The sequence below is a fragment of the Mycobacterium sp. NGS26 genome (assembly GCF_059813025.1).
Map to the genome: position 1 here is coordinate 168,587 of NZ_JCALDU010000007.1, position 112,283 is coordinate 280,869.

The 112,283-nt window shown below is 69.7% G+C and carries 109 protein-coding genes, 1 tRNA gene and 1 pseudogene (2 of these 111 running past the window's edge); 44 read left to right on the forward strand and 67 right to left on the reverse strand.

The features are described 5' to 3' along the window. Positions 1–92, reverse strand: the beginning of a protein-coding gene (locus tag AC5Y6X_RS21930) for a glycoside hydrolase family 15 protein (RefSeq protein WP_499989141.1). 1,651 nt of this gene lie to the left of the window's left edge; 92 of the gene's 1,743 nt are visible here — the first part of the coding sequence; the start codon lies at positions 90–92; its stop codon lies beyond the left edge, outside the window. 98 nt (positions 93–190) lie between these two features. Here AC5Y6X_RS21930 and AC5Y6X_RS21935 point away from each other — a divergent pair, with 98 nt between their 5' ends. After that, positions 191–1,651: an aminotransferase class I/II-fold pyridoxal phosphate-dependent enzyme gene (locus AC5Y6X_RS21935; protein WP_499989142.1), complete on the forward strand. Its 1,461-nt coding sequence runs from the start codon at positions 191–193 to the stop codon at positions 1,649–1,651. Positions 1,652–1,653: 2 nt separating this feature from the next. On the opposite strand, the gene AC5Y6X_RS21940 is transcribed toward AC5Y6X_RS21935, so the two are convergent. Continuing rightward, positions 1,654–2,004 (reverse strand): MerR family transcriptional regulator, encoded by a 351-nt coding sequence (locus tag AC5Y6X_RS21940; RefSeq protein WP_499989144.1) that lies wholly within the window; start codon positions 2,002–2,004, stop codon positions 1,654–1,656. 156 nt (positions 2,005–2,160) lie between these two features. On the opposite strand from AC5Y6X_RS21940, the gene AC5Y6X_RS21945 reads away from it, so the two are divergent. Beyond that, a complete protein-coding gene (locus AC5Y6X_RS21945) occupies positions 2,161–2,610 on the forward strand; it encodes an Hsp20/alpha crystallin family protein (RefSeq protein WP_499989147.1) in 450 nt (149 codons plus the stop codon). A gap of 302 nt (positions 2,611–2,912) precedes the next feature. Continuing rightward, positions 2,913–3,605, forward strand: a complete 693-nt coding sequence (locus AC5Y6X_RS21950; protein ID WP_499989149.1) for a PAS and ANTAR domain-containing protein — start codon at positions 2,913–2,915, stop codon at positions 3,603–3,605. 20 nt (positions 3,606–3,625) lie between these two features. Here the strand turns inward: AC5Y6X_RS21950 and AC5Y6X_RS21955 are convergent, their stop codons facing one another. Beyond that, positions 3,626–4,054 (reverse strand): pyridoxamine 5'-phosphate oxidase family protein, encoded by a 429-nt coding sequence (locus AC5Y6X_RS21955; RefSeq protein WP_499989151.1) that lies wholly within the window; start codon positions 4,052–4,054, stop codon positions 3,626–3,628. A 121-nt stretch (positions 4,055–4,175) separates the two neighbouring features. Between AC5Y6X_RS21955 and AC5Y6X_RS21960 the strand changes: the two genes are divergently transcribed. From AC5Y6X_RS21960 to AC5Y6X_RS21970, 3 genes are all read left to right on the forward strand, one after another. Further along, positions 4,176–4,478, forward strand: a complete 303-nt coding sequence (locus AC5Y6X_RS21960; RefSeq protein WP_499989412.1) for a helix-turn-helix domain-containing protein — start codon at positions 4,176–4,178, stop codon at positions 4,476–4,478. A gap of 213 nt (positions 4,479–4,691) precedes the next feature. Further along, on the forward strand, positions 4,692–5,225 hold the full coding sequence (locus AC5Y6X_RS21965; RefSeq protein WP_499989153.1) for a helix-turn-helix domain-containing protein: 534 nt from the start codon (positions 4,692–4,694) through the stop codon (positions 5,223–5,225). A 14-nt stretch (positions 5,226–5,239) separates the two neighbouring features. Then, the gene (locus AC5Y6X_RS21970; RefSeq protein ID WP_499989155.1) at positions 5,240–7,225 is read left to right on the forward strand and encodes a DEAD/DEAH box helicase family protein; all 1,986 of its coding nucleotides are present in this window, start codon (positions 5,240–5,242) and stop codon (positions 7,223–7,225) included. Positions 7,226–7,417: 192 nt separating this feature from the next. Here AC5Y6X_RS21970 and AC5Y6X_RS21975 read toward each other — a convergent pair. From AC5Y6X_RS21975 to AC5Y6X_RS22000, 6 genes are all read right to left on the reverse strand, one after another. Continuing rightward, positions 7,418–7,491, reverse strand: a tRNA-Met gene (locus AC5Y6X_RS21975). 79 nt (positions 7,492–7,570) lie between these two features. Next, positions 7,571–8,098, reverse strand: a complete 528-nt coding sequence (locus AC5Y6X_RS21980) for a cupin domain-containing protein (RefSeq protein WP_499989156.1) — start codon at positions 8,096–8,098, stop codon at positions 7,571–7,573. Positions 8,099–8,140: 42 nt separating this feature from the next. Further along, positions 8,141–8,641, reverse strand: coding sequence for a Dps family protein (locus AC5Y6X_RS21985; protein WP_499989157.1), 501 nt, complete (start codon positions 8,639–8,641; stop codon positions 8,141–8,143). Positions 8,642–8,656: 15 nt separating this feature from the next. Next, positions 8,657–9,217 carry an NAD(P)H-dependent oxidoreductase gene (locus AC5Y6X_RS21990; RefSeq protein WP_499989159.1) on the reverse strand — a complete coding sequence of 187 codons (561 nt, stop codon included), beginning with the start codon at positions 9,215–9,217 and terminating at the stop codon, positions 8,657–8,659. A 142-nt stretch (positions 9,218–9,359) separates the two neighbouring features. Next, positions 9,360–9,845, reverse strand: a complete 486-nt coding sequence (locus tag AC5Y6X_RS21995; protein WP_499989161.1) for a cupin domain-containing protein — start codon at positions 9,843–9,845, stop codon at positions 9,360–9,362. A gap of 299 nt (positions 9,846–10,144) precedes the next feature. Beyond that, positions 10,145–10,795, reverse strand: a complete 651-nt coding sequence (locus tag AC5Y6X_RS22000) for an HD domain-containing protein (protein ID WP_499989162.1) — start codon at positions 10,793–10,795, stop codon at positions 10,145–10,147. A gap of 129 nt (positions 10,796–10,924) precedes the next feature. On the opposite strand from AC5Y6X_RS22000, the gene AC5Y6X_RS22005 reads away from it, so the two are divergent. Further along, positions 10,925–11,869 carry a GlxA family transcriptional regulator gene (locus AC5Y6X_RS22005; RefSeq protein WP_499989413.1) on the forward strand — a complete coding sequence of 315 codons (945 nt, stop codon included), beginning with the start codon at positions 10,925–10,927 and terminating at the stop codon, positions 11,867–11,869. Positions 11,870–11,961: 92 nt separating this feature from the next. Here AC5Y6X_RS22005 and AC5Y6X_RS22010 read toward each other — a convergent pair whose 3' ends face one another. Together AC5Y6X_RS22010 and AC5Y6X_RS22015 are read right to left on the reverse strand one after the other, a co-directional pair. Then, positions 11,962–14,949: a UPF0182 family protein gene (locus tag AC5Y6X_RS22010; RefSeq protein ID WP_499989414.1), complete on the reverse strand. Its 2,988-nt coding sequence runs from the start codon at positions 14,947–14,949 to the stop codon at positions 11,962–11,964. An 86-nt stretch (positions 14,950–15,035) separates the two neighbouring features. After that, positions 15,036–16,058 carry a YlbL family protein gene (locus AC5Y6X_RS22015; protein WP_324678352.1) on the reverse strand — a complete coding sequence of 341 codons (1,023 nt, stop codon included), beginning with the start codon at positions 16,056–16,058 and terminating at the stop codon, positions 15,036–15,038. Between the two features lie 78 nt (positions 16,059–16,136). Between AC5Y6X_RS22015 and AC5Y6X_RS22020 the strand changes: the two genes are divergently transcribed. Genes AC5Y6X_RS22020 through AC5Y6X_RS22030 form a run of 3 tightly spaced genes read left to right on the forward strand, consistent with a single transcriptional unit; the run spans position 16,137 to position 19,818 of the window. After that, complete coding sequence (locus tag AC5Y6X_RS22020) at positions 16,137–17,519, forward strand: zinc-dependent metalloprotease (protein ID WP_499989163.1); 1,383 nt, start codon at positions 16,137–16,139, stop codon at positions 17,517–17,519. 38 nt (positions 17,520–17,557) lie between these two features. Continuing rightward, on the forward strand, positions 17,558–18,418 hold the full coding sequence (locus AC5Y6X_RS22025) for a cyclodehydratase (RefSeq protein ID WP_499989164.1): 861 nt from the start codon (positions 17,558–17,560) through the stop codon (positions 18,416–18,418). A 56-nt stretch (positions 18,419–18,474) separates the two neighbouring features. After that, positions 18,475–19,818, forward strand: a complete 1,344-nt coding sequence (locus AC5Y6X_RS22030) for a macrolide-binding ATPase MABP-1 (RefSeq protein WP_499989165.1) — start codon at positions 18,475–18,477, stop codon at positions 19,816–19,818. 73 nt (positions 19,819–19,891) lie between these two features. Here the strand turns inward: AC5Y6X_RS22030 and AC5Y6X_RS22035 are convergent, their stop codons facing one another. The 3 genes from AC5Y6X_RS22035 to AC5Y6X_RS22045 form a co-directional block, all read right to left on the reverse strand. After that, positions 19,892–20,167 (reverse strand): WhiB family transcriptional regulator, encoded by a 276-nt coding sequence (locus AC5Y6X_RS22035; protein ID WP_499989166.1) that lies wholly within the window; start codon positions 20,165–20,167, stop codon positions 19,892–19,894. Between the two features lie 128 nt (positions 20,168–20,295). Further along, positions 20,296–20,445, reverse strand: a complete 150-nt coding sequence (locus AC5Y6X_RS22040) for a hypothetical protein (protein WP_324678364.1) — start codon at positions 20,443–20,445, stop codon at positions 20,296–20,298. 93 nt (positions 20,446–20,538) lie between these two features. Next, a complete protein-coding gene (locus tag AC5Y6X_RS22045; protein ID WP_499989168.1) occupies positions 20,539–22,641 on the reverse strand; it encodes an ATP-dependent DNA helicase UvrD2 in 2,103 nt (700 codons plus the stop codon). Between the two features lie 101 nt (positions 22,642–22,742). On the opposite strand from AC5Y6X_RS22045, the gene mrx1 reads away from it, so the two are divergent. After that, entirely contained in the window at positions 22,743–22,997 is a 255-nt protein-coding gene (mrx1, locus tag AC5Y6X_RS22050) for a mycoredoxin Mrx1 (protein ID WP_499989170.1), read from the forward strand. A gap of 11 nt (positions 22,998–23,008) precedes the next feature. On the opposite strand, the gene nudC is transcribed toward mrx1, so the two are convergent. From nudC to AC5Y6X_RS22070, 4 genes are read right to left on the reverse strand one after another with little or no spacing between them, the layout of a single operon-like run. Beyond that, positions 23,009–23,938 (reverse strand): NAD(+) diphosphatase, encoded by a 930-nt coding sequence (gene nudC, locus AC5Y6X_RS22055; RefSeq protein WP_499989171.1) that lies wholly within the window; start codon positions 23,936–23,938, stop codon positions 23,009–23,011. After that, positions 23,938–24,999, reverse strand: coding sequence for a potassium channel family protein (locus tag AC5Y6X_RS22060; RefSeq protein ID WP_499989173.1), 1,062 nt, complete (start codon positions 24,997–24,999; stop codon positions 23,938–23,940). The genes nudC and AC5Y6X_RS22060 overlap by 1 nt, the downstream gene beginning before the upstream one ends. A 47-nt stretch (positions 25,000–25,046) precedes the next feature. Beyond that, positions 25,047–28,352, reverse strand: coding sequence for an ATP-dependent helicase (locus AC5Y6X_RS22065; protein ID WP_499989175.1), 3,306 nt, complete (start codon positions 28,350–28,352; stop codon positions 25,047–25,049). Further along, a complete protein-coding gene (locus AC5Y6X_RS22070; RefSeq protein ID WP_499989177.1) occupies positions 28,349–31,474 on the reverse strand; it encodes an ATP-dependent helicase in 3,126 nt (1,041 codons plus the stop codon). The genes AC5Y6X_RS22065 and AC5Y6X_RS22070 overlap by 4 nt, the downstream gene beginning before the upstream one ends. A gap of 66 nt (positions 31,475–31,540) precedes the next feature. On the opposite strand from AC5Y6X_RS22070, the gene AC5Y6X_RS22075 reads away from it, so the two are divergent. Next, positions 31,541–32,326 (forward strand): alpha/beta fold hydrolase, encoded by a 786-nt coding sequence (locus AC5Y6X_RS22075; RefSeq protein WP_499989415.1) that lies wholly within the window; start codon positions 31,541–31,543, stop codon positions 32,324–32,326. Positions 32,327–32,328: 2 nt separating this feature from the next. Then, positions 32,329–32,637, forward strand: a complete 309-nt coding sequence (locus tag AC5Y6X_RS22080) for an MGMT family protein (RefSeq protein ID WP_499989179.1) — start codon at positions 32,329–32,331, stop codon at positions 32,635–32,637. Between the two features lie 169 nt (positions 32,638–32,806). On the opposite strand, the gene AC5Y6X_RS22085 is transcribed toward AC5Y6X_RS22080, so the two are convergent. From AC5Y6X_RS22085 to AC5Y6X_RS22095, 3 genes are all read right to left on the reverse strand, one after another. Continuing rightward, positions 32,807–33,661: a TIGR02569 family protein gene (locus AC5Y6X_RS22085; RefSeq protein WP_499989181.1), complete on the reverse strand. Its 855-nt coding sequence runs from the start codon at positions 33,659–33,661 to the stop codon at positions 32,807–32,809. Between the two features lie 37 nt (positions 33,662–33,698). Next, positions 33,699–34,907 (reverse strand): adenylyltransferase/sulfurtransferase MoeZ, encoded by a 1,209-nt coding sequence (gene moeZ / locus AC5Y6X_RS22090; RefSeq protein WP_499989182.1) that lies wholly within the window; start codon positions 34,905–34,907, stop codon positions 33,699–33,701. Between the two features lie 107 nt (positions 34,908–35,014). Next, positions 35,015–36,049 carry a DUF3152 domain-containing protein gene (locus AC5Y6X_RS22095; protein ID WP_499989184.1) on the reverse strand — a complete coding sequence of 345 codons (1,035 nt, stop codon included), beginning with the start codon at positions 36,047–36,049 and terminating at the stop codon, positions 35,015–35,017. A gap of 170 nt (positions 36,050–36,219) precedes the next feature. Between AC5Y6X_RS22095 and fasR the strand changes: the two genes are divergently transcribed. Continuing rightward, positions 36,220–36,903: an HTH-type transcriptional activator FasR gene (gene fasR, locus AC5Y6X_RS22100; RefSeq protein ID WP_324678386.1), complete on the forward strand. Its 684-nt coding sequence runs from the start codon at positions 36,220–36,222 to the stop codon at positions 36,901–36,903. On the opposite strand, the gene AC5Y6X_RS22105 is transcribed toward fasR, so the two are convergent. Continuing rightward, positions 36,890–37,153 (reverse strand): DUF3107 domain-containing protein, encoded by a 264-nt coding sequence (locus AC5Y6X_RS22105; protein ID WP_324678388.1) that lies wholly within the window; start codon positions 37,151–37,153, stop codon positions 36,890–36,892. The genes fasR and AC5Y6X_RS22105 overlap by 14 nt on opposite strands. A gap of 217 nt (positions 37,154–37,370) precedes the next feature. Here AC5Y6X_RS22105 and AC5Y6X_RS22110 point away from each other — a divergent pair, with 217 nt between their 5' ends. After that, a complete protein-coding gene (locus AC5Y6X_RS22110; RefSeq protein ID WP_499989186.1) occupies positions 37,371–38,126 on the forward strand; it encodes an MmpS family transport accessory protein in 756 nt (251 codons plus the stop codon). Positions 38,127–38,128: 2 nt separating this feature from the next. Here AC5Y6X_RS22110 and AC5Y6X_RS22115 read toward each other — a convergent pair whose 3' ends face one another. Then, the gene (locus AC5Y6X_RS22115) at positions 38,129–38,824 is read right to left on the reverse strand and encodes a ferritin-like fold-containing protein (RefSeq protein WP_499989188.1); all 696 of its coding nucleotides are present in this window, start codon (positions 38,822–38,824) and stop codon (positions 38,129–38,131) included. 238 nt (positions 38,825–39,062) lie between these two features. On the opposite strand from AC5Y6X_RS22115, the gene AC5Y6X_RS22120 reads away from it, so the two are divergent. Both AC5Y6X_RS22120 and AC5Y6X_RS22125 read left to right on the forward strand, forming a co-directional pair. Then, positions 39,063–40,610 (forward strand): DEAD/DEAH box helicase, encoded by a 1,548-nt coding sequence (locus AC5Y6X_RS22120; RefSeq protein ID WP_499989191.1) that lies wholly within the window; start codon positions 39,063–39,065, stop codon positions 40,608–40,610. Positions 40,611–40,623: 13 nt separating this feature from the next. Further along, entirely contained in the window at positions 40,624–41,850 is a 1,227-nt protein-coding gene (locus AC5Y6X_RS22125) for an Rv3212 family protein (RefSeq protein ID WP_499989192.1), read from the forward strand. 10 nt (positions 41,851–41,860) lie between these two features. Here AC5Y6X_RS22125 and AC5Y6X_RS22130 read toward each other — a convergent pair whose 3' ends face one another. Continuing rightward, positions 41,861–42,661 (reverse strand): ParA family protein, encoded by an 801-nt coding sequence (locus AC5Y6X_RS22130; RefSeq protein WP_499989416.1) that lies wholly within the window; start codon positions 42,659–42,661, stop codon positions 41,861–41,863. Between the two features lie 122 nt (positions 42,662–42,783). Here AC5Y6X_RS22130 and AC5Y6X_RS22135 point away from each other — a divergent pair, with 122 nt between their 5' ends. From AC5Y6X_RS22135 to AC5Y6X_RS22145, 3 genes are read left to right on the forward strand one after another with little or no spacing between them, the layout of a single operon-like run. Further along, entirely contained in the window at positions 42,784–43,395 is a 612-nt protein-coding gene (locus tag AC5Y6X_RS22135) for an acid phosphatase (protein WP_324678639.1), read from the forward strand. Further along, positions 43,392–44,492, forward strand: coding sequence for an isochorismate synthase (locus AC5Y6X_RS22140; protein ID WP_499989194.1), 1,101 nt, complete (start codon positions 43,392–43,394; stop codon positions 44,490–44,492). The genes AC5Y6X_RS22135 and AC5Y6X_RS22140 overlap by 4 nt, the downstream gene beginning before the upstream one ends. Continuing rightward, entirely contained in the window at positions 44,489–44,971 is a 483-nt protein-coding gene (locus tag AC5Y6X_RS22145; protein WP_499989196.1) for a GNAT family N-acetyltransferase, read from the forward strand. The genes AC5Y6X_RS22140 and AC5Y6X_RS22145 overlap by 4 nt, the downstream gene beginning before the upstream one ends. Here AC5Y6X_RS22145 and AC5Y6X_RS22150 read toward each other — a convergent pair. After that, positions 44,923–45,354: a hypothetical protein gene (locus AC5Y6X_RS22150; RefSeq protein ID WP_499989198.1), complete on the reverse strand. Its 432-nt coding sequence runs from the start codon at positions 45,352–45,354 to the stop codon at positions 44,923–44,925. The two genes, AC5Y6X_RS22145 and AC5Y6X_RS22150, sit on opposite strands and share 49 nt — an antisense overlap. Positions 45,355–45,448: 94 nt before the next feature. Here AC5Y6X_RS22150 and AC5Y6X_RS22155 point away from each other — a divergent pair, with 94 nt between their 5' ends. Both AC5Y6X_RS22155 and whiB1 read left to right on the forward strand, forming a co-directional pair. After that, a complete protein-coding gene (locus AC5Y6X_RS22155) occupies positions 45,449–46,423 on the forward strand; it encodes a diacylglycerol/lipid kinase family protein (RefSeq protein ID WP_499989200.1) in 975 nt (324 codons plus the stop codon). Between the two features lie 250 nt (positions 46,424–46,673). Further along, on the forward strand, positions 46,674–46,928 hold the full coding sequence (gene whiB1, locus AC5Y6X_RS22160; protein WP_068070345.1) for a transcriptional regulator WhiB1: 255 nt from the start codon (positions 46,674–46,676) through the stop codon (positions 46,926–46,928). A 61-nt stretch (positions 46,929–46,989) separates the two neighbouring features. Here whiB1 and AC5Y6X_RS22165 read toward each other — a convergent pair whose 3' ends face one another. Then, the gene (locus AC5Y6X_RS22165) at positions 46,990–48,489 is read right to left on the reverse strand and encodes a sensor histidine kinase (protein WP_499989202.1); all 1,500 of its coding nucleotides are present in this window, start codon (positions 48,487–48,489) and stop codon (positions 46,990–46,992) included. 27 nt (positions 48,490–48,516) lie between these two features. Then, on the reverse strand, positions 48,517–48,732 hold the full coding sequence (locus AC5Y6X_RS22170) for a biotin/lipoyl-binding carrier protein (protein ID WP_067159260.1): 216 nt from the start codon (positions 48,730–48,732) through the stop codon (positions 48,517–48,519). Between the two features lie 161 nt (positions 48,733–48,893). On the opposite strand from AC5Y6X_RS22170, the gene AC5Y6X_RS22175 reads away from it, so the two are divergent. After that, positions 48,894–48,968: a 50S ribosomal protein bL37 gene (locus AC5Y6X_RS22175; RefSeq protein WP_003416889.1), complete on the forward strand. Its 75-nt coding sequence runs from the start codon at positions 48,894–48,896 to the stop codon at positions 48,966–48,968. A gap of 19 nt (positions 48,969–48,987) precedes the next feature. On the opposite strand, the gene rsrA is transcribed toward AC5Y6X_RS22175, so the two are convergent. Both rsrA and AC5Y6X_RS22185 read right to left on the reverse strand, forming a co-directional pair. After that, the gene (rsrA, locus tag AC5Y6X_RS22180) at positions 48,988–49,293 is read right to left on the reverse strand and encodes a mycothiol system anti-sigma-R factor (RefSeq protein ID WP_420715903.1); all 306 of its coding nucleotides are present in this window, start codon (positions 49,291–49,293) and stop codon (positions 48,988–48,990) included. Beyond that, complete coding sequence (locus tag AC5Y6X_RS22185) at positions 49,290–50,081, reverse strand: sigma-70 family RNA polymerase sigma factor (protein ID WP_499989417.1); 792 nt, start codon at positions 50,079–50,081, stop codon at positions 49,290–49,292. The genes rsrA and AC5Y6X_RS22185 overlap by 4 nt, the downstream gene beginning before the upstream one ends. A gap of 169 nt (positions 50,082–50,250) precedes the next feature. Between AC5Y6X_RS22185 and AC5Y6X_RS22190 the strand changes: the two genes are divergently transcribed. Then, positions 50,251–51,099: an SDR family oxidoreductase gene (locus AC5Y6X_RS22190; protein ID WP_499989205.1), complete on the forward strand. Its 849-nt coding sequence runs from the start codon at positions 50,251–50,253 to the stop codon at positions 51,097–51,099. On the opposite strand, the gene AC5Y6X_RS22195 is transcribed toward AC5Y6X_RS22190, so the two are convergent. Beyond that, entirely contained in the window at positions 51,096–52,616 is a 1,521-nt protein-coding gene (locus AC5Y6X_RS22195) for a long-chain-fatty-acid--CoA ligase (protein ID WP_499989207.1), read from the reverse strand. The genes AC5Y6X_RS22190 and AC5Y6X_RS22195 overlap by 4 nt on opposite strands. Before the next feature lie 260 nt (positions 52,617–52,876). Between AC5Y6X_RS22195 and AC5Y6X_RS22200 the strand changes: the two genes are divergently transcribed. Further along, a complete protein-coding gene (locus AC5Y6X_RS22200; RefSeq protein ID WP_499989209.1) occupies positions 52,877–53,005 on the forward strand; it encodes a hypothetical protein in 129 nt (42 codons plus the stop codon). Positions 53,006–53,015: 10 nt separating this feature from the next. Here AC5Y6X_RS22200 and AC5Y6X_RS22205 read toward each other — a convergent pair. Beyond that, positions 53,016–53,200, reverse strand: a pseudogene (locus tag AC5Y6X_RS22205) (helix-turn-helix domain-containing protein); the annotation flags it as partial. A gap of 63 nt (positions 53,201–53,263) precedes the next feature. Between AC5Y6X_RS22205 and AC5Y6X_RS22210 the strand changes: the two are divergent. Beyond that, entirely contained in the window at positions 53,264–53,974 is a 711-nt protein-coding gene (locus AC5Y6X_RS22210; RefSeq protein WP_499989210.1) for a hypothetical protein, read from the forward strand. Here AC5Y6X_RS22210 and AC5Y6X_RS22215 read toward each other — a convergent pair. After that, positions 53,940–54,809: a 3-hydroxyacyl-CoA dehydrogenase family protein gene (locus AC5Y6X_RS22215; protein ID WP_499989212.1), complete on the reverse strand. Its 870-nt coding sequence runs from the start codon at positions 54,807–54,809 to the stop codon at positions 53,940–53,942. The genes AC5Y6X_RS22210 and AC5Y6X_RS22215 overlap by 35 nt on opposite strands. 171 nt (positions 54,810–54,980) lie before the next feature. Here AC5Y6X_RS22215 and AC5Y6X_RS22220 point away from each other — a divergent pair, with 171 nt between their 5' ends. Further along, entirely contained in the window at positions 54,981–56,390 is a 1,410-nt protein-coding gene (locus AC5Y6X_RS22220; protein ID WP_499989214.1) for an HNH endonuclease signature motif containing protein, read from the forward strand. A gap of 8 nt (positions 56,391–56,398) precedes the next feature. On the opposite strand, the gene AC5Y6X_RS22225 is transcribed toward AC5Y6X_RS22220, so the two are convergent. Further along, the gene (locus AC5Y6X_RS22225) at positions 56,399–57,160 is read right to left on the reverse strand and encodes an SOS response-associated peptidase (RefSeq protein ID WP_499989215.1); all 762 of its coding nucleotides are present in this window, start codon (positions 57,158–57,160) and stop codon (positions 56,399–56,401) included. A 68-nt stretch (positions 57,161–57,228) separates the two neighbouring features. Between AC5Y6X_RS22225 and aroA the strand changes: the two genes are divergently transcribed. Together aroA and rsgA are read left to right on the forward strand one after the other, a co-directional pair. Continuing rightward, positions 57,229–58,530: a 3-phosphoshikimate 1-carboxyvinyltransferase gene (gene aroA, locus AC5Y6X_RS22230; protein WP_499989216.1), complete on the forward strand. Its 1,302-nt coding sequence runs from the start codon at positions 57,229–57,231 to the stop codon at positions 58,528–58,530. After that, positions 58,527–59,507, forward strand: a complete 981-nt coding sequence (gene rsgA, locus AC5Y6X_RS22235; RefSeq protein ID WP_499989218.1) for a ribosome small subunit-dependent GTPase A — start codon at positions 58,527–58,529, stop codon at positions 59,505–59,507. Before aroA ends, rsgA begins: the two co-directional genes overlap by 4 nt. Here the strand turns inward: rsgA and AC5Y6X_RS22240 are convergent. Beyond that, complete coding sequence (locus tag AC5Y6X_RS22240) at positions 59,494–59,967, reverse strand: winged helix-turn-helix transcriptional regulator (RefSeq protein WP_324678429.1); 474 nt, start codon at positions 59,965–59,967, stop codon at positions 59,494–59,496. The genes rsgA and AC5Y6X_RS22240 overlap by 14 nt on opposite strands. Before the next feature lie 95 nt (positions 59,968–60,062). Here AC5Y6X_RS22240 and AC5Y6X_RS22245 point away from each other — a divergent pair, with 95 nt between their 5' ends. Next, positions 60,063–61,235 (forward strand): thiolase family protein, encoded by a 1,173-nt coding sequence (locus AC5Y6X_RS22245; protein WP_499989219.1) that lies wholly within the window; start codon positions 60,063–60,065, stop codon positions 61,233–61,235. An 8-nt stretch (positions 61,236–61,243) separates the two neighbouring features. Continuing rightward, positions 61,244–62,332 carry an NmrA family NAD(P)-binding protein gene (locus tag AC5Y6X_RS22250; RefSeq protein WP_499989221.1) on the forward strand — a complete coding sequence of 363 codons (1,089 nt, stop codon included), beginning with the start codon at positions 61,244–61,246 and terminating at the stop codon, positions 62,330–62,332. 243 nt (positions 62,333–62,575) lie between these two features. Here AC5Y6X_RS22250 and AC5Y6X_RS22255 read toward each other — a convergent pair whose 3' ends face one another. The 6 genes from AC5Y6X_RS22255 to AC5Y6X_RS22280 all read right to left on the reverse strand — a co-directional run bounded on the left by AC5Y6X_RS22255 (position 62,576) and on the right by AC5Y6X_RS22280 (position 68,905). Continuing rightward, on the reverse strand, positions 62,576–63,112 hold the full coding sequence (locus tag AC5Y6X_RS22255; RefSeq protein ID WP_499989222.1) for a hypothetical protein: 537 nt from the start codon (positions 63,110–63,112) through the stop codon (positions 62,576–62,578). A 291-nt stretch (positions 63,113–63,403) separates the two neighbouring features. After that, positions 63,404–64,693, reverse strand: a complete 1,290-nt coding sequence (locus tag AC5Y6X_RS22260; protein WP_499989223.1) for a fatty acid desaturase family protein — start codon at positions 64,691–64,693, stop codon at positions 63,404–63,406. 84 nt (positions 64,694–64,777) lie between these two features. Beyond that, positions 64,778–65,920, reverse strand: coding sequence for a ferredoxin reductase (locus AC5Y6X_RS22265; RefSeq protein ID WP_499989224.1), 1,143 nt, complete (start codon positions 65,918–65,920; stop codon positions 64,778–64,780). A 161-nt stretch (positions 65,921–66,081) separates the two neighbouring features. Continuing rightward, positions 66,082–66,594: a DUF6912 family protein gene (locus AC5Y6X_RS22270; RefSeq protein WP_499989225.1), complete on the reverse strand. Its 513-nt coding sequence runs from the start codon at positions 66,592–66,594 to the stop codon at positions 66,082–66,084. Continuing rightward, the gene (gene ppk2, locus AC5Y6X_RS22275; RefSeq protein ID WP_499989226.1) at positions 66,591–67,460 is read right to left on the reverse strand and encodes a polyphosphate kinase 2; all 870 of its coding nucleotides are present in this window, start codon (positions 67,458–67,460) and stop codon (positions 66,591–66,593) included. The genes AC5Y6X_RS22270 and ppk2 overlap by 4 nt, the downstream gene beginning before the upstream one ends. A 38-nt stretch (positions 67,461–67,498) precedes the next feature. Then, positions 67,499–68,905: a WS/DGAT/MGAT family O-acyltransferase gene (locus AC5Y6X_RS22280; RefSeq protein WP_499989229.1), complete on the reverse strand. Its 1,407-nt coding sequence runs from the start codon at positions 68,903–68,905 to the stop codon at positions 67,499–67,501. A gap of 194 nt (positions 68,906–69,099) precedes the next feature. On the opposite strand from AC5Y6X_RS22280, the gene AC5Y6X_RS22285 reads away from it, so the two are divergent. Further along, complete coding sequence (locus AC5Y6X_RS22285) at positions 69,100–69,609, forward strand: Rv3235 family protein (protein ID WP_499989232.1); 510 nt, start codon at positions 69,100–69,102, stop codon at positions 69,607–69,609. Between the two features lie 3 nt (positions 69,610–69,612). Here the strand turns inward: AC5Y6X_RS22285 and AC5Y6X_RS22290 are convergent, their stop codons facing one another. From AC5Y6X_RS22290 to mddA, 3 genes are all read right to left on the reverse strand, one after another. Then, complete coding sequence (locus AC5Y6X_RS22290) at positions 69,613–70,770, reverse strand: cation:proton antiporter (RefSeq protein ID WP_499989234.1); 1,158 nt, start codon at positions 70,768–70,770, stop codon at positions 69,613–69,615. 4 nt (positions 70,771–70,774) lie between these two features. Beyond that, entirely contained in the window at positions 70,775–71,257 is a 483-nt protein-coding gene (locus AC5Y6X_RS22295) for a cation:proton antiporter regulatory subunit (RefSeq protein ID WP_324678453.1), read from the reverse strand. A 97-nt stretch (positions 71,258–71,354) separates the two neighbouring features. Beyond that, positions 71,355–72,119 (reverse strand): methanethiol S-methyltransferase, encoded by a 765-nt coding sequence (gene mddA / locus AC5Y6X_RS22300; protein WP_499989237.1) that lies wholly within the window; start codon positions 72,117–72,119, stop codon positions 71,355–71,357. A gap of 230 nt (positions 72,120–72,349) precedes the next feature. Between mddA and AC5Y6X_RS22305 the strand changes: the two genes are divergently transcribed. Beyond that, complete coding sequence (locus AC5Y6X_RS22305) at positions 72,350–74,080, forward strand: ATP-binding cassette domain-containing protein (protein WP_499989418.1); 1,731 nt, start codon at positions 72,350–72,352, stop codon at positions 74,078–74,080. Between the two features lie 9 nt (positions 74,081–74,089). Here the strand turns inward: AC5Y6X_RS22305 and AC5Y6X_RS22310 are convergent, their stop codons facing one another. From AC5Y6X_RS22310 to AC5Y6X_RS22375, 14 genes are all read right to left on the reverse strand, one after another. After that, complete coding sequence (locus AC5Y6X_RS22310) at positions 74,090–75,640, reverse strand: HD domain-containing phosphohydrolase (protein ID WP_324678459.1); 1,551 nt, start codon at positions 75,638–75,640, stop codon at positions 74,090–74,092. A 45-nt stretch (positions 75,641–75,685) separates the two neighbouring features. Continuing rightward, positions 75,686–78,499, reverse strand: coding sequence for a preprotein translocase subunit SecA (gene secA, locus AC5Y6X_RS22315; protein ID WP_499989239.1), 2,814 nt, complete (start codon positions 78,497–78,499; stop codon positions 75,686–75,688). Between the two features lie 85 nt (positions 78,500–78,584). Further along, on the reverse strand, positions 78,585–79,283 hold the full coding sequence (hpf, locus tag AC5Y6X_RS22320; protein ID WP_420715906.1) for a ribosome hibernation-promoting factor, HPF/YfiA family: 699 nt from the start codon (positions 79,281–79,283) through the stop codon (positions 78,585–78,587). Between the two features lie 331 nt (positions 79,284–79,614). After that, the gene (locus AC5Y6X_RS22325; protein WP_499989240.1) at positions 79,615–80,247 is read right to left on the reverse strand and encodes a ComF family protein; all 633 of its coding nucleotides are present in this window, start codon (positions 80,245–80,247) and stop codon (positions 79,615–79,617) included. 53 nt (positions 80,248–80,300) lie between these two features. Beyond that, positions 80,301–82,058, reverse strand: coding sequence for an MtrAB system accessory lipoprotein LpqB (gene lpqB / locus AC5Y6X_RS22330; protein WP_499989242.1), 1,758 nt, complete (start codon positions 82,056–82,058; stop codon positions 80,301–80,303). Beyond that, a complete protein-coding gene (gene mtrB / locus AC5Y6X_RS22335) occupies positions 82,058–83,725 on the reverse strand; it encodes an MtrAB system histidine kinase MtrB (RefSeq protein ID WP_499989244.1) in 1,668 nt (555 codons plus the stop codon). Before mtrB ends, lpqB begins: the two co-directional genes overlap by 1 nt. Positions 83,726–83,750: 25 nt before the next feature. Further along, positions 83,751–84,437: a two-component system response regulator MtrA gene (gene mtrA / locus AC5Y6X_RS22340; protein WP_003899985.1), complete on the reverse strand. Its 687-nt coding sequence runs from the start codon at positions 84,435–84,437 to the stop codon at positions 83,751–83,753. Between the two features lie 80 nt (positions 84,438–84,517). Next, positions 84,518–85,150, reverse strand: coding sequence for a dTMP kinase (locus AC5Y6X_RS22345; protein ID WP_499989287.1), 633 nt, complete (start codon positions 85,148–85,150; stop codon positions 84,518–84,520). A 91-nt stretch (positions 85,151–85,241) separates the two neighbouring features. Further along, on the reverse strand, positions 85,242–86,714 hold the full coding sequence (gene ahcY / locus AC5Y6X_RS22350) for an adenosylhomocysteinase (RefSeq protein WP_499989290.1): 1,473 nt from the start codon (positions 86,712–86,714) through the stop codon (positions 85,242–85,244). Between the two features lie 86 nt (positions 86,715–86,800). Further along, positions 86,801–87,397 carry a TetR family transcriptional regulator AlkX gene (gene alkX / locus AC5Y6X_RS22355; protein WP_499989419.1) on the reverse strand — a complete coding sequence of 199 codons (597 nt, stop codon included), beginning with the start codon at positions 87,395–87,397 and terminating at the stop codon, positions 86,801–86,803. A gap of 26 nt (positions 87,398–87,423) precedes the next feature. Continuing rightward, positions 87,424–87,606 (reverse strand): rubredoxin, encoded by a 183-nt coding sequence (locus tag AC5Y6X_RS22360; RefSeq protein WP_009978741.1) that lies wholly within the window; start codon positions 87,604–87,606, stop codon positions 87,424–87,426. Next, positions 87,603–87,785 carry a rubredoxin gene (locus AC5Y6X_RS22365; protein ID WP_324678476.1) on the reverse strand — a complete coding sequence of 61 codons (183 nt, stop codon included), beginning with the start codon at positions 87,783–87,785 and terminating at the stop codon, positions 87,603–87,605. Before AC5Y6X_RS22365 ends, AC5Y6X_RS22360 begins: the two co-directional genes overlap by 4 nt. Further along, positions 87,782–89,008, reverse strand: coding sequence for an alkane 1-monooxygenase (locus tag AC5Y6X_RS22370; protein ID WP_324678478.1), 1,227 nt, complete (start codon positions 89,006–89,008; stop codon positions 87,782–87,784). The genes AC5Y6X_RS22365 and AC5Y6X_RS22370 overlap by 4 nt, the downstream gene beginning before the upstream one ends. Positions 89,009–89,109: 101 nt before the next feature. Beyond that, complete coding sequence (locus AC5Y6X_RS22375; RefSeq protein ID WP_324678480.1) at positions 89,110–90,615, reverse strand: amino acid permease; 1,506 nt, start codon at positions 90,613–90,615, stop codon at positions 89,110–89,112. Between the two features lie 91 nt (positions 90,616–90,706). On the opposite strand from AC5Y6X_RS22375, the gene AC5Y6X_RS22380 reads away from it, so the two are divergent. Continuing rightward, complete coding sequence (locus tag AC5Y6X_RS22380; protein ID WP_499989420.1) at positions 90,707–92,089, forward strand: FAD-dependent oxidoreductase; 1,383 nt, start codon at positions 90,707–90,709, stop codon at positions 92,087–92,089. Here the strand turns inward: AC5Y6X_RS22380 and manA are convergent. The 4 genes from manA to AC5Y6X_RS22400 all read right to left on the reverse strand — a co-directional run bounded on the left by manA (position 92,067) and on the right by AC5Y6X_RS22400 (position 96,382). After that, positions 92,067–93,293 (reverse strand): mannose-6-phosphate isomerase, class I, encoded by a 1,227-nt coding sequence (gene manA, locus AC5Y6X_RS22385; RefSeq protein ID WP_499989293.1) that lies wholly within the window; start codon positions 93,291–93,293, stop codon positions 92,067–92,069. The two genes, AC5Y6X_RS22380 and manA, sit on opposite strands and share 23 nt — an antisense overlap. An 8-nt stretch (positions 93,294–93,301) precedes the next feature. After that, on the reverse strand, positions 93,302–94,426 hold the full coding sequence (locus AC5Y6X_RS22390) for a TobH protein (protein ID WP_499989294.1): 1,125 nt from the start codon (positions 94,424–94,426) through the stop codon (positions 93,302–93,304). Then, entirely contained in the window at positions 94,423–95,829 is a 1,407-nt protein-coding gene (locus AC5Y6X_RS22395; protein ID WP_499989296.1) for a phosphomannomutase/phosphoglucomutase, read from the reverse strand. The genes AC5Y6X_RS22390 and AC5Y6X_RS22395 overlap by 4 nt, the downstream gene beginning before the upstream one ends. Before the next feature lie 112 nt (positions 95,830–95,941). Continuing rightward, on the reverse strand, positions 95,942–96,382 hold the full coding sequence (locus AC5Y6X_RS22400) for a DUF3499 domain-containing protein (RefSeq protein WP_499989297.1): 441 nt from the start codon (positions 96,380–96,382) through the stop codon (positions 95,942–95,944). A gap of 179 nt (positions 96,383–96,561) precedes the next feature. On the opposite strand from AC5Y6X_RS22400, the gene AC5Y6X_RS22405 reads away from it, so the two are divergent. Further along, on the forward strand, positions 96,562–96,984 hold the full coding sequence (locus AC5Y6X_RS22405) for a metallopeptidase family protein (protein ID WP_324678649.1): 423 nt from the start codon (positions 96,562–96,564) through the stop codon (positions 96,982–96,984). Between the two features lie 9 nt (positions 96,985–96,993). Here the strand turns inward: AC5Y6X_RS22405 and AC5Y6X_RS22410 are convergent, their stop codons facing one another. Next, positions 96,994–97,329, reverse strand: a complete 336-nt coding sequence (locus AC5Y6X_RS22410) for a WhiB family transcriptional regulator (protein ID WP_324678651.1) — start codon at positions 97,327–97,329, stop codon at positions 96,994–96,996. A gap of 378 nt (positions 97,330–97,707) precedes the next feature. Here AC5Y6X_RS22410 and cofD point away from each other — a divergent pair, with 378 nt between their 5' ends. The 4 genes from cofD to AC5Y6X_RS22430 are packed head-to-tail and all read left to right on the forward strand — an operon-like array spanning position 97,708 to position 102,182. Then, complete coding sequence (gene cofD, locus AC5Y6X_RS22415; RefSeq protein ID WP_324678490.1) at positions 97,708–98,703, forward strand: 2-phospho-L-lactate transferase; 996 nt, start codon at positions 97,708–97,710, stop codon at positions 98,701–98,703. Then, positions 98,700–100,058, forward strand: coding sequence for a coenzyme F420-0:L-glutamate ligase (locus AC5Y6X_RS22420; protein ID WP_499989299.1), 1,359 nt, complete (start codon positions 98,700–98,702; stop codon positions 100,056–100,058). The genes cofD and AC5Y6X_RS22420 overlap by 4 nt, the downstream gene beginning before the upstream one ends. Before the next feature lie 10 nt (positions 100,059–100,068). Continuing rightward, positions 100,069–101,652 carry an Eco57I restriction-modification methylase domain-containing protein gene (locus tag AC5Y6X_RS22425; RefSeq protein ID WP_499989301.1) on the forward strand — a complete coding sequence of 528 codons (1,584 nt, stop codon included), beginning with the start codon at positions 100,069–100,071 and terminating at the stop codon, positions 101,650–101,652. Then, entirely contained in the window at positions 101,649–102,182 is a 534-nt protein-coding gene (locus tag AC5Y6X_RS22430) for an NUDIX hydrolase (RefSeq protein ID WP_499989303.1), read from the forward strand. Before AC5Y6X_RS22425 ends, AC5Y6X_RS22430 begins: the two co-directional genes overlap by 4 nt. A gap of 46 nt (positions 102,183–102,228) precedes the next feature. On the opposite strand, the gene AC5Y6X_RS22435 is transcribed toward AC5Y6X_RS22430, so the two are convergent. The 4 genes from AC5Y6X_RS22435 to rfbD all read right to left on the reverse strand — a co-directional run bounded on the left by AC5Y6X_RS22435 (position 102,229) and on the right by rfbD (position 106,087). Further along, positions 102,229–103,083 (reverse strand): type IV toxin-antitoxin system AbiEi family antitoxin, encoded by an 855-nt coding sequence (locus AC5Y6X_RS22435; protein WP_499989305.1) that lies wholly within the window; start codon positions 103,081–103,083, stop codon positions 102,229–102,231. A 107-nt stretch (positions 103,084–103,190) separates the two neighbouring features. After that, positions 103,191–104,270 (reverse strand): mannose-1-phosphate guanylyltransferase, encoded by a 1,080-nt coding sequence (gene manB / locus AC5Y6X_RS22440; RefSeq protein ID WP_499989307.1) that lies wholly within the window; start codon positions 104,268–104,270, stop codon positions 103,191–103,193. Positions 104,271–104,283: 13 nt separating this feature from the next. Beyond that, positions 104,284–105,177, reverse strand: coding sequence for a glycosyltransferase family 2 protein (locus AC5Y6X_RS22445; protein ID WP_499989308.1), 894 nt, complete (start codon positions 105,175–105,177; stop codon positions 104,284–104,286). After that, positions 105,170–106,087: a dTDP-4-dehydrorhamnose reductase gene (rfbD, locus tag AC5Y6X_RS22450; RefSeq protein WP_499989310.1), complete on the reverse strand. Its 918-nt coding sequence runs from the start codon at positions 106,085–106,087 to the stop codon at positions 105,170–105,172. The genes AC5Y6X_RS22445 and rfbD overlap by 8 nt, the downstream gene beginning before the upstream one ends. Before the next feature lie 77 nt (positions 106,088–106,164). On the opposite strand from rfbD, the gene AC5Y6X_RS22455 reads away from it, so the two are divergent. The 4 genes from AC5Y6X_RS22455 (at position 106,165) to ctpC (ending at position 110,940) form a co-directional block, all read left to right on the forward strand. Further along, positions 106,165–107,634 (forward strand): LCP family protein, encoded by a 1,470-nt coding sequence (locus AC5Y6X_RS22455; protein ID WP_499989312.1) that lies wholly within the window; start codon positions 106,165–106,167, stop codon positions 107,632–107,634. Between the two features lie 31 nt (positions 107,635–107,665). Continuing rightward, on the forward strand, positions 107,666–108,391 hold the full coding sequence (locus tag AC5Y6X_RS22460) for a TIGR03089 family protein (protein ID WP_499989421.1): 726 nt from the start codon (positions 107,666–107,668) through the stop codon (positions 108,389–108,391). A 100-nt stretch (positions 108,392–108,491) separates the two neighbouring features. Then, positions 108,492–108,773 (forward strand): DUF1490 family protein, encoded by a 282-nt coding sequence (locus AC5Y6X_RS22465; RefSeq protein ID WP_324678508.1) that lies wholly within the window; start codon positions 108,492–108,494, stop codon positions 108,771–108,773. Positions 108,774–108,831: 58 nt separating this feature from the next. Then, complete coding sequence (gene ctpC, locus AC5Y6X_RS22470) at positions 108,832–110,940, forward strand: manganese-exporting P-type ATPase CtpC (protein ID WP_499989422.1); 2,109 nt, start codon at positions 108,832–108,834, stop codon at positions 110,938–110,940. Positions 110,941–111,012: 72 nt separating this feature from the next. Here the strand turns inward: ctpC and AC5Y6X_RS22475 are convergent, their stop codons facing one another. Continuing rightward, the gene (locus tag AC5Y6X_RS22475) at positions 111,013–111,672 is read right to left on the reverse strand and encodes a cation efflux transmembrane domain-containing protein (protein WP_499989314.1); all 660 of its coding nucleotides are present in this window, start codon (positions 111,670–111,672) and stop codon (positions 111,013–111,015) included. A 106-nt stretch (positions 111,673–111,778) separates the two neighbouring features. On the opposite strand from AC5Y6X_RS22475, the gene AC5Y6X_RS22480 reads away from it, so the two are divergent. After that, on the forward strand, positions 111,779–112,283 hold the 5' portion of the coding sequence (locus AC5Y6X_RS22480) for a class I SAM-dependent methyltransferase (RefSeq protein WP_499989316.1). 416 nt of this gene lie beyond the right edge of the window; the window shows 505 of its 921 coding nt (coding positions 1–505); its start codon is at positions 111,779–111,781; the stop codon falls past the right edge of the window.

Consider the following 112,283-nt stretch of genomic DNA (forward strand, 5'->3'; position numbering starts at 1 on the left):
CAGCGCGGCAGGCACATCCAGCAGTAGTCACCGCGCGGCCCGACGAGGACCCCGCGTTCGCCGTCCGCGAGCAAGGCGTATTGCCGCAACACATGCGGGGGAAAGTCTTCGGCTAACAGTGCTCGGCTCCCGGGTCGACAAGCGGGCGAGCGCCGATTGGCGCCCGCTGACCCTGGGTACCCGATTCGCCATGGATCAGTCGCAGGCACCGCTGCTCGACGCGCTGGTCGACTACCGCCGAAACGGCCGCTACGGTTTCAGCCCGCCGGGGCACCGCCAGGGTGCCGGGGTCGACGACCGCGTCATTGCCGTGCTGGGCAGGGACCCGTTCCGCAACGATCTGCTCGCCACCAACGGGCTCGACGACCGGATGTCGCGCGGGAAGTTCCTGGCGCGCGCGGAGGAGTTGATGGCCGACGCCGTCGGCGCGCAGCACGCCTTCTTCTCCACGTGCGGTAGCTCGCTGTCGGTGCGGGCCGCGATGATGGCCGTCGCGGGCGGGGCGGACGGCGGCCTGCTCGTCGCCCGCGACAGCCACAAGTCGATCGTGGCGGGCCTGATCTTCTCGGGCGTGCGGCCCAGGTGGATCACCCCGCGCTGGGACGTCGAACGGCATTTTTCGCATCCGCCGTCGCCGGAGCAGGTGGCGGCCGCGTGGGAGAAGTACCCGGACGCGGCCGGGGCGCTGATCGTCAGCCCCAGCCCGTACGGCACCTGCGCCGACATCTCGGCCATCGCCGACGTCTGCCACCGGCGGGGCAAGCCGCTGATAGTCGACGAGGCCTGGGGCGCGCACCTTCCGTTCCACGAGGACCTGCCGACATGGGCGATGGACGCCGGCGCCGACGTCTGCGTGGTCAGCGTCCACAAGATGGGCGCGGGGTTCGAGCAGGGCTCGGTGTTCCACCTGCAGGGCAATCTTGTTGATCCGCAACGGCTTTCGATGTGTGCCGACCTGCTGATGACAACCAGCCCGAACGTGCTGATCTATGCCGCGCTCGACGGCTGGCGGCGCCAGATGGTCGAGCACGGGCACGAGCTGCTCAGCGCCGAACTCGACCTCGCCCGCCACCTGCGGGCCCGGCTGGCCGAGATCGCGGACCTCACGGTCCTCGAGGACGAGCTGCTGGGCAGGGAGGCGTCCTGCGACCTGGACACCACGCAGGTCTTGATGGATGTCTCCGGGACCGGAACGTCGGGATACCAGGCCGTGGACTGGCTGCGCGAGCACTGCAAGCTCGACCTCGGCCTCAGCGACCACCGCCGGGTGCTGGCGACGATGTCGTTCGCCGACGACAAGCGAACCGCGGACCGCCTGGTGGCGGCGATGACGCGGTGGCGCGCGGCGGCCGAGGACTTCGACCCGCCGCCGCCGATACGGCTGCCCACACCGGAGGAGCTGCAGTTGGAAACCGTGCGCCTGCCGCGTGACGCGTTTTTCTGTCCGACCGAAATGGTGCCCGCCGCCAAGGCCGCCGGCCGGGTCGCGGCGGAGCAGATCACCCCGTATCCGCCCGGCATTCCCGCGGTCGTGCCCGGTGAGCTGCTCAACGACGCCGTGATCGACTACCTGCGGTCCGGCGCCGAAGCCGGCATGACGCTGCCCGACCCCGCGGACCCGAGCGCGCAGCTGTTCCGGGTGGTCGCCTGAGGTCAGGTTGCGTTCTTGTTGGACCGCTTCGCGGCCTTCCGCAGGGTGCGGTTGGTGGAACGCAGATCGGTGTTGGTCGCGGACAGGGCGGCGTTGTCGTCCTCCAGGCTGAGGATGCGGGCGATGCCGGCGAGGTTGACCCCGGCGTCGACCAGCGCGCTGATCCGCTGCAACCGCGCCAGGTCATCGGCGCTGTAGCGGCGGGTTCCGCCTTTGCTTCGAGCCGGGTTCAGCAGCCCGTAACGCTCGTACAGGCGCAGCGACTGCACGGCGACGCCGGACAGCTCGGCGGCCACCGAAATGCCGTAGACCCCGTGGTCGGGGGCCGGGGTGTCACCGGCGTTGTTGGCCATTGACGTCTCCTGAACGGCATCTCCTGAACTGGTTCGCACAGAAAAACTATTTACCACACTTGCACTGAAGTGTCGATAGTGCTATATAAAATCTATGTCGTGAGACATAGGAAATATCAGCTTCACAACCAGAGATTGGAGTGAGAGGTGACCGCCATGCTGATGCGTACCGACCCGTTCCGCGACCTGGACCGCTTCGCTCAGCAGGTACTCGGCACGGCAGCCCGGCCCGCGGTGATGCCGATGGATGCCTGGCGCGAGGGCGAGGAATTCGTCGTCGAGTTCGACCTGCCCGGCATCAACCCCGACTCGCTCGACATCGACATCGAGCGCAACGTGGTGACCGTGCGCGCCGAGCGGCCGGCAGTGGATCCCAACCGCGAAATGCTGGCCGCCGAGCGGTCGCGCGGGGTGTTCAGCCGCCAGCTCGTCCTCGGGGAAAACCTCGACACCAACCGGATCCAGGCGGCCTACAACGAGGGCGTCCTGAGCCTGCGCATCCCGGTGGCCGAGAAGGCCAAGCCGCGCAAGATCTCCGTCGCCCGCGGCAACGGACACAAGGCGATCAACGAGAGTGCCGGAAACCGGGAGGTGGTAGACGCCTGATTCACCGATGAGCGGGGCGGTGGCCCAACCGGCGGTGGCCCAATCGGCCTGCCTGCCAACGAGGCCGGCGTTCGCGGCCACCGCCGCCACGCCAGCGAGACCGGGGCTGACATCGGGTTGCACCAGGTGGTTCTGTGACACGATATTCCAGCCTGTCCTCGGCGTTGAACAGCTAGCGCCAAAGCCCATGACGTCGCTCCGCGACCTCCCGCACCCATCCCCCGTTCGGGCGGGCTCGGTGGTGCGCGCGGAAACGGCGGTCGGTCTTTCCGGTGAACTGCACCCGAGGAGACACGTCCACGATGAATTGGGATCTGAACGGCCAATCGGCCGATGTCGAACAAGCCTTGGCCGGCGGCACGCCGCAGCGCGCGGGTTGGTTCCGATTCTATTTCGCCGATCAGCGGTGGGAATGGTCGGAACAGGTGCAGCGCATGCACGGCTATGAGCCCGGCACCGTCACCCCGACCACCGACCTGGTCCTGTCACACAAACACCCCGACGACCGTGGACAGGTCGCGGCCACCATCGAAGAAATCTTGAGCACCCACAAGGCGTTCAGCACCCGCCATCGGATCATCGACACCCAGGGAAACGTGCGCTCCGTCGTCGTCGTCGGCGACCAACTGCGCGACGACGAAGGCGCCGTGATCGGGACGCACGGGTTCTACGTCGACGTCTCCCCGCTACCCGACCAGGAGCGCGAGCAATTGGTCACGGAGAAGGTGGCCGAGATCACCGAGCAGCGCGCCGGCATCGAGCAGGCCAAGGGCATGCTGATGCTCATCTACGGCATCGGTGACAACGCAGCGTTCGATCTGCTCAAGTGGTTGTCCCAGGAGGCCAACGTCAAGCTGCGGCTGCTGGCCGAACAGATCACCGAGGACTTCCGCGGCGTCGGCCCGACGCTCACCTCGCAGTCGGAGTTCGACCACCTGATGCTGACCGCGCATTCCCGCATCGACCGCGACAAGGAGCGCGTCGACCAGAGGTAGGACGGGCGCTTGGCTTCGGCTCAGAGCTCGTCGGAGAAGTCGGCGGTCAGCCAGCGGTCAGGCCGGATGGTGAACAGCACGCTGTCCTGACCCTCCATGCTCCGGACGAACTGGCGCCCGCCTTCCTCGCCGAGGTAACGGATCGCGATGGCTTCGCGTATCTCGGCCGGGGCCGGCGTGGTGGTGTCGACGACGGTGCCCTCGACGACCACGTATTGATACGGAAGCTCTTCGCGCTGGGCGACCAGCGTCACCGCACCGGCCCGCTCGATGAGCTTGGCCTTGCGGGTCCCCGGACCGGTGTTGATCCGGATGTCGCCGCCGGGGGTGTAGTCGTACCAAATCGGGATGCTGGCCGGGGGCCTATCGTCCACCGCTTCCACGGATAACACGCCTACATGCTTGGCCGCCAGGAACTCCTGGCGCTGCGACTCGGTAAAAGGTTTCATGGCCGGCAGAACGCGCCGGCGACGCGGGGCTATTCCGGGGCGCAGCGCCACTGGCGAAAACCCGTTCGGTGCCAACGCTGGAGATCGGCGACGGTCCGCCGTCCAATCCGCCTGGCGCGAGATTCGTGCGGACGCGATCGCACAGGGCCGTGTGGACCCGGCGCGGGCCGAGACGGCACGCAAGGAGATGCACGACGCCGTCCAGGCCTACCGGCTCGCCGAGATCCGCAAAGCGCACGGCCATGCCCGCCAGGCTGACGTCGCCGAAGTCATGGGCGTTTCCCAGGCGCGGGTTTCCAAGCTGGAAAGTGGCGACCTGTCGCACACCGAGCTGGGGACGCTGCAGTCTTACGTGGCCGCCCTCGGTGGGCATCTGCTGATCGTCGCCGACTTTTTGGATAGCAGTGTGGAACTCACAGCCTGACGCGTCATGCTGCGTGTGTCCGAAGCTTCGCGCTGAGTGTTTTCCCAGCGGGCATGAAACGGCCCCCGGAATCTCCTCCTAGTGCCACTTTCCTTGGTAGCGGGGACATTAGTAGCGAGGACAGATGAAGTGATGGACGCGCGCCGCCATTTGAGCTATTATTCGAACGTTCCGAAAATTATTTCGCTTCGTTCGGATAGGTGGTGAACTCCTGTGGGCGCCGAAGCGGTCGAGACCGCGACCTTCCTCTCCGAGCATCCAGAGGAACTTGCACCGGTGGTCGGGTTCCTGGCGGCTCACGAGCGCCGACATGGCGCAGCGGCCTCTCCAAGTTACGCACTGGTTGGTGTCGACGAGCACGACCGCATCGAGCTGCCCGGCCCAGTCCACGAAGCCTTGACGAAAGTCGTGGCAGCACTTCATGCGGGCAAGGCAGTGACCGTCGCGCCGCAAACCATGACACTGACCACACAGCAGGCGGCCGACCTTGTCGGCGTCAGCCGCCCGACGATAGTGCGGTTGATCAATGACAACGTCCTGCCTGCCGAACGAATCGGCAACCGGCATCGGCTTCTGCTCGACGACGTGCTGATCTATCGCGAACAGCGCCGCCAGCGTCAATACGACGCACTGGCGGCGACCGCAGACATCGGCCACGATGACGATCCCGACGCGATCCGCAGGCAACTGCGCGAAGCACGCAGGGCTGTGGCGGCGCGCCGAAATAAATCGGCCCAGCCAAGCTGACACCATGGGCGGCGATGTTCGCCGCCCTGCTCGACACCTCGGTGCTTTGGCCGAGCTTGCAGCGGGACTTCTTGCTTTCACTCGCAATCGAAGGGCTCTATCGACCGCTGTGGTCAACCGAAATCCTGGCCGAAATCGAATACCACGAGACAGAGAAGCTGATGAATCGCGGAGAACAACCCGCTGCCGCCGCCGTGCGGGCCAGTCACCTCATTGACCACATGACAACGGCGTTCGACGACGCAGTGGTCGAAAACTGGGAACCTTACGACGGAAGCTTCCACCTGCCAGACCCGAACGATGAACACGTGGCTGCAGCGGCGTTAGTCGGTGGAGCCGGCGCCATCGTCACCGATAATCTCAAGGACTTCCCCGCGGCGAAGATTCCCGCGCACATCAAGGTACTGTCCCCGGCCGCATTTGCGGCAGATACCGTCCAGCATCGCGCGCCTGTCACACAAGATGTGACCACGCTGGTTCGCACTCTGCCCGATCCGCAGTTCGGCCATCGCGTGCGCCGGCTGCAGCTACCCACCTCGTCGAAAATCGTGCCGAGGCCGGCAGCGATCATCCGGGCAACCTTCACATCCCGAATAACTCTGACCGCCAACGACCTTGGTCCAGCCATGATCTCGACCGTCAAACACGCAGCCTCCATCCGCAATCCGGAATTCGATGCCCGCCAACGCGCTCGACGCAACACCTGGAACACGCCGCGCTTCCTCTACAGCTACGACGAGACGGTCGAAGGTGATCTCGTGCTGCCGCGCGGACTTTACGGGCTTCTAACAGATTTGGTCGACTCAGCAGGAAGTACGTTACACATCGACGACAACCGCACCGCCGGTGACAGTCACGAATTCAGCTGCTCAACAGCACTTAGGCCCGAACAGGCCGACGCCGTCCGACACCTCGTTGAACAAGACACCAGCGTCCTAATCGCACCGCCTGGCGTGGGCAAAACGGTGATTGCCTGCGCCGCCATCGTCTCCCGCGCCACCACAACCCTCATCCTGGTCGACCGCAAAGCGCTGGCGGACCAGTGGCGTGACCGGTTGCAGAAACACCTCGGATTCAAGTGCGGACAGATCGGCGGCGGACGATCCAAGACCACCGGCATCATCGACATTGCGTTGCTACCCACGCTCGCCCGCCGCGGCAACATCGAAGAGCTCACGGCGAGTTACGGTTTCGTCGTCGCCGACGAATGCCACCACATCGCCGCCAGTGCGTTCTTCCACGTCCTCAATCGAATACCCGCCAAATACTGGCTCGGGCTCACGGCTACACCTGAACGCCGCGACGGACTCGAAGACCTGATCTACCACCAACTCGGATCACATCACGTCACCCTCGAAGCCCCTACCGCGGGCCAACTCCCTTCGGCGGGCACCGACCTGCTCGCACCGCACCCTGTCCTATACGTCCATGCCACCCAGTTCCGCTACACCGGACAAGCCGATCCCAGTGCGCCAGGCGGGATGGCCGAGATCTACCGAGCCCTCATTGGCGACGAAGCCCGCCTCGAGCAGATCGTCGCTGACGTCCTTTCGGCTCACGCCGACGGCGCCAACATCCTCGTCCTCACTACGTGGATTGATCACCTCAACGCCATCGCCGAACGGCTCCGGAACGCCGAGAAGGATGTCGTCGTGCTGAGCGGCCAGATGAAGGCGCGCCAGCGCCGCGAGATCTCTCAACAACTCGCCAATCACACCGCCGACGACGGGCCCTTGCTGATTATCGGTACTGGCTCATTCATCGGCGAGGGATTCGACTGCCCGGTCTTGGACACATTGTTCCTCGCCGCCCCAATCAGCTTCAAGAACAGGCTCATTCAGTACGTCGGGCGCGTCACCCGGCCCCACGCCGCCAAGACCGCCGCAACCGTGCACGACTACCACGACGAACTCACTCCGGTAATCGCCTCTTCACTGCGAAAACGCGCGCCCGGCTACACAAAATTGGGCTTCCCCGATCCCCGAACACTGGTCCGATAAGCGCCCCTAGGTACGACCGCCACGGCAGCTGACCCAGCGATCACCGGGCCAAGCGCCGGGCGTTGGCGACACTAGGGCACCAACGCCCCAGCCGCTCGCTCAGAAAAGTTCACGAGACGAAACGGCCGCCAGCTGATGCTGACGGCCGTTTAACCCGGTCAGGGCTACTTTCGTTAGTAGCGGGGACATTAGTAGCGGGGACAGGATTCGAACCTGCGACCTCTGGGTTATGAGCCCAGCGAGCTACCGAGCTGCTCCACCCCGCGATGGGTGAATACCAGGTTACCGAACACCTGCAAGGCCGCCAAATCGCGGGCTGAGCGGCGCCTACACCTGGCAGGCGAATCAGTGCGAAGGCGGGTTCAGCCCGTAGCGCTGGCGGATGTCGTCCATCCAGTCCGGCGACCCATAGGTCAGCCCGTATTTGTCGGCGAGCTCCCCGAACTCGGGTAGGTCGTGCAGGACCGTGGCGACCGGATCATTTGCATGCTCAACCAGCAGCTCACCCAGCTCGCGGAAGTAGTTCTCGAAGCCGCCCGGTGTGATGATCTCGACGATGCGACCAGGCTCGCTGCCGGCGTTCCACATGGCGTGCATCTGCCCCCGCGGCTTGGTGATGTAGCCGCCGGGACCGAGGACGACTTCACTGTCGTCAGAACGGAACCCGATCTCGCCTGCCAACACAATTGAATGCTCGTCTTCGCGGGTGTGCCGGTGCGCCGCGGTGAGCAGGCCGACCTCAAACGGATGCTCGACGATAGACACCTCCCCTCCGTTGGTGCGGCTGGATAGCTTGAGCACCGCGCCAAAGCCAGGCAGGGCAACGTAATCCCCTTCTCCTGGCTGCACGACCGTGACCCCGGGCTGAGTCATCTGACATACCTCCTCGTGTAGTCGGCCGGAATCCCGTGGCGCTCAAGCTGTGCCGATTTCGGACTTGAGCAGCCATGCCTGCTTTTCCAGGTCGTCGATGATGGCGTGCAGCAAGTCGGCGGTCGAGGGATCGGCGGCGTCGACCTCGTCGTGAACACTGCGCATGGTGCCCACGACGGCGAAGATCCGGTTGGTGATCATCTGGACCGCTTCGGTGACGTTGAGTAGACCCGGGGCTATGGCGGGAAGGCTTGTCGTTGCGACGACGGTGTCCGACCGCCCGTCAGGTACCGCGTCCAAGGCGCGCATCCGTTCGGCGATCGTGTCACTGGCTTCGCGCGCGGTATCGACGGTGCTGTCGAGCTGCAGATGCAGATCGCGGAAATTTGTGCCGACGACGTTCCAGTGCGCTTGCTTGCCTTGCAGGTGCAATTCGATCAAGTCGACCAGCACGGCTTGCAGGTTCGCAAACAGGTTGGCCGGAGCGACAAATGGCCGGACCTCGTCGACGTCACGACGGTTGACGGACAGCGATGTTGTCATGGCAGATCCCTTCGGTCAGTCGGTTGGGGTTTGGGCTGCTGAGGCGAGCGCATTGAGGATGGTGGGCATCTTGGCGATGATTTCCTCGTCGCACACGGGAGGGGTGTCGGCAAACCGCGTCGCCGCGCGGGGCACCGACAGAGCGACCGAGTCGAGCACGGTCGCGCCGGCGATACGCGCCGCCTTGCGGGCGTCTTCGTGCGCCCATGCGCCGCCGTATCTTCCGCCGGAGGTACCGATGACAACGACAGGCTTATTGTCGATTACCGCGCTGTGGTACGGCCTTGACAACCAGTCGACAGCGTTCTTGAGTGCGGCGGGGACGGTGCCGTTGTATTCCGGTGTGACCATCAGCAGAGCGTCCACGGAATCCACGGCAGCGCGCAGCGCGCCGGCCGCAGGCGGTACGGCGCGGGGCTGGTCGAGGTCTTCGTTGTAGTAGGGCACATCGGCCAGGCCCTCATAAATTTCGACCTCGATGCTTTCCGGTGCGAGTTTGACGGCCGCCTCGGCCAGCTGGCGGTTATAGGAACCGGCTCGCAGGCTTCCCACCATTGCCAGGATTCGAGTGCTCATTAAGCATCCTTCCATTTACCAATCAACCAGAGCTTGCGGCGAGTCAGCGTGTGGCCGCAACCGACGATGGGACATCTTTCCCACAGCTAGCGACAACCGAGCTACACCAACCGCCCATAAGAATCGCGACTTGGCCGGATCGTCATGCGGTCAGCATCGATGACGTGATGCCGACCGCTGCGTTTTCTTCCGGTGTTGCCACTCGGTATCCATAACGTTCCGCGATCGCGGCGAAGCGAGCCACCTCTACGGCAGTCGGTGGCGAGGAACCGACTGGCCGGCCAACCTCACGAAAGAAGGCACCCCGATGTGGTGTCGTGATGACGAGGGCGACGGCGGGCTCTTCGGAGACATTGCGTAGGGCGTGCATAGCATCACTCGGCACCCGGATGTAATCACCGGCGTGGGCGTCGCACCATTCGATGTCGTCGTTGTCCTCCACCAGAACTTGGCAACTGCCGGCAAGGATGTACAAATCTCCAAAGTCCTTGTGGCTGTGCAGCGGCATTGTGACCCCTGAGGGCATGACTAGGCGCACGACGCAAAGCTGCTCTTCGTCAGGGGGTGTCATGAAGTCGACAATGGGTCCGAAAAGGTCCAGCGCTTCGTTATTACCCGGTGAGGCCATGGTTATCTGTTACCTTTCATCGACGCGTACTGATATACACGTTGCAGCCATTCTGCAGACGGCGGAATCGTTTAGTGGAACAGCTGTTTCAGGGAATGACCGCGCGCATGACGCACGTCTGCTCCTCGTCCTCCGGTGTCAGGGCATCGGTTCCCTTCTCTCGCTTGACGCACTGTTGCAGTTGCTCAATTTGGTTGACCAGCTGACGATTTCGGCCACGAGTCATGCTTGCCTTCACGATGCGGGAGCATCTGCAGCACTCAGAAGAATTGCTGCGCTGCAAGGCTATTCGGCCCCACCTATTCGGGCCAACTGCTGCCGAGAATGAGGTCGACCATGTTCCCCCGCTCGAATGTCTGGTCGAAGTGCTCCAGCACATCGGCGTTCATCGTGCCGAAAGTGGTTTCCGGACGATGCTTCATACCGTCGTTGAAGGCCGCCAGGATGCGCCGCTTAAAACCCGGTCGTGGATGGGCGGCAGTCACGGCGTCAATGTCTTTACGGGACAAGGTCTCTCGGCCAATGCCCAGCACGTCGGTTTCGACACCCGCGGTGACCAAGGCGACTTCGGGCGCGAGGAACTCGGGTATCCCGGGCGTGGTGTGCAAGGCGATGCCCAGCCACACCTTGTCGGCGTCGGCCTTGTCGACGCCGTGCTGCAGCAGGAACTCTCGCGCCGCATTCGCGCCGTCGACCTCGAAGCGCAGGCTGGAGGTGCGATGCCGCCGGGTGAGGCCGAGGTCGTGGAACATGGCACCGGCGTACAACAGCTCCAAGTCTGGTTGCAGTCCGCGGCGGTGGCCCTGTAGTGCACCGAACAGGAATACCCGACGCGAATGGTGGAAGAGCAGATCGTCTTCGGCTCCGCGGATGAAGTCGGTGATCGCGCGCACCAGCGCTGTGTCGGGTACGACGATGTCGGCAATGGTCTCCGGCGACTGGACGGCCATGATCGTTCCTCCTTGTCTTGGACCATCATGCGTTGCCACACCGCTATCCACCGGCACCGTTGCAGCCGTCGTTCCCACAGATTGCGACACAATGAGTCCGTGACTGAAGTCGGTGCGCGATCGCGGGTGATGGTGGTTGTCGTCTTCGACGACGTCACGATGCTGGACGTTGCGGGAGTGGGTGAGGTCTTCGCGGAAGCCAACCGCTTCGGCGCCGACTACGAACTCAAGATCGCGTCGGTGGACGGGCGCGACGTCACGACCTCGATCGGGACGCGGTTGGGCGTCACGGACGCCGTCACCTCGATCGAGTCGGCCGACACGGTCCTGGTCGCCGGCAGCGACAGCCTGCCCCGGCGGGCGATCGACCCCGGGCTCGTCGAGGCGATCAAGTCGGTCGCGGGCCGCACCCGGCGGCTCGCCTCGATTTGCACGGGCTCGTTCGTCCTGGCGCAGGCCGGCCTCCTCGACGGCCGGCGCGCCACCACGCACTGGCATGACGTCCGGTTGTTCGCCCGCGCCTTCCCGGGCGTCACCGTCGAACCGGACGCGATCTTCGTCCGCGACGGCGATGTCTTCACCTCGGCCGGGGTGTCGTCGGGCATCGACCTGGCGCTGGCGCTGGTCGAAATGGATTACGGCACCGACCTCGTCCGCGCGGTGGCCCGGTGGCTGGTCGTCTACCTCAAGCGCGCGGGCGGCCAATCGCAGTTCTCGGTGCTGGTCGAGGCCGACCCGCCGCCGCAGTCGCCGCTGCGCAAGGCCACCGATGCGATCTCCGCCGACCCCGCGGCGAACCACAGCGTCAACAGCCTTGCCGCGCGCGCGTCCATGAGCACGCGGCAGCTGACGCGGTTGTTCCAGTCCGAGCTCGGGACGACACCCGCCCGCTACGTGGAAATGGTGCGCATCGACGCCGCCCGCGCCGCGCTCGACGCCGGCCGTAGCGTCGCCGACGCCGCGCGCATGGCGGGGTTTGGCAGCACCGAGAGCCTCCGGCGCGTGTTCATCGACCGCCTCGGCGTCTCGCCGAAGGCCTACCGGGACCGATTCCGCACGGCGTCCCGCGGCTGAGATCCGCGAGCGTGCGCAGATCGTCAGCTTTTCCGGCGTGCCGGTGTACAGACACGCACGCTCGCCGGGGGAAGGGGGGAAGGGGAAGTGAGTTACTTGGCGGCGTTGTATTTGTTGATGGCGTCGTCGAGTCGCTGCAGCGCCGCGCCGTAGGCGGCGAAATCGCCCTTCTTCTGCGCGTCGCGCGCCGCGCCGATCGCCGACTGGATGTCCTGCAGGGCAGCGGCTTTGGCCGGCGACAACGTCACCGACCCATCCGGGGAGGGCGGCACCGCAGCGGGCGCCGGGGGCGCCGCTACGGGCGGTGTGCCGGCCGGCGTCGGCGGGCTGGCGGGCGGGCTCGCGGGCATGCCGGCCTCGGTGGGTTCGATCCCCGTCGCGGCCGCACCCGCGCCGGGCCCGAACAGGCCGGTGAGCGCGTCGCCGACGGTCGGACCGTAGCCGATCTTGTCGTTGTACATCATCGCCACCCGGATCAGCCGCGGATACGACGACGCGGCGTCGCTGGCCCCCGGGGAGGCGTAGACGGGTTCGACGTAGAGCAGCCCGCCCTGGCCGACCGGGAGGGTGAGCAGATTGCCCCAGCGGATCCGGTTCTGGTTGTCGCGCCCGATCACGCCGAGGTCCTGCGACACCGCGGGATCGGTGGTGATCGCGTTGTTGGCCAGCTTGGGGCCGTTGACCTGGCCCGGGATGGTCAGCACGGTGATCTTGCCGTACGTCGCGGGGTCGGAACTGGCGCTGATGTAGGCGGCCAGGTAGTCGCGCTTGAACCGGTTCATCGCGCTGATCAGCTGATAGGAGGACGAATTGTCGTTCTTGCCAATGTTTTTCGCCACGATGTAGTACGGCGGCTGATAGCTGCTGGCGGTCGGATTGGGATCCAGGGGAACGTCCCAGAAGTCCGACGTGGAGAAGAACGTCACGGGGTCGTTGACGTGATACTTGGCCAGCAGCATCCGCTGCACCTTGAACAGGTCCTCGGGGTAACGCAGGTGTTCGGCGAGCTCGGGGGTGATGTCGCTCTTGGGCTTGACCGTGCCCGGGAACACCCGCATCCACGCCTTCAGCACCGGGTCCTGCTCGTCCTGCGCGTACAGCGTCACCGTGCCGTCGTAGGCATCCACCGTGGCCTTCACCGAATTTCGGATGTAGGACACCTGCTTTTCGGGCGCCAGCCGGTTGAACGCCACCTCGGTGGAGTCGGCCGTCGCCGCCGACAGCGAGGTGAGCTCGGAGTACGGGTAGTTGTCCAACGTGGTGTAGCCGTCGATGATCCACACCAGCCGCTTGTTGACGATAGCGGGGTACACGGCGCTGTCCGTCGTCAGCCAGGGCGCCACCGCCTCCACCCGCTGCGCCGGATCCCGGTTGAACAGGATCTTGCTGTTGGAGCCGATCACGTTGGAGAACAAGAAGTTTCGCTCGGCGAACTTGGCGGCGAACACGCTGCGGGAGATCCAGCTGCCGATGGGCACTCCCCCGAGCCCGGAATAGGTGTAGTTCTTGGTTTCGGTGCTGGTCTCGTAGTCGTATTCGCGGTCGTTGCCGTTGCGCCCGACGATCGCGTAGTCGGCGGACGTGTTGGAGATGACGGGGCCGAAGTAGATGCGCGGCTGGTCCAGCGGGGCCGGGCCGTCGGACACGACGCTGCCGTTGGCGCCGACGACGTTGACGAGGAACTCCGGATAGCCACCGTTCTGGTTGGGGTCGTTGGCGATCCCGCGCACGGTGTTGGCCGGCGACGCGATGAACCCGTTGCCGTGGGTGTAGACGGTGTGCCGGTTGATCCAGTCCCGCTGGTTGTCGATCAGCCGGTCCGGGTTGAGCTCCCGGGCGGCGACGACGTAATCGCGCAGCGCGCCGTTGCGGTCGAGGTAGCGGTCGATGGACAGCTGGTCCGGGAAGTAGAAGAAGTTCTTACCCTGCTGGAACTGGGTGAACGCCGGGCTGACGATGGTCGGGTCGAGCAGCCGGATGTTCGAGGTGGTCGCGCGATCGGACGCGACCTGCTGGGCGGTGGCCTGCCCGTCGCCGGTGTAGTTGCGGTAGGACACCACGTCGGACGTCAGCCCGTACGCCTGCCGGGTCGCGGCGATGCTTCGGCTGATGTATTCGCTTTCCTTTTGCGCGGCATTGGGTCGCACGCTGATCTGCTCGACGATCAGCGGCCAGCCGGCGCCCACGATCAGCGACGACAGCAGCAGCAGAACCAGCCCGATCGCCGGAATCCGCAAGTCCCGCAACGTGATCGCGGAAAAGACCGCGGCGGCGCAGATCAACGCGATCGCCATCAGGATCAGCTTGGCCGGCAGCACCGCGTTGATGTCGGTGTACCCGGCCCCGGTGAACGGCTTGCCGCCGCGCGTGTGCGACAGCAGTTCATAGCGATCCAGCCAGTAGGCGATCGCCTTGAGCAGCACCAGCGCGCCGACCAGGGTGACCAGCTGGATGCGCGCCGAGCGGCTCAGGGCGCCGGTGCGCCCGGACAGCCGGATGCCGCCAAAGATGTAGTGCGCCAACAGGTTCGCCACCAAGGCCAGGAACACGGCCACGAACATGTAGCTGAGCAGCAGCCGGTAGAACGGCAGGTCGAACGCGTAGAAACCGAGGTCCTTGCCGAACTGCGGATCCCTGACGCCGAAGTTACCGCCGTGCAGGAACAGCTGGATGCGCACCCAATAGCTCTGCGCGATGATGCCGGCCAGCAGGCCGATCGCCGCCGGGATCCCGATGCCCACCAGTCGCAGCCGCGACATGACGACGGTGCGGTAGCGCGCCACCGGATCGTTGTCGTTGCTCGGGACGAAGACCGGGCGGGTGCGGTAGGCCACCGCCAGCCCGGCGAACACGATGCCGCCGACCAGCAGGCCAGCGACCAGGAACACCACGATGCGCGTCACCAGCACGGTGGTGAACACCGAGCGGTAGCCCAACTCGCCGAACCACAGCCAGTCGACGTAGGCGTCGATCAGTCGCGGGCCCGCGAGCAGCAAAACGATCACACCCAGTGCGATCAAAATCAGGATCCGGCTGCGCCGGGTCAGCTTCGGCATTCTCGCGGTGGGCCGCATCCCCACTGGCAACGCTCCCTGATCGATGTGGCGCCTCGATGTGGCGACGATGACAACTCTACGCATGGCACGGCAGGCCATCCGCGGCTCGCCTAGCAGGTGGGCGGCTGGCCCCCGGACGTGATCGCGTGCAGCGCGTCGACCGCCTCGGTGAGCGTCTCGACCTTGACCAAGCGCATCCCGGACGGGTTGTCCGACTTCGCCTCGTAGCAGTTCTTCGCGGGTACCAGGAACACGGTGGCGCCCGCGGCGTGGGCGGACACCATCTTGTGCGTGATGCCGCCGATCTGGCCCACCTTGCCGTCGGCGGAGATGGTTCCCGTCCCGGCGACGAACGTCGACCCGGTCAGGTCGCCGGTGGTGAGCTTGTCGACGACCGCCAGGCTGAACATCAGCCCCGCGGACGGCCCGCCCACGTTGGCGAGGTTGAAATCGACCACGAACGGCGCCCACGGCGCGTCGAGCACCGCGACGCCCAAAAAGCCGTAGTCGCGATCCTTGTTGGTGCCCAGCGTGATCTGCGCCACGCCCGGCGGCTCGTTCTTGCGGCGGAAGTCGATCGTCACCACCTGGCCGGGCTTGGTGTTCTTCAGCAACCCGGTGAACTGCTCGACGTTGACGACCGGGGTGTTGTTGACCGCGTCGATGGCATCGCCGGACTTCAGCTTGCCCGCCGACGGCCCGGGATCGTTGACGGTCGCGACGGTGACCGCGGGCGGGTACTTCAGGTACCCCAGCGCGGCGTATTCGGCGCTGTCCTCGGACTGCTTGAAGTCGGCGTTGTTGGCCTTGTCCACGTCCTCCCGCGACTTGCCCGGCGGGTAGACGAGATCGCGCGGAACCAGCTGCTCCTGCCCCGACAGCCACAGCGTCAGGGCCTCGCCCAGGGTCAGGCCGTCGCGCTGGGACACCGTCGTCATGTTCAGGTGCCCGGTCGTGGGGTGGGTCAGCGCGCCCTGGATGGCGACCACCTGCTTGCCGTCGACCTCACCGAGCGTGTCGAAGGTCGGCCCGGGGCCCAGCGACACAAACGGCACCGTCACGACCGCGAGCAACACGCCGAAGACCACGATCGGCACCAGCGCGACCGCCAAGGTCAGAATCCGCCTGTTCACGCCGCTACCCTAGCGGGGCGCCGCGGTGGCTCGTTTCAGCTGTCAGCGAGACCACTGAGCGCGCTTTCTGTTCCACCGGTGAGTACCGTTGAGGTTATGGCTGACCTGCCTTTCGGCTTCTCCTCCGGGGACGACCCGGACCGGGACAAGCGCGAGAAGAACGACCCCGAGTCGGGCTCGGGTGCGTCCGATCCCCTGGGCGCCTTCGGCATGAGCGGCGATTTCAACATCGGTGACCTGGGCCAGATCTTCACCCAACTGGGTCAGATGTTCAGCAGCGCCGGCACCATGACGCAGGGCGGCCAGGCGGCGGGACCGGTCAACTACGAGCTGGCCCGGCGCGTGGCCACCAGCTCGATCGGGTTCGTCGCGCCCATCCCGGACACGACGAGCTCGGCGATCGCCGACGCGGTGCACCTGGCCGACACCTGGCTGGACGGCGTCACGGCGTTGCCCGCCGGCGCCACCAGGGCGGTGGGCTGGACACCCAGCGACTGGGTGGACAACACGCTGGAGACCTGGAAGCGGCTCTGTGACCCGATGGCCCAACAGATCTCGACGGTGTGGGCGTCCTCGCTGCCCGAGGAGGCCAAGAGCATGGCCGGCCCGTTGCTGGCGATGATGTCGCAGATGGGCGGCATGGCGTTCGGCTCGCAGCTGGGCCAGGCCCTCGGCCGGCTGTCCCGCGAGGTGCTGACCTCGACCGACATCGGTCTGCCGCTGGGGCCCAAGGGGGTCGCCGCGATACTGCCCGAGGCGGTGGAATCGTTCGCCGCCGGTCTCGAGCAGCCGCGCAGCGAGATACTGACCTATCTGGCCGCCCGCGAGGCCGCGCACCACCGGCTGTTCAGCCACGTGCCGTGGCTGTCGGCCCAACTGCTGGGCGCCGTGGAGGCCTACGCGATGGGCATGAAGATCGACATGACCGGGATCGAGGAGCTCGCCCGCGACTTCAACCCGGCGTCGCTGTCGGACCCGGAGGCCATCGAAAACCTGCTCGGGCAGGGCGTTTTCGAGCCCAAGGCGACGCCGGCGCAGACCCAGGCGCTGGAACGGCTCGAGACGCTGCTGGCGCTGATCGAGGGCTGGGTGCACGTCGTGGTGACCGCGGCCCTGGGCGACCGGATTCCCGGCGCGGCCGCGCTCGCCGAGACGCTGCGCCGCCGCCGGGCCAGCGGCGGGCCGGCCGAGCAGACGTTCGCGACGCTGGTGGGCCTGGAGCTGCGGCCCCGCAAGCTGCGCGAGGCCGCCGACTTGTGGGAGCGGCTGACGCAGGCCGCCGGCATGGACGCCCGCGACGGCGTGTGGCAGCACCCCGACCTGTTGCCCAGCGGGGACGACCTCGACGACCCGGCCGCGTTCATCGACCGCGTCATCGGCGGCGACACCAGCGGCATCGACGAGGCGATCGCCAGGCTCGAGAAGGACGGCGGCGAAGACCCCGGCCCTGTGGATAACTGAGCTGGGCGTTCGCCCCGGCCGTGGCACAGTCTGGACTCATGCCCCGGGCCACGCCCTCCCTGTACGCGTTGGACCCGGCGCTGCCGGTGCTGCTGCGGCCGGACGGCGCCGTCCAGGTGGGCTGGGATCCGCGCCGGGCCGTGCTGGTCCGTCCCCCGCGCGGCCTGGCCGCGGCGGAGCTGGCCGCGCTGCTGCGGTCCATGCGATCACCCCTGCCGATCACCGAGTTGCAGCGGCAGGCCGCCGACCGCGGGCTGACGGACGCCGACGGCCTGACCAACCTGGTCGCGCAATTGGTCGGCGCGGGCGTCGCCACCCGCGGCCGCCGGCAGTCGGGCGGCCGGGCCGCCTCCATTCGCGTGCATGGTCGCGGGCCGCTGTCGGACCTGCTCGTGGAGGCGCTGCGGTGCTCGGGGGCCCGGATCGCGCACAGCAGCCAGCCGCACGCGACGGTGTCGCCGACCGCCGTGGACCTGGTGGTGTTGTCGGACTACCTGATCGCCGACCCGCGGATGGTGCGCGACCTGCACGGTCAGGGCATTCCACACCTGGCGGTTCGGGTGCGCGACGGCACCGGCCTGGTGGGGCCGCTGGTCATCCCCGGCGTGACCAGCTGCCTGGGCTGCGCGGATTTGCATCGTCGCGACCGAGACGCGGCGTGGCCGGCGATCGCCGCGCAGCTGCGCGAGACCGTCGGCGTGGCGGACCGGGCCACGCTGCTCGCGACGGCGGCGCTGGCGCTGAGCCAGGTGAACCGGGTCATCGCGGCCGTGCGCGGGCCGGCGGCGGCACCGGATTCGGGGCCGCCGCAGGCGCTGAACGCCACGCTCGAGTTCGATGTCCACGCCGGCACGATCGTCGCACGCCGGTGGAGCAGGCACCCGTTGTGCTCGTGCTGACGTCACAACAGGCCGGCCGTTGTTACCCAGATCAACACCGCAAGCCGTTGACCGTCATGGATGATGGGGGTGTGTCAGACATCAAACGAGGCCGTGCTGCGCGCAACGCGAAGCTGGCCAGCATTCCGGTCGGCTTCGCCGGCCGGGCGGCGCTCGGGTTCGGTAAACGGCTGACCGGCAAGTCGAAAGACGAGGTCCAGGCCGAGCTGATGGAAAAGGCCGCCCACCAATTGTTCACCGTGCTGGGCGAGCTCAAGGGCGGGGCGATGAAGGTGGGCCAGGCGCTGTCGGTGCTGGAGGCCGCGATCCCCGAGGAGTACGGCGAGCCGTACCGCGAGGCGTTGACCAAGCTGCAGAAGGACGCCCCGCCGCTGCCCGCCGCCAAGGTGCACCGGGTGCTGGACGCGCAGCTGGGCACCAAGTGGCGAGACCGGTTCGCTTCCTTCGACGACACGCCGGTGGCCTCGGCCAGCATCGGCCAGGTGCACCGGGCGGTGTGGTCCGACGGCCGCGACGTGGCCGTCAAGATCCAGTACCCGGGCGCCGACGAGGCGCTGCGGGCCGACCTCAAGACCATGCAGCGGATGGTCGGGGTGGTCAAACAGCTCGCGCCCGGCGCCGACGTCCAGGGCGTGGTCGACGAGCTGATCGAGCGCACCGAGATGGAACTCGACTACCGGCTGGAGGCCGACAACCAGCGCGCGTTCGCCAAGGCGTACCAGAACCACCCGCACTTCGCGATCCCACACGTGGTGGCCAGCGCCCCCAAGGTGGTGGTCCAGGAGTGGATGGAGGGGGTGCCGATGGCCGAGATCATCCGGCACGGAACCCCCGAGCAGCGCGACCTGATCGGCACCCGGCTGCTCGAGCTAACCTTCGACGCGCCGCGCCGGCTGGAGATGCTGCACGGCGACGCGCACCCGGGCAACTTCATGCTGTTGCCCGACGGCCGGATGGGTGTGATCGACTTCGGCGCGGTCGCGGACCTGCCCGGCGGTTTGCCGATCGAGCTGGGCATGTCCATCCGGCTGGCCCGGGACAAGAACTACGACCTGCTGCTGCCGACGATGGAGAAGGCCGGCTTCATCCAGAAGGGCCAGCAGGTGTCGGTGCGCGACATCGATGACATGTTGCGCCAGTACGTCGAGCCCATCGAGGTCGAGGTGTTCCACTACACCCGTAAGTGGCTGCAGCGCATGACCGCCATCGAGATGGACAAGTCGGTGTCGCAGATCCGCACGGCCCGGCAGATGGACCTGCCGCCCAAGCTGGTGATCCCGGCGCGGGTGATCATGTCGGTGTCGGCGATCCTGTGCCAGCTGGATGCCCATGTGCCGATCAAGGCGCTGTCGGAGGAACTGGTCCCGGGTTTCGCCGAGCCCGACGCGGCCGTCGTCTAAGCCCCGCGAGACTGCAACTACCGACGCGGTCTCTCGAGAAATGCGTCGGCAGTTACAGTTTCGCGGCTTAGCTCTAGGCGGCTGTGTCTTTCAGGTCCTTGCGGGGGCGTCCGCGCGGACGCTTGTAGCCGACGATCGAACCCCGCTCGAAGATCTCGCCGCCCCACACGCCCCACGGTTCGGCCCGTTCCAGCGCCGCGGTCAGGCACTGGCGCCGGATCGGGCAGCCCGCGCACAGCGTCTTGGCGCGCTCCAGGTCGGCCGGCGTCTCGGCGAACCACAGGTCGGGGTCTCCGGCGTGGCACGGCAGCACCGGCCGCGTCTGCCTGGGGACTGTCAGTGCCGACATGTCCTTCTCACCTGCTTCCTGGTCTGTGTCGGGGATTGATCCGGACCAGGAAGGGTGTCGACCCTATAACTGTGGCCACGGATCCTTGTGACTTCGGGTCCGTGGCCAGTTGGGGAAAACCGGGCTAGTTAGGTATAGCCCCTATGCACGGACGCGTCGGTCGCGGCGGCGGCGCGATGCTTGACCGCGGCCGCCGGCGCAGCGGCGTGGGCGGCATGGGAGGTACCCGCGGTCAGCACCGCGCCGGCCACGCCTACACCGAACGTGTCGTTGATCATCGTGGCCACCTCCTCCCGCCGGACAGCAGAAATGCGCTTTCGAGGGTAGATGGTACCGGTCGGTGGCCACAACCGATTTTCTGACCTGCGCGTTCAGCCGGTGCGGCCGCGAACCAGGCGCAGCACGTCCGGGCCGTACTGCTCGAGCTTGCGCGCGCCGATGCCCGGGATCGAGATCAGGGCGGCGTCGTCGCCGGGCAGCAGCTCGGCGATCGCGATCAGCGTGTTGTCGGTGAAGACGACGTACGCGGGCACGTTCTGTTCCTTGGCGACGCCCAGGCGCCAGTCCTTGAGTTGCAGCAGCAGCTCCTCGTCGATGTCGGCGGCGCAGGTCTCGCAGCGCCGCAGCATGACGGCGGCCGGGGTGGTCAGGTCGTTGTTGCAGATGCGGCAGCGGGTCGCGGCGGCGCGGCCGCCGCGCCGGGGCCGGGCCGGGCCGGGATCGGGACGGGCCTGCGGCGCGATGCCGTTGAGGAACCGCGACGGCTTGCGGCTCTGCCGCCCGCCCGGGTTCCGCGACAGCGCCCAGCTGAGCGCCAAATGCGTTCGGGCCCTGGTGATTCCGACATACAACAGCCGGCGCTCTTCCTCGACGGGTTCGCTCTCGGGGCCGTGCGCCAGCGCGTGCGAGATCGGCAGCGTGCCGTCGGCCAGACCGACGAGGAAGACCGCGTCCCACTCGAGGCCCTTCGCGGCGTGCAGTGACGCGAGCGTGACGCCCTGCACCACCGGCGGATGCCGCGCGTCGGCCCGCGTCCGCAGCTCGGCCAGCAGCCCCGGCAGGTCCAGCTGCGGGCGCTGCGCGACCTCGGCGTCCACCAGCTCGGCCAGCGCGGCCAGCGCCTCCCAGCGATCCCGGGCCCGGGTGCCCACCGGCGGCTGCGCCGTCAGCCCGAGCGGTTCCAGGATCGCCCGCACCACGTCGGGCAGGGGGCCGTCCCGCTCGGGGTCGCGCTCCGCGGCGCGCCGCAGCGCCAGCATCGCCTGCTTGATCTCCTGACGGTTGAAAAATCCCTCGCCGCCGCGGACCTGATAGGCGATGCCGGCCTCGGTCAACGCCTCCTCATACACCTCGGACTGGGCGTTGACCCGGTAGAGCACGGCGATCTCGGACGGCGCCGTGCCGGACTCGATCAGCCGGGTGATCGACGCCGCCACCGCGGCGGCCTCGGCCGTTTCGTCGGGGTGCTCGTGAAACGTCGGGGCCGGGCCGGGCGCCCGCTGGCCGGACAGCTGCAGCTTGCTGCCGGCGACCCGGCCGCGCGCCGCGGCGATGACCCGGTTGGCCAGCGACACCACCTGCGGGGTGGAGCGGTAGTCGCGCTCCAGCCGCACCACGGTGGCGTCGGGAAACCGCCGCGAGAAGTCCAGCAGGAAGCGCGGTGAGGCCCCGGTGAACGAGTAGATGGTCTGGTTGGCGTCGCCGACCACGGTCAGGTCGTCGCGGCCGCCCAGCCACGCCTCGAGCACCCGCTGCTGCAGCGGGGTGACGTCCTGGTACTCGTCGACCACGAAGCAGCGGTAGCGGTCCCGGAACTCCTCGGCCACCGCGGCGTCGTTCTCGATCGCGGCCGCGGTGTGCAGCAGCAGGTCGTCGAAGTCGAGCAGCGTCACCGCCTCGTCGCGGACCTTGAGGGCCTCGTACGCGTCGTAGACGGCGGCGACCTGCGCCGCGTCCAGCGGGATGTCGCGGCCGGCGGCGGCCACGGCCGCCGGGTACTGCTCGGGGCCGATCAGCGACGCCTTGGCCCACTCGATCTCACCGGCCAGGTCGCGCACGTCGTCGGTGCTGACGTTGAGCCTGGTGCGGCCGGCCGCCCGCGCCACGATGGCGAACTTGCTGTCGAGCAGCTGCCAGCCGGTGTCGCCGACCACCCGCGGCCAGAAGTAGCGCAGCTGGCGGTGCGCGGCCGCATGGAACGTCAGCGCCTGCACCGCGCCCACGCCGGCGCCGGTGTCGAGCGCCCGCAACCTGGAGCGCATCTCCCCCGCCGCCCGCTGGGTGAAGGTGACCGCCAGCACCTGCCCGGCGGCAACGTGGCCACCGGCGACGAGTTGGGCGATCCGGTGCGTGATGGTGCGGGTCTTGCCCGTTCCGGCCCCCGCCAGCACGCAGACCGGCCCGCGCGGTGCGAGCACCGCCTCGCGCTGCTCGTCGTCCAGTCCCGCGGTCAGCGGGTCGGCGACAATCGGCATGGCGTCCATACTCGCAGGGGTGGCCGACAAACCCGATGCATCGCCACGCGTGAATTGGGTCGCTTCGGAATTCATCGTCGCTCCGCTACGTTAGACGGGCTATGTCCGACGCGCCGCTCACTGTGTACACGACGTCCTGGTGTGGCTTCTGCCACCGGCTCAAGACGGTGCTGCGCTCCGACGGCATCTCGTACGACGAGGTCGACATCGAGCAGGATCCCGCGGCCGCGGAGTTCGTCAGCTCGGTCAACGGCGGCAACCGCACGGTGCCGACGGTCAGGTTCGCCGACGGGTCGACGCTGACCAACCCAAGCGCCGCCGAGGTGAAGGCCAAGCTGGCCGATATCGCCGGCTGACCGACACGGGCTCAGTCGCTCGCCGCCGCCCACGATTCGATGATCACGCGTGCGATCGAAATCGACCCGGGCAGAAGCAGTTTCGCGTCCGTCGACGCGCTGCCCCAATCGCCGGCCTGCAGCGCGGCGCGCACCTCCTCGCGGGTGAACCACGCCGCCTCGGCGATCTCGCCGTCGTTGAACGAGAAGTCCTCATCGGGATCGCCCAGGGCGTGGAAGCCGACCATCAGCGAGCGCGGGAACGGCCACGGCTGGCTGCCCAGGTAGCGCACGTCGTGGACGTGCAGGCCGATTTCCTCCCGGACCTCGCGGGCGACACAGGTTTCGAAAGACTCACCCGCCTCGACGAATCCGGCCAGAAGCGAGAACATCCGCTCGGGCCAGACCGCCTGGCGCGCCAGCACCGCGCGGTCCCCGCCGTCGTGGACCAGGCAGATCACCGCCGGGTCGATGCGCGGGAACTCCTCGTGTCCGGTGACCGGGTTGACCCGCGACCAGCCCCCGCGCGACGGCCTGGTCGGCGAGCCGTCCACCGCGCTAAACCGCGCGCTGTCATGCCAATTCAGCAGCGCGATGGCCGACGACACCAGTTGGCTGCTGGTGTCGTCGAAGATGGGGCCGAGGCTGCGCAGGTTCATCACCTCGGCTTCCACGTCGGGGTCGTCGGGCGCCTGCAACGCGCCCCGGATCGCCCACACGTGCCGGCCGCCCTCGATGCGGCCGAGGAACACCGCCTCGGGAGGCGGCTTGTCGGCCAGGTCGGCCGCGGCGCCGAGCACCACCCGGTTGTCGGCGACCAGCACCTGATTGCGCGAATCCACCCGCAGCAGAGCGGCTTCCGCCCATCCCGCGGTGGCCGCGTCGACGTCGGTGCGCAACTGGTCGGCGCGGTCGGCGCCGACGCGCGACAGCACCGGAACGTCGCGCAGCTGGAAGTCCACTAGTGTCCCGTGTTTCGGATGTAGAGCAACCGGTCGGTGGCCTCGATGGCGTCCGCCTCGGGCGCGCCGATGCGCAGCAGGTGGCCGTCGCGCACCACGCCGAGCACGATGTCGCGCAGGTGCCGCGGGGACCCGCCGACCTCGGTCTGCTCCACCTCGCGTTCGGAGATGGCCATTCCGGCGTGCGGGGTCAGCAGGTCCTCGATCATCTCCACGACGCTGGGCGTGGTGGTGGCGATGCCGAGCAGCCGGCCCGCGGTCTCGGAGGAGACCACCACCGAGTCCGCGCCCGACTGCTGCAGCAGGTGCGAATTCTCGGCCTCCCGAATGGAAGCCACGATCTTGGCCTTCGGCGCGATCTCCCGCGCCGTCAGCGTCACCAGGACGGCGGTGTCGTCGCGGCCGGTGGCGACGATGATCGACGACGCGTGCTGCGCCCCGGCCAACCGCAGCACGTCGGACTTGGTGGCGTCACCGTGCACGGTGACCAGGCCGGCGGTCGCGGCGTGCTCGAGCGCGGCCCGGTCGGAGTCGACGACGACGACCTCGCCCTTGGCCTCCTCGTCGCCGACCATGGCCGCGACGGCCGTCTTGCCCTTGGTGCCGTAGCCGATCACGACGGTGTGGTTGCGCACTTTGTTCCTCCAACGCTGAATCTTCCATGCCTGCCGGGATCGCTCGGAGAGCACCTCGAGCGTGGTGCCGACCAGCACGGCCAGGAACGCGATCCGCAGCGGCAGGAAGATCACGGTGTGGACCAGGCGCGTGGCCTCGGTGTAGGGGGTGATGTCGCCGTAGCCGGTGGTCGACAGCGACACCGCCGCGAAGTAGACGCAGTCCAGAAAGGTCGGGGGCTCGCCGCGCACGTCGCGGTAGCCGCCGCGATCCAGGTAGACGATGACGGCGGCGCCGAACAACACCACCAGCGCGATGGCCACCCGTCGCGTGATGACGCGGACCGGGCTGTGGTGCTCCTCGGGGATGCGCAGCACGCCGACCAGCAGGTGGCCGGGCTGGGCGGTCAGCGTCTCGTCGAGACCCTGCGACCTACCCTTGCGCACAGCGGTCCGTCATCGGCTCACCCCCACCCGCAGGCCACATACACGCCTCAAATGTAACCACGGTCGCCCGGTGACCGCCCGCCCGCGGGGGACAGCCCCGCCAGCCCGGCGGGATCCGGCAGTTCGTCGGGAACGACGGTGTCGCCGGTGCGCACGTAGTGGAAGGCGGTGCGCACCGAGGACTCCGGGCAGTCCGTCAGGGCGGCCCACGCCGAACGGTAGACGGCGAGCTGGACGGCGGCCTGCCGCATGGCTTCCGGCCCGCGCGGCGGCCGGCCGGTCTTCCAGTCCACCACCGTGACACCGCCGTCCGGGTCGGCGAACACCGCGTCGATGCGGCCGCGTATCACGGTGTCGCCGATGGGCATTTCGAACGGCACCTCGACCGCGATCGGTGTGCGGGCCGCCCACGGCGAGCGGGTGAATGCCTCCTGCAACGCGGCCAGCTCCCGGGTGTCGCCGACGTCGGAGTCGGCGGCCCCGGGCAGGTCGGCGAGGTCGAACAGCCACTCGGCGCCGTAGAACTGCTGCACCCAGGCGTGAAAGGCGTTGCCCAGCAACGCGTGTGGGTCGGGGCGGGCGGGCAGCCGATGCGCCAGCCGCTGCGCGGCGCCATCCGGGTCACGCGCCAGGTCCACCAGGCCGCTGACCGACAGCTGGCCGGGCAGGGCGCGGGCCGGTGGGCCGGCGGCGCGGGCGCGCTCGGCCAGCAACGCATCGACGTCGGCGGCCCAGCCCTCGGCGTCGGCGCCGGCCGCGACCGTGCCGGCCGACATGGCCTCGGCAACCAGCGCGGCGCCGCGTTCGACGTCGCCACGGCGCGGGCCCAGCGGGTCGGCCGGCCAGATCGCCTCGATGACGTTGTCGCGCAGCGGGTTTCGCTCGCCGTCGGGCGGCGCCGGCGCCCACTGCTCCACCACCCCGCACGGCTCGCCGGCCGCGGCGGAACGTTCGATGATGTCCTTGATCTCGCAGAGGAACTCCGACGGGCCGCGCGGCTTGATCCCGGTGGGGCCCCAGTGGTGGCCGGACACCAGCAGGGTGTCGGCGGCGCGGGTGACGCCCACGTACAGCAGCCGGCGCTCCTCGTCGACGCGCCGCTGCTCGAGCCGTCGGCGGTGCTCGAAGATCTTGTCCGACAGCTGCTTTCGGTTGGTGACGTCCGACGTGTCCAGCACCGGGATGCCCGGCGCGCCCGCGGCGGCGCGGTCGCCGCGCAGCAGCGGCGGCAGCTCGGCGGCGTCGGTGAGCCAGCTGCTGCGCGACGCGGTCGACGGAAATGTCCCGCCCGACAGGTGGGCGACCGCCACCAGCTGCCACTCCAGGCCCTTCGCGGAATGCACCGTGAGCACCTGGACCCGGTCCCGGGCGACGGCCGGCGCGGCGGGCGGCAGGCCGTTCTCGACCTCCTCGGCCGCGTCCAGGTAGGCCAGCAGCCCGGCGACCGAGGCGGCCGCCGTCGCGTCGGTCGCGCTCGGCGTGGCGCCGGCGCGTTCGGCGTAGCGCGCGACCACGTCGGCGAACGCGTCGAGGTGTTCGGCGCCGGACCAGCCGGCCGAAACCCCCGCGGCGGCGCGGGCTTCGCAGTCGACGCCCAGCACGCGCCGGACCTCGGCCACCAGGTCGGGCAGCGGGTGGCCGAGGTGGGCGCGCAGGGCGCCCACCTCGGCGGCCAGCGCGGTGATGCGCTGATGTCCCGCAACCGAATACGCGCCGGCCGGCCCGGGGTCGGCGATCGCGTCGGCCAGGCACGCGGTGTCGGTGTCGGGGCCGGCGTCCCTGGCGATCGACTCGGCCGAGGGCGCCTCGCCGGGGCGCGGTCCGCCCGCGAGGGCCAGCGCGCGCCGCCACAGCGCGGCGACGTCCCGCCCGCCGAGACGCCAGCGCGGCCCGGTGAGCACCCGCATCGCCGCCGCCCCGGCGGTCGGGTCGGCGACCAGCCGCAGCATCGCCACGACGTCGGCGACCTCGGGAACCGAGAGCAGCCCGGCCAGCCCGACGACCTCGACCGGGATTCCGCGGGCGCGCAGGGCGTCGGCCATGGGCGCAGCGTCGGCGTTGCGGCGCACCAGCACCGCGGCGGTGGGCGGGGCGGCGTCCTCGGCGCGGGCGCGCCGGTACTGCGCGTGGACATGGTCGGCGATCCACTCGCGCTCGGCGCGCGCGTCGGGCAGCAACGCGCACCGGACCGTGCCGGGCGGGGCGTCCGGGCGCGGGCGCAACGCGTGCACCGCAACCGATCGCCGCCGCGCCTCCGCGGACACGGCGTTGGCCAGCCGCAGGGCGCGCGGCGGGTTGCGCCAGCTGGTGCGCAGCTCCAGGACCGGCGCCGGGGTGCCGTCGGCGCGGGGGAAGTCGGTGGCGAATCGCGGCAGGTTGGTCGCCGAGGCGCCGCGCCAGCCGTAGATCGACTGGATCGGATCGCCGACCGCCGTCAGCGCCAACCCGTCGTCGACGCCGCCCCCGAACAGCGACGACAACGCGACCCGCTGGGCGTGCCCGGTGTCCTGGTACTCGTCGAGCAGCACGACCCGGTACCGGCTGCGCAGGTCCCGGCCGACCTGCGGGAAACCCGCCGCCAGCCGGGCCGCCGAGGCCATCTGCAGGCCGAAGTCCATGAGCTTCCCCGCGCGCATCCGCTCGTGCAGTTCGTCGAGCAACGGGACCAGCTCGGCGCGCTCGGTCTGGGTGGCCAGCAGCCGCAGCAGCCACTGGCTGGGGCCGCGGTCGCGCTGGTAGGGGCCCGCCGGCAGGGCGTGGACCAGCCGCTCCAGCTCCACGTGGGTGTCGCGCAGCTGGCCGGTGTCCACCAGGTGCTCGGCCAGCTGACCCCACAGCCGCAGCACCATCGATGTGACCGCCGCCGGGGTCTTGTCGGTGCGCAGCTCGCCGCGGTACCCGTTGACCACGTCGAAGGCCAGCTGCCACAGCTCGGTCTCGCCGAGCAGCCGGGTGTCGGGTTCGACGGGCAACAGCAGGCCGTGCTCGCGCAGCAGGGAGCCGGCGAAGGCGTGGTAGGTGCCGACCGCCGGGCTCCCCGCCGGTTCGGCGGCCGACGCTCCGGCGCCCAGGCCGATGCCGGCCAACCGGGCCAGCCGGGACCGGACCCGCCGCAGCAGCTGGCCGGCGGCCTTGCGGGTGAAGGTCAGCCCCAGCACCTGGCCGGGCTCGGCGTAGCCGTTGGCGACGAGCCACACCACGCGCGCGGCCATCGTCTCGGTTTTCCCGGCGCCCGCCCCCGCGATGACGACCAGCGGGCCAGGTGGCGCGGCGATCACGGCGGCCTGCTCGGCGGTGGGCGGGAAAAGCCCCAGCGCGCAAGCCAATTCGTCGGGGCCATAGCGCGCGTTCACGACGCCGACCCGTCGTGGGCCGGGCAGCACGGCCGTATCGGGCAGTGCGCGCAGCCGTCATTGCGGCGGGCGATGAATCGCGGTCCGGCGGTCGCGTCGGCCGCCGCCGCGACCAGCGCGCGCCATTGGTCGCGGGCCGCCGGGGTCAGCGGGTCCTGCTCGCGCTCGGTGGCGCCCGCGGCCCCCGCCTTGCCGATGTAGACCAGCCGCGCCCCGCCGGGTTCGGCCGGGCCGGCTTCGATGATGCCGTCGGCCACCGCCAGCTGGTACGCCGCCAGCTGGGCGTGTTGCTGGGCGTCGTCCTTGCTGACCGGTGTCTTGCCGGTCTTGACGTCGACGATCACCAGCCGTCCGGCGCCGTCGCGTTCCAGCCGGTCGACCCGGCCGCGCAGCCGGACCTCGCCACCCAGGGCCTCGCCGCACGGCGCCCGAAGGACCCCGTCGACGTCGACCTCGACCCCGACCTCGCTAAGTTCCCCGCGGGTCCGCGCCCGCCATTCGACGAACGCCCGGATCATGCCGCGGTGCCGGGCCAGCTCGTTGGCCGAATGCCAGCGGGCGCCGAAGGGCAGATGCTGCCAGGCCCGGTCCAGCTCGGCCAGCAGTTGCGATTCGCTCTTGCCCGGCTCGGCGATCAGCGCGTGCAGCACCGAGCCGAGGGTGGACCGCAGGTCGCGGGCGTCGGTTCCACCGTGGCGTTCGGCCAGCCAGCGCAGCGGGCACTCGGTGAGGGTCTGCAGCGTCGACGGCGTCAACGTGACCGGTTCGCCGGGGCCGCGGAGCGGCTCGCCGGTGCTGACGCCGAGCAGGCCGCGCCAGTCTTTCGGGTCGGCGCCCGGCACGCCGGCCCTGGCGAGCCGGGCCAATTGCGTTGCCGCACAACGACGGTCGGCCTCATCGACGGCGCCGTCGGGGGCGCACACGACGCCGCGCAACCGGCCCACCAGGGCGGCCGCCGACAGCACCCTTGGTGCCGAAACCGGCTGCGCGGCAGCGGGATCGGTGTCGCCGGCCAACTGGGCGATCTCGTAGAAGAAGGACGACGGCAGCGCGGCGTCGTCGCCCGCCCCGCCGGTGTCGCTGTCGACGGCGGTCACCAGCAGCCGGCGCCGGGCCCGGCCCATCGCGGCCACCAGCAGCCGGCGCTCCTCGGCCAGCAGCGGCGCGGTCATCGATGCGTCCCCGGCGATGCCGTCCAGCGCGTCGAGCAGCCGCTGGGTGCCCAGCACCCCGCCGCGCGGAATCGTGTTGGGCCACAACCCGTCCTGCAGGCCGGCGATGACCACCTGGTCCCATTCGTGCCCCAGCGCAGCGTGCGCGCTGAGCACGCTGACCCGGTCGGCCGGCGACACCTCGGGGTTGGTGCCGGGCAACTGCAGAGCCGCGACGTGCTCGAGGAGCCCGGGCAGCGACGCGCCCGAGGTGCGCGACACGTAGTGATCGGTGACGTCGAACAACGCCGTCACCGCCTCGAGGTTCCTGGTGGCCTGGGCGCCGGCGGGGGCGCCGCGCTCGGCGGCGGCCACCCAGCGGCGCTGCAGGCCGGACCGGTGCCACGCCGCCCACAGGGTGAAACGCGGGTCTTGCCCGTCGCGGTGGCAGCGGGCGGCCGCGTCCAGCACGGCGCGCACCCGTCGCAGCGGGCGGTACTGCGGGCCGGACAGCTGCGGGCCGGCGCGCAGGACGTCGGCCACCAGGTCGCCGAAATCCCTTGCCGCGCCGCCGGATGCGGCGCGCTGCAGCGTCCGGCGCAGCTGCCGCAGCGAGACCGGGTCGACGCGACCGATGGGCCCGGTCAGCAGCGCCAGCGCCCGGTGGCCGTCGAGCCCGTCGGCGGTCGCTTCCAAGACCGTCAGCAACGCCCGCGCCGCCGGCTCCCCGGACAGCGGCCCGCCGACCGCGGGCACCGCCACCGGCACCCCGGCGGCGGCCAGGGCGCGCTGCAACCGGGCGCCCACCCGCGGCACCGAGCGGACGATGACGGCCATCTGCGACCACGGCACCCCGTCGACGAGGTGCGCGCGCCGCAGCGCGTCGGCGATGATCGCGGCTTCGGCGTGCGCCGAGGCGGCCAGGCGCACCGCGACCGCCCCGTCCTCGGCGCCGGTGCCGTCGATCCGCCTGCCGGCGCTGCCGCCGGGCAGCCTTCGCGCGATGCCGGTGACGGCGCGCGCCACCGCGGGGGCACACCGATGCGACACCGTCAGCGTCACCGACGGCGTGTCACCGCCGAGCAGCCCGGCCGGGTCGCCGCCGCGGAAGCCGTACACGGCCTGGTTGGGGTCGCCGGCGACCAGCGTCAGCTCGGTTCCCGCCGCCAGCACCCGGACCAGGCGGGCCGCCTGCGGGTCGAGCTGCTGGGCGTCGTCGACCAACAGCACCCGCAGCCGGGCGCGTTCGGCGGCCAGCAGCTCGGGGTCGACCGCGAAGGCCTCCAGCGCCGCCCCCACCAGCTCGGCCGCCCCCAGCGCCGGCGTCGTCGCCTCCGGCGCCGCGGTCCCGACCGCCGCCCGCAGCAGCATCACTTGCTCGTACTGCCGGGCGAACCGGCCGGCGGCGGTCCACTCCGGTCGCCGGCACCGGCGGCCCAGCCGCTGCAGTTCCTGCGCGTCCACGCCGCGTTCGGCGCAGCGCGCCAACAGGTTTCGCAATTCGGTGGCAAAGCCGGCGGTGCGCAGCGCCGGCCGCAGGTGCTCCGGCCAGGCGGCCGGCCCGTCCTCGAGGTCGCCGGCGAGCAGTTCGCGAACGATGGCGTCCTGTTCGGCGCTGGTGACCAGGCGCGGCGGCGCATCACCGGCGCGCACCGCGGCCCGCCGCAGCACCGCGTAGGCGTAGCCGTGAACGGTGCGGACCAGCGGCTCACGCACCGCGGCCCGCCGGGCGCCGGCGGCGCGCGGCCGCAGCAACGCCGTCGTCAACGCGCTGCGCTGCCGCACCCCCAGCCGGCCGGAACCGGTAAGCAGCAGAACCGATTCCGGATCGACACCGGCGCCGATCCGGGCGACCGCGGCGTCGACCAGCAGGCTGCTCTTGCCGGTGCCGGGCCCGCCCAGGACCCTGATCAGGCCGCGCGCCCCCGGCGCCAGCACGGCACCCGCTTCGGCGTCCCAGGTGAATGACATAGCGGCATGACACCACGAGGGTCCGACAAGTCGGCCTGGCATCATCGACGCGTGACCGATCGACGCGTGACCGCCGACCTTCACGTGCACCGCTACGGCCCCGGTGGCCCGGTGCGGATGCTCGCCCTGCACGGGCTGACCGGTCACGGGCAGCGGTGGCAGAAGTTGGCCGACTCGCTACCCGAAATCGCCGTCGCTGCACCGGATCTGCTCGGCCACGGCCGGTCGTCGTGGGCCGCGCCGTGGAACATCGACGCCAACGTCTCGGCGCTGGCCGCGCTGCTCGACGACGAGGCCGACACCCCGGTGCTGGTGGTCGGGCACTCGTTCGGCGGAGCGCTGGCGATGCAGCTGGCCGCGGCCCGGCCCGACCGGGTGGCGGGGCTGCTGCTGCTGGATCCGGCGGCCGGCCTGGACGGCGGGTGGATGCGGGAGATCGCCGACGCGATGCTCTCCTCGCCCGACTATCCGGACCCCGACGAGGCCCGTGCCGAAAAGGTGACGGGCTCCTGGTCGGACGTGGATCCCGCCCTGCTCGACGCCGAACTCGACGAGCATCTCGTCGAGCTGCCGAGCGGACGGTACGGGTGGCGCGTCAGCCTGCCGGCGATGATGTCCTACTGGAGCGAGTTGGCCCGCGACGTCGTGTTACCGCCGGCGGGCACGCCGACGACGCTGGTGCGCGCGAAGTGGACCACGCCGCCCTACGTCACCGACGAACTCGTCGCGGGGCTGCGCGGCCGCCTGGGGCCCGATTTCGAGTTGCTCGAATTCGACTGCAACCACATGGTGCCCTACGCCAAGCACGCCGAAGTCGCCGCGCTGGCCCGCAAGCAGCTTCAAGGCCGCTGACCGTGGCGCCGGTGACCGACGAGCAGGTCGAGCGGGTGCGCTCGCTGGTCGCGTCCATCCCGTCGGGCAGGGTCGCCACCTACGGCGACATCGCCGCCGTCGCAGGCCTTTCCAGCCCGCGCATTGTCGGCTGGATCATGCGGACCGACTCCTCCGACCTGCCGTGGCACCGGGTGATCACCGCGTCCGGGCGCCCGGCGCGGCATCTGACCACCCGGCAGCTCGAGCTGCTGCGCGCCGAGGGGGTTCTGGCCGTCGACGGCAGGATCGCCCTCGACGTCGTCCGCTACGAGTTCCCGCGCGGGACCTAGCCCGGGGCCGCCGGAGTGCGCCGACTGTGAACACACGGCTTTCGCTGTGAAGCCACGGCTTTGAGTGTGCTCCAGCGGCGGGGATTCCGCGGAAACCCGGCCCTGGGTCCACCGCGAAAGCCGTGTGTTCACAGTCAAACCCGACCGCGGCCTGGTCAACAAAGCTGGCCTAGAGCACCAGCCGGACCAGCGCCGCGGTGCGGGCCAGGCCCGGGAACGCCTCGGCCGTCGACCGCGGATGCAGGGCGTGGACGGCGAGGCGAAACATTAACGCGCGCAACAACATCTGCGGCCACTCCGGCAGCGCGCTCCAACGTTCGATGAGCCCGTCGTCGGCCTCGCCCCAGGACAGCGCGTCGACGACGACTACGCCCGCGGCCCACGATGCGGGCCGCCAGTAGGGCGTGATGTCGGTGATGCCCGGCGCGGCGGTGCCGATGAAAAGCACTGTGCCGTAAAGGTCTCCGTGCACCAGCTGGTTGGGGCTCTTGGTGGGCCTGCGCAGGGTGGCGAGCTGGTTGATCAGCTCGACCGAGCGCGCGGCGTCGGCGGTCGGCGGCGCGGTGCGGGCCCCCGGCGGCACCGAGGCCAACGGCCGCTCCTCCCACGCGGCGCGGTCCGCGGCGATGAACACGTCGACGTCGCCCCACGGCGCGGTGGGCCCCTGGGTCAGGAATCGGGGGCGTTCCAGCTTGCCGGTGGCCTCGTGCAGCCGCACCGCCGCCGAGACGACCTCGTCGTGCCGCGGTTCGGGCGTGCCGGCGACGAACGTGTCGGCCCGCCACCCCGAGACCACGTAGCGCCCGTCGGTCGAGCGGACCGGGCGGGCCAGGCGCACCCCGTCGACGAACAGCGTCTCGCGCACCCGGGCCGACCACGCCGCGCGGGCGTGGTCGGCGACCACCGACAACACGACCTCGCCGCAGCGCCAGCCGCCCTCCCAGCCGGCGCCCAGGGCGATGGGCTTGACCCCGCTCAAACCGAACGCCGTCAGCACATGTTCGGGCGGCGGCTCGAGGGTCACGCGAGCAAGCCTAATAGAGCCCACCTGCGGGATTGCGTCAGTACATCACCATGTCGGGCTGCATCTGCTGGGCCCAGGCCACGATCCCGCCCTGCAGGTGCACGGCGTCGGAGAACCCGGCCTTCTTCACCGCGGCCAGCGCCTCGGCCGAGCGCACGCCGGTCTTGCAATACAGCACGGGCATGCGGTCCTGGGGCAGCTTCGCCAGGCCCTCACCGGAGTTGATCAGCGACTGCGGGATCAGCTGGGCGCCATCGATGTGCACGATGTCCCACTCCACCGGCTCCCGGACGTCGATCAGCGCCAGCTTCTTGCCGGAGTCGAGCAACTCGCGCAACTCCCGCGGGGTGATGGTGGAGCCGGCGGCGGCGGCGACGCCATCCTCGGACACCACGCCGCAGAAATCCTCGTAGTCGATCAGCTGGGTGATCTTCGGGGTCGACGGGTCCTTGCGGATCTTGATCGTGCGGTAGGTCATCTCCAGCGCGTCGTAGATCATCAGCCGGCCCAGCAGCGGCTCGCCGATCCCGGTGATCAGCTTGACCGCCTCGGTGCCCATCACGGACGCGATCGAGGCGCAGATGATGCCCAGCACGCCGCCCTCGGCGCACGACGGCACCATGCCGGGCGGCGGGGGCTCGGGGTACAGGTCGCGGTAGTTGAGGCCGCGGCCGTCGGGGGCGTCCTCCCAGAACACCGAGACCTGGCCCTCGAAGCGGTAGATCGACCCCCACACGTACGGCTTGCCGGCCAGCACGGCGGCGTCGTTGACCAGGTAGCGGGTGGCGAAGTTGTCGGTGCCGTCCAGGATCAGGTCGTACTGGCTGAACAGCTCGACGGCGTTGCCCGGCTCCAGCCGGAACTCGTGCAGGCGCACGTCGGTCAGCGGGTTGATCGCGGCGATCGAGTCGCGCGCCGACTGGGCCTTGGACCGCCCGACGTCGGCGACGCCGTGGATGATCTGGCGCTGCAGATTGGACTCGTCGACAACGTCGAAGTCGACGATGCCGATGGTGCCGACCCCGGCCGCCGCCAGATACAGCAACGCGGGCGCGCCGAGCCCGCCCGCGCCGATCACCAGCACGCGCGCGTTCTTGAGCCGTTTCTGCCCGTCGACGCCCAGGTCGGGAATGATCAGATGACGGCTGTAGCGGGCCACCTCGTCGCGGCTCAGCTGGCCGGCGGGCTCGACGAGCGGGGGCAACGATGTCTCGGACGTCTGGGAAGACGACTGGGATGTCGACACCGAACATCTCCTCGGTTGGCTTCGCGATCAACTTCCATCACAGCAGTTGACCTGATCAACGGCAAACAACCGGGGATGCTTCCCGACGCGCTGTCTCAGGCACGGGGTCAGGCGATCGGATACGGCCAGGGGTTGAACCGGCAGACCTTGCCGTCGGCCTTGACGAAATCGGGGTCGAACTTCGCGGCGTCGTCGTTGGACGTGGAGAACGTCTGCTGCATCATCACCGGCGCCAGGCCGCCCTGCTTGTCGCACGGCTCGTGCTTCACGTACCCGATGGCGTGGCCGACCTCGTGGTTGACCACGTACTGCCGGTAGGAGCCGACATCGCCCTCGAACGGGACGGCCCCGCGCACCCAGCGCGCCTCGTTGATGAAGACCCGCGCCTGCCGGTCGGGCCCGTACACCGGGTTGTAGCACGACGTCTCCAGCCGGAATTCGTAGCCGCAGCCCTCGCGCACCGTCACCGGGGACACCAGCGAGATCCGGAAGTCGGGCTTGGCCCCGCCAGTTCCGTCGATCCGGACGAACGCGAACTGCGGGTTGTGCGTCCAGCCCTTGGGATTGGCCAGCGTCAGGTCGACCATCTGGGCGAACGCCGCGTCGCCGCCGAACGTCGTGGGGTCGATGCCGTTCTCGACCTCGACGGTGTATTTGAACACCTTCGCGGTGCCCCGGCCCACCTGCGGCATCGCTCCCGGCACGACGTGCCAGGTCTTGTCGCCCGCCTCGCTGAAGGGACCGCCGTCCGGCAGCGTCCCCGCCGGCAGGTCGGCGTCGAACGTGGCCAGCCCGCGGGGCGGGGCGTCGATGATCGTGGTGCCCACCGCGCCGATGTCCTGCGGGCTCTGAATGGGTTGCGTCGCCGTCGGCTTCGGCGCGGCCGCGCCGGTGACGGTCTGGTAGATGACCACCGCGGTGAGCGCCACCAGAACGGGCAGCGCGTAGGCCCGCCAGCCGTACGTGGACACGAACCGGCCCAGCCATGTCTGCTTGCGCCATCGGCGCGGCCGGTCGCGATCCGCCCGGGCCCGCACGGCGCCCCGGCCGACCGGATCCCGCAGCGCGCGCAGTGGTTCTCGCCACTCGTCGCGCAGCACGGGAACCTGACCGGTGCCGTGGCCGGGCGGCTGGGACGTCATTGCCCCAGGATCGCACAGCTGACACCGGGGACGTCCCTGGCGCGCCCGAATGCGCCGCCCGGCACCGCTTCTGCGAACACCGACTGCGCCGATGACGGCCGCGGGGACGGCGCGGGTAGTAATGTCTCTCGCGACGGGCCGCCAGTTGCCAACAATCAGATGAGGACTCGATGAGCGAACTCGCCAAAGCGGCGCCACGACGCGCCGTCAAACCGGCCGACCCCCGGCCGGCCGATGGCATGGCGGCGTCGAACCGTCGGGGCAACCGGCTGCCCCGCGACGAGCGGCGCGGCCAATTGCTCGTCGTGGCCAGCGACGTCTTCGTCGACCACGGCTACCACGCGGCCGGCATGGACGAGATCGCCGAACGCGCGGGAGTCAGCAAACCCGTTCTGTACCAACACTTTTCGAGCAAGCTGGAGCTGTATCTGGCGGTGCTTCATCGGCACGTCGACAACCTGGTGTCGGGCGTGCAGCAGGCGCTGAGCACCACCACCGACAACCGGCGGCGCCTGCATTCGGCGGTCCAGGCGTTCTTCGACTTCATCGAGCACGACAGCCAGGGCTATCGGCTGATTTTCGAGAACGACTACGTCACCGAGCCCGAGGTCGCCGCGCAGGTGCGGGCGGCCACCGAATCGTGCATCGACGCCGTGTTCGCCTTGATCAGCGAGGACTCGGGCCTCGATCCGCACCGCGCCCGGATGATCGCGGTGGGGCTGGTCGGGATCAGCGTCGATTGCGCGCGGTACTGGCTGGACTCCGACCGCCCGATTTCCAAGTCGGACGCCGTCGAGGGCACCGTCCAATTCGCTTGGGGCGGGCTGTCACACGTGCCGCTTACTCGCTCTTAGCGGCCTTCCGGGCGGCCGCCTCCGCCCCGATCCCGAAACCGACCCGGCGGGCGTCGGCCGCGCCGATCTCGACGTAGGCGATCTTGTCGGTCTGCACCAGGAAGCGGCGGCCCTTGTCGTCGCTCAGGCTGAGCAGGCCCGCGCCCTCGCGCAGCGCGGCACTGACGAGATCCTCGACTTCACCGGGCGTCTGCGCGCTGGAGAAGATCAGCTCGCGCGGACTGTCCGTGATACCGATTTTGACCTCCACAGTGGCCCCTTCCCTTGGCAGTGCGGTTGGCAGTGCAGTCGCAGACGTGTCAGCAGCAGGCTAGTGGACGCGCCGGGCCCGCGGGACGCCGCCGGCCGCGGCCGGGGTTCGCGGTAAGCGAAAAGGCGGTCGCGGGGAGATAACGATTGGCTACCAGCTGGTGCCACAACCGGGTTCGACGCCGGATCCGTGTTTTCACATGGCTAACTTCGGCACCATGGGTACCACACTGCCCCCTCTCGACAAGGTGCGCGTCTATTCCGGCGACTACATCGACTACATCGACGCGGACACCGACGACGACACCGAGGAGATCTACCCAGCCGGGCCCCACGCCGACGGCGACTACAGCTGGACCGGCTGGCCGGCCGAGTTTCGCCTGCGCCCGCTCACGGCGATCCTCGGCGCCGTGGTGGCCCTCGGCGCGATCACCACGGCCGTCGTCATCAACAGCGGCGACAGCGCGTCGACCAAGGCCACCGTGGGTGCACCGGTTCCGCACACCGTGACGTCCGCGCCGCGGACCACCAACCCGCCCAGCACGTCACCGAGCGCGTCTGCGACCGCACTCCCCCCGGAGACGGTCACCACCGTGACGACGCCCAGCGCGGCGCCGACGCGAACGCCCGGCGCGATGCAACCGCCCACCGCCGCGCCGATGCAGCCACCCACCGCCGCCGCACCGCCGCCGGTCGCGGTGAACCCGCGCACCGTCGTCTACACCGTGACCGGAACGAAGCAGCTGTTCGACCTGGTGAACGTCGTCTACACCGACGCCCAGGGCTACCCGCAGACCGAGTTCAACGTGTCGTTGCCGTGGTCGAAGGTGATCGTGCTCAATCCCGGCGTGCAGACCGAGTCGGTGATCGCGACCAGCATCTACGGCCGGCTCAATTGCGGGATCGTCAACGCGGCGGGTGAAACGGTGAAGGCGTCGACCAACAACACCAGCGTCGCGACCTGCACCCGCTGAGCTCAGCTCAGGCCGAGTTCGCGCATCCGCCGGTCGTGGGTCTGCTGCAGCCGGTCGAAGAACGCGCCGAGCTGGCCCAGGCCACCCGTCCCGGACAGCACGAGGTCGACCAGCTCGTCGTGGTCGGCCAGCAGGTATTGGGCCTGGGTGATCGCCTCGCCGAACAGGCGGCGCGCCCACAGCGCCAGCCGGCTGCGCTGTTTGCCGCTCGCGGTCACCGCCGCGCGCACCTCGGCGACGACGAACTGGGAGTGCCCGGTCTCCGCCAGGGCCGCCCGCACCACGTCGGCGACCTCGTCGGGCAGCCCGTCGGCGATCTCCAGGTACAGGTCGGCGGCCAGGGCGTCGCCGACATACGTCTTCACCAGGGCCTCCAGCCAGGTGCTCGGCATGGTCAGCCGGTGGTAGTTCTCCAAGATCGACACGTACCTCGTCATCGCCGAGACGACGTCGACGCCGCGGCGTTCCAGGGCGTCGCGCAGCAGTTCGTAGTGCTGCATCTCGGCGGCGGCCATGCTGGCCATGGAGATCCGTCCCCGCAGGTCGGGGGCCATCTTCGCCTCGTCGGTAAGCCGGTAGAACGCGGCGATCTCGCCGTAGGCGAGCACTGCGAAAAGTTCGTTGACGCCGGGATGGTCGGCGGTCAGTCGTGGGGAGGGTGAATCGTCCACCCGGTCGGCGGAGGAGGCCGAAGTCATGGGCAACACTCTAGTCGGCTGACATGGGGGAAGCCGGGCGCCGGCTGTTGACCAGCTATCATGGACCGAGGTGGTGGCCGTATCGCCGCCACCGGCGAAATGTGCGTGCACAGCGGGCCCGCCCAAATCGGGCAGGGGCCTGCGACTCGGCGACTTGGAGTCGGAATTCGTGCGCGCGTGACCGCGACAGAAAAACCGACACCAACCAAGACGTCACCGAAAGGCACATCACCCACATATGACCGCGCTGACAAGCAAAACTGAACCGACCCCCCAAGCCTCCTTCGCCGAACTCGACGTGCGCGACGAGATCGTGCGGGCCCTCGCCGAAGAGGGCATCGAGCGTCCGTTCGCCATCCAGGAGTTGACCCTGCCGCTGGCCCTCGCCGGCGACGACGTGATCGGCCAGGCCCGCACCGGCATGGGCAAGACCTTCGCCTTCGGCGTGCCGCTGCTGCAGCGCATCACGACCGACACCGGCGCGAGGCCGCTCACCGGCACTCCGCGGGCCCTGGTCGTGGTGCCGACCCGCGAGCTGTGCCTGCAGGTCACCGGGGACCTGGCCACCGCCGCCAAATACCTGACCGCCGAGGACGGCCGCCGACTGTCGGTGGTGTCCATCTACGGGGGCCGCGCCTACGAACCGCAGATCGACGCGCTGCGCACCGGCGCCGACGTCGTGGTCGGCACCCCGGGCCGGCTGCTCGACCTGTGCCAGCAGGGTCACCTGCAGCTCGGCGGGCTGTCGGTACTGGTGCTCGACGAGGCCGACGAGATGCTGGACCTGGGCTTTCTGCCCGACATCGAGCGGATCCTGCGCCAGATTCCCGCCGACCGGCAGTCGATGCTGTTCTCGGCGACCATGCCGGACCCGATCATCACGCTGGCCCGCACGTTCATGGTGCAGCCGACCCACATCCGGGCCGAGGCACCGCATTCCGCCGCGACCCACGACACCACCGAGCAGTTCGTCTACCGCGCCCACGCGCTGGACAAGGTTGAGATGGTCAGCCGCATCCTGCAGGCCGAGGGCCGGGGCGCGACGATGATCTTCACCCGCACCAAGCGCACCGCGCAGAAGGTGGCCGACGAGTTGGCCGAGCGCGGATTCAAGGTCGGCGCCGTGCACGGCGATCTCGGGCAGATCGCCCGGGAGAAGGCCCTCAAGGCGTTCCGCAACGGTGACGTCGACGTGCTGGTCGCCACCGACGTCGCCGCGCGCGGCATCGACATCGACGACATCACCCACGTCATCAACTATCAGACCCCCGAGGACGAACAGGCCTACGTGCACCGGATCGGACGCACCGGTCGCGCCGGCAAGACCGGCATCGCGGTCACCCTCGTCGACTGGGACGAGCTGCCCCGCTGGGCGATGATCGACAAGGCGCTGGGCCTGGGCAACCCGGAGCCGGCCGAGACCTACTCCAACTCCCCGCACCTGTACGCCGAGCTCGGCATCCCGGCCGGGGCGGCCGGCACCGTCGGTTCGGCCCGCAAGTCTCCGGTCAAGCGGCGCGAAGGCCAGGGCGCGAGCCGCGGCTCGAGCCGGAACTCGAGCCAGGGTAACGGCCAGAAGCCCGCGCGCAGCCGCTCCGGCGAGCGGCGGCGGCGCACCCGCGGCGGGCAGCCCGTCTCCGGGCACCCCGCCGGGGCTCCCCCGGGTGGCAACGGCGAGGCCGCCGCGGAAACGCCGTCCGGTGCGAATAGCGGCGCGACCAACCGGCGCCGCCGGCGCCGCCGCAAGCCCGCGGACACCGCCGCGGCCTCCGCGCTGGCCAACTGAGCCGCGCCGCGGCATGGTCAGACCCGAACGCCGGACCAGGGGCGACATTGCCGCTGCCGCGGCGATCGCGGTCGTCGTCGCCGCCGCCACCGCGCTGATCTGGTGGACCAGCGACGCCCGCGCCACCGTCAGCCACCCCGCCGCGGTCGGCGCGCCCAACCCGACGCCGGCCCGGGAGGTGCCGGCGTCCCTGAAACAGCTGTGGACGGCCCCGAGCGCGGCCACCACCGCGCCCATGGTGGTCGGCGGGACGGTGGCCACCGGCGACAAGCGCCGGGTCGACGGGCGCGACCCGGGCACCGGCCAGTCGCACTGGAGCTACGCCCGCGACACCGACCTGTGCGGGCTGTCCTGGCTCTACCGCTACGCCGTCGCGGTCTTCCGCGACGACCGCGGCTGCGGCCAGGTCAGCACCCTGGACGGGTCCACCGGCCGCCGCGGGCCCGCCCGCAGCGGCTACGCCGATCCGCGCGTGCGCCTGTCCTCCGACGGGATGACCGTGTTGTCGGTGGGCGATACCCGGCTGGAGCTGTGGCGCTCGGACATGGTCCGGATGCTGGCCTACGGCGAGACCGACGCCCGGGTGAAGCCGTCGGCGCGGGGCCTGCACTCCGGATGCCGGCTGATCTCGGCGGCGGCCAGCTCGTCGGCGGTCTCGGTGTTGGAGAGCTGCGCCAACCAGGCGGATCTGCGGCTGGTGCTGCTGCGTCCGGCCAAGGAGGAGGACGAACCCCAGCAACACGTCGTGTCCGAGCCCGGGATCGCGGCGGATTCGGGCGCCCGCGTGATCGCAGTCCGGGAGACCACGACGGCGGTGTATCTGCCGGCGAGCTCCGGCTCGCAGCCCCGGGTCGACGTGCTCGACGAGACGGGCACCACCGTGTCGAGCACCCTGCTGCCCAGGCCGCCGTCGAGCTCGGCGGTCGCCTCGCAGGCGGGCAGCCTGGTGACGTGGTGGACCGGCGACTCCGTGATGGCCTTCGACGCGACCACCCTGACCCCGCGCTACACCATCGCCGCCGGCCAGGCGACGCCGCTGGGACCCGGCGCGATGATGGCCGGCAAGCTGCTGGTGCCCGTCACCGGCGGCATCGGGGTGTACGACCCGGTCAACGGGGCGAACGAGCGCTACATACCGGTCGACCGAGGCCCGGCGCCACCCGGAACGCCCGTCGTCCCCGCCGTTTCCGGCTCCCGGGTGTTCGAGCAGCGGGGCGACACCGTGGTGGCCCTGGGCTGACCGCCCGCCCTCACACCTCGACGGCGAACGTGGGCAGCGGCTTGCCGGACTTCCAGTGCTTGATCAACGCGTGCGCCAGCTCGGTGTAGGCCGTCGCGCCCTTGTTCTTGCGCCCGGCGATCACCGACGAGCCGGAGGCGCTGGCCTCCGCGAAGCGGACGGTGCGCGGGATCGGCGGGGCCAGCACCGGCAGGTCGTAGCGGTCGGCGACGTCGACCAGCACGTCGCGGGTGTGCGTGGTGCGCGAGTCGTACAGCGTCGGCAACGCGCCCAGCAGCCGCAGGTTCGGGTTGGTGATCTGCTGGACGTCGGCGACGGTGCGCAGGAACTGGCCGACGCCGCGGTGCGCCAGCGTCTCGCACTGCAACGGCACGATCACCTCGTCGGCGGCCGTCAACCCGTTGAGGGTGAGCACGCCCAGCGACGGCGGGCAGTCGACGATCACCACGTCGAACTCGTCGCCGAGCTTGGCCAGCGCGCGCTTGAGCGCGTATTCGCGTCCGGCCCGCATCAGCAGCATCGCCTCCGCGCCGGCCAGGTCAATGTTGGCCGGCAGCAGCGTCATTCCCTCCATCGTGGTGACCAGCGCGGCGTTGGGCTCGACCTCGCCGAGCAGCACCTCGTGCACCGACACCGGCAGCTTGTCGGGATCGTGGCCGAGCGAGAACGTCAGACAACCCTGCGGGTCCAGGTCGACGAGCAGCACCCGCCGACCGCTTTCCACCATCGCCGCGCCCAACGAGGCCACCGTCGTGGTCTTGGCCACCCCGCCCTTCTGGTTGGCCACTGCCAACACCCGGGTCTTGCTCACCAGCGCCCGCCCCTTCTCATCGCCGCCGCGGTCACAGAGCCATCCTGGCATGTTCGGCCGCCGAACGCTTCGGCCTACGGGCACCAGATGTCGTCCGATGTCGTCCGGCAGAATCGGTCGGCATGGGCTTGCACAACCACCGTCTGGTGCTGCTGCGCCACGGCGAGACCGAGTGGTCGAAATCCGGGCAGCACACCAGCCGCACCGATCTCGAACTCACCGACACCGGCCGCGTCCAGGCCGAGCTCGCCGGTCGGGTGCTGCGTGAGCTGAAACTCGCCGACCCGCTGGTGATCAGCAGCCCCCGCATACGCGCCCTGACGACGGCCAAGCTGGCCGGGCTCACCGTCGACGAGGTGACCGAGCTGATCGCGGAATGGGATTACGGCTCCTACGAGGGGTTGACGACCCCACAGATCCGGGAATCGGTCCCCGACTGGCTGGTCTGGACGCACGGCTGCCCCGGCGGCGAGAGCGTGGCCCAGGTCAGCGGCCGCGCCGATCGGGCCGTCGCACTGGCGTTGGAGCACATGAGCTCGCGCGACGTGGTGTTCGTGGGGCACAGCCACTTCTCCCGTTCGGTCATCACCCGCTGGGTGGAGCTGCCGCTCGTCGAGGGCAGCCGCTTCTGGATGCTCGCCGGCTCGATCGCCGTGTGCGGTTTCGAGCACGACGTGCGACAGCTCGCGGCGCTCGGGCTGACCAACCAACCGCAAGCGATCACGCCCGGATGAGCGCCGTCGAACCGCCGTTCGCGCTGTGCGGGCCGCGCGGCACCCTGATCGCCGACGGGGTGCGGGCGCGGTACCGCGACGTGCAGGCGGCGCGGGCCGCGCTGCGATCGGGTTCGGCCCCAATCGTGTTGGGCGCCTTGCCTTTCGATGTTGCTAAGCCCGCCGCCCTGCTGGCGCCGCGCACCATGCTGCGCCCCGACGGGCTGCCCGACTGGCCGGCGGGGCCGCTGCCGGCGGTGCGCGTCGCCGCCGCCGTCCCGCCGCCCGGCGATTACCGCGCCCGGATCGGCCGCGCGCGCGACCGGCTCGCCGCCCCGGGCGGCCCGCTGCGCAAGGTGGTGCTGGCCCGCGCGCTGCGGCTGGCCGCCGACGCCGCGGTGGACGCGCGCGTCGTGCTGCGCCGGCTGGTCGCCGCCGACCCGGCCGCCTACGGCTATCTCGTCGACCTGACCGCCGCAGGCGACGGCTACGCGGGCGCCGCGCTGGTGGGCGCCAGCCCCGAACTCCTGGTCGCCCGCTCCGGCGACCGGGTCGAATGCCGGCCGTTCGCCGGTTCGGCGCCCCGCTCCGCCGACCCGGACATCGACGCCGCCAACGGCGCCGCCCTGGCGGAATCGGCCAAGAACCGCCACGAGCACCAGCTGGTCATCGACACCATGCGGGCCGCGCTGGAGCCCCTGTGCCACGACCTGACGATCGCTGCCGAGCCCCAACTGAGCCGCACCGCGGCGGTCTGGCACCTGTGCACGCCGATCAGCGGTACGCTGCGCGACAAATCAACCACCGCAATCGATTTGGCATTGGCGCTGCATCCGACACCGGCGGTCGGAGGGGTGCCGACCAAGGCCGCGTGCGAGCTCATCGCCGAATTGGAGGGCGACCGCGGTTTCTACGCCGGGGCGGTCGGCTGGTGCGACGCCAGCGGCGACGGCGTCTGGGTGGTGACCATCCGCTGCGCACAGCTGTCGGCGGACCGCCGCAGCGCCCTCGCGCACGCCGGCGGCGGCATCGTCGCCGAATCGGACCCCGACGACGAAGTCGACGAGACGACAACGAAATTCGCCACGATATTGAGCGCGCTGGGCGTGGAGCAATGAGCGTCAATGTCCGCCGCGTCGCACCGAAAGACAGCGCCGATATTGCCGACATGATCCACGGGCTGGCCGAATTCGAATGCGCCCCCGAGCAATGCACCGTCACCGAAACACAAATTTCCGCAGCGCTTTTCGGCGATTCGCCGACGGTGCACGGGCATGTCGCCGAAGTCGGCGGCCGGGTCGCCGCGATGGCGCTGTGGTTCCTCAGCTTCTCCACCTGGGACGGGGTCGCGGGAATCTACCTCGAAGACCTGTTCGTGCGCCCGCGTTTTCGCCGCCGCGGCCTGGCCCGGGCGCTGTTGGCGGCGCTGGCCCGCGAGTGCCTCGACAACGGCTACACGCGGTTGTCGTGGGCGGTGCTGAACTGGAACGCCGACGCCATCGCGCTGTACGACGAGATCGGCGCCCGGCCGCTGCGCGAGTGGACCACCTATCGGCTCTCCGGCCCGCCGCTGGCCGAGCTGGCCGGGCCGCGCTGATCGCCCCCGGCGGCCCAGCGCACGGCCGCGGGGGTGAAGAGCAGGACCAAGGCGGCCAGCGCCACGACGCCGACGGGAATCCCGAACGCCGGCTGATGCGAGCCGACCGCGACATACCAGGCCACCGGCAGCAACAGCAGCTGGGTGAACACGGCCACGCCGCGGCCCCAGCGCTTGCCGAGCACCAGCGCGCGCCCGGCGGCCAACACCACGCCACCGGCCAGGACGAACCAGGCCGCGGTGCCCAGGCCGTTGACCACCCGCTGATCGGCCCCGGCGATCACGCGCACCACCAGCACCGCGGCCACCGCCAACGCGGCGACGCCCTGCACCGCGACGATCCACCCCGAGACGCGCACGGTGGTCGGGGCGGGCGGCGGCACAGCGCCAGCGTAGTCACGCCGGCCGGCTCTTCGGTTGCGCGTGCGCGGTTCCCGCACAGCGCGGCCTTAACCGGCCCGCATAAGCTCGTGCGTCATGCGCGCCGTGCTGATCGTGAACCCAACAGCCACTTCCACCACCCCGGCCGGTCGCGACCTGCTGGCGCACGCACTGAAGAGCCGCCTCGACCTCACCGTCGAGCACACCAGCCACCGCGGTCACGGCGCCGAAATCGCCCAGGCGGCCGCCGCGGACGGAATCGACCTGGTCGTCGTGCACGGCGGCGACGGCACCGTCAGCAACGTGGTCAACGGCCTGCTCGGCAGCCCCGGCTCGGCCCGCACCGAGCACGTGCCGGCGGTCGCCGTGGTGCCCGGCGGCTCGGCGAACGTGCTGGCCCGGTCGCTGGGCATCGCCAAGGATCCGGTCGCCGCCACCAACCAGCTCATCCAGCTGATCGACGACTACCGCCGGCACCAGGCCTGGCGCCGCATCGGGCTGATCGACTGCGGCGAGCGATGGGCGCTGATCAACGCCGGAATGGGCGTCGACGCGGAGGTCGTGGCCGCGGTCGAGGCGCAGCGCGACAAGGGCGTCAACGTCAACGCGCTGCGCTATTGGCGGGTGGCGATTCCCGTCACGCTCGCCTTCCGCCGCCGCGAACCGGTGCTCACGCTGGAGCTGCCCGACCGCGAGCCGGTCCCGGCCGTGCACTTCGTCTGGGTGTCCAACACCAGCCCGTGGACCTACAGCAACAACCGGCCCCTGGTGACCAACCCGAACTGCACCTTCGAGTCGGGCCTCGGGGTCTTCGCGCTCGACGGCATGAAGGTGCTGCCCACGTTGAACGTGCTGCGCCAGATCCTGTCGAAGGGCCCCAAGCCCAACACCAAACAGGTCGTCCGCGACGACGACGCCGCCTGGGTGCGCGTGACCTCGACCGACGGCCCGATCCCCAGCCAGTTCGACGGCGACTACCTCGGCCTGCGCGAAACCATGACGTTCCGGTCGGTCCCCGACCTTCTCCCGGTCGCCGCCCCGCCCGCCAAAAACACGCCCAACCTGCGATAACACGCCATTGCGGGGTGTTGGCGGCCAATCAGCGTAGTACAAAGGAATAAGGGCTTGGGCAGGACATCGCCAACGTGAGATAGCCCACGAGCTAACTCACGCTATTGACATCTGTTGAGCCTGTGAAACGATCGAAAGGTTGCATGCAGAAAACTTTGTAGGGGTACGGATACCTTTTCTTGTGCACGCTTAACAGCCGAAGAAAAATGCCCGTGCACCTTGCTGCGCACTCAGTAAGGAGTAACAACGTATGGATTGGCGCCACAAGGCGGTCTGTCGCGACGAGGACCCGGAGCTGTTCTTCCCGGTAGGGAACAGCGGCCCGGCGCTTGCGCAGATCGCTGACGCGAAACTGGTCTGCAATCGGTGCTCGGTGACCACGGAGTGTCTCGCCTGGGCCCTGAACACCGGCCAGGACTCGGGCGTCTGGGGTGGGATGAGCGAAGACGAGCGGCGCGCGCTGAAGCGTCGCAACGCCCGGACCAAGGCCCGTAGCGGAGTCTGACCGAAGTTTCTGCACACAGTGCGGCCCCGACCATCGTCGGGGCCGCACTGTTGTTTGGGCGCTAGAGCAGCAACCGGGCCCGGCGGCCGATCGGCACCCGCAGCACGACGTCGGTGCCGCGCTCGGAGGCCTCGCTCATGCCCAGCGTGCCGTCCAGCTCCGCCGACACCAGCGTCCGCACGATCTGCAGGCCCAGGCTGTCGGAGGACTCCAGGTTGAATCCCTCCGGCAGTCCCCGGCCGTCGTCGTGCACCACGACGTCGAGCCAGCGCGCGGAGCGCTCGGCGCGGATCGTCACCGACCCCTCGGCGTCGGCGTCGAACGCGTGCTCGATCGCGTTCTGCACGAGCTCGGTGATCACCATGATCAGCGCCGTCGCGCGGTCGGAGTCCAGCACGCCCAGGTCGCCGACCCGGTTGATCCGGATCGGCCGGTCCACGGACGCGACGTCGTTCATGATCGGCAGGATCCGGTCGATGACCTCGTCGAGGTTCACCTGCTCGTCCACCGACATCGACAGCGCGTCGTGGACCAACGCGATCGACGACACCCGGCGCACCGATTCGATCAGGGCCTCGCGGCCCTCGGCGTTGGCCGTGCGGCGGGCCTGCAGGCGCAGCAGCGCCGCCACCGTCTGCAGGTTGTTCTTCACCCGGTGATGGATCTCCCGGATCGTGGCGTCCTTGGAGATCAGGGCCCGGTCGCGGCGCTTGACCTCGGTGACGTCGCGGATCAGCACCGCGGCACCGGCGCTGGCGCCGTGCACCACCAGCGGCAGCGTGCGCAGCAGCACCGTCGCGCCCCCGGCGTCGACCTCCATCCGCATGCTCTTCCCGCCGGCCAGCAGGTCCTGGACGTGCTCGGCCATCTCCTGCGCCTCGAACGAGTCGGAGATCAGCGGCCGGGTGATCTCGATGAGGTTGTGGCCCTCCAGCTCCGTGGTGAGGCCCATCCGGTGGTAGGCCGACAGCGCGTTGGGGCTGGCGTAGGCGACCACGCCGTTGACGTCGAGGCGGATGAAGCCATCGCCCGCCCTGGGCGTGGAGCGCGACATGGCCACGTCCCCCACGTCGGGAAAGGTGCCCTCGGCGAGCATGTGGACGAGGTCCTCGGCGCATTCCCGGTAGGCCGTCTCCAGCTGGCCCGACGCGCGGTCGGCGGCACCCGCGGTTTGATGCTGGGTCAGCACCGCGACCACCTGGAGGCCATACCGCACCGGGGAGGCGGCGACGTGGGGCCCGGGCAGTTGCCACGAATGTGGTTGGCCCGCAGCGCTTTCCCGCCCGATGGCGCCGGTGGTGAAGGTTTCGGCGACGAGCGGCAGCCGGTCGCCGGGGACGACGCTGCCCACCGCGTCGGTCTGCAGCACCGTCGGCGCGGTGTTCGGCCGGCACTGCGCCACGCACACCAGCATGCCGTCGTCGCGGCGGACCCACATCAGGTAATCGGCGAACGACAGGTCGGCCAGCAGCTGCCACTCCCCGACCACCGCGTGCAGGTGGTCCACCGCGTTGCCCGGCAGCATCGTGTGCTCGGCAAGCAGGTCACCGAGAGTGGACATCGATTACTCCCGAGTCGTTCCCCGGGGCTAGCTGATCACGGCGATGAGGTCGCCCGCCTGGATGACGTCGCCGACGGAGACGCTCACCTTGCTGACCGTGCCGTCGACCTCGGCCAGGACGGGGATCTCCATCTTCATCGATTCCAGCAGCACCACGGTGTCGCCCTTGCCGATCTGGTCACCCTCGCTCACCACGACTTCGAGCACGCTGGCCACGATCTCGGCGCGAACATCCTCGGCCATCTTCACCCCACTCGTTTCGGCCCCTGCGCATGCTGGCTGGTCTTCGTATATCGAACCACAAGACCGGCCGGGACCGCGGCGCACGGCCGTTGACACCGCGTGCCGCGTCGCGTGAGAGACTGGCCATTCCAGCAGGGATCCATTGACGGAGGTTCGAGGACATGGCCAAGCGTGGCCGCAAGAAGCGCGACCGCAAGTACAGCAAAGCCAACCACGGCAAACGGCCCAACTCGTAGCCGCTCGACGCCCTGGGCGCTACTCCATGCCCCGGATGATGGTGGTGCGGCGGATCTCCAGCCGCAGGCGCTCCTTCAGGCCCTCGGGGGCCTTCTCGCCCCGGCATTTGGTCGCGATCAGCGCCTTGATCCGCTCCTCGAGCCCGTAATGCTTGAAGCATCCGGGGCATGCCTCCAGATGCTGGCGCAGCCTCTCCTTGGCCTCCGGCGTGCATTCGCCGTCGAGCAGGGTCCACACCTCGGCGATCACTTCGGCGCAGCCCATGCTGCCGTGGGAATCGCTGTCGTCTGCGCGCGGGCCGGCGGGGCCGGGGAACTCGCTCATGACGACACCTCCTCGTGCGCCTGTTGACCGCGGTTGAACCCTCGCTCCTTGGCCACGTCGGCCAACAGACCACGAAGCTGACGCCTGCCGCGGTGCAGCCGAGACATTACCGTCCCGATCGGCGTGTCCATGATCTCTGCGATCTCTTTGTATGGGAAGCCCTCGACGTCGGCGTAGTAGACCGCCATCCGGAACTCCTCCGGCAACGCCTGCAGCGCCTCCTTGATCTCGGTGTCCGGGAGCGCCTCGAGCGCCTCGACCTCGGCCGAGCGCAACCCGGTGGAGGAATGCTCGGCGTTGGACGCCAACTGCCAGTCGGTGATCGCCTCGGTCGGATACTCCGCGGGCTGGCGCTGCTTTTTGCGGTAGCTGTTGATGTAGGTGTTGGTCAGGATCCGGTACAGCCACGCCTTGAGGTTGGTGCCCGCCCGGAAGGAGCGAAACCCCGCGTAGGCCTTCACCATGGTCTCCTGCAGCAGGTCCTCGGCGTCGGCGGGATTGCGGGTCATGCGCAGGGCACCGCCGTAGAGCTGGTCGATCAGCGGGATCGCGTCGCGTTCGAAACGCGCGGTCAGCTCCTCGTCGCTCTCTTGCGCCCCAGCCGCGGGACTCTCCGGCCCTGTCGCGCCGTCCCGGCCATCCTCTCGGCCATCCTCGAAGTCGGCCATCAACACGGTCCCTTCTGCTGCGGTGTCGCCGGGCAGCGTCGAAAGCGCCATCGGACTCGCGAGAAAGCGAATCAACTGCTCAGCGCCTATTGGGCATAGGCTCGTCGCCGTTGACACCAGACTGCTCCTCCAATCTAAAGGCTGCCTCCGACACTGTCTGCCCGGGTCCGCCCGGTCCGCAAAGGGTGCATCGGTAAACCGACTGGTTTAACAGCGCCGGCCGACCAGCTATTTCCCGGTCTTTGCGGGCCGAGTCCGGCCGGCTGCGGCGGGACGTTAGTGTGACGCCATGTCTCTCAACGGCAAGACCATGTTCATCTCCGGCGCGAGTCGCGGTATCGGCCTCGCGATCGCCAAACGCGCCGCGCAGGACGGCGCCAACATCGCCCTGATCGCCAAGACCGCCGAACCGCACCCGAAGCTGCCGGGCACCGTGTTCACCGCGGCCAAGGAGCTCGAGGAGGCGGGCGGGCAGGCGCTGCCGATCGTCGGAGACGTCCGCGATCCCGAATCCGTGGAGGCCGCGGTGGCCAAGACCGTCGAGCAGTTCGGCGGCATCGACATCTGCGTGAACAACGCGTCGGCGATCAACCTGGGGTCCGTCACCGAGGTGCCGATGAAGCGGTTCGACCTGATGAACGGGATCCAGGTGCGCGGCACGTATGCGGTGTCGCAGGCGTGCATTCCGCATCTGAAGGGCCGGGAGAACCCGCACATCCTGACGCTGTCGCCGCCGGTGCTGCTGGGCAAGGAATGGCTGAAGCCGACGGCGTACATGATGGCCAAGTTCGGAATGACGCTGTGCGCGTTGGGGATAGCCGAGGAGATGCGCGAGGCCGGCATCGCGTCCAACACGCTGTGGCCGCGCACGCTGGTGGCCACCGCCGCGGTGCAGAACCTGCTCGGCGGTGAGGAGGCCATGGGCCGGGCACGCAGGCCGGAGGTGTACTCCGACGCCGCCTACGTCATCCTCAACAAGCCCGCCCGCGAGTTCACCGGAAACACGCTGCTGTGCGAGGACGTGCTGGTCGATTCCGGCGTCACCGACCTGTCGGTGTACAACTGCGCACCCGGCGCGCAGCTCGGTGTCGACTTCTGGGTGGATGGCGTCAACCCGCCGGGATACACCGGCCCCTAATCCCCGACTCGGCTGTTTTCGCTTGTGGGGATGGTGATCTCGCGCTTCAGCAGCTTGCCGGTGGGGCCCTTGGGCAGGGCGTCGACCAGCCAGACCTGGCGCGGATACTTGTAGGCGGCCACCCGCGCCTTGACGTACTCGCGCAGCTCGTCGGCCGTGGCGGCGGCGCCCTTCTTGAGGGCGACGGCGGCGCCGACCTCCTCGCCGAGCGAGTCGTGCGGGACGCCGACGACGGCGGCCTCGGCGACCGCGGGATGCTCGTAGAGCACCTCCTCGATCTCGCGTGGGTAGACGTTGTAGCCGCCGCGGATGATCATGTCCTTGGTCCGGTCGACGATGTAGAAGTAGCCGTCTTCGTCGACGCGCCCGACGTCGCCGGTGGCCAGCCACCCGTCGGGCGTGATCGTGGCCTTGGTGGCGTCGGGCAGGTTCCAGTAGCCCTTCATCACGTTGTGGCCGCGGATCTGGATCTCGCCGGCCTCCCCCTGCGGGACCTCGACCCCGTCCAGGTCGACCACCCGCATCTCGACGCCCTCGATCGGGGTCCCGATCGAGCCCGCCTTGCGCGGCCGGTGCGGATGGTTGAACGCGGCCGCGGGAGAGCTCTCCGAGAGCCCGTAGCCCTCGAGAACCGCGCAGCCGAAGGCCTTTTCGAAGTCGGTGAGGACCTGGACGGGCAGCGCCGCGCCGCCGGACACGCAGGTGCGCAGGCTCCGCGTCGCCTCCGGGGAGGCCTCCTCCGCCACGCTCAGCAGCGCCGAGTACATCGTCGGCACCCCCTCGAACACGGTGACGGCGTCGCGCTGGATCACCTCCAGGGCCTTGCGCGGGTCGAACCGGGGAATGAGCGTCAGCGTCGCGCCCGCGAGGACGGCCGCGTTGAGCCCGCAGGTCAGGCCGAAGACGTGGAACAGCGGCAGGCAGCCCATTATGACGTCGTCCGGCCCGAGCTCGACGAGGGTGCGCACCGCCACGTCGCAGTTGCGGCCCAGGTTGGCGTGGGTGAGCATGGCGCCCTTGGGTTTTCCGGTGGTGCCCGAGGTGTGCAGGATGACGGCGACGTCGTCGTCGTCGCGTTGCACCGGTGACTCCTGCGCCGGCAGGTCGGCGATCGACTTCATCAGCGCGGCGTCGTCGACCAGCCAGCACTGCGCGCCCGCCTCGGTGGCGCCGGCGGTGGCCTCGTCGGCGAAGGCCGGTGTCGCGAACAGCGCGCCGGCGCCGGTGTTGGACAGGTAAAAGGCGATCTCGCGGGCCTTGAGCAGGGGGTTCATCGGGACCGCGACGGCGCCGCGGTACATGATGCCGTAGAACGCGATGGCGAATGCGGGCGTGTTGGGCAGCATCACCCCCACCCGATCGCCGGGCCGGACGCCGGCGCGGTCCAGCAGGGTCGCGACGCGGGCCGCCGCGTCGTCGAGCTCGGCGTAGGTGAACTGCAGGTCGTCGCAGCGCAGCGCGACGCGATCGGGGTGGCGGTCTTTGGATGCGACGAGGTTGCTGCTCAGGGCGGTCACAATGCGCTCCAGGATGTGTTCGAGTCTGTAGAGACATGATGACGCATGTGGTGTGCAAATCCTTAGTCTCCAGAGGACAAACCTGCACCGGAAGTTGATCGGTCGACGACATTCCCGGACCGCGGCGGCGTCGCTAGATTTCCTGGCAAGCGCAGCGTCGCGCTTCAGCATCCAGCTGATCCGAATTCCAGCCTCGGCTCGAATCGTCAAGTACCACAACCCATCCCACCGCACCGCCGTGCGGAGAATGTGAGCGAATCATGGCCTTCCTGACCGCGTATCTGACCGTCGCCGGAGTGCTCGTCCTGGTGTTGTCCCCCGTGCTGCTCGCGGCCACCATCACCGCCGTCCACGCCATCCGCGGGACCAACCGGCCCGCGGCCGCGTAATCGCCCAGGGCTACCAGGGCCGCAGCACCGCACGTTCGACGTCGAGCCGGTCGCTGCCGATCTCCCGGCCGCGCCGCTCGACGGCGCGGGCGACCCGGTTTTCGCCGAGTTGAAGTGCAGGTTGAGCTCCTCCGCGGCGGCCTTGTAGCTGCAGCCGCAGCCCAGGTACACCCGCAGCGTCTCGCGCAGCCGCGCAATGACCGTCGGCGCCCAACTTGATGCGGCATTATCCTCACACCATCAGACAAGGAAGGACAGGTGTGGGCGGCTGTGCAAGACGGTCGGTGGATTCGATTCGGTGGCGTTGCGGGACTCGTCTACATCCTCGTCACGGTTATCGCCGCAACGCTCACCGGTGCGCCGCCGCAAGCGAATGGCGACGCCGAAAGCTACCGGAACTTCTTCATCGAGAAGCATTCCCTGCTGGTCACGCAGGCATGGATGTACGCAGCATTGGCTGCGCCACTGACGTTGATGTTCGCCGTTGCGGTGCACCGGATCCTGCGCAGATCAGAAAACAGCGGCTACCTCAGCGGGATTTTCCTGCTCGGCACCGCGGCCGTCGCCACACTGTTGCTGGTGACGCAGGCCATGCAAATTGCCGTCGCCCAGCATGCCGACCGGTTGCCGGCGGGCATCGTCTTCACAATGGGAGTCCACTTCCCGGGCGTCCTGATCGGTTTGTGGGGCTCCTTCATGGCGGCGACGGCCTTCGCCTATGCGTACTGTGTCTTCGCCGACGCCGTGCTTCCGAGATGGACTGCGTATCTGGCGCTGCTGGCGCTGGCGGTAAATCTGCTCGGGACCGCGGGCGTGTTCTTCCGCACCGGGGCGTTCAGCATCGAGGGCGGTTTCACCGCCTGGGCACCGGCCGTGACGACCGTGCTGTGGTACCTGGGCACCGCGATGGCGATGCTGCGCCTGCGTACCCCGGCTACTGATACGAGTAGAAGCCCTCGCCGGTCTTGATGCCGAGCTTGCCGGCATCGACGTAGGACTGCAACAACTCTCGCACGTTGTTCGGCAGGTGCGGAAACTCTTGCGCGTAGTGGTTTTCGATGTCGAGCACCACGTCCAGGCCGACCAGGTCCATCATCTGAAACGGGCCGGCGGCCACACCCCAGTTGACCTTGAACATGCCGTCGACGTCTTCCGGGCGGGCGACGCCCTCGGCGACCACGGCGAGCGACTCGCGCTTGATGGCGGCCCAGATGCGATTGAAGATGAATCCCGTGCTCTCCTTGCGCGCCTCGAAGGGATGCACCCCGAACTCGGGCAGGACGGCCAGCAGGGTGTCGAGCAGGCCCCGGTCGGTCTGCCCGTCGGACATCAGGTCGACGGCGTTGATCTGGGGCGGCATGTAGAAGTGCATGTTGCACAGACGCGTTTTGTCGCGCACGTTTTCGGCCATCAGCGGCGACGGGTAAGACGACGAGTTCGTCGCGAAGATGGTGTCCGCGGGCGCGGCCCGGTCGATCTGACCCCACAGCGGGATCTTGACGTCGAGCCGCTCCGGGGCGGACTCCACGGCGAGCCAGGTGTCATCGAGCGCCTCGTCGAGCGACGTCACTCCGGTAGCAACGCCGGATTCGCCAAATCCCCTGTCCTGCAACAGCTTCGGTAGGGTATCGGCCACGTATTGCGTCGCCTCGGCGAGCTGTTCGGCGCGCCGGGCGTGGATCCGCACGGTTCCGCCGCGGCTGGCGAACATCAGCGCGATGCGGCGGCCGAGCGTTCCGGCCCCGATCACGGCGACGGGGCGGTTCCGGATGTCGTCGAAAGTGTAGGTATAGGAGCCTGTCACACACGCATGCTAAGGCCCGGCGGCTTGTCCGGGTCAGTTGCCGACCGACAAGAATGAGCCGGCCGTTGTCTGGTGTGGACAATCGGCCCGATTGGAAATCTCTTGTGTCACTTTGGCATCAAGCGTCTCTGGGCGGGGTTTCTTGTCGGTGGCCGTGTCTAGTTTGACGGTATGAGTTCTGGCGGTGGGGATCGGGAGGCGATCGCGGCGGCGTTCGATGCCGCCGAGGCCGCGCTCGACTCGGTGGCCGCCCTGGACTGCGACGCGTTGACCACCCCGGAATGGCTGGCCTGGCTGGCGCGCTGCGAGCGGCTGCGCCGGCGCCTGCCCGCCCTCGAACACCAACCGATCAACCACTTGGCCCGCCAGGCCACCCCCGAAGAACTCGGCGGCAAACTCTCCCACGCGATCGCCGAAGCGACGTTGATCAGCCGCGCCGAGGCGGGGCGACGGGTACGCGAGGCCGCCGACCTCGGACCACGCCGTGGCCTGACCGGTGAGCCGTTGGCGCCGGTGCTGGCGGCCACCGCCGCCGCGCAGCGCGACGGCACGCTCGGTGCCGGGCAGGTGGCGGTGATCCGCGGGTTTTTTCACCGGCTGCCCGGCTGGATCGACCACGGTACCCGCGAACAGGTCGAAGCCGCGCTGGCCGCCCAGGGCACACAATTCCGCCCCGAACAACTCGGCGCGCTGGCCCACACCCTGGCCGAGTGCCTCAATCCCGACGGCACCTACACCGACGCCGACCGCGCGCGCCGCCGCGGCCTGACCCTGGGCAACCAGGGCGCCGACGGCATGTCGCAATTGCGCGGCTGGCTGACCCCCGAGGCCCGCGCCACCCTGGAAGCGGTGTGGGCCAAGCTGGCCGCCCCCGGCATGTGCAACCCGTTCGACGACACCCCGACCGTGGACGGCGCCCCCTCTCAAGAGGCCATCGACGGTGATGCCCGCTCGACCGCTCAGCGTCAGCACGACGCGCTGAACGCGGCGCTGCGCGCCCTGTTGGCCTCGGGCGAACTCGGTCAACACAACGGGCTGCCGGCCGCCATCATCGCGTCCACCACCCTGGCCGAACTCGAAGCCGCCGCCGGGCGCGCCCTGACCGGCGGCGGCACCATCCTGCCCATGAGCGACGTGATCCGCCTGGCCCGCCACGCTCACCACTACCTAGCGATTTTTGACAAGGGCAAGGCCGTGGCGCTCTACCACACCCGACGGCTTGCCTCGCCCGGACAGCGAATCGTGTTGTATGCGAAGGATCGTGGCTGCACCGCCCCGGGGTGTACCGTGGGCGGCTACTACAGCGAAGTCCACCACATCACCGACTACGCCACCTGCCACACCACCGACGTCAACGACCTCACCTTCGGCTGCGGCCCCCACCACCGCCTACTTCAACCCGGCGGCTGGACCACCCGCCGACGCCACAACGGCGACACCGAATGGATCCCACCCCCGCACCTCGACCGCGGCCAACCCCGCACCAACACCTACTGGCACCCCGAAAAACTCCTCCGCGATGGGGACGATGAGGAGAACGACGAGGACGAGGACGAGGACGACAGCTCGGGGGCGGCATGACACCCGCGCTATAGCAGCTTGATCTGTCCGGGCTCCGGCTCGGCCGGCTGCAGCAACTCCGGGCCGTTGTTGCGGACGCTGTTGACCAACGTCGACACCTGCCGCATCTCGATGGCGCCCGCGTCCGGCGGGCGGGCCAGGAATTCGGGATCCAGCTCGGCGTCCGGATTCAGCCACGTGTCCCAATCGGCCTCGGCGAGCATCAGCGGCATCCGGTCGTGGATCTCGGCGAGCTCGCCCACCGCGTCGGTGGTGATGATCGTGCAACTCAGCAGCGGCGCAGCGTCTTTCGCGGGCTTCCACACCGACCACAGGCCCGCCGCGAACAACGGCTCGCCGTCGCTGCGGTACATGTAGAACGGCGTCTTGCGCGACTTCTTGCCGCCGTCACCGGAATTGGCGCGCCACTCGTAATAGCCGTCCATCGGCACCAGGCAGCGCTTGCTCTTGGCCGAACCGCGGAAGGCGGGCGAGGTGGTGACCTTGTCGGCCCGGGCGTTGATCAGCAGCGGACCCTTGTTCTCGGGCGTCCCGTCGGGACCGGCCTTGACCCACGGCGGGATCAACCCCCAGCGCATCAGCCGGACCCGCCGGGTCGGCTCGTCGTCGGGCTCGCTGTGGCGGGTCACGACGGTGGCGACGGTGGCCGTCGGAGCCACGTTGTAATTGGGCCGGCCGGTATCGGGCGCGGCCCCGGTGGCCTCGTCGATCGCCTTGATCTTCTCGGCCAGCTTGGCCGGATCCGTCGTGACCGCAAACCGTCCGCACATGACTTCCATGGTGCCTGGTGGCGGTGCCCGGTGGGCAAGTCGTCCGCCGACACGGCAGGATGAAGCACGTGAGCAGCACCGATTCGTGGACGGCCCCGCAGGCGGCCGCGCCGGTGCGCGCGACCGTGACCATTCCCGGGTCGAAATCGCAGACCAACCGGGCGCTGCTGCTCGCGGCGCTGGCGGCCGCACAGGGACAGGGCACGTCCACGGTCAGCGGGGCGCTGCGCAGCCGCGACACCGACCTGATGATCGGTGCGCTGCGCACCCTGGGCCTGTCCGTCGACGGAGCCGGGTCCGAGCTGACCGTCGACGGCCGCATCGACCCCGGTCCCGGCGCCCGCATCGACTGCGGCCTGGCGGGCACGGTGTTGCGTTTCGTTCCGCCGTTGGCGGCGCTGGCCCGCTCGCCGGTGGATTTCGACGGCGACGAGCAGGCCCGCGTCCGGCCCATCGCGCCGCTGCTGGACGCGCTGCGCGGCCTCGGCGTCCGGATCGACGGGGCCGGTCTGCCCTTCCGGGTCCACGGCACCGGATCGGTCGCCGGCGGCACCGTCGAGATCGACGCCTCGGCGTCGTCGCAGTTCGTGTCCGGCCTGCTGCTGTGCGCAGCGTCGTTCAGCGACGGCCTGACCGTGCAGCACACCGGTGCGGCACTGCCGTCGGCGCCGCACATCGCGATGACCGTGCAGATGCTGCGGCAGGCCGGGGTCGACGTCGACGACTCGGTCCCCGACCGCTGGCGGGTGCGTGCCGGCGCGGTCGCGACCCGGCACTGGGAGGTCGAACCCGACCTGACCAACGCCGTCCCGTTCCTGGCCGCCGCCGTGGTCAGCGGCGGAACGGTGCGCATCACCGGCTGGCCCGCGCACAGCGTGCAACCCGCCGGCAACATCCTGGACGTCTTCGCGAAGCTGAATGCCGTTGTCACCCAGACTGATTCGTTCCTGGAAGTGCGCGGCCCGGCGGGTTACGACGGGTTCGACGTCGACCTGCGAGCCACGGGCGAGCTGACGCCATCGGTGGCGGCGCTGGCGGCGCTGGCGAACCCCGGGTCGGTGTCGCGCCTGACCGGCATCGCGCATCTGCGCGGGCATGAGACGGATCGGCTCGCTGCGCTGAGCGCCGAGATCAACCGCCTGGGCGGTGACTGCGCCGAAACCGACGACGGGCTGGTGATCACCGCGACACCGCTGCGGCCGGGCACCTGGCACGCCTACGCCGATCACCGCATGGCGATGGCCGGCGCGATCGTCGGGCTGCGAGTGCCCGGGGTTCGGGTGGACGACATCGGCGCCACCACCAAGACGCTGCCGGAGTTCCCGCAGCTGTGGGCGCGGATGCTGTCCGACGGGGAGCCCGGCGGTTGAGACCCGGCGACTACGACGAGTCCGACGTCAAAGTCCGGTCCGGCAGGGGATCGCGACCGCGGACCAAGACTCGTCCGGTGCACGCCGACGCCGAGGCCGCCATGGTGATCAGCGTCGACCGTGGCCGCTGGGGGTGCGTGCTGGGCGGCCGCCCCGATCGCCGGGTCACCGCCATGCGGGCGCGCGAGCTGGGCCGCACGCCGATCGTCGTCGGCGACGACGTCGACCTGGTCGGCGATCTGTCCGGCCGACCGGACACCCTGGCCCGGATCGTGCGCCGCGGGCCGCGGCGAACGGTGTTGCGGCGCACCGCCGATGACACCGATCCCACCGAGCGCGTGGTCGTCGCCAACGCGGACCAACTCCTGATCGTGGTGGCGATGGCGGACCCGCCGCCGCGCACCGGGCTGGTCGACCGGGCCCTGATCGCCGCCTACGCCGGCGGGCTGACACCGATTCTCTGCCTGACCAAGACCGACCTGGCGCCGCCCGAGCCGTTCGAGCGGCAGTTCGTCGACCTGGACCTGACGGTGGTCGCCGCGGGCCGCGACGATCCGCTGCTCGCGGTGGCGGACCTGCTCGCCGGCAAGATCACGGTCCTGCTCGGCCATTCCGGGGTCGGCAAGTCGACACTGGTGAATCGGCTTGTGCCCGAAGCGGATCGGGCTGTCGGCGAGGTCACCGAGATCGGTCGGGGAAGGCACACCTCCACGCAGTCGGTGGCGCTGCCGTTGGAGGGCTCCGGCTGGGTGATCGACACCCCGGGCATCCGTTCGTTCGGGTTGGCCCACATTCACCCCGACGACGTGCTGATGGCGTTCTCGGATCTGGCCGACGCGATCGAGGACTGCCCGCGCGGCTGCGGCCACCTTGGGCCGCCCGCCGACCCTGAATGCGCGCTGGACACGCTGTCCGGTCCCGCCGTTCGCCGCGTCGCGGCGGCCCGGCGGCTGCTGGCGGTGCTCAACCAGACTTGACCAGGCGCATGCCGAGCTCGTCGGGACGCACCAAATGCCCCTTGCGGCAGCGGATTTCCACGCCCGCCTGTGCCCCGCAGCCCTGATGGACCAGCCGCAGGCGATTGTGGCCCGGCAGGTGGTTTCTGCCCCACTCGAACATCGCCCAGACCACCGGCATGAAGTCGATGCCGGCATCGGTGAGGACGTACTCGTCGCGGCTGCGCTGCCCCGGCTCGCGGTAGGGCCGGCGCTCCAGCAGCCCGAGCTCGACCAGTTCGGCCAGCCGCGCGGACGTCGCGGCCTTGGTGATGCCGACGCGGCGGGCGAAGTCGTCGAACCGGGTGGTGCCGTAGTACGCCTCGCGCATGATGAGCATCGCTGATTTGGTGCCGAGCACCGACATGGTCTTTTCGATCGCACATTGGCCGACCGCCGACCACTTGTCCCGGTCGGCCAGCGGGCCCTGCAGGAATGTCACGCAAATCACCTCCTTGTCTGGGTTGCATTCAGCATACCTAGGTGTTTATCTGGGTATAGATATGGATACCTAGCTTCGGGACTCAAGGAGGAGCCATGAACCGTGACGCTGTCATCGTCGGTGCCGTCCGCACACCCGTCGGCAAGGGCAAGGCCGGCGGCGCCTTGCACGACGTGCTGCCCGCCGACCTGCTGGCCCACAGCCTGCGTGAGCTGGTGGCGCGCACCGGCGTGGACCCGGCTCAAATCGACGACGTCATCGCCGGTGCCGTCACCCAGGTCGGCGATCAGGCGGTCAACATCGCGCGCAATGCGTTGCTGGGCGCCGGATTCCCGGAGTCGGTTCCCGGCGTGACCGTCGACCGCCAGTGCGGCAGCAGCCAGCAGGCGATCAGCTTCGCGGCGCAGGGCGTGCTCGCCGGCGCGTACGACCTCGTCATCGCCGGTGGCGTGGAGTCGATGAGCCGGGTTCCGATGGGCAGTGCCGTGCTGCCCGGAAGCAACCCGTTCGGCCACGACATGAGCGGGCGCTACCCCGACGGCCTTGTGCCACAGGGCATCAGCGCCGAGCTGATCGCGGCGAAGTGGGGCTTTTCGCGCACCCAGCTCGACGAGTTTTCGGCCTCCAGCCATGAAAAGGCGGCCCGCGCCACCAAGGATGGCCTCTTCGACGACGAGCTGATCCCGATCGCCGGGCTGGAGACCGACGAGAGCGTCCGGCCCGCCACCACCGTGGAGACCCTGGCCGGGTTGCAGCCGTCGTTCTACAGTGAAGTGGCCAAAGAGCGCTTCCCGCAAATCAATTGGTTGATCACCGCCGGCAATTCCTCGCCGTTGTCGGACGGCAGCGCCGCGGTCCTGATCACCACGAGCGAGGTCGCCGCCAAGCTGGGCCTGCGCCCGCTGGCCCGGATCCACACCGCGACCGTGGCGGGTTCCGATCCGCTCTACATGCTGACCGGCATCATCCCCGCCACCGAGAAGGTGCTGCGCCGCGCCGGCCTGACGCTGGCCGACATCGACGTGTTCGAGGTGAACGAGGCGTTCGCGCCCGTCGTGCTGGCGTGGGCGCAGGACACCGGGGCGGATCTGGCCAAGACCAACGTCAACGGCGGGGCCATCGCGATCGGCCATCCGCTGGGGGCCAGCGGCGCTCGGATCATGACCACGCTGGTCAACGCGTTGGAGCAGCGCGGCGGCCGGTACGGCCTGCAGACGATGTGCGAGGGCGGCGGCATGGCCAATGCGACCATCATCGAGCGGTTGTGAGTCGGCCAATGTCTTCTCACACCACCTCGAACATCTTGGTCGTCGGCGGCACCGGAGCCCAGGGCATGCCCGTCATCCGCGCGCTCGTCGCCGACAAGAAATACTCGGTTCGGTTCCTCACCCGCGACGCCGGCAGCCGGCGAGCCAGGGAACTGCTTGATCTCGAAAACGTCTCCGCCGTCGAGGGATCCTTCGCCGACGAAGCGACGCTGCGTGAGGGATTCCGCGGTTGCGACGGAGCATTTGTCAACGTCGACGGGTTCAATACCGGCGAGAAGAGCGAGATCTATTGGGCGATCCGCAGTTACGAGATCGCCATCGAAGAAGGAATCAAATTCTTCGTGTACGGAAACCTGGACTACGGCCTCAAGAAGGCCGGGTATGATTCTCGGTTCCGCACCGGCCACTATGACGGCAAAGGCCGGGTCGGCGAGTGGATTCTGTTCCAGAATCAGGCGAATCGCGATCGGATGGGCGCGGCGCTGTTCACCTCGGGCCCCTACATCGAGATGGTGATCTCGCCGGGTACGCCGATGACGCCCACCGTGGAGGACGGCGTCCTGACGTGGCGTGTTCCGCTCGGTGACGGGGCGGTGACGCACGTGTCGCTCGAGGATTGCGGTTACTACGTGCGTTGGCTTTTCGACCATCCGGAGCGCGCGAACGGCATGGACCTCGAGGTCGCTGTCGACGATATCGCCTACGCCGATCTCGCCGCGGCGTTCGAGAAGGTCACCGGGCATCCGGCGCGGTACATCGACACCGACCTGGAGACGTACTGGCGGAACGGCCCGCTGAGCGTCATCGCCGACGCGCCCGCGGGGTACAACGCCGAGCGAAAAGACAAGAGCACCATGCACGTACGCGACAACTTCACCGGCTTCTGGAATCTCTGGAAATACCGAGTGATCAAACGGGATTACGCGCTGCTCGATGAGATCCACCCGAACCGGATCAGAAGTGCCGAGGAGTGGTTCGAGCGTCAAGATCAACGCGCACGGGAGCTGGGTTGGGGCGGCCTTTGGGAGCAGATCCAGCCGGAGAATCGGACGCCGATACTCAAGATCGGCGAGGACCAGCGGCAAGGGAAGCTGTAGCCGACGATGTCCGCCTCACGTGAGACCCGCTTCGACGGGGTGCGGGTGCGCTACGACAGCGCGAAAAGCTACGACGAGTTGTTGCCGCGCTGCTGGTCGACGTCGGCGACTACCCGGTCCCGATCAACGACATCGCGATCAGCTCCGACAGTTGGCGGCGATTGATGCCTATCTGGAGGCGTGGCCGATAAGTCGGTAGGCGGCTAGCCCATGACCCGCAATTACCCAGCGCGGCAGAGGAACTCAGAGCCAGCCGGTGCGGGCGGCGGCAACCGACTCAGCGGGTGCCGGGGCCAACGTCCCGTCGCGCACACCGTCGAGCATCCGTTTCACGGCGGCGACGATCTCCGGGGCCGCCGCAGCCAGACCCTTCCGGTCGACGTCGGTGACCTCGTCGGCGCCGAGGCCCGCCCTGGCCAGCACGGCGTCCGGGTCGGCCAGCTGATCCGCCAGCCAGGCGATCGGGTCGGCCGACAGCTCGGGAACGAAATGCCGCCGTCCGGGTTCCCAACCATCGAAACGAGGATGATGATGGGCCCGGTCCAGCGTCCCGGGCGGGCTCTCGGTGGATCCGAACAGGTCCACCCGCCACACCGGGCGGTTGAAGGCGATCGGGACCCCGGCATATATCGATCCCTGGGGCTCGGCCCGGTCGATGAGGCGAAGTTCCAGCCTGACTCCCCGCTCCGGGGTCTCCTGACCGGCGAGCGGGTTCGGGTCGACGAAGTACATGTCCCCGACGACCACACCCAGGGCTTCGAATCCGAACGCTGCGAGCATCGCGCACCCCTTCCTCGTACCTTCCCGAGCGTAAACCCAGGCGGATGCGTGGCGCGGCGCGGCCGTCGCGCCGAAAGTGTTCTCAGGGCGAGAAATCGGCCAAAATCTCGCCGTGAGTGCACGCTCGGCGAAGGGATGGAATGTAACCCAGGGGGTAGAAGGTAAACCTAGGGGGCGCCGTGCGCCGAGCGTGAAGCTGTTGCGAATTTCGGCGTGGGATCTCGCAACCAGTTCACGCTCGGCGAAGGGGTGGCGGCGCAAGGGCTTTGGGCGGCGACGAAAGCGGAAGGCTCAGGCCGCCAGGCCGTCGTCGGCGTCGCGGGCGGCGGCCTTCGCGGCCCGCCTGTCGCGCCGCCAGCCCCGCACCGCGGCAATCGCCGACTTCAGCCCGCGCCGCCGGCCGGTCGCCGGATCGGTACCGGCGAAGCCGGGCTCGAGCTCCGCGAACATCCGCTCGCTGCGGGTCTCCGGCGCGTTGTCGGCGTCGTCCACCAGGTACTTGTTGGGCAGCGACAGCTTGGCCAGCGTCCGCCACGTCTTGCCGTACTGAACGAGGAATGAGCCTGTGGTGTAGGGCAAGTCGTACTTGTCGCAGACGGCGCGCACCCGCACCGAGATCTCGTGCAGCCGGTTGCTCGGCAGGTCGGGGTACAGGTGGTGCTCGATCTGGTGGCACAGGTTGCCACTCATGAACCGCAGCACCGGCCCGGCCTCGAAGTTGGCGCTGCCCAGCATTTGGCGCAGGTACCACTGGCCCTTGGTTTCACCGATCATGTCGGTCTTGGTGAATTTCTCTGCGCCATCGGGGAAATGGCCGCAGAAGATGACGGCGTTGGCCCACACGTTGCGGATGACGTTGGCGACCGCGTTGGCCTTCAACGTCGACGTGAAGGTCGCGCCGGGCGACAGCGAGGTCAGCGCCGGGAACGCGACGTAGTCCTTGAACACCTGCCTGCCGGCCTTGGCCAGGAACTCGTCGATCCGCTGGCGGGCGTCCTCGTTGTCCATCCGCTTCTTGAGGATCTTGCCGATCTCCACGTGCTGCAGGCCGACGCCCCATTCAAAGAGCAACGCCAGCAACGTGTTCCACACCAGGTTGAAGAAGTTGAACCTCTTCCAGCGCTGGTCCCGGGTGACGCGCAGCATGCCGTAGCCGACGTCGTCGTCCATCCCGAGGATGTTGGTGTACTTGTGGTGCACGAAGTTGTGCGTGTAGCGCCAGTGCTTGGACGATCCGCTCATGTCCCACTCCCACGTCGAGGAGTGAATCTCCGGGTCGTTCATCCAGTCCCACTGGCCGTGCATGACGTTGTGGCCGATCTCCATGTTCTCGACGATCTTGGCCACGCCCAAGGTGATGGTGCCCGCCCACCACGCCGAACGCCGTGAGCCGGCGGCCAGCAGCAGCCGGCCGGCCACCTCCAGCGCGCGCTGCGCCGCGATGGTGCGACGGATGTAGCGGGCGTCCCGCTCACCGCGAGAGTCCTCGATGTCCTGCCGTATCGCGTCCAACTCGACGGCCAGGCTTTCGATATCGGCGTCCGTGAGATGTGCGAATGCGTCGACGTCTGTGATCGCCATCGTCTCCACCTCCCTGCGGTCGTTGTCCCGTCCGTACCTACGCTATCGTAACCTACGATTCCGTAGGTTACCTGTGAGTAGCCTTTAGATGTCGATCACGCAATCACCCGAAGCGGCGGAAATACACGTCTGAACCCGGGTCCCGGGATCGTGTTCGGCGCCGGTTCGCAGGTCGCGAACGTGGCCTTCCACCAGGCTAACCACGCACGACTGGCAGATGCCCATGCGGCAGCCGAAGGGCATCTGCACCCCGGCGCCCTCACCCGCGTCCATCAGCGACGTCGCGGCATCGGCGGCGACGGAGCGGCCGCTGCGGGCGAACGTCACGGTCCCGCCGGCGCCGGCGGGGGCGGCCCTGGGCACCGCGAAGCGCTCCAGGTGCAACCGGTCGCGAATGCCCGCCGCCGACCAGACCCGCTCGGCGTGGTTCAGCAGGCCCTCCGGGCCGCAGGCCCAGGTCTGACGTTCCCGCCAGTCGGGCACCTCCTGATCGAGCGAACCGAGGTCGAGCCGGCCCTGCCTGCGGGTCTCGCGCACCTGCAGGCGATAGCCCGGCCGGTCGGCCGCCAGCGCACTCAGCTCGGTGCCGAACATCATCTCGGATCGGGTGGGTGCCGAATGCAGGTGCGCGATGTCGGTGATCTGGTCGCGGCGCGCCAGCGTGCGCAGCATCGACATCACCGGCGTGATCCCCGACCCGGCGGTGAGGAACAGGATCGACGGCGGCGCGGGGTCGGGCAGCACGAAATTCCCCTGCGGCGCGGCCAGCCGCACGATGGTCCCCGGTTCGACGCCGCCCACCAGGTGGCTGGACAGGAAGCCCTCGGGCATCGCCTTGACGGTGACGGTCACCGTGCGCGCCGACGCCGAGGTCAAGGGGCTCGACGTCAGCGAATACGACCGCCAGCGCCAGCGCCCGTCCACCAGCAGGCCGATCCCCATGTACTGACCCGGCTGATAGTCGAAGCTGAACCCCCAGCCCGGTTTGATCACCAGCGTCGCGGAGTCCTCGGTCTCGCGTCGGACGTCGAGGATCCGGCCCCGCAGCTCCCGCGCCGACCACAGCGGATTGGCCAGGTGCAGGTAGTCGTCGGGCAGCAGCGGCGTGGTGATGCGCGCGGCGAGCTTGCGCAGCGCGTGCCAGCCGGGGTGCCGCTCCGCCCCGACGACGGTGGGGCGTTTGGTCTCCACCACGTTGGCGGCGATCGATGCTTGCTGCTTGCTCATAGGAAGCTCCTGCTCATGGCGCGGGTTTGGCTTCCGCTCACGTTGAGGGCGGGTACACAGCCCATCACAAGAAGCTACGGTACCGTAACCTACGCAACCGTATCCAGGCTCGCGGGCGGCGAATGCGTCACAACTTCGGCCAGATTCGCGTCGGATTCGAGTCAGAGCAGGTCGAGCAGGAAAGGCAGCTCCTGGTTGGCGTACCAGGCCAGGTCGTGGTCCTGGGCGTCGCCGACGATCAGGTCGGCGTCCTCGTCACCCAGGTCGGCGGCGTCGATGGCCGCGATGGCCTTGGTGATGGCCTCCTCCGCGCCGGCGGTGTCGACGTATGCGGCGATCACCTGGTCGATCTCGACGGGTCCGCTCAGCCTGACGACGGCGTCGTCCAGGTCGGGCCGGAGCTGAACGTCACCGACCTCTGCGGACAGCACCGCGCGCCGCGGGCGCACCGGCTGGTCGGCTCCCTCGGCGTGCTGGGTCGCCAGCAGGCGCAGCGACGCCAGCGCGGCCTCGCGCAGCGCGACGTCGGCGAGCTCGTCGTCGTCACCCTCGGCGTAGGCCTCGCGCAACCTCGGCGTCACCGCGAACGCGGTGCCGTTGACCGGCCGCAACGAGCCGTCGGCGACGAGTTGCTGCAGCATCGCCAGCGTGGCCGGGATGTAGACCCGCATCATCCGATCAGCGTGGCCGCGTAGTCGTCCACGTACGTGGACAGCTCACGCGACGGGCGGCGGTAGTTGCCGCTGACCAACGGGTGCTTGGGCAGGTTCACCTTGGGCCGCTCCACGTCGGTGTACTCGATCGTGGACAGCAGGTGGTGCATCATGTTGAGCCGCGCGTGCTTCTTGATGTCGGATTCCACGACATACCAAGGGCTGACGGGGGTGTCGGTGTGCACCATCATCTCGTCCTTGGCGCGCGAATAGTCCTCCCACCGATACAGCGACTCCAGGTCCATCGGGCTCAGTTTCCATTGCCGCACAGGGTCGTTGCGTCGCGCCTTGAACCGGCGCAACTGCTCCTCTACGGAAACCGAGAACCAATACTTGCGCAGCAGGATCCCGTCGTCGATCAACATCTGCTCGAAGATCGGCGTCTGCCGCAAGAACAGGGCATGCTCTTGCGGCGTGCAGAATCCCATCACTTTCTCGACGCCGGCGCGGTTGTACCACGACCGGTCGAAGAGCACGATCTCCCCCTTGGCGGGCAGATGGGCGATGTAGCGCTGGAAGTACCACTGGCCGCGTTCCCGGTCGCTCGGCGAGGGCAGCGCCGCGATGCTGGCCACCCGGGGGTTGAGATATTCGGTGATCCGTTTGATGGCACCGCCCTTGCCCGCCCCGTCGCGACCCTCGAAGATGACCACGACGCGGGCGCCGCAGTGCCGCACCCACTCCTGCAATTTCACGAATTCCGTTTGCAGCCGGAACAATTCGGCTTGATAGACCTCGTTGGAGATCTTGCGCACGGCCCGCGAGCCCGATTTCTCTTTGCTCGCCTTCGCCTTCGCCGATGCGTCGTTGTTCGTAACAGTGCTCACATCACGAATGCTATATCCACACAGCGATTTCGACTGCTTTACCGGGAAGCTTCCAGAAGCTCTTCGAGTGCTTGATTCAGCAGCCCAGGCAGCAGGTCGACATCGCTCATCGCATCGCGGTCGGCATTGATCCCGAAATACAGCATGCCGTTGTAGGACGTCACGCTGATGGCCAGCGCCTGGTTGTGCAGCAGCGGGGGCACGGCATAGGTCTCCAGGAGTTTGGTGCCGGCCACATACATCTGCGACTGGGCGCCGGGGGCGTTGGTGATCAGCAGGTTGAACTGGCGCGCGGGAAATCCGGCGGCGACGCGGATGCCCATGGCGTGCAGGGTGGGCGGCGCGAACCCCGACAGCGTGACGATGGTTCGCGCGTCGACCAGGCTGGCGGCCGTCGGGTTCGACTCGGTGGCGTGCGCGATCTGCGACAGCCGCACCACGGGGTTGCCCTCCCCCACCGGCAAGTCGACCAGGAACGGGGCGACCTCGCTCATCGTCTGGCCCGGGCCGGTGGAGTCGAGCTGACCGTCGGCGTACACCGACAGCGGCGCCATCGCCCGGATCGTCGCGGTCGGCGCCACCGCCTCACCGCGGGACAGCAGCCAGTTGCCCAGCGCGCCGGCGATCACGGCCAGCACAACGTCGTTGACGTCGCAGTCGTAGCGGGCCCGGATCGTCCGGTAGTCCTCGAGATTGCCGCGGGCGACGGTGAACCGCCGGTTGCGCGAGACCCGGGCGTTGAGCGGGCTGCTGGGTGCGGTGCCGCGCGCCAGCGTGCGCGCGAAATCGACGACGCGGCGACCGGCGTCGAGCAGTTCACCGTAGTTCGTCGCCAGCCCGGCCACCGCGGACCCGACGGCCTGCAGCTGCGCTCCCGGCCCCATGACCCAGTCGCTCAGCGCGCCGAGCACCAGCCGGGTGTTGCCGGGGTCGCGCTCGGGCACCCAGATGTCTTCGGGGAACGGCGGCGGGCGCCGCGACCGGTCGGCGATGACGTGGCCGATCTCCAGCGCGGTCATGCCGTTGATGAGCGCCTGATGGGATTTGGTGTAGAGCGCCACGCGATTCTTGTTCAGGCCCTCGACGAGGTACATCTCCCACAACGGCCGCGACTTGTCGATCGGGCGGGCGGCCAGCCGCGCGATCAGCTCGTGCAGCTGCTCGTCGCTGCCCGGCGATGGCAGCGCCGACTGCCTGACGTGAAAGGTGATGTCGAAGTCGGGATCGTCGATCCACACCGGCCGCGCCATGCCGATCACCTCGCGAACCTTCTGCCGGTAGCGCGGTATCTGGGCGAGCCGCTGCTCGACGGTGGCGAGCAGCGTCTCGTAGCTCAGCCCGGCGCGCGGACGGCGAAGGATGGACAGCGATCCGACGTACATCGGGGTCGCGGTGTTTTCCAACCGGTAGAAGGACGCGTCCGTAGGGGACAACCGGGTCACCATTGCGGCCGTGTGCTCCTTGTCAAATTCGTTGCTGCGCCGACGTACCCGCCCACGGTAATCGCCCGGCTCCCGGCGCGGCATTGCACGGGTACGAGCAGACCGAATTGCGCGACGGCGACGAGCGCCCTAAAAACAATTGTCTGCCCACTCTCCAGCAGGCTCCTGCGTCCGATCGCCGAGTTGGAGAGTGCCCGTTGACCGTTAGCCCCGCCGCGAGCCCGGCCCGGCGCGACGCCTTCGCCGTCACGCCCGTCGTCGAGTACGAGCCCGCAAGCCAAAGCGTGCCGCGGAACGTCGCCCCGTGCCGGCCGGCGTCGCGCCCGGCGCCGCGCCGCGCCGGGCGTGTGCCGCGCCCGGAAGCGGCCCCGCCGCTGTCCCCGTCGATGCGTCAGGCGGCGACCTTCGCGGACGCCGCCCTGCGCCGCGTGCTGGAGGTCATCGACCGGCGCCGGCCGCCGGCCCAGCTGCGGCCGCTGCTGGCGCCGGGCCTGGTCGACACCGTCCTGTCGGTCGGGCGCGCGCCGGCCGGGCGGGCGGGAGCCGCGGTGCTGCGCCGGACGCGGCTGCAACCGGTCGGGCACCCCGCAACCGCGGCCGAGGTCTTCGGCTGCTACAGCCGCGGTGACCGCGTCCACGCGATCGCGTGCCGGGTCGAACGGACCGCGGGCGCGCGATGGCTGGTGGTCGCCCTGCACATCGGGTGAGGGTTAGGCAGCCGGTGCGGCGCCCGCCGGCGACGGGCCGCCGGCGAGGCGGGCCAGCAGCGGCCCCACGATCGCCATGACGAACACATACGACGTCGCCAGCGCGGCCACGCCGTGCACCGAGGTGCCGACCAATCCGATGATGACCAGGGAGAACTCGCCGCGGGCGACGAGCGCCGTGCCCGCCCGCAGCTGCCCGCGGCGCGCCACGCCGTCGCGCCGGGCGGCGAACACCCCGGTGACCACCTTGGTCGCCGCGGTGACGGCGGCCAGCGCGACGGCCACCGGAAGCATCGGAAGCAACTCGTGCGGGTCGACCGACAGGCCGATTGCCAGGAAGAAGATCGCGGCGAACAGATCGCGCAGCGGGCCCAGCACCCGGCGCGCCCGGTCCGCGGTTTCACCGGCCAGGGTGAGCCCCACCAGGAACGCGCCAACGGCGGCCGACGCGTGCAGGGACTCGGCCAGGGCGGCGACGATCAGCGTGACCCCCAGCACCCGCAGCAGCAGTTGCTCGGAATCGGGGTGCGCCACCAGCCGGCCGAAATGATGCCCCCAGTGATACGACGCGGCGAACGCCGCGATCAGCGCGCCGACCGCGAGGATCATGCCGGCGACGGCCTCCACCCAGGTGCCCCCGGACGCCAGGACCGCGAACGGCGGCAGGTAGGCGGCCATCGCGAAATCCTCGAGCACCAGCACCGACAGCACGGCCGGCGTCTCGCGGTTACCGAGCCGGCCGAGGTCCTCCAGCACGCGGGCGATGACGCCCGACGAGGAGATGTAGGTGACGCCGGCCAGCGCCAGGATGGCCACGCCGTCCAGGCCCAGCAGCCAGCCGACCACCGCGCCCGGCGCGGCGTTGAACACCACGTCGACGCCGGCCGACGGCAGATGGTGACGCAGGCTGCTGGCGAATTCGGTTGCCGAGAACTCCAGACCCAGCGTCAGCAGCAGCAGGACGATGCCGATGGGCGCGCCCGTCGCGATGAACTCACCCGCGGCGGCCACCGGCCAGATGCCGCCCTTGCCCAGGGAAAGACCCGCCAGCAGATAAAGCGGTATGGGGGACAACGCGATTCGGCGTGCGACGGTGCCCAGCAGCGCGAGCGCGGCCAGGAGGGCGCCGAGCTGAAAAAGCAGCGCCTCCGAAATCTGCACCGACTCAGCCCTTGTCGACGATCTGTTCGACCCCGGCTATGCCTTCCTCGGTGCCGATCACTATCAGCACGTCGCCCGCGCGTAGCGTCTCGGCCGGGCCCGGCGAGGCGAGCACGTCTTCGTCGCGCACGATCGCGACGATCGACGCCCCGGTCCGGGTGCGCGCCCGGGTGTCCCCCAGGGGCCGGTCCACGTACGGGCCGCCCGCCCGGATGTGGACTTGGCCCGCCTCGAGTCCGGGCACTTCGCGGGTCAGCTCGGTGAACCGCTCGGCGATCCGGGGCGCGCCCAGGATCTGCGCGACGGTGTCGGCCTCTTCGTCGGTCAGGCGGAAGACCGGGCGGGCCTGGTCCGGGTCGTCGGGGCCGTACATGACGATGTCGAAGTCGCCGCCGCGGCGGGCGATGATGCCGATCCGGTCACCCTTGTGGCTGACGAATTCGTAGCGGAGACCGACGCCCGGCAGCAAGACCTCCTTGACGTCCATGGAGTCAATCCTTGACGAAACGCCTGCCGAAGAGAAGCGACACCGGCCAACCTCATATCCGGCCGGTGTTGGCGCCGGCCGGTGACCTCCCCGGCGGTCAGCCCTGCGGCGCCGCCTGGGTGGGGTGCGTGTGCGCCGGGCGCTTCAGGGGCAGCAGCATCGGCACTTGCCTGCGGTAGTCGCGGTATTCGTCGCCCAGCACCTCGACCAGGTCGCGTTCTTCCAGCTGCACCGCGATCAGGATGTAGCTCGTCATCACGATCGAGAAGAGCAGGTGCCCGGCCGTCATGGTGGGTGCCGCCCAGAAGGCGATGAAGAAGCCCAGCATCAGCGGGTGGCGCACCACCTTGTACAGCATTCGAGAGTGAAAACCTATGTGGCTGTACGGTTTTCCGCGCCACGCCAGGTACACCTGGCGAAGGCCGAACAGGTCGAAGTGGCTGACCATGAAGGTCGAGGCCAGCGCGATCGCCCAGCCGAGCCAGAACAACGCCCACACCGCCGTGCGCCCGGCCGGCTGCCACACGTCCCAGATGACGGCGGGCATCGTCCGCCATTGCCAGTAGAGCAGCACCAGCACCGCACTGGACAGCACCACGTAGGTGCTGCGCTCGATGGCCGGCGGCACCAGCCGCGTCCAGCGTGCCTTGAACGCCGGCCGCGCCATGACGCTGTGCTGGACGCCGAACGCGGCGAGGAGCAGGACGTTGATCAGCACCGCCTGGCCGAACGACCCGGGCAGCCCGTGGTCGACGGATCGCGGCACCCAGAGGTTGCCGAGGAAACCGACAAGATACAAGAACGCGGCGAGAAATAGCAGGTAAGCACCGGCGCCGTAACCGATGATCAAGTAGCGCTTCATTAGCTGATTGTGCGCCTCACGGACACGTCCGCATATAGGTCATTTGCCTCATCTTCGGGATCTGCGGGCGGCCAGCCGCTAGTCAATTTTGACTACTGCGATTGGCGGCGCGGCCGTCGTGGCTTTCGGGATTTGAGGCAAACGCCCCATGCCGCCGCGGCAGCGCCGGACCGATGATCGGCCATGACAAAGCCACCTCGAGAAAGCAACGGAGCCGGATCATGACCGAAATGACATGCAGCACAGCGACCATCGAGCGGCCCGGCACTCCGCGATCAAGCGAGGCAGCCAAGGCGCCACACGGCGGGCGCGTCGACGCGATCGACATCAGCCGGCGCGCCGGTGGACGGCAGATCCTGCACAAACTGTCGCTCTCGGTGCAACCCGGCGAATTGGTCGCCATCGCCGGCGGCAGTGGCGCGGGGAAGACCACGCTGCTGGAGATCCTCGCGGGACTGCAACCGCCGTCCGCCGGGAAACTCTGGCACGACGGCGTCGCTCTCGGCGGCCACGTCAGCGCCGGCTCCCGAGTCGGCTACGTGCCGCAGGACGACATCATTCACCTCGAGATGCCGCTGCGCCGCACGCTGCGCTACGCGGCGCGGCTGCGGCTGCCCGCGGGCACATCCGCGGCCGAGGCGGAGCGGATCGTGGAGCAGACCCTGCGGGACCTCGACCTGGCGGATCGGGCCGACGTACCGGTGCGCGCGCTGTCCGGCGGTCAACGCAAGCGGGCCAGCATCGCCGTCGAGCTGTTGACCCGGCCGCGGCTTTTCTTCCTCGACGAACCCACGTCGGGGCTCGATCCCTCGACGGCGGCCGAGGTGATGCGCCTGCTGCGCCGGCTCACCCGGCGCGGGGTCACCGTCGTTCTCACGACGCATGAGCCGGCCGGGATCGACCGGTGTGACCGGGTGGTCTTCCTGGCTCGCGACGGACACTTGGCCTTCGCCGGCAGCCCGGCCGTGGCGCGGCACTACTTCGGCGTCCACGACCTCGCCGACGTGTACGAGCGCCTGGCCGGGGAGGACACCCCGCAGATCTGGGCGGAGCGATTCGCCGAAAGCCGCCTGAGGTCGAACACCCGGCCCGGGTCACCCCGCCAGCAGGTCCCGTCCGCCCGCTCCGACATCAAGCGCACCGGCGCGGTCCGGCAATGGTGGCTACTCACCCGGCGCAACGTCGACGTTCTCGCCCGCAACCGGCTGACCCTCGCGATCCTGCTCGGCTCGCCGGTGCTCGTGACGGCGATGATGGCGACGCTGTTCAAGCGCGGCGCGTTCGATCCGGGCAGCGCGGCCGGCGTCGGTCCGGCGCAGATCGTGTTCTGGATCGCGTTCGACGGCTTCTTCTTCGGCCTGACCTACGGCCTGCTCCAGATCGTCGGGGAGATGGCCGTCTTCCGGCGCGAACGTCTGGCCGGGCTCAGCGTGGGCGCCTACGTGGCGTCGAAAGTGACTGCGCTGCTTCCGGTTCTGGCGGGAGTGAGCGCGGTGTTGCTGGTCGTGCTGCGGGTGCTCGGCCGGCTGCCCGCCGTCGGATGGGACGTGTACGGCTTGCTGTTCGCGACGATCGTGGTCGAGGCCACCTCGGCGCTGGCCCTGGGGCTTCTCGCCTCGGCCGCGGTGTCCAACGCCGCGCAGGCCGCCCTTGCCCTGCCGATGCTGTGCTTCCCGCAGGTTCTGTTCGGTGGCGCGATCGTGCCCGTCGACCAGATGGCCACTCCCGGGCGCCTGATGAGCCTCGTGTTGTCCAACCGCCACGCCTTCGATGCGTTGGGTCGCGACCTGGAGCTTGACCGCTACACCACCGCGCTGCCGGCGATGTCGGCCTACCGCAATACCTTTGAGGGCGGGACCACCGCCAGCCTCATCGCGCTCGCCTCGTTCGCCGTCGCCCTCACGCTGGCAACCGCGTGGGTCCTGGACCGGCGATCCCGGCCCGGCGCATCGTCGCGCTGACCGCGTGCCCTAGTCGAGCACGCTTCCGGTCAGGCCGTGCCGCGTCGCGTACAGGCTGGCCCCGATCCGGTTCGAGACCCCGATCTTGGCGTAGATGTGCTCCACGTGATTGCGGACGGTCTTCTCGGAAATCCAAAGGGCCGAGGCGATCTCCCGGTTGGATCGTCCCTGCGCGACATGCAGCAATACCTCGGCCTCGCGCCGGGTCAATCCCGCCGGCCGGGGCGCCCTGCGCGACGGCCGGTGGCCCCCGGCCTCCAGCACGGCCTCGACCGCGTCGCCGTCCAGGCGGCCGCGGGCGGCTTCGCTTCGCAGCCGGCCGGCCGCGGCGGCGTCATCCAGTGCATCACGATACGGTCGCGGCTCCGTTGAGGCGCAATAGCTTTCGGCGGCGGCAAGTATCCGATCGCGAACGGACAGGTCGTCGCCGCGCAGGCCGTTGGGATAGCCCGACCCGTCCAGTCGTTCGTGATGATTGACCGCGGCCTCCCGGACGGCCTTCAGTCCACCGACCCGGGCCAAGATCCTGCCGGTCAGATACGGATGCATCTGCACCCGCTCGCGTTCGGCGTCGGTCAGTTCACCCGGCTTCTCCCACACCCGGTTGGACACCCCGATCCGGCCGAGATCGTGGACGTAGCCCGCGCGGCGCAGAACGTCGAGCTCGTCGGCCGGCAGCCCGGCACATTTCCCGGCGTTCTCCGCCAACTCGGCCACGGCGCGCGAATGGCCAAGCGTGAACGGGCATTTCAAGTCCACGAAGTCGCCCATCGCGAGCAGGAGCCGGTCCAGCGCGGCGCCGCTCAGCGTCTCGCCCGGGTCCGGCGCCAGGGTGGCGGCGGTCGACCACACGTCTTCGTCGTCGCGCAGCAACTCGTCGGCGACCGCCGTGAACACCGCGACGATGTCCGGGTCGAACTGTTTGCCGCTGCGACGGCGAACCTCCGCGATCGCGGCGCTCGCGCCGTAGGCGCGGTGGTGCACCTCGGCGATGTCGGCAAGCTGCGCCACCCGCATCGCCGCGGGTATCCGGGACCCGGCGGCCCCGGCGGGCAGACCGCTGCCGTCCCACCGTTCGTACGCGTAGGGCAGCGCTTCGCATACGTCCGCGCCCAGGCCGATCTCCTCGGCGAGCAATGCGGCCGACAGGCAATGCGACTGCACCAGCGCGCCCAGATTCCCGCGTGCGTCCAGGAACAGTTTGGCGGCCAGCTTGGCTCGTTGCGGCAGCGTCGACCCGCGGCCCAGATTGCCGAGGAGAAATCGCCGGTACGCCGGGCCGGACCAGTCGATGAAGTGGCTGTCATGTCTCATGGCGATGTCGTCGCCGAACCACCGCGCGTACTCGTGGGAGTCGGCGTGACACCCGATCCACATCACCAGGCCCGTGTAGAAAACCGTCCCGCACTCACGCTCGCCGAGCCCGAGCCGCCGGGCCAGCCTGGTGCCCATCGTCGCCGACCGCAGCATGTGGTCCATCGGCTGGCCGAGCCCGAGGTCGACCGCCAACGACAACGCCGCCAGAACCTCGGTCCGCGACACGGCACCGCCGAAGGGCATGGGACTCGCCCCTTTCTGGACCTGGTCGGGCCCGGCGGCGTCGGGCTAGCGCCTCTTCACCGATTTCGGCGGCTTGGCGCCCCGGCCCTGCCGCCGCGCGGCTTCGCGCCGCTCGCGCCGGCTGGCACCGGCGGGCACGCCGGCCGGCGTCTTGGCCGCGCCGCCGCCGTTGCGCTGCACCTGCGCCGAGCCGTCCTCCGACGGGCCGGAATAGGTCAGCGCCGGCGCCTCGTCGTCAATCCCCTTGGCGCGCAGGGCGGTTGGAGCCTGTTCACGCACCGCGGCGGGCGCGGGCTCACTTGCCAACTCGGCGAGTCCTTCGGGCGCCTCCACCGGGGCGACCTGCGGGGCGGGCGCCGCCTCGACCGTGACGTTGAACAAGAAGCCGACCGACTCCTCCTTCATGCCGTCGAGCATGGCCATGAACATGTCGTAGCCCTCGCGCTGGTACTCCACCAGCGGGTCGCGCTGCGCCATCGCGCGCAGCCCGATGCCCTCCTTGAGGTAGTCCATCTCGTAGAGGTGCTCGCGCCACTTGCGGTCGATGACGTTGAGCAGCACGTTGCGCTCCAGCTGACGCATGGCGCCCTCGCCGGCGATCTCCTCGAGCTCGGCTTCCCTTGCGGCATAAGCCCGTTCGGCGTCCTTGAGCAGCGCCTCGAGCAGCTCCTCGCGGGTGAGGTCGTCGCGCTCGGAGTCCTCGTCGTGGTGGGTCAGCGCCTCGTGGCTGATGCCGACCGGGTAGAGCGTCTTGAGCGCCGTCCAGAGCGCGTCCAGGTCCCAATCCTCGGCGTACCCCTCGGCCGTCGCGCCGTTGACGTAGGCGGTGATGACGTCGCGGACCATGTCCAGCGCCTGATCCTTGAGGTTCTCGCCCTCCAGGATGCGGCGGCGCTCGGCGTAGACGACCTTGCGCTGCTGGTTCATCACCTCGTCGTACTTGAGGACGTTCTTTCTGACCTCGAAGTTCTGCTGCTCGACCTGGGTCTGGGCGCTCTTGATCGCGCGGGTGACCATCTTGGCCTCGATCGGCACGTCGTCGGGCAGGTTCAGCCTGGTCAACAAGGACTCCAGGGCGGCGCCGTTGAACCGGCGCATCAGCTCGTCGCCCAGCGACAGGTAGAACCGCGACTCGCCCGGGTCGCCCTGCCGGCCGGAGCGGCCGCGCAGCTGGTTGTCGATGCGGCGCGACTCGTGGCGCTCGGTGCCCAGCACGTACAGGCCGCCGGCCTCGATCACCTCTTCGGCCTCGGCGCCGGCCTCCTCCTTCACCTTGGGCAGCTCCTCGTGCCAGGCCGCCTCGTACTCGTCGGGCGTCTCCACCGGGTCGAGACCGGCGGCGCGCAGCCGCTGGTCGGTGAGGAAGTCGACGTTGCCGCCCAGCACGATGTCGGTGCCGCGGCCGGCCATGTTGGTGGCCACGGTGATGCCGCCCCGCCGGCCGGCCACGGCGATGATGCCCGCCTCCTGCTCGTGATACTTGGCGTTGAGCACGTTGTGCGGGATGCGCTTCTTCTGGAACTGCCGCGACAGGTATTCCGAGCGCTCGACGCTGGTGGTGCCGATCAGGACGGGCTGGCCCTTCTCGTAGCGCTCGGCGACGTCGTCGACCACCGCGATGTATTTAGCCTCCTCGGTCTTGTAGATGAGGTCGGATTGGTCGGTGCGGATCATCGGCTTATTGGTCGGGATGGAGACCACGCCGAGCTTGTAGATCTCGTGCAGTTCGGCCGCCTCGGTCTGGGCGGTGCCGGTCATGCCGGCGAGCTTGTCGTAGAGCCGGAAGTAGTTCTGCAGCGTGATGGTGGCCAGCGTCTGGTTCTCGGCCTTGATCTCCACGTGCTCCTTGGCCTCGATGGCCTGGTGCATGCCCTCGTTGTAGCGGCGGCCGTAGAGCACGCGGCCGGTGAACTCGTCGACGATGAGCACCTCGCCGTCGCGCACGATGTAGTCCTTGTCGCGGTTGAACAGCTCCTTGGCCTTCAGCGCGTTGTTGAGGTAGCTGACCAGCGGCGAGTTGGCGGCCTCGTACAGGTTGTCGATGCCGAGCTGGTCCTCGACGAACTCGACGCCCTTCTCGTGCACGCCGACCGTTCGCTTGCGCAGGTCCACCTCGTAGTGGACGTCCTTTTGCATCAGCGGCGCCAGCCGGGCGAACTCGGTGTACCAGTTCGACGCGCCGTCGGCGGGCCCGGAGATGATCAGCGGGGTGCGCGCCTCGTCGATCAGGATGGAGTCGACCTCGTCGACGATGGCGTAGCTGTGCCCGCGCTGCACCAGGTCGTCCAGCGAGTGCGCCATGTTGTCGCGCAGGTAGTCGAACCCGAACTCGTTGTTGGTGCCGTAGGTGATGTCGGCGTTGTAGGCCACCCGGCGCTCGTCGGGCGTCATCTGCGCGAGGATCACCCCGACCTGCAGGCCCAGGAAGCGGTGCACCCGGCCCATCCACTCGCTGTCGCGTTTGGCCAGGTAGTCGTTGACAGTGACGATGTGCACGCCGTTGCCGGCCAGCGCGTTGAGGTAGGCCGGCAGCACGCAGGTCAGGGTCTTGCCCTCACCGGTCTTCATCTCGGCGACGTTGCCCAGGTGCAGCGCGGCGGCGCCCATTACCTGCACGTCGAAGGGGCGCTGGTCGAGCACCCGCCAGGCGGCCTCGCGGGCCACGGCGAACGCCTCGGGCAGCAGGTCGTCCAGGCTTTCCCCGTCCGCCAGGCGCTTCTTGAACTCGTCGGTCTTGGCCCGCAGCTCGGCGTCGGTGAGCTTTTCGACGTCGTCAGACAGGGTGCTGACATAGTCGGCCACCCTCTTGAGGCGCTTGACCATGCGACCTTCACCGAGGCGCAGCAATTTCGACAGCACAGCTATGTCCCTACGATCGGAGTCTTGTTAAGAGCGACTCCCATCGTAGGGGACGACGCGGTGGTCGCCCCCTAGCAAGGCGAGCTCAAGCCAGCCGAATCAGCCCGTAGTCGTAGCCGTGCCGCCGGTAGACGACGGACGGCCGCTCGCTCTCCTTGTCGTAGAACAAGAAGAAGTCGTGCCCGACGAGCTCCATTTCGTAGAGCGCGTCGTCGACCGACATCGGGGTGGCGCGGTGCTCCTTGGTGCGGACTATGCGCCCCGGCTCGTGGTCGGCGCGGTCCTCGAGATCCGCGCCGTCGTGGCGGTGCGGCTCCTCCGGCTCGCTGTTGTTGGATGCCTTGTTGTTGGAGGCCTTGGGCGGCGGGCCGACGGCGGTGGCCTCGGCGAGGGAGACCGGGGTCTTCTCCCCGTAGTGCACCTTGCGGCGGTCCTTGCCGCGGCGCAGCCGGCTTTCCAGCCTGTCCACCGCGCCCTCCAGCGCGGCGTAGAAGCTGTCGGCACACGCCTCGCCGCGGACCACCGGCCCGCGGCCGCGGGCGGTGATCTCCACGCGCTGACAGGACTTGCGTTGGCGACGGTTGCGTTCGTGCTTGAGTTCGACGTCGAACAGGTAGATGGTCTTGTCGAACCGCTCCAAGCGGGCGAGTTTCTGCGAGACGTAGACGCGGAAGTGATCGGGAATCTCGACGTTGCGGCCCTTGAACACGACCTCGGCGGTCGTCGTCGGTTCCTGCGCGTCGGTTTCAACCGGAGGTTGGTCCAGAATCTGACCGGAATCCACGGTGAGCCTTGACATACGTGACAACTCGTTTCTCTTTTCACGTCGCACGCGCCCTGCGTGCCGGCTTTCTTTGAAGACGCACCGACGGGGTGGGAGCGGGTTGAAGCGATCGCCGCCGCAGGCAGCCCGCCGGTGCAAGGTGTCGGATACTCACCCCCTCCGCATGTGGCGTATCAACCTGAACATCGCGACCAGTGAGTCAGACCAGTAGGTCCTCGTGAGTTCCTGAACGTTGATCTCGACGTTAGCTCGTGTTCGCCGTGGGATGCCACCAATTTCGCTGACCTGTTGCGAGTTCTTCACACAGGTTCCTCCCTTAGGGGTTCTTCACTCAGGCGGCCGCGATCGCGAGCACCGCGGCCACCCGCACCCCGGCCGACCGCAGGACCCGGACCGACTCGCGTGCCGTCGCCCCGGTGGTGACGATGTCGTCGACGATCACGACCTCGGTGCCCGGCGGCCGGCCGCGCAGCAGCACCCGGCCCGCGATGTTGCGCTCGCGGGCGGCGGGGCGCAGGCCCACCGAGTCGCGGGCCAGCGCCTTCATCCGCAATGCCGGCGCGACGACGACGTCGGGGTGCGCGGCGACCGCGGCGGTCGCCAACCGGGCGACGGGGTCGCCGCCGCGCCGGCGCGCCGCCGAACGCCGGGTCGGCGCGGGCACGACCGTCAGCGGCGTCTCGAGCAGCCCCCAGGTCAGCAGCCGGTGCACCCCGACGGCGAGCGCGCACGCCAGCGGCGCGAGGAGGTCGCCGCGGCCGTGCTCCTTGAGCGCCAGGATCGCCCGGCGCCGGGCGCCCACGTAGCGGCCGAGCGCGAACACCGGCACCCGCGGGTCGATGCGGGGGTTGACCACGTGCGGCTGGTCGGGCGCCACCCTCAGCTCCGCGGCGCAGGCCGCACACCAGCGGGTCGACGGCGCTCCGCAGCCGCCGCATTCGGCCGGCAGGATGAGGTCGAGCACGCCGCCAGTGTGGCGGGCAGCGGTGACATGCTCGTCGAAACCGGCAGCGGCGATCAGCCCGGCAGCACCGGCGCGGCCCCGCCCACCATCAGCCCGGACACCTCCGACCAGCTCTGCTGGGTTTCGGCCGAGGACGCCGAATATTGCAGCACCCCTTGGGGAGCCGCGACGTACACCGTCGACGGGTTGGCCGCGATCGCCGTCAGCGGAATCTGCAAACCCCTGGCGGGCGCGTCGGAGTTGACCCCGTCGATGTTCACATACGACACCGGGTGGGAGGCGTCGGTGCGGGTCACCACGATGTCGTCGCCGGTTCGCCAGGACAACGACACCACCGAGTTGCCCAGCCCGAAACCCAGCCGCCGCGGGTAGGTCAGGGCGTATTGGCCGGCCTGGGTCTGCTCGACGCTGGCGAGGATCACCTGGCCGGCGATCACCATCGCGGCGCGGGTGCCGTCGCGGGACAGCTGCAGGTCGGTGATCGGCCCGGGGAAGCGGCTGGCCACCGCCGCCGAATCCACCGGGATGCGCGCGGGCTGGCCCGACGCCGGCTCCTGGATCGCCCGCAGCACGTTGTTGGTGTCGACCACCACCCAGACCGCGTCGTCCAGCGACCAGCTGGGCCGCGACAGGCTGTGCCCGTCGGCGGACTGCACCGCCTCGCCGCCGAGGTCACCGATCCACAGCGACTCCGCCACGTCCGGGGCGCCGCGCCGCAGGGTCACCACGGACGCCACCTCGCGCCCGCTGCGCGACAGCGCGGCGCTGGACTGGTCCCCCATCCGCCCGAACGCGCCGGGCACCGTCGTCGTGTGCTGCCCGTCCAGCCCCACCAGCGACCCGTTCACCAGCGCGTGCAGGCCCGCGCCCGCACCGTCGGCCACGCCCGGGTCGGTGGCCGCGACGTCGGAGGTGGTCCAGCCCTCGGCAAACCTGTCGTCCAGCGGCGCGCCGTCGGCGTTGATCACATACGGGCCCCGGATGTCCGCCCTGGCCAGCGTCCAAATGATCTGTGCCGCAAGCAATTGCCTGCTGTGCGGGTCGGTCGTGGACAGTTTCTCCAGATCGATCCGCGCGCCTCCGTACCCGCGGCCGATGCCGTTCTTGCCGCCGTCGGCCCGGGTCACCGGGCCGCGCAGCCGCAGCGGCGGGGCGAGCAGGTTGCGCACCGTGTGGGCCATCTCCGGGCGCGGACCCGCCAGCAGCTTGGAGACGAGCTCGGTGGCCAGCTGATCGTGATCGGACACCGCGACATAGCGCGGATCGGGCACCACGGTCTTGCCCGTCGGGTCGGCGAAGTACAGCGTGTTGCGTTTGTAGGTGGACTGAAATTGCTGCCAGTCCAGGAAGACTCCGTTGGGCAGGCGGTCGATCCGCCAGCCGCCCGATGTCTTGACCAACTCGATCTGACCCGGATCCGGCAGCGTGCCCTCCGCGGTTTCGAACACCCCCATGTCGGACAGTGAGCCCAGGATGTCCGCCCGCATGGTCGCCGAAACCCGTTCGGCGCCACGGGTTTCCACGAACACCACATGGTCGATCAGCAGCGCGCTGCCCGCGTCGTCCCAGGAGTTGGACGCCGACTGGGTGAGGAACTGCCGCGCGGCCAGATGCCGGTTGGCGGGATCGGCTGTGGCCTTGAGGAATTCGCGCAGCAGCACGTCGGGGTCCATGCCCGGGGTCGGCTTGGGCAGGTTCGACGGCGCGGGTCGCTCGACGGTGCCGATGGCCTGCGGGGCCGACGAGCTGGGCACGCCCGCGCACCCGGCGAGCAGCGCCGCCAGGAATAACAGCCCAAGCAGCCGGCGCATCACCCGCTCCTCTCGGCATGCTCGCGCTGGCGCTGACGGTCTGGGCGCCCCGACTCGGCCGGTTGCGGGATGGGCTTCATCGGCAGCGGGCTGGTGGTGACCTTGTGGCCGCGAACCAGGGGCAGCGTCAGCCGGAAGCACGCGCCCTGACCGGGCTCGCCCCACGCCTCGAGCCGGCCCTGGTGCAGCCGCGCGTCCTCGATGCTGATCGCCAGGCCCAGCCCGGTGCCGCCGGAGCGGCGCACCCGCGACGGGTCCGAGCGCCAGAACCGGCTGAACACCAGCTTCTCCTCGCCCGGGCGCAGCCCCACCCCGTGGTCGCGGACGGTGACGGCGACGGTGTCCTCGTCGGCGCCCATCCGGATGTGCACCGGCTTGTGCTCGGCGTGGTCGATGGCGTTGGCGATCAGGTTGCGCAGGATCCGCTCCACCCGGCGCGCGTCGACCTCGGCGATCACCTCCTCGTCGGGCAGGTCGAGGAGCAGCTCGATGCCGGCCTCCTCGGCCAGGTGCCCGACGTTGCCCAGAGCGCTGCGCACCGTGGTGCGCAGGTCGACCGCCTCGACGGACAACTCGGCCACACCCGCGTCGTGCCGGGAGATCTCCAGCAGGTCGTTGAGCAGCGTCTCGAAGCGGTCAAGCTCGTTGACCATCAGCTCGGTGGATCGGCGCAGGGTCGGGTCGAGATCTTCGCTGTGGTCGTAGATCAGGTCGGCGGCCATCCGCACGGTGGTCAGCGGGGTGCGAAGCTCGTGGCTGACGTCGGAGGTGAAACGCCGCTGCAGGTTGCCGAACTCCTCGAGCTGGGTGATCTGCCGCGACAGGCTCTCGGCCATGTCGTTGAACGACACCGCCAGCCGGGCCATGTCGTCCTCGCCGCGCACCGGCATCCGTTCGGACAGGTGGCCCTCGGCGAAGCGCTCGGCGATCCGCGACGCCGAACGCACCGGCACCACCACCTGACGGGAGACCAACAGCGCGATCCCGGCGAGCAGCACCAGCAGCACCGCCCCGCCGGTGATCATCGTGCCGCGCACCAGCGTGATGGTGGCCTGCTCGTTCTTCAGCGGGAAGATCAGGTACAGCTCCAGGTTGGCCACCTGTGCCGACGCGGGCGTGCCGATGACCAGGGCCGGGCCGGAGAAGCCGTCGGTGTGCACGGTGGCGTATTGGTAGGCAGCCTGCCCGGCCTTGACGAAGCCGCGCAGCGAGCCGGGCACCTGGTCGACGGGCCCGGCCGAGCTCGCGGCGCGCGGCCCGTCGCCGGGCACCAGCAGCACCGCGTCGAACGCGCCGGCCAGGCCGGCGCCCGAGGCCGGGTCGGTCTTCGAGGTCAGCGTGTTGCGGGCCAGCTGCAGGCTGCTGTCCAGCGAGCGCGTCTCCTCACCGTTGACGATCCCGCCGACGGTGGTGCGCGCCCGGTCGATCTGCTCGATGGCGGCCTTGACCTTGACGTCGAGCACCCGGTTGGTGACCTGGCTGGTCAGCACGAAGCCGAGCGCCAGGATCACCGCCAACGACAGCCCGAGGGTCAACGCCACGACGCGCAGCTGCAGCGATCTGCGCCAGGCAACGGCCACGGCCCGGCTCAACGCGCCCATGCCGCGGGTCATGGGACCGGAGCGCCCCCAGCGGCTTCGAGTGCGTCGCCGCGAGCCCCAGATCAATGGCGGCCCGCCCCGAAGCCGCGGATCACGGAGGTCCGGCCTTGTAACCCACTCCTCGAACGGTCAACACCACGGTCGGGTTCTCAGGGTCCTTTTCGACCTTGGCCCGCAGACGCTGGACGTGCACGTTTACCAGGCGGGTGTCCGCCGGGTGCCGGTATCCCCATACCTGTTCGAGCAGCACATCACGAGTAAACACCTGGCGCGGTTTGCGTGCCAGCGCGACCAGCAGGTCGAACTCCAGCGGGGTCAGGGAGATCTGCTCGCCGTTGCGAGTGACCTTGTGCGCCGGCACGTCGATCTCGACGTCGGCGATGGACAGCATCTCGGCGGGCTCGTCGTCGTTGCGGCGCAGCCTGGCCCGCACCCGGGCGACCAGCTCCTTGGGCTTGAACGGCTTCATGATGTAGTCGTCGGCGCCCGACTCCAGGCCCAGCACCACGTCGACGGTGTCGGTCTTGGCCGTCAGCATGACGATCGGGACGCCCGAGTCGGCGCGCAGCACGCGGCACACGTCGATGCCGTTCATGCCGGGCAACATCAGGTCCAGCAGCACCAAGTCGGGGCGCAACTCGCGCACCGCGGTGAGGGCCTGAGTGCCGTCACCGATGACCGCGGTGTCGAAGCCCTCCCCACGCAGCACGATGGTCAGCATCTCTGCCAGCGAAGCGTCGTCATCGACGACCAGGATCCTTTGCCTCATGGTGTCCATGGTGTCACCAGATCGGGACAAAACTCGGGCGCCACACGGGCGTTTCTTCTTCGATAAGGGCAAATCGTGACAAATTTGTGCTATCTGGCCATCAAACTGGCCGCCAGCGCCTCGGGGGTGACGTCGGAATCGACGACGAGCCACCGCCCACCCCAGTCCGCGGCGGCCAGGCCTGCGTACACCGCGCCGGTGCGTTGCTGAAGGTCGTCGTCGCGCTCGTAGCTGTCGCGCGGCCGGCCCGGCTCCGAGTCGGCCCGGTGGCGGGCCCGCTGCGCGGCGAGTTCGGCGGTGACGTTCAGCAGCACCTGCCAGTCCGGCCGGGGCAACCGCAGCCGGTCGTATTCGAGCCGGTGCACCCAGGCCGCCGCCTCCCCCGTCGCGCTTTGGTGCAGGCGGGCGGCGCTGTAGGCGGCGTTGGAGGCGACGTAGCGATCCAGGATCACCACGTCGTGCTCGGCGCCCAGCCGCTCGATCTCCCCGATCGCCGCGGCGCGGTCGAGCGCGAACAGCGTGGCCATCGCGTAGGCCGACGACGCGAGGTCGCCGTGCTCGCCGTGCAGCGCCTCGGCCGCGAGGTCGGCGGTGATCGAGTGCCCGTACCGCGGGAACGCCAGCGTGGCCACCGACTTCCCGGCGGCCTCGAAGGCGGCGCGCAGACGGTCGGACAGGGTCCGCTTGCCCGCGCCGTCAACGCCCTCGATCGCGATCAGCACGGCGCGAGCCTAGCGCCCGCGCCGAAAGTGAAGCTGTTGCGAATTTCCGCGCGGAATTTCGCAACGGCTTCACGCTGGGCGCACAAGATGCTCAGTAGCGGTAGTGGTCGGCCTTGTACGGGCCCTCGACGTCGACGCCGATGTAGTCGGCTTGGTCCTTGGTCAGCTTGGTCAGCTTGCCGCCGAGAGCCTCGACGTGGATGCGGGCCACCTTCTCGTCGAGGTGCTTGGGCAGCCGGTACACCTCGTTGTCGTACTCGTCGTTCTTGGTCCACAGCTCGATCTGCGCGATGACCTGGTTGGAGAAGCTGTTGCTCATCACGAACGACGGGTGGCCGGTGGCGTTGCCCAGGTTCAGCAGCCGGCCCTCGGACAGCAGGATGATCGACTTGCCGGTGTCGGGGAACGTCCACACGTCGACCTGCGGCCGGATGTTGACCTTGGTGGCGCCGGACTTTTCCAGCGCGGAGACCTGGATCTCGTTGTCGAAGTGCCCGATGTTGCCCAGCACCGCGTGGTCCTTCATCGCCTTCATGTGCGCCAGGGTGATGATGTCCTTGTTGCCGGTGGCGGTGATGACGATGTCGGCCTCGCCGATCGCGTCCTCGACGGTCTTGACGTCGTAGCCCTCCATCAGGGCCTGCAGCGCGTTGATCGGGTCGATCTCGGTGACCACGACGCGCGCCCCCTGGCCCTTCACCGACTCCGCGCAGCCCTTGCCGACGTCGCCGTAGCCGCAGACCAGCACCTTCTTGCCGCCGATCAGCACGTCGGTGCCGCGGTTGATGCCGTCGATCAGCGAGTGCCGGCAGCCGTACTTGTTGTCGAACTTGGACTTGGTGACCGAGTCGTTGACGTTGATCGCCGGGAAGGCCAGGTCCCCGGCCGCCGCGAACTGGTAGAGCCGCAGCACCCCGGTCGTGGTCTCCTCGGTGACGCCCTTGACCGACTCGGAGATCTTGGTCCACTTGTTCTTGTCGGTCTCGAAGCGGCGGCGCAGCAGCTCCAGGAAGACCTTCCATTCGGTGGGGTCGTCGTCCTCGGCGGGCGGCACCACGCCGGCCTTCTCGTACTGGGCGCCGCGCAGCACCAGCATGGTGGCGTCGCCGCCGTCGTCGAGGATCATGTTGGCCGGCTCGTCGGGCCAGGTCAGCATCTGCTCGGCGGCCCACCAGTACTCCTCGAGCGTCTCGCCCTTCCAGGCGAACACCGGCACGCCCTTGGGCTCCTCGGGCGTGCCGTACGGGCCGACGACCACCGCGGCGGCGGCATGGTCCTGGGTGGAGAAGATGTTGCACGACGCCCACCGGACCTGCGCGCCCAGCGCGACGAGGGTCTCGATGAGCACCGCGGTCTGCACCGTCATGTGCAGCGAGCCCGAGATCCGCGCGCCCTTGAGCGGCTGCACCTCGGCGTACTCGCGGCGCAGCGACATCAAACCGGGCATCTCCTGCTCGGAGAGCTCGATGTCGCGCCGGCCGTAGTCCGCCAACGACAGGTCGGCGACCTTGAACTCGATGCCGTTGCGGACGTCGGGAGTCAAGGCGTTTTCGGTCGTCGTCATAGCGTTGTTCATCCTTCTCGGGACTCGGCGAAGTCAAGCGGTACTTAGCTTAGGTATGTTCTTGCGCCACTGTAGTCGCCGAGCGCTCAGGGAACGTTGATGACCCCGTGCCGCTCCGCGAACGGCGTCATCAGCCGGGCCAGGTCCGCCGCCACGTCGTGGTCGGCCTCGGGCGGCATCGACACGTAGCTCAACGCCAGTCGCACGATGGCCCGCGCCAGCACACCGGCATCCACTTCGCTGGTGGCCACCCAGGTTTGGGTCAGCGCCGACGCCAGCCGGCCCGACGCGCGGGTGATGATGGGCGCGCTGTCGGTGGTGATCAGCTGCAACAGGTCGGGCTTGGCCACGCCCGTGCGCAGCGAGGTCACCAACGGGTCGGCCGCCGCCTCGGCGAAGAACCGCCGGAACGCCTGCAGGAACGACTGATAGATGTCGCCGACGTTGGCGTCGAGGGCGTCGTGGATGGTGTCGACGAGGCGGTCGGCCAGGCGCAGGGCGTATCCCTGCGCCAGGCCCTGCCGCGAGCCGAACTCGTTGTAGATGGTCTGCCGGCTGATGCCCGCGGCGCCGGCCACGTCGGACAGCGTGATGGCCGACCAGTCCCGGGTCTCCAGCAGCTCCCGCATCGCGTCGAGCACCGAGTCGCGCAGCAGGACGCGGGACGCCTCGGCGTACGGCATCCGCTTCACAGGCGCGACAATAGCCCTCACGGCCTGGCGACCTCCACCATCTCGAAGTCCGACTTCGCGGCGCCGCAGTCCGGGCAGCTCCAGTCCTCGGGGATGTCGTCCCAGCGGGTGCCCGGGGCGATGCCGTCCTCCGGCCAGCCCTTGGCCTCGTCGTACTCGAAGCCGCACTGCACGCAGACGAACAGTTTGTAGTCGCTCACTGCTTTCCTCCTATGGTTTCGATGGTTTCGAAATCGACCTTCTCGCGCACCGCACAGTCGGGGCAGCACCAGTCGTCGGGGATGTCGTCGAAGGGCGTGCCCGGCGGAAAGCCTTCCCGCGGAGCGCCTTTCGCCTCGTCGTAGACGTAGCCACAGCCGGGGCAGCGGTAGGCGATCATGCCGCCGCTCCGTACTTGGCCAGCAGCTTCTCGCGCAGCCGCGGCTGCAGGTTGACCCGGGTGATGTCGCCGTCGTAGTGCGCGAGCACCCGGTGGTCCATCACCTTGCGCCACAGGGGCGGGAAGTAGGTCAGCGAGATCATCGACGCGTACCCGCTGGGCAGGTTCGGCGAGCCCGCCATGCTGCGCAGCGTCTGGTAGCGCCGGGTCGGATTGGCGTGGTGATCGCTGTGCCGCTGCAGGTGGTACAGGAACAGGTTGGTGACGATGTGGTCGGAGTTCCAGCTGTGCACCGGCGCGCAACGCTCGTAGCGGCCGTTGGCGTTCTTCTGCCGCAGCAGGCCGTAGTGCTCGAGGTAGTTGACCGCCTCCAGGAGGCTGAAGCCGAAGACCGCCTGGATCACGACGAACGGGATCACGCCCACACCGAAGACCGCGATCAGCGCGCCGAACAGCACCGCCGACATCGCCCACGCGTTCAGCACGTCGTTGGACAGATACGTCTTGGGGTTCCACGGGCTCTTGCCCTGCCGGCGGATCCGCTGCGCCTCGAGCGCGACGGCCGAGCGCAGGGCGCCGAACACGCTGCGCGGCAAGAACTCCCAGAAGGTCTCGCCGAAGCGGGCCGACGCCGGGTCCTCCGGGGTGGAGACGCGCACGTGGTGGCCGCGGTTGTGCTCGATGTAGAAGTGGCCGTAGCCGGTCTGCGCCAGGGTGATCTTGGACAGCCACCGCTCCAGCGCGTCCCGCTTGTGTCCCATCTCGTGCGCGGTGTTGATGCCGACGCCGCCGAGCACGCCGACCGACAGCGCCACGCCGATCTTGCCGGCCCAGCCCAGCCCGCCCTCGAAGCCGAGCCAGCCCAGGTTCGACGCGGTGAACAGGTAGGCGCCCAGCACCACGCTCGCGTACTGGAACGGGATGTAGACGTAGGTGCAGTAGCGGTAGTACTTGTCGTTCTCCAGCCGCTCCATCACCTCGTCGGGCGGGTTCTGACCGTCGGGCCCGAAGCGCAGGTCGAGGACGGGCAAAAGGACGTAGAGCAGGATGGGCCCGATCCACAGCGGGGCCTGCGCGGCGGCGTGCCAGCCGAGCCGGTTGAGCCCCCAGACGAGCGGCAGCATCACGAACAGCGCCGTCGGCGCGATCAGGCCCATCAGCCACAGATGGCGCTTCTTGTCCCGCCACTGGGTCGCGGGCTGCGGGCTGAGTTGTGTGGTCATATGCCAAACCTCCTTGTTAGTCATGCCACGTTGAGGTTTGACAATACGCGACTCTGCGTCTTGTGTCTAGACACAGGACCATGTTTTGTAAAGCGATGTGACTACGTCACGGCCGCCTCGGGGTCGGCCTTCGCGCCCGCCGGCTCGGCCTGGCGGCGGCCCTGCACCGAATGCCGGCGCCCGTAGCCGGCGTAGATCGCCGTCCCGACCACCAGCCACACGGCGAACCGGACCCAGGTCAGCGCGGTGAGGTTGATCATCAGCCAGACGCAGGCGCAGATCGAGGCGATCGGAAGCACCGGCACCCACGGGGCGCGGAACCCGCGCGGCAGGTCCGGCCGCGTCCGGCGCAGCACGATGACGCCGGCCGACACCAGGACGAACGCGAACAGCGTCCCGACGTTGACCATCTCCTCGAGCTTGTTGATCGGGAACACCGCCGCCGTCGCCGCTACCACCACGGCCACCAGCGCGGTGATCCGCACCGGCGTGCCGCGCGAACCGGTCTTGGCCAGCGGGCGCGGCAGCAAGCCGTCGCGCGCCATCGCGAACAACACCCGGCACTGCCCGAGCATCAACACCATCACCACGGTGGTCAGCCCCGCCAAGGCCCCGACGGCGATGATCCCGCTGGCCCAATGGACCCCGTTCGCCGTGAACGCCGTCGAAAGGTTCGCCGACTTGTGGCCGGGCAAGGTCTTGAGCTGGGTGTAGGACACCATGCCGGACAGCACGATCGACACCGCGACGTAGAGCACGGTCACGATCGCCAGCGAGGCCAGGATGCCCCTCGGGACGTCGCGCTGGGGGTTCTTGGTCTCCTCGGCCATGGTGGCCACGATGTCGAAACCGATGAACGCGAAGAACACGATCGACGCCCCCGCCAGCACGCCGTACCAGCCGTAGTGGCTGCTGTGCGCCCCGCTCAGCAACGCCAGCACCGACTGGTCGATGCCCCGTTGGTCGGCCCCGGCTTCGGCCTTGGGAATGAACGGCGAGTAGTTGGCCGCCTTGATGTAAAACGCCCCGACCACCACGACCAGGATCACCACCGACACCTTGATGGTGGTGATCACCGCGGAAAACCGCGACGACAATTTGGTGCCCAGCGCGATCAGCGTCGACACTCCCCCGACGATCAGCAGCGCGCCCCAGTCGAGGTTGACCGATCCGAAACTCACTGTGCCACCGGCGAATCCGAACACCGTGCCCAGGTAGCTCGACCACCCCTTGGACACGACGGCGGCGCCGACGGCCAATTCCAGCAGCAGGTTCCAGCCGATGATCCAGGCGAGGAACTCGCCGAAGGTGGCATAGGAGAAGGTGTAGGCGCTGCCGGCCACGGGCAGCGTGGACGCGAACTCGGCGTAGCACAGCGCCGCCAGCGCGCAGGTGGCCGCCGCGATCACGAACGAGATCCACACCGCGGGACCCGTGACGTCGCCGGTCGTGGACGCGGTGACCGTGAAGATTCCGGCGCCGATCACCACCGCGACCCCGAACACCGCCAGGTCGCGCCAGGTGAGCTCCCGGCGCAGCCGGGTGCCCGGCTCGTCGGTGTCGGCGATCGATTGCTCGACCGACTTTATCCGCCATCGATTGGCCATCAGCCCGCCCTTTCCCGAAGCCGTTGGACCGCACAGTACTGGGTAGTCTGCGAAGATGCCCGACGGCGCAAAAAGCTCGAGGAATCACGCGGTGGTCATCGGGGCGAGCATCGGCGGCCTGTGCGCCGCGCGGGTGCTCTCGGATTGCTACGACCGGGTGACGCTGTACGAGCGAGACGCGTTGCCGAGCACACCGGCCAACCGCGCGACGGTGCCCCAGGACCGCCACCTGCACATGCTGATGGCCCGCGGCGCCATCGAGTTCGAGGGCCTGTTCCCGGGGCTGCTGGCCGACATGGTGGCCGCGGGCGTGCCGATGCTGGAGAACCGGCCGGACTGCATCTACCTCGGCGCGGCGGGCCATGTCCTCGGGACGGGCCACACCCTGCGCGACGAGTTCACCGCCTACGTGCCCAGCCGGCCGCACCTGGAGTGGCAGCTGCGCAAGCGGGTCGACGGCATCGGCAACGTCGAGATCGTCCGGCGCTCGGTGGCCGAGCCGCGGTTCGACGTTGCCCGGCAGCGGGTGACCGGCGTGCTGCTGGATCCCGTCGGGCCCGACGAGGAGCCGGAGTTCGTGCCCGCCGACCTCGTCGTCGACGCGGCCGGTCGGGGCACCCGGCTGCCGGTGTGGTTGACGCAGTGGGGATTTGCGCGCCCGCCCGAAGAGGTCGTGGACATCGGCATCAACTACGCCAGCCAGCTGTTCCGCATCCCCGACGGGCTGATCCGGGAGAAGGTGGTGGTCGCCGGCGCCTCGCACGACGAGTCGCTGGGGCTGGGCATGCTGTGCTACGAGGACCGGACCTGGGTGCTCACCACGTTCGGGGTGGCCGACGCCAAGCCGCCGCGGACGTTCCCCGAGATGCTCGCGCTCGCCGGCACGCTGCTGCCGGGCCGTTTCACCGGCGCGCTGGCGCGCGCCGAGCCCGTCGGCGAGCCGGCGTTTCACGCCTTTCCGGCCAGCCGGTGGCGCCGCTACGACAAGCTGGATCGCTTTCCGGCCGGCATCGTCCCGTTCGGCGATGCCGTCGCCAGCTTCAACCCGACGTTCGGGCAGGGCATGACGATGACGTCGCTGCAGGCCAGTCATCTGCGGCGGGCCCTGCAAGCCCCGGAGGGCGAACTGGCCGCCAACCTCAACCGGGCCACCGCCAAGAGCACCTACCCGGTGTGGATGATGAACGCCGTCGGCGACATCACCTTCCACCACGCCACCACCAAGGGACCGGCCCCGTGGTGGTGGCGCCCGTCGGGCGCGCTGTTCGACCAGTTCCTCGGGGCCGCCGAAACCGAACCCGTTCTCGCCGAATGGTTTTTGCGCCGCTTCTCGCTGCTCGACAGCCTCTACATGGTCCCGCCGCCGCGGATCGTCGGCCGCACCATCGCGCACAACCTGCGGCTGTGGCTGCGCGAGCGCCGGCAGGCCGCGCACGACAGGCGGCGAGCCGTCACAGCCCCACAGTCGCCCTGAACAGCTTGGCCGGCTCTCGGGCCACCAGCCGGATGGGGCCGTCGTCGGCCGCCACCCAGGCGGCCATCCCGCGTTCCAGCGTGAGCGACCCGGACTTGCCGTGCACGGTCGTGCAGCCCTCGCTGCACAGCAGGATCTGCGGTCCCTCGTGGCTGCACGACGCGTCGACCTCGTGACCCAGGTTGTCGCCGTCGAGCACCAGCAGCGCGACGGCGAACTCGTCGGTCGGGGTCTCGTAGATCAGCCCGAGGCCCTCGCGGCGGATCCGCGGCCGCAGCCGCTCCTCGGCGGTGGGCGCGAAGTCCAGCACCCGCAGCAGTTCGGGGACGTCGACGTGTTTGGGGGTCAGCCCGCCGCGTAACACGTTGTCGGAGTTGGCCATTACCTCCACCCCGAAACCGCGCAGATAGGTGTGCAGGTTGCCGGCGGGGACGAAGATCGCCTCGCCCGGGGCCAGGTCGATGCGGTTGAGCAACAGCGACGCCAGCACGCCGGCGTCGCCGGGGTAGCGCTCGCCGAGCTCCAGCACCGTCTTGGCCTCGGCCGCGAATTCCGTTGCGCCGGAACTGATGTACTGGATGGCGCCCTCCAGCACGGCGGGCACCAGCACGTCGATGTCGGGCTGGGGCGCGGTGATCCAGGTGGTGAACAGCGCGCGCAGCCCGTCGGCGTCGGACTGGTCGTTGAGCAAATCGATGAACGGGTCGAGGTCGGAGACCGCCAACGCCCGCAGCAGCTCGACGGTGCGGGACACCTGACGAAACCCGGCCAGCGCCTCGAACGACTGCAGCGCCACCAACAACTCGGGCTTGTGCGAGGTGTCGCGATAGTTGCGGACCGGCGAGGACACCGGAATCCCCAGCCGCTCCTCACGCAGGTAGCCCTCGACGGCCTGCTCGGCGCTAGGGTGGGCCTGCAGCGACAGCGGCTCGTCGGCGGCCAGCACCTTCACCAGGAACGGCAGCACGTCGCCGAAGCGGGCGCGCGACCCGGCACCGAGCTGTCCCTCGGGGTCGGCGACCAGCGCCTCCATCAGCGAGATCTCGCCCCGCTCCGTTTCCAGCCAGGCCGGGTCGCCGGGGTGCGCACCGAACCAGAGTTCGGCCTCCGGGTGAGCGGCCGGCACCGGGCGCCGGGTGAATTCGGCGATGGCGGTGCGCGATCCCCAAGCGTACGTTCGTAACGCCCCGCGTAGCAGTTCCACTTCTTTATCTATCCCCGCACCAGTCGCAAGTAAACCGCGGCCATCTCCAGCCGAACGGCCAATACTGCCAGTTGCTGCTCGGCGCGCCCGGCCCCGGTCGGCGCGGGCGGACCGCCGGGCCCCGCCGGGCCGCCCGACGCCTCCGGCACGTCCGGCACGTCCTCGGCCGCGACCAGGTGGACGTCGTCGAGCCCGGCGACCCGCGCGGCCACCACCGTGCGCTCGTCGGCCAGCGTCAGCGCCAGCACCCGCATCCGGTCGGGCAGCGGCCCGTCGATCTGTTCGTCGTGGAAAAGCGCGTCCACCGAGGACGGGCCCACCCCGGACTCCGGCGTCGCCCGCAGCGCCGCGACCACGTCCCCCAGCCCGGCGGCGGCGACCACCTGGCGGGCGATGCGCACCAGGACCGAACTGCCGTGCCGGGCCAGCGCCAGCGTCGCGGCGCAGTCGCCGGCCAGCGCCACCTGGCGTCGCCAGATGCGCGCGGCCATCGTCTTGGCGGGGTTGGTGAACAGCTCGCGGCCCGCGCTGTTGCGCAGCGCCTCGGCGTCCAGCTCGTCGGCGAGCAGCGCCAGGTCCTGTCCCGAATTCACGCCGGGCCGCGGGTCCACGGTGTGCAGCGCGGCCAGGCCGGCGGCCAGGTACCGGGACAGGCCGAACTCGTCGCGAACCGCCATCCGCGGCTCCAGCACCGCGACCCGCCCGGCCGTGGAGTCGCGCAGCGGACCCTCGTATGGGGCCACCACCACGACCCGCGCGCCGCGGCGCACCCCCGTCGCGGCGGCGCCGACCAGCGCCGGGTCGCCGGGGTCGTCGCCCGCGACGATCAGCACGTCGAGCGGGCCGACCCAGGGCGGCGCGTCGCCGGCGAGCGCGATCGGCGCCGACGCCGCGCCGGCCAGCGTCGCGGCCAGCAGCGTGCCGGCGGTCTCGGCGGTGCCGCGGCCGGGCACCCAGATGATGCTGCGCGGCCGGTCGCCGGTGCGCAGCGAATCCAGCGCGCCCTCGTCGGCCGCGGCCGCGACGGCGCGCACCTGCGCACCCGCCGACGACGCGGCCCGCAGCAGGCCCTGCCGGTCGGCGGCGAGCAGGCCGTCGGTGTCTTCGAGGTCGATCGCCCGGGTGGCGTTCACGGCGCGGCCCCCTGGGCCGGGGCGATCGCGGCGATCTCGGCGCTGATCTGCTGGACCACCGCGTCGACGTCCTCGGTGCTGCGGCCCTCCACGTTGAGCCGCAGCAGCGGCTCGGTGTTGGAGCTGCGCAGGTTGAACCAGCTGCCGTCGCCCAGGTCCACGGTCACCCCGTCCAGGTGGTCGATGGAGTGGATCCGGCTGCCGAACGACTTGAGCACCGCGTCGGTGGCCGAGGCCGCGTCGACGGAGCCTTTCAGGGCGAAGTTGATCTCGCCGGAGGACTCGTAGCGCTGGTAGTCGGCGGTCAGCTCCGACAGCGGCCGGTGCTGCTCGCCGAGCGCCGCCAGCACGTACAGCGCGGCCAGCATCCCGGAGTCGGCGCCGAAGAAGTCGCGGAAGTAGTAGTGCGCTGAGTGCTCGCCGCCGAAGATCGCGCCCGTCTCGGCCATCAGCCCCTTGATGTAGGAGTGCCCGACCCGCGACCGCAGCGGTGTGCCGCCGCGCTCGATGACCAATTCGGGCACCGCGCGCGACGTGATCACGTTGTGGATCACGGTGGCGCCGATCTCGCGGCCGAGCTCGCGGGCGGCCACCAGGCCCGTCACCGTCGACGGCGAGACCGGCATCCCGCGTTCGTCGACCACGAAGCAGCGGTCGGCGTCGCCGTCGAACGCCAGCCCGATATCGGCGCCGGTGTCGCGCACGTACTTCTGCAGGTCCGCCAGGTTCGCCGGGTCGAGCGGATTGGCCTCGTGGTTGGGAAACGAACCGTCGAGCTCGAAGTACAACGGCAACAACGTGATCGAATCGATCGCGCCGAGCACGGCCGGCGCCGTGTGCCCGGCCATGCCGTTGCCGGCGTCCACGGCCACCCGCAGCGGGCGCAGCCCCGAGGTGTCCACCAGCGAGCGCAGGAACTCGCCGTAGTCGGCGAGCACATCGCGATCGGTGACGCCGCCCGCCGGCCCGTCATAGCCTGGGATCCCGGCGATCACGTCGTCGGCGATCTCCCCCAGCCCGGTGTCCGCGCCGACCGGCTTGGCCCCCGCCCGGCACAGCTTGATGCCGTTGTAGGCCGCCGGGTTGTGGCTGGCGGTGAACATCGCGCCCGGGCAATCCAGCAACCCCGAAGCGAAGTAGAGCTGATCGGTGGACGACAAACCGATGCGCACCACATCGAGGCCCTGGCCGGCGACCCCGGTCGCGAACGCCGCGGCCAGTGGCGGCGAGCTGTCCCGCATGTCGCGGCCGACGACCACCCGTCGCGCGCCCTCGGCGCGCATCAGCCTGGCGAACGCGGCGCCGACGTCGGCGACCAACGCGTCGTCGAGCTCCTCGCCCACCAGCCCGCGTACGTCGTAAGCCTTGATGACACGGTGGACAGCCGCGGCGGGCCGAGACATGCGGAGGCTCCTGACGACTACTTGCTTGGACGGGTCTTCGTGGACTCTTGGGGTCAGCCTATCGGCCCCACAAAGTTATGGGCCCAAACGGTGCACAGGGTTCGCAGCGGTGCTAGTCGGCCGGGTCGGGCAACACCCGCAGATGCCCGCGGCGGCGTCCGGAGCGATGCTCGGGCGGGGCGAGCAGCCCGCCGCTCGGCGCGGTGGCCTGGGCCCCGGCGGGGTGCATGTCGGCGGAGAAGCCGTTCAGCGGCGCGCCGGTGCCGCCCCGGTGGGCCAGCCCCGCACCGCCCGGGCCCTCGCGCACCGCGTCGGCCAGCGCCACCAGGTCGTCCTCGTCGGGGTTGGGCAGCGGCCCGGCGTGGCGCACCAGGTCCCAGCCGCGGGGCGCGGTGATCCGGCCGGCATGGCCGACGCACAGGTCCCACGAATGCGGTTCGCGCGCGGTGGCGAGCGGGCCCACCACAGCCGTCGAGTCCGAGTAGACGAACGTCAAGGTCGCCACGGCGTAGTGCGGACACCCGGGCCGGCAACAGCGACGGGGAACGTTCACGACGAAAGGCTATCGTGGACAAACGCCGCCGAAGCGCCGGACACGCGCAACGGTTCGACCCCCGATGTTCAACCGTTACCATCGGGCCGGTGAACAATTCCCGTGGCGATTCGCGCGGTTCGCCGCGAAACGGTCGGGGCCGCTGGGCTTCACACCGGGCCACCCGGCGGGGCCGCGACATGCGCGGGCCGCTGCTGCCGCCGACGGTGCCGGGTTGGCGCAGCCGGGCCGAGCGGTTCGACATGGCGGTGCTGGAGGCATACGAACCGATCGAGCGGCGCTGGCACGAGCGGGTGTCCGAGCTCGACGTGGCCGTCGACGAAATCCCGCGCATCACCGCGAAGGATCCGGAGAGTGTGCAGTGGCCGCCGGAGGTCATCGCCGACGGGCCGATCGCCCTGGCCCGCTTGATACCGGCGGGGGTGGACGTCCGCGGCAACGCCACGAGGGCGCGAATTGTGTTGTTCCGCAAGCCAATCGAGAGACGGGCGAAGGACACCGTCGAACTCGGCGAGTTGTTGCACGAAATCCTGGTGGCTCAGGTGGCCATCTATCTGGACGTGGAACCTTCGGTCATCGACCCGACGATCGACGACGAATGAGCCGGTAGCTCAGATGATGCCGCGCTTGAGGCGGCGGCGCTCGCGCTCGGAAAGACCGCCCCAGATGCCGAAGCGTTCGTCATGCGCCAGGGCGTATTCCAGGCACTCGTGACGAACCTCGCAACCCAGGCAGATCTTCTTGGCCTCGCGGGTGGAACCACCCTTCTCGGGGAAGAAGGCCTCGGGATCGGTTTGCGCGCACAGCGCGCGGTCCTGCCATTGGTCCGGGGTGGGCGGCAGGGGTTCGGGTTCGAATGCGACTGGCGCATCGGGAACCACGGTCAGATGCGGGCGCGCAATTGGCGCCGGCGTCGCACCAATACTGGTGTGCGGTGTGCTTGCCATAACGCCCCGAAGGTGTTCAAAAGACATGCGTCGTCCGCCTCCTCAGGTTGATATTGAGAGAGTGATTTTTTTCCACTGTTCTGATGTACAGACAATTCGAACAAGTGATCGAATCTCGGTCTGCGACACCGGAACCGGCCGGCCAACCGGGAAATGACACTGATGTGATTAGACACGGGTTGACCAGCCGGGTCAAGCACTTTGGCGCATTTCCATACCATCTCGTGATCAAATTTCGGCGTTTCTGTTGTTATCGGCTCTCGGCGTGTCGGTCACAGCCAAGTAAAACCCCCCATTGCGGTCGTTCGAAATGCGCCCCGCTGCCGCCCGTCAGGCGTGCGGCCGGGCCCCCCTCGCCGGCCGGTACTGTCGTGCGGTGTGAAGGTCACCGTGCTGGTCGGCGGGGTCGGCGGCGCCCGGTTCCTGCTCGGGGTCCAGCAGCTGCTCGGGCTGGGTCAGTTCCAGTCGCAAGGGCGCCCGGATGCTCAGGCCCACGAGCTGACTGCCGTCGTCAACGTCGGCGATGACGCGTGGATCCACGGTTTGCGTGTCTGCCCCGATTTGGACACCTGCATGTATACCTTAGGTGGAGGCGTCGATCCAGAACGGGGTTGGGGCCACCGCGACGAAACCTGGCATGCCAAAGAGGAATTGGCGCGTTACGGTGTGCAGCCGGACTGGTTCCAGCTCGGCGACCGCGACCTGGCCACCCACCTGGTGCGCACCCAGATGCTGCAGGCCGGCTACCCGCTGTCGCAGATCACCACGGCGCTGTGCGACCGCTGGCAGCCCGGCGCCCGGCTGCTGCCGGCCACCGACGACCGTTGCGAGACACACGTGGTGATCACCGATCCGGCCGACGACAGCCGTCGGGCCATCCACTTCCAGGAGTGGTGGGTGCGCTACCGGGCGAAGGTGCCCACCCACAGCTTCGCCTTCGTCGGCGCCGAAAAGGCCGGCGCCACAACCGAAGCGGTGGCGGCGATCGGCGAGGCCGACGTCCTCCTGCTGGCGCCGTCCAACCCGGTGGTCAGCGTCGGCGCCATCCTGGCCGTCCCGGGCATCCGCGGCGCGCTGCGGGGAGCCGCCGCCCCGGTGGTCGGCTATTCGCCGATCATCGGTGGAAAGCCGTTGCGCGGCATGGCCGATGCGTGCCTGTCGGTGATCGGGGTCGAATCCACCGCCGAGGCGGTCGGCCGGCACTACGGGGCGCGCAGCGACACCGGGATCCTGGACTGCTGGCTGGTGCACGAGGGCGATCACGCCGACATCGACGGGGTCGCCGTGCGCTCGGTGCCGCTGTTGATGAGCGACCCGAAGGCGACGGCCGAGATGGTCGCCGCGGGGCTGGACCTCGCGGGCGTGGCGGCGTGACCGCGCCCGCCGAGCACGGCAGCGCCGCCGCGATCGAGATCCTGCCCGTCGCGGGGCTTCCGGAGTTCCGGCCCGGGGACGACCTGAGCGCGGCGCTGGCCGCCGCCGCGCCCTGGCTGCGCGACGGCGACGTCGCGGTGGTCACCAGCAAGGTGGTGTCCAAGTGCGAGGGGCGGCTGGTGCCCGCGCCGCGCGACGCCGAGGAGCGCGATCGGCTGCGGCGCAAGCTCGTCGACGACGAGGCGGTCCGGGTGCTGGCCCGCAAGGGCCGGACCCTGATCACCGAGAACCGGCTGGGGCTGGTCCAGGCCGCCGCGGGCGTGGACGGCTCCAACGTCGGCGCCGACGAGCTCGCGCTGCTGCCGGTGGACCCGGATGCCAGCGCCGCCGCGCTGCGCGCCGGCCTGCGCGAGCGGCTCGGCGTCGACGTCGGCGTGGTCATCACCGACACGATGGGCCGCGCCTGGCGCAACGGCCAGATCGACGCGGCGGTCGGCGCCGCGGGTGTGACTGTGCTGCAAGGCTATTCGGGGGCCGTCGACCGGCACGGCAACGAGCTGGTGGTCACCGAGGTCGCGGTCGCCGACGAGATCGCCGCGGCCGCCGATCTGGTCAAGGGCAAACTGACCGCCACGCCGGTGGCCGTGGTGCGCGGGCTCGCCAAGCGGGTGGTCGCCGACGACGGCTCGACCGCCCGGCGGCTGCTGCGGCCCGGCGACGAGGACCTGTTCTGGCTCGGCACCGCCGAGGCCCTCGAGCTGGGCCGCCGGCAGGCGCAGCTGTCGCGCAGATCGGTGCGCCGGTTCAGCGCCGAGCCGGTGCCGCCGGAGCTGGTCGAGGCGGCCGTCGCCGAGGCGCTCACCGCGCCGGCCCCGCACCACACCCGGCCGGTGCGGTTCGTGTGGCTGCAGACGCCGGCCACCCGGACCCGGCTGCTGGACGCGATGAGGGACAAGTGGCGCGCGGACCTCGCCGGCGACGGCCGGCCCGCGGAGTCGATAGAGCGCCGGGTGGCGCGCGGCCAGATCCTCTACGACGCACCCGAGGTCGTCATCCCGATGCTGGTCCCCGACGGCGCGCACAGCTATCCCGACGCCGCCCGCACCGACGCCGAGCACACCATGTTCACCGTCGCCGTCGGGGCGGCCGTGCAGGCGCTGCTGGTCGGGCTGGCGGTGCGCGGGCTGGGCAGCTGCTGGATCGGCTCGACGATCTTCGCCGCCGACCTGGTCCGCGCCGAGCTGCAGCTGCCGCCCGACTGGGAGCCGTTGGGCGCCATCGCGATCGGCTACCCCGCCGAACCGGCCGGCCTGCGCGATCCGGCCGACGCCGGGGATTTGTTGATCCGCAAGTGATACTGGGCCGATGAAGACGTTCGCGGGCAAGGCGGCGGCGTCGGCCGACAAGGTCCGCGGCGGCTACTACACGCCGGCGCCCGTGGCCCGGTTCCTGGCCCGCTGGGTGCGCGAGGCCGGCCCGCACATCGTCGAGCCGTCCTGCGGCGACGGCCGGATCCTGTGCGAGCTGGCCGCGCTCGGCGCTCGGGTGCGCGGCGTCGAACTCGTCGCGCACGAGGCCCGCAAGGCGCGGCGGTTCGCTCCCGTCGACGCGCAAAGCCTGTTCGCCTGGCTCGCCGAGGCCGACGCCGGCTGGGACGGGGTCGCGGGCAACCCGCCCTACATCAGGTTCGGCAACTGGGCGCCCGACCAGCGCGACCCGGCCCTGGACCTGATGCGGCGCGAGGGCCTGCGCCCCAGCAGGCTGACCAACGCCTGGGTGCCGTTCGTCGTCGCGAGCACCGTCTTGGTGCGCGACGGTGGACGCGTCGGATTGGTGCTGCCCGCCGAGCTGCTGCAGGTCGGCTACGCCGCGCAGCTGCGCGAGTTCCTGCTGAGCCGGTTCCGTGAGATCACGCTGCTGACGTTCGAGCGGTTGGTGTTCGACGGCGTCCTGCAGGAGGTCGTGTTGTTCTGCGGCGTCGCCGGTACGGGCCCCGCGCGGATACGCACGGTGCACCTCCCCGATGCCGATGCGCTGACCGCTTTGACCCCGGCCGAGCTTGACGTCGAATCGGCCCCGGCGCTGCTGCACGAAAAGGAGAAGTGGACCAAGTACTTCCTGGACCCCGCCGCGATCCGGCTGCTGCGCACGCTCAAGCGGTCGCCCACCCTGACGCGGCTGGGCTCGCTCGCCGATGTCGACGTGGGCATCGTGACGGGCCGCAACAGCTTCTTCACCTTCACCGACGCGCAGGCCCGCGAACTCGGGCTGCTGGCCCACTGCGTCCCGCTGGTCTCGCGCAGCGCCCAGCTGTCCGGCCTGGTGTACGACAACGATTGCCGCGCAAGCGATGTCGCCGCGGGGCAGCGGACCTGGCTGCTCGACGCCCCGCGCGAGCCGGGCGATCCCGCCCTGGTCGCCCACATCGCCGCGGGGGAGGCCGCCGGCGTCCACCGCGGCTACAAGTGCTCGGTCCGCAAGCCGTGGTGGGCCACACCGTCGCTGTGGGTTCCCGACCTGTTCATGCTGCGCCAGATCCACCGGGCGCCCCGGCTGACCGTCAACGCCGCCGCGGCGACGAGCACCGACACCGTGCACCGGGTGCGGTTGCGCCCCGGGGTGGATCCCGCCGCGCTCGCCGCGGTGTTCCACAACAGCGCGACGTTCGCCTTCGCCGAGATCATGGGCCGCAGCTACGGCGGCGGGATCCTGGAGTTGGAGCCGCGCGAGGCCGAGCAGCTGCCCATTCCCCCGCCGTCGTGCGCCGGCGCCGAGCTCGCCTGCGATGTCGATCTGTTGTTGAAGGCCAACGAGATCGACAAGGCGCTCGACGTGGTGGACCGCCGGGTGCTGATCGACGGGCTGGGCTGGGCGCCGGACGTCGTTTCGCAGTGCCGGTCGGCGTGGGTGGCGCTGCGCGATCGCCGGGCCGGGCGGGGCTCCCGGTGAGCGTTCGCGACTCGGCGATCGCGATCCTCACCGACTGGCAGGCGCCCGATCCGGCGCAGGATTCGCTGCGGCACGCCGTGCTCGCGTTCGTGCACGGCCGCCCCGACGCCTGCCGTCGCGACTGCGCGGCCGGCCACGTCACCGCGTCGACGTTGGTGCTCGACGACGACGGCACCAACGTCCTGCTGACATTGCACCGGCGTCTGGGCCGTTGGGTGCAACTCGGCGGGCACTGCGACGAGGACGACCCTGATGTGGTGACCGCGGCGCTGCGCGAGGCCACCGAGGAATCCGGCATCGAGGGCCTGCGCCTCGCGCCAATGCTGGCCGCGGTGCATGTGCACCCGGTCGTGTGCTCGCTCGGGGTGCCGACGCGGCACCTGGACCTGCAATTCGTGGCGCGCGCGCCGGCCGGCGCGCGGATCGCGATCAGCGACGAGTCGGAGGACCTGCGGTGGTGGCCCGTCGACGCCCTGCCCGACGGCACCGACGACGCGCTCGCCTACCTGGTCGCTCGGGCGCTTCGTTAGCCGCCGAGATCGACGCTAGCGCGGAAAAGTTCGAGTAGGCCCCACGCTAGTGTCGATCTCGGCGATAGCCGCGGCGGGCTAAAGCTTGAGACACGCGGTTGATGATGTCGTCGGGCTTGTCCTCTGCGACCACGCGGATGACGACCCATCCCATCGCTGCGAATTTGCGATGGCGCCGCTGGTCCTTGACGTATTGCGTTCGGTCGGTGCGGTGCTGATCGCCGTCATACTCCGCAGCGACCATGTAGTCCTCCCAGCCCATATCAAGCAGACCGACAAGCCGCCAGCCGTCGTGGACCGGTATCTGGGTTGTCGGTTTAGGCAGACCGGCGTCAATGAGAAGCAACCGCAACCAAGTTTCCTTGGGCGACGCCGCGCCGCCGTCGACCAACGGCAGCACTTCCGTGAGCCGTCGCAGACCTCGTGCCCCTCGGTATCGCTTCGCCAGGACGGCGACGTCCTCGAATGAAAACGGGGTAGCACGCATGAGGGCGTCAAGCCGTGCGAGCGCCTGGCCACGCGGCAGGTGGCGACCGAGATCGAAAGCGGTGCGGGCGGCGGACGTCACGGGAAGCCGCCTTATTGTCGTCACCTCGTCCGGGCCGAGGGTTTCGTTGCGGACGACCAGACCGCGTTGGGGCCGGCCACTTTTCGAGACGAGCTCGATGGTTGTGTCGGCGTCGACCCACCGGGCGCCATGCAGAGCCGACGCCGCGGCGCCCGCGATCACGCCACGCCGCCGGGACCACAGCCAGGCGGCGACGGCGCGGTCCTCCAGCGACGGCACGTGTCGCTTCGGAATGTAGACGTCACGAAAGATTGGCCGATACCAGCGGCGCAACTGGTAGTCGTTCAGCGCGGCAGCAGCGATCGCCTCGCTGCCTACGAATACCTCACCCATGAACAGATGGTGGACCGGGCCACCGACATGCGCGCCGAGATCGACGCCAGCTTGGAAAACTGCGAGTGGGCCTCACGCCAGCGTCGATCTCGGCGCACAAGCGCGACTCAGACGTCGGACGAGTAACGAATCCCGCCGTCGGGAATGGAGATTCCCGGCCATACCCTTGCGCCGCGCAGCAATTCGCAGCGCGCGCCGATGTCGGCGCCGTCGCCGATCACGCCGTCGCGGATCAGCGCCCGCGGACCGATGCGCGCACCGAAGCCGATGATCGAGCGCTCGATCACGCTGCCGGCCTCGACCTTGACGCCGTCGAAGATCACGGCGCCGTCCAGCCGCACACCGGGTCCGATCTCGGCGCCGCGCCCCACGACCGTGCCGCCGATCAGCACCGCGCCGGGGGACACCGCCGCGCCGTCGTGCACCAATTGCTCGCCGCGGTGGCCGTGCAGGGCCGGCGACGGGGCGATGCCGCGCACCAGGTCCGCCGATCCCCGCACGAAGTCCTCCGGCGTGCCCATGTCCCGCCAGTACGTGGCGTCGACGTAGCCGCAGACCTTGACGTCCGGGTCGGCCAGCAGCGCGGGGAAGACCTCCCGTTCGACCGAGACCTCGCGGCCGCGCGGAATCCGGTCGATGATGTTGCGCTCGAAAACATAGGTGCCGGCGTTGATCTGGTCGGTCGGCGGATCCTCCGTCTTCTCGATGAAGGCGACGACGCGGTCCTGCTCGTCGGTGGTGACGCAGCCGTAGGCCCGCGGGTCGCCAACCCGCACCAGGTGCAGGGTGACGTCGGCGGAGTTGGCGTGGTGGGACTCCAGCAGCTGGCCCAGGTCGGCGCCGGAGAGCACGTCGCCGTTGAACACCATCACGGTGTCGTGCCGCAGCCGGCCGGCGACGTTGGCGATCGCGCCGCCGGTGCCCAGCGGCCGCTCCTCGGTCACGTAGTCGATCTGCAGGCCCAGCTTGGAGCCGTCGCCGAACTCCGCCTCGAACACCGCGGCCTGATACGACGTGCCCAGGATGACGTGCTCGATGCCCGCGGCCGCGATCCGCGACAACAGGTGGGTGAGGAACGGCAGTCCGGCGGTCGGCAGCATCGGCTTGGGCGCCGACAGGGTCAGCGGCCGCAGCCGGGTGCCCTTGCCGCCGACCAGCACCACCGCGTCGATTTGACGGTCGATCAACGGGTTAGCCAACTCAGTGCCGCCCTTCTGCCATCCGCCGTCTGCGGGAACTGCGCACCATCAGCCGGGAGCGAACCGCCAGCGACCCCCGCAGCGTCCAGCGCAGCGGGGCCCGCAACCGACCCGAATACCGGTCGGCCAGGAAAATGTAGGTGCTCTGGTGATGGGCCGCCAGGTGGCTGGCCGGATCGTGGCCGGTGGAGTGGCCCTTGTGGTGCAGGACCTCGGCCGACGGCACGTACACGCTTTGCCAGCCGGCCCTGCCCAGGCGGTCGCCGAGGTCGACGTCCTCCATATACATGAAGTAGCGCTCATCAAAGCCACCGACCCGCTCGAACGCCGACCGGCGCACCAGCAGGCACGATCCCGACAGCCAGCCCACCGAGCGCTCGCTGGGCTCGAGCCGCTCCTGGCGGTAGGCGGCCGTCCACGGGTTGCGCTTCCAGACGGGCCCGAGCACGGCGTGCATGCCGCCGCGGATGAGGCTGGGCAGGTGCCGGGCCGACGGATACACCGAGCCGTCCGGGTCCCGGATGAGCGGACCCAGCGCGCCCGCGCGCGGCCAGCGGGTGGCGGCGTCCAGCAGCGCGTCGATGCTGCCGGGTCCCCACTGCACGTCGGGGTTGGCCACGATCACCCAGTCATCGACCCAGGGTTGGCCGACCTCGTCAAGGTGGGCGATGGCCCGGTTCACCGCGGTCCCGTAGCCGAGGTTGGCGCCGGTGTCGAACAGCCGCACGTTCGGATAGCGCTCGACCGCCGCCTGCGGCGTTCCGTCAGTGGAGCCGTTGTCGGCGAGCACGACGCTGACCGGGCGCTCGGTGGCCAGCGACAGCGAGGCCAGGAACCGCTCCAGGTGCGGGCCCGGCGAGTAGGTCACCGTCACGACCGGCAGGACGTCAGTCACGCGTAGAGAGTATCGGTCGATCGGTCGGGGCGTTCCGCCCAGCGGCCGCCAGCGCCGCGACAAGCGCTGCGCGCCAGTGCCTTAACGGCCGTAGGCCCGCTGCCGCCGACTCCCGCCCGGACAGGGCCGAGTAGCTCGGCCGCGGCGCCGGCCGCGGAAATTTCGCGCTGCTGACGGGCCGGACCCGCGCCGGATCGGCCCCGCATTCTTCGAACACCGCGCGGGCCTGCTCGAACCGGGAGACCGCGCCCTCGTTGGCGGCGTGCAGGACGGGCCCGGGCACGCGGTCGTCGACGACCTGCAGCAGCGCGGCGGCCAGATCGCCGACGTAGGTCGGCGAGCCGACCTGGTCGTCGACCACGTCGACGGGGCCGTCCCCGGCGGCCCGCCCGAGCATGGCCGCGACGAAGTCCTTGCCCGTGCCGGTGTACACCCACGCGGTGCGCACCACGACCGCCTCCGGCAGCACCGCCAGCGCGGCGCGTTCCCCGGCCAGCTTGCTGCGGGCGTACACCCCCTGCGGCGCGGGGGGATCGCTGGGTTCGTAGGGTCGGGGCGGCTCGGCGGCCGGGGCGGAGTCGCCGCCGAACACGTAGTCGGTTGAGACGTGGATCAGCCGGGCGCCGGCGCGGGCGCAGGCCCGGGCGATGTTTTCGGGGCCGGCGGCGTTGACCGCGTAAGCGGCGTCCTCGGCGCTCTCGGCGCCGTCGACGTCGGTGTAGGCCGCGCAATTCAGCACGACGTCGCCCTCGTGCACGATCCGCTCGGCCGCGGCCGGGTCGGTGATGTCCCACTGCGACGAGTTCAGGGCCAGCACGTCACGGCCCTGACCGGCGGCCACGGCCGCCAACCGGCTGCCGAGCTGCCCGCCGGCCCCGGTGATGACTAGCCTTCCTGACCTGCCCGACATGCTTCGAGTCTGGCATGCGCCGGGCGCGCCGCGGCCGGCTACCCGAGAAGCGGGTGTGTCGCAAGTAACCTAATGTGATGCCTGTGCAACGTGTGGTTCGCGCGCTTGCCACCGCCATGGCCGTCGCCGTCGTCATCGGCACCGGCGTCGCATGGAACAACGTTCGGTCCTTCGAGGACGGCATCTTCCACATGTCCGCCCCCTCGCTGGGCAAGGGCGGCGACGACGGCGCGATCGACATCCTGCTCGTCGGCCTCGACAGCCGCACCGACGCGCACGGCAACCCGCTGTCCGCCGAGGAACTCGAGACGCTGCGCGCCGGCGACGAGGAGGCCACCAACACCGACACGATCATCCTGATCCGGATACCGAACAACGGGAAGTCGGCCACCGCGATCTCGATCCCCCGCGACTCCTACGTCGCCGCCCCGGGGCTGGGCAAGACCAAGATCAACGGCGTCTACGGCCAGACCCGCGAGGCCAAGCGGACCAGCCTGGTCAAGGCCGGCGCTTCCGCCGCCGACGCCGCCGCGCAGGGCACCGAGGCCGGCCGCGAGGCGCTGATCAAGACCGTCGCCGACCTGACCGGGGTCACCGTCGACCACTACGCCGAGATCGGGCTGCTGGGCTTCGCGTTGATCACCGACGCGCTCGGCGGCGTCGACGTCTGCCTCAAAGAGCCCGTGTACGAACCACTTTCGGGTGCCGACTTTCCGGCCGGCCAGCAGCGCCTCGACGGCCCGCAGGCGCTCAGCTTCGTGCGCCAGCGCCACGAGCTGCCGCGCGGCGACCTGGACCGGGTGGTGCGCCAGCAGGTGGTGATGGCCTCGCTGGCCCACCGGGTCATCTCCGGCAAGACGCTGTCCAGCCCCGCCACGCTGAAGCGGCTGGAGGCCGCCGTGCAGCGTTCGGTGGTGATCTCCTCGGGTTGGGACGTCATGGATTTCGTCCAGCAGATGCAAAAGCTGGCCGGCGGCAACGTCGCCTTCGCCACCATCCCGGTGCTCGACGGCGCCGGCTGGAGCGACGACGGCATGCAGAGCGTGGTGCGGGTGGACCCGCATCAGGTCGCCGACTGGGTGGCCAGCCTGCTGCACGATCAGGCGCAGGGCAAGACCGAGGAACTCGCGTACACGCCCGCCAAGACCACCGCCAGCGTCGTCAACGACACCGACATCAACGGGCTGGCAGCGGCGGTGTCGGATGTGTTGAGCGCCAAGGGCTTTGCCACCGGAGCCGTGGGCAACAACGACGGCGGCCACGTGAAGAGCAGCCAGGTGCGGGCCGCCAAGACCGACGACCTGGGCGCCCAGCAGGTCGCCAAGGAGCTCGGCGGGCTGCCCGTCGTCGCCGATCCCTCGCTGGCGCCGGGATCGGTCAAGGTGGTGCTGGCCAACGATTACACCGGCCCGGGTTCCGGGCTGTCCGGCAGCGGGACCATCATGCCCGCCAAGCTGTCCGACCAGGCCGCCACCGCCGACCCGAACGTCCCGGCGCCCTCGCCGATCCTCACCGCCGGCTCCGACAAGCCGGAGTGCATAAACTGACCAACCGGTGCCCGAATCAACGCTGTCCGGGATGATCCTGGATCCGATGTTGCGCGCCGACCCCGTCGGCCCGCGCATCACCTACTACGACGACGCCACCGGCGAGCGCATCGAGCTCTCCGCTGTCACGCTGGCGAACTGGGCGGCCAAGACCGGCAACCTGTTGCGCGACGAGCTCGGCGCGGGCCCGGCCAGCCGGGTCGCGATCCTGCTGCCCGCGCACTGGCAGACGGCGGCGGTCCTGTTCGGGGTGTGGTGGATCGGCGCCGAGGCCGTGCTGGGCGGTGACCTTGAAGACACAGCGGACCCGACCGATGTGGCGCTGTGCACCTTCGAGCGGCTGGACGAGGCCGACGGGGCCGTGCAGCCCGGCGGCGAGGTCGCGGTGCTGTCGCTGGACCCGTTCGGGCGCCCGGCGCCCGACCTGCCGATCGGCGTCACCGACTACGCGACCGCGGTGCGGGTGCACGGCGACCAAATCGTCGCCGAGCGCCATCCCGGGCCCGCGCTGGCCGGCCGCTCCGCCGCGGAGGTCCTGGCCAACTGTGAGAGTTCCGCGGCGGCAAGGGGTTTGACGTCTCAGGATCGCGTGCTGTCCAGCGCGGCATGGCCCGGGCCCCGGGAGTTGGTCGACGGCCTGCTGGCCATCCTGGCCGTCGGCGGGTCGCTGGTGCAGGTGGCCAATCCCGACGCCAATCCCGATCCGGAGGCGCGACAGCGCAGGATCGAGAGCGAAAAGGTCACCAGGGTCTTGTGAGCGGCGTTCTCGGCCGCGCATACATATTGATATAGCAATACATAGATGTTAATGTCGTGCGAGCATGGGCTGACGCGGCGACGACAGGAGGGTTCGGGCGATGGCGGGGTACGGGCTATTCGCAAAGGCGGCCGGGACGGTGTTCACCGGGCTGGTCGGCGTGACGGCCTACGAGGCGCTGCGCAAGGCCCTGGCCAAGGCGCCGCTGCACGAGACCGCGGTGTCGGCGGCCGAGCTGGGACTGCGCGGCACGCGCAAGGCGGAAGAGGCCGCCGAGTCGGCCCGGCTGAAGCTCGCCGACGTCATGGCCGAGGCCCGCGAGCGCGTCGGCGAGGAGGCGCCCACCCCGTCGGTCGGCGACGCACACGAGCACGAGCACTGAGCGCTTGATACCGTCGAAAGACCCTGCCCTGGCGGTGATTTCGGATGCGGCCGGGCGCATGCGGGTGTCGGTCGGGTGGGTCCGCGGCGACTCGCGGCGCGCCGTGGCGGTCGAAGAGGCCGTCGCCAAGCAGAACGGCGTGCGCGCCGTGCACGCCTACCCGCGCACCGGATCGGTCGTCGTGTGGTACTCGCCCAGGCGCTGCGAGCGCGCCGCCCTCCTGGCGGCGATCGACGACGCGAAACACGTTGCCGCCCAGCTGATCCCGGCCCGCGCGCCGCACTCGTCGGAGATCCGCAACGCCGACGTGCTCCGCATGGTCATCGGCGGCGCGGCGCTGGCCCTGCTCGGCATGCGCCGCTACGTGTTCGCCCGGCCGCCGCTGCTGGGCCCGAGCGGGCGGGTGGCGGCCACCGGCGTCACCGTCTTCACCGGCTATCCGTTCCTGCGCGGCGCCCTGCGCTCGCTGCGCTCCGGTCGGGCCGGCACCGACGCGCTTGTCTCCGCGGCGACCGTGGCGAGCCTGATCCTGCGCGAGAACGTGGTCGCGCTGACCGTGCTGTGGCTGCTCAACATCGGTGAGTACCTTCAGGATCTGACCCTGCGCCGGACCCGGCGGGCCATCTCCGATTTGCTCCGAGGCAGCCAGGACACGGCGTGGATCCGGCTCGTAGACGGCCCGCAGCGGGGCACCGAGATCCAGGTGCCGATCGACAGCGTCGAGATCGGTGACGAGGTGGTGGTCCACGACCACGTCGCGATACCGGTGGACGGCGAGGTGGTCGACGGCGAGGCGGTCATCGACCAGTCCGCGATCACCGGCGAAACCCTGCCGGTCAGCGTCCTGGTCGGTTCGCGCGTGCACGCCGGGTCGGTGGTGGTGCGCGGGCGCGTCGTGGTCCGCGCGCAGGCCGTCGGCAACCAAACCACCATCGGCCGCATCATCGCCCGGGTCGAGGAGGCCCAGCACGACCGGGCGCCCATCCAGACGGTCGGCGAAACCTTCTCGCGCCGTTTCGTTCCCACCTCGTTCATCGTTTCGGCGATCACCCTGGCGGTCACGGGAGACGTGCGCCGCGCGATGACGATGCTGCTGGTCGCGTGCCCCTGCGCGGTCGGCCTGGCCACCCCCACCGCCATCAGCGCCGCGATCGGCAACGGCGCGCGCCGCGGCATCCTCATCAAGGGCGGATCCCACCTGGAGCAGGCCGGCCGGGTCGACGCGATCGTGTTCGACAAGACCGGGACGCTGACGGTGGGTCGCCCCATTGTCACGAATATCGTTGCCATGCACAAGGATTGGGAACCCGAGCAGGTGCTGGCGTACGCGGCCAGCTCGGAGATCCATTCTCGCCACCCGCTGGCCGAGGCGGTGATCCGCTCGACCGAGGAGCGCCACATCACCATCCCGCCGCACGAGGAGTGCGAGGTGCTGGTGGGCCTTGGCATGCGGACCTGGGCCGACGGCCGGACGCTGCTGCTGGGCAGCCCGGGGCTGCTGCGGGCCGAAAAGGTGCGGGTGTCGAAGAAGGCGTCGGAGTGGGTGGACAAGCTGCGGCACCAGGCCGAGACCCCGCTGCTGCTGGCGGTGGACGGCACGCTGGTGGGGCTGATCAGCCTGCGCGACGAGGTGCGACCCGAGGCGGTCGAGGTGCTGAAGGAGTTGCGGGCCAACGGGATTCGTCGCATCGTGATGCTCACCGGGGATCACCCCGACATCGCCCAGGTGGTCGCGGGCGAGCTGGGGATCGACGAGTGGCGCGCCGAGGTGATGCCGGAGGACAAGCTCGAGGTGGTGCGCGAACTGCAGGACGCCGGCTACGTCGTGGGCATGGTCGGTGACGGCATCAACGACGCCCCGGCGCTGGCGGCCGCCGACATCGGGATCGCCATGGGACTGGCCGGGACCGACGTCGCCGTCGAAACCGCCGACGTGGCCCTGGCCAACGACGACCTGCATCGCCTGCTCGACGTGCGCGACCTGGGCTCGCGCGCGGTCGACGTGATCCGCGAGAACTACGGCATGTCCATCGCCGTCAACGCCGCCGGGCTGGTCATCGGCGCGGGCGGCGCGCTGTCCCCCGTGCTGGCCGCGATCCTGCACAACGCGTCGTCGGTCGCGGTGGTCGCCAACAGCTCCCGGCTCATCCGGTATCGGCTCGACTGATCCTGCCGAGCAGACGCAAAGGCACCCGAATTCGGCTCGAATTGGGTGCTTTTGCGTCTGCTCGGCGATCCTTCAGCAGCCGCAGTCGCGGCCACGCCAGGACTGCACGCCCTGCCACACCGCAATGCCGGCGATGGCGAGCCCGACCGCGGGGTCGAACCACCAGTTGCTCGACGAAAGTGCGGTGATCACAAGGCCGATCAGCACGCCGCCGGCCTGGGCGGCGCACAGGTAGTTCTGGGTGCCCTCCCCCTCGGTGGCCCCGGAGTGCAGCCGCGCGCCCAGCCTGTGGTTGGCCCAGCCCAGGACCGGCATCAGCAAGAAGCCGACGGCCGTCAGCGCGATGCCGATCAGGGAAGCCTGGGCATGATGCCCGTCGGTCAGGTCGCGAACGGACTCGGCGGCGACGTAGGGGGCGGTCAGCCAGAACGACACCGCCACCCCGCGCTGGGCGCGGCGCTCGGCCGTCTCGGACAGGGTGCGCGTGCCGCTGAACCGCCAAATGACCACCGCGCTGGCCAGCGCCTCGGCGCCCCCGCCGAGCGCCCACCCGGTCAGCGCGATGGATCCGACCAACAGGCCCTGCCACAAGCCGACGCCGCCCTCGACGAGCACCACCACCAGGCCGACCCACGCCAGCCTCCGCGCCCACCGGGCGCTCGCCTGCCACGCGGCGTCCGGGACGACCGGCGCCGGGCGCGCCAATTCCGCGATCGAGGTCGTGGTCTCCATCCCGCGATGCTAAGGCGCCGACGGGGTCGGGCGCGGGACGACGACCCGGCCGGAGACCGTATCGTTATTCTGGCTAACCAGCCACGGACCACGGGAGGACCACGGGATGGTGCGCACCGACAACGACACCTGGGACCTGGCGACCAGCGTGGGCGCCACGGCCACCATGGTCGCGTCGGGACGGGCCCGGGCCACCCGGGCCGCGCTGATCGACGATCGGTTCGCCGAGCCGCTGGTGCGCGCCGTGGGCATCGACTTCTTCACCCGGTGGGCCGTCGGCGAACTCGACTCTGCGGACGTCGACGTTCCCGGCGCCCCGTGGGGCATGCAGCGGATGACCGACATGATGGCCGCGCGCACGCCCTACATCGACGCGTTCTTCGCCGAGGCGGGCGCCCGGGAAGACCCGGCCATCCGCCAAGTCGTCATCCTGGCCTCGGGTCTGGACGCGCGGGCGTACCGGCTGCCGTGGGCGTCCGGCACCACGGTGTTCGAGGTCGACCAACCCGACGTCATCGCGTTCAAGACCGCCACCATCGCCGGGCTCGGCGCCGAGCCCACCGCCGAGCTGCGAAACGTGTCGATCGACCTGCGCCACGACTGGCCGGCGG

Bases quoted from the DNA above. Each gene is read 5' to 3' on its own strand.
- AC5Y6X_RS22035 (WP_499989166.1), bottom strand. From the start codon at position 20,167: ATGTCGGCACTGACAGTCCCCAGGCAGACGCGGCCGGTGCTGCCGTGC.
- AC5Y6X_RS22165 (WP_499989202.1), bottom strand. From the start codon at position 48,489: ATGTCCACTCTCGGTGACCTGCTTGCCGAGCACACGATGCTGCCGGGC.
- AC5Y6X_RS22405 (WP_324678649.1), top strand. From the start codon at position 96,562: ATGCGCGGGCCGCTGCTGCCGCCGACGGTGCCGGGTTGGCGCAGCCGG.
- AC5Y6X_RS22140 (WP_499989194.1), top strand. From the start codon at position 43,392: ATGAGCGCCGTCGAACCGCCGTTCGCGCTGTGCGGGCCGCGCGGCACC.
- AC5Y6X_RS21995 (WP_499989161.1), bottom strand. From the start codon at position 9,845: ATGGCCTCACCGGGTAATAACGAAGCGCTGGACCTTTTCGGACCCATT.
- lpqB (WP_499989242.1), bottom strand. From the start codon at position 82,058: ATGCGCCGGCTGCTTGGGCTGTTATTCCTGGCGGCGCTGCTCGCCGGG.
- rfbD (WP_499989310.1), bottom strand. From the start codon at position 106,087: ATGTCGGGCAGGTCAGGAAGGCTAGTCATCACCGGGGCCGGCGGGCAG.
- AC5Y6X_RS22045 (WP_499989168.1), bottom strand. From the start codon at position 22,641: ATGCCGATTGTCGCCGACCCGCTGACCGCGGGACTGGACGACGAGCAG.
- AC5Y6X_RS22025 (WP_499989164.1), top strand. From the start codon at position 17,558: ATGCCCCGGGCCACGCCCTCCCTGTACGCGTTGGACCCGGCGCTGCCG.
- AC5Y6X_RS22040 (WP_324678364.1), bottom strand. From the start codon at position 20,445: ATGATCAACGACACGTTCGGTGTAGGCGTGGCCGGCGCGGTGCTGACC.
- AC5Y6X_RS22170 (WP_067159260.1), bottom strand. From the start codon at position 48,732: ATGGCCGAGGATGTTCGCGCCGAGATCGTGGCCAGCGTGCTCGAAGTC.
- AC5Y6X_RS22465 (WP_324678508.1), top strand. From the start codon at position 108,492: ATGGCGGGGTACGGGCTATTCGCAAAGGCGGCCGGGACGGTGTTCACC.
- AC5Y6X_RS22120 (WP_499989191.1), top strand. From the start codon at position 39,063: ATGACCGCGCTGACAAGCAAAACTGAACCGACCCCCCAAGCCTCCTTC.
- AC5Y6X_RS22425 (WP_499989301.1), top strand. From the start codon at position 100,069: ATGAAGACGTTCGCGGGCAAGGCGGCGGCGTCGGCCGACAAGGTCCGC.
- AC5Y6X_RS22370 (WP_324678478.1), bottom strand. From the start codon at position 89,008: ATGACCACACAACTCAGCCCGCAGCCCGCGACCCAGTGGCGGGACAAG.
- AC5Y6X_RS21940 (WP_499989144.1), bottom strand. From the start codon at position 2,004: ATGGCCAACAACGCCGGTGACACCCCGGCCCCCGACCACGGGGTCTAC.
- AC5Y6X_RS22000 (WP_499989162.1), bottom strand. From the start codon at position 10,795: ATGGCCGTCCAGTCGCCGGAGACCATTGCCGACATCGTCGTACCCGAC.
- AC5Y6X_RS22270 (WP_499989225.1), bottom strand. From the start codon at position 66,594: ATGATGCGGGTCTACATCCCGGCCACGCTGGCGATGCTGCAGCAACTC.
- AC5Y6X_RS21935 (WP_499989142.1), top strand. From the start codon at position 191: ATGGATCAGTCGCAGGCACCGCTGCTCGACGCGCTGGTCGACTACCGC.
- AC5Y6X_RS22365 (WP_324678476.1), bottom strand. From the start codon at position 87,785: ATGATCGCCTACCGCTGCCCCGGCTGTGGCTACGTCTACGACGAGGCG.
- AC5Y6X_RS22225 (WP_499989215.1), bottom strand. From the start codon at position 57,160: ATGTGCGGACGGTTTGCGGTCACGACGGATCCGGCCAAGCTGGCCGAG.
- AC5Y6X_RS22375 (WP_324678480.1), bottom strand. From the start codon at position 90,615: ATGGCCAATCGATGGCGGATAAAGTCGGTCGAGCAATCGATCGCCGAC.
- whiB1 (WP_068070345.1), top strand. From the start codon at position 46,674: ATGGATTGGCGCCACAAGGCGGTCTGTCGCGACGAGGACCCGGAGCTG.
- AC5Y6X_RS22455 (WP_499989312.1), top strand. From the start codon at position 106,165: ATGCCTGTGCAACGTGTGGTTCGCGCGCTTGCCACCGCCATGGCCGTC.
- AC5Y6X_RS22460 (WP_499989421.1), top strand. From the start codon at position 107,666: ATGATCCTGGATCCGATGTTGCGCGCCGACCCCGTCGGCCCGCGCATC.
- AC5Y6X_RS21985 (WP_499989157.1), bottom strand. From the start codon at position 8,641: ATGACAACATCGCTGTCCGTCAACCGTCGTGACGTCGACGAGGTCCGG.
- AC5Y6X_RS22220 (WP_499989214.1), top strand. From the start codon at position 54,981: ATGAGTTCTGGCGGTGGGGATCGGGAGGCGATCGCGGCGGCGTTCGAT.
- AC5Y6X_RS22245 (WP_499989219.1), top strand. From the start codon at position 60,063: ATGAACCGTGACGCTGTCATCGTCGGTGCCGTCCGCACACCCGTCGGC.
- alkX (WP_499989419.1), bottom strand. From the start codon at position 87,397: ATGCCGTACGCCGAGGCGTCCCGCGTCCTGCTGCGCGACTCGGTGCTC.
- AC5Y6X_RS22305 (WP_499989418.1), top strand. From the start codon at position 72,350: ATGACATGCAGCACAGCGACCATCGAGCGGCCCGGCACTCCGCGATCA.
- AC5Y6X_RS22475 (WP_499989314.1), bottom strand. From the start codon at position 111,672: ATGGAGACCACGACCTCGATCGCGGAATTGGCGCGCCCGGCGCCGGTC.
- AC5Y6X_RS21990 (WP_499989159.1), bottom strand. From the start codon at position 9,217: ATGAGCACTCGAATCCTGGCAATGGTGGGAAGCCTGCGAGCCGGTTCC.
- ahcY (WP_499989290.1), bottom strand. From the start codon at position 86,714: ATGACGACGACCGAAAACGCCTTGACTCCCGACGTCCGCAACGGCATC.
- AC5Y6X_RS22295 (WP_324678453.1), bottom strand. From the start codon at position 71,257: ATGGACGTCAAGGAGGTCTTGCTGCCGGGCGTCGGTCTCCGCTACGAA.
- AC5Y6X_RS22070 (WP_499989177.1), bottom strand. From the start codon at position 31,474: ATGTCATTCACCTGGGACGCCGAAGCGGGTGCCGTGCTGGCGCCGGGG.
- AC5Y6X_RS22110 (WP_499989186.1), top strand. From the start codon at position 37,371: ATGGGTACCACACTGCCCCCTCTCGACAAGGTGCGCGTCTATTCCGGC.
- mrx1 (WP_499989170.1), top strand. From the start codon at position 22,743: ATGTCCGACGCGCCGCTCACTGTGTACACGACGTCCTGGTGTGGCTTC.
- AC5Y6X_RS22260 (WP_499989223.1), bottom strand. From the start codon at position 64,693: ATGGCGATCACAGACGTCGACGCATTCGCACATCTCACGGACGCCGAT.
- AC5Y6X_RS22280 (WP_499989229.1), bottom strand. From the start codon at position 68,905: ATGGTGACCCGGTTGTCCCCTACGGACGCGTCCTTCTACCGGTTGGAA.
- AC5Y6X_RS22435 (WP_499989305.1), bottom strand. From the start codon at position 103,083: ATGGGTGAGGTATTCGTAGGCAGCGAGGCGATCGCTGCTGCCGCGCTG.
- AC5Y6X_RS22125 (WP_499989192.1), top strand. From the start codon at position 40,624: ATGGTCAGACCCGAACGCCGGACCAGGGGCGACATTGCCGCTGCCGCG.
- AC5Y6X_RS22155 (WP_499989200.1), top strand. From the start codon at position 45,449: ATGCGCGCCGTGCTGATCGTGAACCCAACAGCCACTTCCACCACCCCG.
- AC5Y6X_RS22145 (WP_499989196.1), top strand. From the start codon at position 44,489: ATGAGCGTCAATGTCCGCCGCGTCGCACCGAAAGACAGCGCCGATATT.
- AC5Y6X_RS22030 (WP_499989165.1), top strand. From the start codon at position 18,475: ATGGATGATGGGGGTGTGTCAGACATCAAACGAGGCCGTGCTGCGCGC.
- mddA (WP_499989237.1), bottom strand. From the start codon at position 72,119: ATGAAGCGCTACTTGATCATCGGTTACGGCGCCGGTGCTTACCTGCTA.
- mtrA (WP_003899985.1), bottom strand. From the start codon at position 84,437: ATGGACACCATGAGGCAAAGGATCCTGGTCGTCGATGACGACGCTTCG.
- AC5Y6X_RS22255 (WP_499989222.1), bottom strand. From the start codon at position 63,112: ATGCTCGCAGCGTTCGGATTCGAAGCCCTGGGTGTGGTCGTCGGGGAC.
- AC5Y6X_RS22310 (WP_324678459.1), bottom strand. From the start codon at position 75,640: ATGCCCTTCGGCGGTGCCGTGTCGCGGACCGAGGTTCTGGCGGCGTTG.
- rsrA (WP_420715903.1), bottom strand. From the start codon at position 49,293: ATGAGCGAGTTCCCCGGCCCCGCCGGCCCGCGCGCAGACGACAGCGAT.
- AC5Y6X_RS22190 (WP_499989205.1), top strand. From the start codon at position 50,251: ATGTCTCTCAACGGCAAGACCATGTTCATCTCCGGCGCGAGTCGCGGT.
- AC5Y6X_RS21980 (WP_499989156.1), bottom strand. From the start codon at position 8,098: ATGACTCAGCCCGGGGTCACGGTCGTGCAGCCAGGAGAAGGGGATTAC.
- AC5Y6X_RS22200 (WP_499989209.1), top strand. From the start codon at position 52,877: ATGGCCTTCCTGACCGCGTATCTGACCGTCGCCGGAGTGCTCGTCCTG.
- AC5Y6X_RS22265 (WP_499989224.1), bottom strand. From the start codon at position 65,920: ATGAGCAAGCAGCAAGCATCGATCGCCGCCAACGTGGTGGAGACCAAA.
- AC5Y6X_RS21945 (WP_499989147.1), top strand. From the start codon at position 2,161: ATGCTGATGCGTACCGACCCGTTCCGCGACCTGGACCGCTTCGCTCAG.
- AC5Y6X_RS22135 (WP_324678639.1), top strand. From the start codon at position 42,784: ATGGGCTTGCACAACCACCGTCTGGTGCTGCTGCGCCACGGCGAGACC.
- AC5Y6X_RS22095 (WP_499989184.1), bottom strand. From the start codon at position 36,049: ATGACGTCCCAGCCGCCCGGCCACGGCACCGGTCAGGTTCCCGTGCTG.
- ctpC (WP_499989422.1), top strand. From the start codon at position 108,832: ATGCGGGTGTCGGTCGGGTGGGTCCGCGGCGACTCGCGGCGCGCCGTG.
- AC5Y6X_RS21970 (WP_499989155.1), top strand. From the start codon at position 5,240: ATGTTCGCCGCCCTGCTCGACACCTCGGTGCTTTGGCCGAGCTTGCAG.
- AC5Y6X_RS22005 (WP_499989413.1), top strand. From the start codon at position 10,925: ATGGTGGTTGTCGTCTTCGACGACGTCACGATGCTGGACGTTGCGGGA.
- fasR (WP_324678386.1), top strand. From the start codon at position 36,220: ATGAGCGAACTCGCCAAAGCGGCGCCACGACGCGCCGTCAAACCGGCC.
- AC5Y6X_RS21950 (WP_499989149.1), top strand. From the start codon at position 2,913: ATGAATTGGGATCTGAACGGCCAATCGGCCGATGTCGAACAAGCCTTG.
- AC5Y6X_RS22410 (WP_324678651.1), bottom strand. From the start codon at position 97,329: ATGGCAAGCACACCGCACACCAGTATTGGTGCGACGCCGGCGCCAATT.
- AC5Y6X_RS22250 (WP_499989221.1), top strand. From the start codon at position 61,244: ATGTCTTCTCACACCACCTCGAACATCTTGGTCGTCGGCGGCACCGGA.
- AC5Y6X_RS21955 (WP_499989151.1), bottom strand. From the start codon at position 4,054: ATGAAACCTTTTACCGAGTCGCAGCGCCAGGAGTTCCTGGCGGCCAAG.
- AC5Y6X_RS22115 (WP_499989188.1), bottom strand. From the start codon at position 38,824: ATGACTTCGGCCTCCTCCGCCGACCGGGTGGACGATTCACCCTCCCCA.
- AC5Y6X_RS22395 (WP_499989296.1), bottom strand. From the start codon at position 95,829: ATGTCTCGGCCCGCCGCGGCTGTCCACCGTGTCATCAAGGCTTACGAC.